The sequence below is a fragment of the Arthrobacter sp. Y3223065 genome (assembly GCF_059090885.1).
Map to the genome: position 1 here is coordinate 506,690 of NZ_JBNHGC010000003.1, position 112,244 is coordinate 618,933.

106 protein-coding genes and 2 tRNA genes (2 of these 108 running past the window's edge) are annotated in these 112,244 nt (G+C 67.2%); 45 read left to right on the forward strand and 63 right to left on the reverse strand.

Features of this window, described 5'->3' with window-relative positions:
• Positions 1-417: the 3' portion of a hypothetical protein gene (locus AC5RUK_RS10950; RefSeq protein ID WP_493988495.1), read on the forward strand. The gene continues 114 nt to the left of window position 1, outside the view; only the last 417 of its 531 coding nucleotides appear in the window; its start codon lies beyond the left edge, outside the window; the stop codon is at positions 415-417.
• 48 nt (positions 418-465) lie between these two features.
• On the opposite strand, the gene AC5RUK_RS10955 is transcribed toward AC5RUK_RS10950, so the two are convergent.
• Together AC5RUK_RS10955 and AC5RUK_RS10960 are read right to left on the reverse strand one after the other, a co-directional pair.
• Positions 466-768 (reverse strand): GNAT family N-acetyltransferase, encoded by a 303-nt coding sequence (locus AC5RUK_RS10955; protein ID WP_493988494.1) that lies wholly within the window; start codon positions 766-768, stop codon positions 466-468.
• 65 nt (positions 769-833) lie between these two features.
• The gene (locus tag AC5RUK_RS10960) at positions 834-4,262 is read right to left on the reverse strand and encodes a bifunctional proline dehydrogenase/L-glutamate gamma-semialdehyde dehydrogenase (protein ID WP_494152280.1); all 3,429 of its coding nucleotides are present in this window, start codon (positions 4,260-4,262) and stop codon (positions 834-836) included.
• A gap of 183 nt (positions 4,263-4,445) precedes the next feature.
• Between AC5RUK_RS10960 and AC5RUK_RS10965 the strand changes: the two genes are divergently transcribed.
• A complete protein-coding gene (locus tag AC5RUK_RS10965; protein ID WP_493988900.1) occupies positions 4,446-5,348 on the forward strand; it encodes a LysR family transcriptional regulator in 903 nt (300 codons plus the stop codon).
• A 35-nt stretch (positions 5,349-5,383) separates the two neighbouring features.
• Here AC5RUK_RS10965 and AC5RUK_RS10970 read toward each other — a convergent pair whose 3' ends face one another.
• From AC5RUK_RS10970 to AC5RUK_RS11005, 8 genes are all read right to left on the reverse strand, one after another.
• Positions 5,384-6,829: a glycosyltransferase family 2 protein gene (locus AC5RUK_RS10970; protein WP_494152199.1), complete on the reverse strand. Its 1,446-nt coding sequence runs from the start codon at positions 6,827-6,829 to the stop codon at positions 5,384-5,386.
• Between the two features lie 180 nt (positions 6,830-7,009).
• Positions 7,010-8,245 (reverse strand): saccharopine dehydrogenase family protein, encoded by a 1,236-nt coding sequence (locus tag AC5RUK_RS10975; RefSeq protein ID WP_494152281.1) that lies wholly within the window; start codon positions 8,243-8,245, stop codon positions 7,010-7,012.
• Positions 8,245-9,363 (reverse strand): C45 family autoproteolytic acyltransferase/hydrolase, encoded by a 1,119-nt coding sequence (locus tag AC5RUK_RS10980; RefSeq protein ID WP_494152200.1) that lies wholly within the window; start codon positions 9,361-9,363, stop codon positions 8,245-8,247. Before AC5RUK_RS10980 ends, AC5RUK_RS10975 begins: the two co-directional genes overlap by 1 nt.
• Positions 9,356-10,216, reverse strand: coding sequence for an ABC transporter ATP-binding protein (locus tag AC5RUK_RS10985; protein ID WP_494152201.1), 861 nt, complete (start codon positions 10,214-10,216; stop codon positions 9,356-9,358). Before AC5RUK_RS10985 ends, AC5RUK_RS10980 begins: the two co-directional genes overlap by 8 nt.
• Positions 10,213-11,103 (reverse strand): ABC transporter ATP-binding protein, encoded by an 891-nt coding sequence (locus tag AC5RUK_RS10990; protein WP_494152202.1) that lies wholly within the window; start codon positions 11,101-11,103, stop codon positions 10,213-10,215. Before AC5RUK_RS10990 ends, AC5RUK_RS10985 begins: the two co-directional genes overlap by 4 nt.
• Entirely contained in the window at positions 11,103-11,978 is an 876-nt protein-coding gene (locus tag AC5RUK_RS10995) for an ABC transporter permease (protein WP_494152203.1), read from the reverse strand. The genes AC5RUK_RS10990 and AC5RUK_RS10995 overlap by 1 nt, the downstream gene beginning before the upstream one ends.
• Positions 11,975-12,916 carry an ABC transporter permease gene (locus AC5RUK_RS11000; RefSeq protein ID WP_494152204.1) on the reverse strand — a complete coding sequence of 314 codons (942 nt, stop codon included), beginning with the start codon at positions 12,914-12,916 and terminating at the stop codon, positions 11,975-11,977. The genes AC5RUK_RS10995 and AC5RUK_RS11000 overlap by 4 nt, the downstream gene beginning before the upstream one ends.
• Positions 12,917-12,928: 12 nt before the next feature.
• Positions 12,929-14,575 carry an ABC transporter substrate-binding protein gene (locus AC5RUK_RS11005; RefSeq protein ID WP_494152205.1) on the reverse strand — a complete coding sequence of 549 codons (1,647 nt, stop codon included), beginning with the start codon at positions 14,573-14,575 and terminating at the stop codon, positions 12,929-12,931.
• A gap of 149 nt (positions 14,576-14,724) precedes the next feature.
• Here AC5RUK_RS11005 and AC5RUK_RS11010 point away from each other — a divergent pair, with 149 nt between their 5' ends.
• Together AC5RUK_RS11010 and AC5RUK_RS11015 are read left to right on the forward strand one after the other, a co-directional pair.
• A complete protein-coding gene (locus AC5RUK_RS11010; protein WP_494152206.1) occupies positions 14,725-15,756 on the forward strand; it encodes a LacI family DNA-binding transcriptional regulator in 1,032 nt (343 codons plus the stop codon).
• 200 nt (positions 15,757-15,956) lie between these two features.
• The gene (locus AC5RUK_RS11015) at positions 15,957-17,237 is read left to right on the forward strand and encodes an MFS transporter (protein WP_494152207.1); all 1,281 of its coding nucleotides are present in this window, start codon (positions 15,957-15,959) and stop codon (positions 17,235-17,237) included.
• Between the two features lie 182 nt (positions 17,238-17,419).
• Here the strand turns inward: AC5RUK_RS11015 and AC5RUK_RS11020 are convergent, their stop codons facing one another.
• From AC5RUK_RS11020 to AC5RUK_RS11035, 4 genes are all read right to left on the reverse strand, one after another.
• Entirely contained in the window at positions 17,420-17,818 is a 399-nt protein-coding gene (locus tag AC5RUK_RS11020) for an ectoine synthase (RefSeq protein ID WP_493988490.1), read from the reverse strand.
• A gap of 117 nt (positions 17,819-17,935) precedes the next feature.
• Complete coding sequence (gene ectB, locus AC5RUK_RS11025; RefSeq protein ID WP_494106953.1) at positions 17,936-19,207, reverse strand: diaminobutyrate--2-oxoglutarate transaminase; 1,272 nt, start codon at positions 19,205-19,207, stop codon at positions 17,936-17,938.
• Between the two features lie 132 nt (positions 19,208-19,339).
• Positions 19,340-19,849: a diaminobutyrate acetyltransferase gene (gene ectA / locus AC5RUK_RS11030; RefSeq protein WP_493988488.1), complete on the reverse strand. Its 510-nt coding sequence runs from the start codon at positions 19,847-19,849 to the stop codon at positions 19,340-19,342.
• Between the two features lie 664 nt (positions 19,850-20,513).
• Positions 20,514-20,586: transfer RNA gene (locus AC5RUK_RS11035), tRNA-Lys, on the reverse strand.
• A 192-nt stretch (positions 20,587-20,778) separates the two neighbouring features.
• Between AC5RUK_RS11035 and AC5RUK_RS11040 the strand changes: the two genes are divergently transcribed.
• The 3 genes from AC5RUK_RS11040 to AC5RUK_RS11050 all read left to right on the forward strand — a co-directional run bounded on the left by AC5RUK_RS11040 (position 20,779) and on the right by AC5RUK_RS11050 (position 23,581).
• Positions 20,779-21,426, forward strand: coding sequence for a hypothetical protein (locus AC5RUK_RS11040; RefSeq protein ID WP_493988487.1), 648 nt, complete (start codon positions 20,779-20,781; stop codon positions 21,424-21,426).
• A 526-nt stretch (positions 21,427-21,952) separates the two neighbouring features.
• Positions 21,953-22,570, forward strand: a complete 618-nt coding sequence (locus AC5RUK_RS11045) for a nuclease PIN (protein WP_493988486.1) — start codon at positions 21,953-21,955, stop codon at positions 22,568-22,570.
• Positions 22,571-23,581 carry an inorganic phosphate transporter gene (locus tag AC5RUK_RS11050; RefSeq protein WP_494152208.1) on the forward strand — a complete coding sequence of 337 codons (1,011 nt, stop codon included), beginning with the start codon at positions 22,571-22,573 and terminating at the stop codon, positions 23,579-23,581. It begins immediately after the preceding gene.
• A 91-nt stretch (positions 23,582-23,672) separates the two neighbouring features.
• Here AC5RUK_RS11050 and pstB read toward each other — a convergent pair whose 3' ends face one another.
• The 4 genes from pstB to pstS (AC5RUK_RS11070) form a co-directional block, all read right to left on the reverse strand.
• Positions 23,673-24,452, reverse strand: a complete 780-nt coding sequence (gene pstB, locus AC5RUK_RS11055) for a phosphate ABC transporter ATP-binding protein PstB (protein ID WP_493988484.1) — start codon at positions 24,450-24,452, stop codon at positions 23,673-23,675.
• Positions 24,453-24,479: 27 nt separating this feature from the next.
• Positions 24,480-25,595: a phosphate ABC transporter permease PstA gene (pstA, locus tag AC5RUK_RS11060; RefSeq protein ID WP_493988483.1), complete on the reverse strand. Its 1,116-nt coding sequence runs from the start codon at positions 25,593-25,595 to the stop codon at positions 24,480-24,482.
• Positions 25,595-26,521 (reverse strand): phosphate ABC transporter permease subunit PstC, encoded by a 927-nt coding sequence (gene pstC / locus AC5RUK_RS11065; RefSeq protein ID WP_493988482.1) that lies wholly within the window; start codon positions 26,519-26,521, stop codon positions 25,595-25,597. The genes pstA and pstC overlap by 1 nt, the downstream gene beginning before the upstream one ends.
• Positions 26,522-26,670: 149 nt before the next feature.
• On the reverse strand, positions 26,671-27,783 hold the full coding sequence (gene pstS / locus AC5RUK_RS11070; protein ID WP_493988481.1) for a phosphate ABC transporter substrate-binding protein PstS: 1,113 nt from the start codon (positions 27,781-27,783) through the stop codon (positions 26,671-26,673).
• 261 nt (positions 27,784-28,044) lie between these two features.
• On the opposite strand from pstS (AC5RUK_RS11070), the gene AC5RUK_RS11075 reads away from it, so the two are divergent.
• The 3 genes from AC5RUK_RS11075 (at position 28,045) to disA (ending at position 31,747) form a co-directional block, all read left to right on the forward strand.
• Positions 28,045-29,172: an FUSC family protein gene (locus tag AC5RUK_RS11075; protein WP_493988480.1), complete on the forward strand. Its 1,128-nt coding sequence runs from the start codon at positions 28,045-28,047 to the stop codon at positions 29,170-29,172.
• A gap of 29 nt (positions 29,173-29,201) precedes the next feature.
• A complete protein-coding gene (radA, locus tag AC5RUK_RS11080; protein ID WP_493988479.1) occupies positions 29,202-30,569 on the forward strand; it encodes a DNA repair protein RadA in 1,368 nt (455 codons plus the stop codon).
• Positions 30,570-30,673: 104 nt separating this feature from the next.
• Entirely contained in the window at positions 30,674-31,747 is a 1,074-nt protein-coding gene (disA, locus tag AC5RUK_RS11085; RefSeq protein WP_493988478.1) for a DNA integrity scanning diadenylate cyclase DisA, read from the forward strand.
• A 15-nt stretch (positions 31,748-31,762) separates the two neighbouring features.
• Here the strand turns inward: disA and AC5RUK_RS11090 are convergent, their stop codons facing one another.
• Positions 31,763-32,392, reverse strand: a complete 630-nt coding sequence (locus AC5RUK_RS11090) for a hypothetical protein (protein WP_494106954.1) — start codon at positions 32,390-32,392, stop codon at positions 31,763-31,765.
• Between the two features lie 86 nt (positions 32,393-32,478).
• Here AC5RUK_RS11090 and AC5RUK_RS11095 point away from each other — a divergent pair, with 86 nt between their 5' ends.
• Positions 32,479-33,444: an HhH-GPD family protein gene (locus tag AC5RUK_RS11095; RefSeq protein WP_494106955.1), complete on the forward strand. Its 966-nt coding sequence runs from the start codon at positions 32,479-32,481 to the stop codon at positions 33,442-33,444.
• Between the two features lie 62 nt (positions 33,445-33,506).
• Here the strand turns inward: AC5RUK_RS11095 and AC5RUK_RS11100 are convergent, their stop codons facing one another.
• The 21 genes from AC5RUK_RS11100 to dacB all read right to left on the reverse strand — a co-directional run bounded on the left by AC5RUK_RS11100 (position 33,507) and on the right by dacB (position 55,001).
• Positions 33,507-33,659 carry a hypothetical protein gene (locus AC5RUK_RS11100; protein ID WP_493988475.1) on the reverse strand — a complete coding sequence of 51 codons (153 nt, stop codon included), beginning with the start codon at positions 33,657-33,659 and terminating at the stop codon, positions 33,507-33,509.
• A gap of 99 nt (positions 33,660-33,758) precedes the next feature.
• A complete protein-coding gene (locus AC5RUK_RS11105) occupies positions 33,759-34,268 on the reverse strand; it encodes an amino-acid N-acetyltransferase (RefSeq protein ID WP_493988474.1) in 510 nt (169 codons plus the stop codon).
• Positions 34,269-34,277: 9 nt separating this feature from the next.
• On the reverse strand, positions 34,278-36,371 hold the full coding sequence (locus tag AC5RUK_RS11110; RefSeq protein WP_494107302.1) for a S9 family peptidase: 2,094 nt from the start codon (positions 36,369-36,371) through the stop codon (positions 34,278-34,280).
• A gap of 166 nt (positions 36,372-36,537) precedes the next feature.
• A complete protein-coding gene (locus AC5RUK_RS11115) occupies positions 36,538-39,036 on the reverse strand; it encodes an ATP-dependent Clp protease ATP-binding subunit (RefSeq protein WP_494106956.1) in 2,499 nt (832 codons plus the stop codon).
• A gap of 163 nt (positions 39,037-39,199) precedes the next feature.
• Positions 39,200-39,532: a histone-like nucleoid-structuring protein Lsr2 gene (locus AC5RUK_RS11120; RefSeq protein ID WP_493978319.1), complete on the reverse strand. Its 333-nt coding sequence runs from the start codon at positions 39,530-39,532 to the stop codon at positions 39,200-39,202.
• A gap of 221 nt (positions 39,533-39,753) precedes the next feature.
• Positions 39,754-39,912, reverse strand: a complete 159-nt coding sequence (locus tag AC5RUK_RS11125) for a hypothetical protein (protein ID WP_493978318.1) — start codon at positions 39,910-39,912, stop codon at positions 39,754-39,756.
• A 2-nt stretch (positions 39,913-39,914) separates the two neighbouring features.
• The gene (gene lysS / locus AC5RUK_RS11130) at positions 39,915-41,432 is read right to left on the reverse strand and encodes a lysine--tRNA ligase (RefSeq protein WP_494152209.1); all 1,518 of its coding nucleotides are present in this window, start codon (positions 41,430-41,432) and stop codon (positions 39,915-39,917) included.
• A 66-nt stretch (positions 41,433-41,498) separates the two neighbouring features.
• On the reverse strand, positions 41,499-42,404 hold the full coding sequence (panC, locus tag AC5RUK_RS11135; protein WP_494106958.1) for a pantoate--beta-alanine ligase: 906 nt from the start codon (positions 42,402-42,404) through the stop codon (positions 41,499-41,501).
• Positions 42,401-43,318 (reverse strand): Rossmann-like and DUF2520 domain-containing protein, encoded by a 918-nt coding sequence (locus AC5RUK_RS11140; protein ID WP_493988470.1) that lies wholly within the window; start codon positions 43,316-43,318, stop codon positions 42,401-42,403. The genes panC and AC5RUK_RS11140 overlap by 4 nt, the downstream gene beginning before the upstream one ends.
• Complete coding sequence (locus tag AC5RUK_RS11145; RefSeq protein WP_494106959.1) at positions 43,302-44,945, reverse strand: PH domain-containing protein; 1,644 nt, start codon at positions 44,943-44,945, stop codon at positions 43,302-43,304. The genes AC5RUK_RS11140 and AC5RUK_RS11145 overlap by 17 nt, the downstream gene beginning before the upstream one ends.
• Positions 44,942-45,454, reverse strand: a complete 513-nt coding sequence (locus tag AC5RUK_RS11150; protein WP_494106960.1) for a PH domain-containing protein — start codon at positions 45,452-45,454, stop codon at positions 44,942-44,944. Before AC5RUK_RS11150 ends, AC5RUK_RS11145 begins: the two co-directional genes overlap by 4 nt.
• Entirely contained in the window at positions 45,447-45,944 is a 498-nt protein-coding gene (locus AC5RUK_RS11155) for a DUF3180 domain-containing protein (protein ID WP_494106961.1), read from the reverse strand. Before AC5RUK_RS11155 ends, AC5RUK_RS11150 begins: the two co-directional genes overlap by 8 nt.
• Positions 45,945-45,966: 22 nt before the next feature.
• Positions 45,967-46,476 carry a 2-amino-4-hydroxy-6-hydroxymethyldihydropteridine diphosphokinase gene (gene folK, locus AC5RUK_RS11160; RefSeq protein WP_493988466.1) on the reverse strand — a complete coding sequence of 170 codons (510 nt, stop codon included), beginning with the start codon at positions 46,474-46,476 and terminating at the stop codon, positions 45,967-45,969.
• A complete protein-coding gene (gene folB, locus AC5RUK_RS11165) occupies positions 46,473-46,856 on the reverse strand; it encodes a dihydroneopterin aldolase (RefSeq protein ID WP_494106962.1) in 384 nt (127 codons plus the stop codon). The genes folK and folB overlap by 4 nt, the downstream gene beginning before the upstream one ends.
• Before the next feature lie 8 nt (positions 46,857-46,864).
• Positions 46,865-47,770 (reverse strand): dihydropteroate synthase, encoded by a 906-nt coding sequence (gene folP, locus AC5RUK_RS11170; RefSeq protein WP_493988464.1) that lies wholly within the window; start codon positions 47,768-47,770, stop codon positions 46,865-46,867.
• A 25-nt stretch (positions 47,771-47,795) separates the two neighbouring features.
• Positions 47,796-48,356: a GTP cyclohydrolase I FolE gene (gene folE, locus AC5RUK_RS11175; protein ID WP_493988898.1), complete on the reverse strand. Its 561-nt coding sequence runs from the start codon at positions 48,354-48,356 to the stop codon at positions 47,796-47,798.
• A 58-nt stretch (positions 48,357-48,414) separates the two neighbouring features.
• On the reverse strand, positions 48,415-50,454 hold the full coding sequence (gene ftsH / locus AC5RUK_RS11180; RefSeq protein ID WP_493988463.1) for an ATP-dependent zinc metalloprotease FtsH: 2,040 nt from the start codon (positions 50,452-50,454) through the stop codon (positions 48,415-48,417).
• Between the two features lie 156 nt (positions 50,455-50,610).
• Positions 50,611-51,162: a hypoxanthine phosphoribosyltransferase gene (gene hpt / locus AC5RUK_RS11185; RefSeq protein ID WP_353916673.1), complete on the reverse strand. Its 552-nt coding sequence runs from the start codon at positions 51,160-51,162 to the stop codon at positions 50,611-50,613.
• A gap of 15 nt (positions 51,163-51,177) precedes the next feature.
• Positions 51,178-52,290, reverse strand: a complete 1,113-nt coding sequence (tilS, locus tag AC5RUK_RS11190) for a tRNA lysidine(34) synthetase TilS (protein WP_493988462.1) — start codon at positions 52,288-52,290, stop codon at positions 51,178-51,180.
• Positions 52,287-53,450, reverse strand: a complete 1,164-nt coding sequence (locus AC5RUK_RS11195; RefSeq protein ID WP_494106963.1) for a zinc-dependent metalloprotease — start codon at positions 53,448-53,450, stop codon at positions 52,287-52,289. Before AC5RUK_RS11195 ends, tilS begins: the two co-directional genes overlap by 4 nt.
• A gap of 135 nt (positions 53,451-53,585) precedes the next feature.
• Entirely contained in the window at positions 53,586-55,001 is a 1,416-nt protein-coding gene (gene dacB, locus AC5RUK_RS11200) for a D-alanyl-D-alanine carboxypeptidase/D-alanyl-D-alanine endopeptidase (protein WP_494106964.1), read from the reverse strand.
• A gap of 167 nt (positions 55,002-55,168) precedes the next feature.
• Here dacB and AC5RUK_RS11205 point away from each other — a divergent pair, with 167 nt between their 5' ends.
• From AC5RUK_RS11205 to AC5RUK_RS11215, 3 genes are all read left to right on the forward strand, one after another.
• A complete protein-coding gene (locus AC5RUK_RS11205) occupies positions 55,169-55,654 on the forward strand; it encodes an inorganic diphosphatase (protein WP_493988459.1) in 486 nt (161 codons plus the stop codon).
• Between the two features lie 197 nt (positions 55,655-55,851).
• Positions 55,852-56,478, forward strand: coding sequence for a hypothetical protein (locus tag AC5RUK_RS11210; protein ID WP_494152210.1), 627 nt, complete (start codon positions 55,852-55,854; stop codon positions 56,476-56,478).
• 99 nt (positions 56,479-56,577) lie between these two features.
• Positions 56,578-57,003 carry a DUF1761 domain-containing protein gene (locus AC5RUK_RS11215; RefSeq protein ID WP_493988457.1) on the forward strand — a complete coding sequence of 142 codons (426 nt, stop codon included), beginning with the start codon at positions 56,578-56,580 and terminating at the stop codon, positions 57,001-57,003.
• Positions 57,004-57,079: 76 nt separating this feature from the next.
• Here AC5RUK_RS11215 and AC5RUK_RS11220 read toward each other — a convergent pair whose 3' ends face one another.
• Together AC5RUK_RS11220 and serS are read right to left on the reverse strand one after the other, a co-directional pair.
• On the reverse strand, positions 57,080-57,862 hold the full coding sequence (locus tag AC5RUK_RS11220) for an HAD family hydrolase (protein WP_494107303.1): 783 nt from the start codon (positions 57,860-57,862) through the stop codon (positions 57,080-57,082).
• A 250-nt stretch (positions 57,863-58,112) separates the two neighbouring features.
• On the reverse strand, positions 58,113-59,402 hold the full coding sequence (gene serS / locus AC5RUK_RS11225; RefSeq protein WP_494106966.1) for a serine--tRNA ligase: 1,290 nt from the start codon (positions 59,400-59,402) through the stop codon (positions 58,113-58,115).
• Positions 59,403-59,500: 98 nt separating this feature from the next.
• On the opposite strand from serS, the gene AC5RUK_RS11230 reads away from it, so the two are divergent.
• A complete protein-coding gene (locus tag AC5RUK_RS11230) occupies positions 59,501-60,595 on the forward strand; it encodes a diacylglycerol/lipid kinase family protein (protein ID WP_494106967.1) in 1,095 nt (364 codons plus the stop codon).
• Between the two features lie 47 nt (positions 60,596-60,642).
• Here the strand turns inward: AC5RUK_RS11230 and AC5RUK_RS11235 are convergent, their stop codons facing one another.
• From AC5RUK_RS11235 to AC5RUK_RS11245, 3 genes are all read right to left on the reverse strand, one after another.
• Positions 60,643-60,972, reverse strand: a complete 330-nt coding sequence (locus AC5RUK_RS11235) for a hypothetical protein (RefSeq protein ID WP_493988454.1) — start codon at positions 60,970-60,972, stop codon at positions 60,643-60,645.
• A gap of 80 nt (positions 60,973-61,052) precedes the next feature.
• A complete protein-coding gene (gene pheA / locus AC5RUK_RS11240; RefSeq protein ID WP_494152211.1) occupies positions 61,053-61,979 on the reverse strand; it encodes a prephenate dehydratase in 927 nt (308 codons plus the stop codon).
• On the reverse strand, positions 61,979-62,305 hold the full coding sequence (locus AC5RUK_RS11245) for a rhodanese-like domain-containing protein (RefSeq protein WP_494152212.1): 327 nt from the start codon (positions 62,303-62,305) through the stop codon (positions 61,979-61,981). Before AC5RUK_RS11245 ends, pheA begins: the two co-directional genes overlap by 1 nt.
• Before the next feature lie 129 nt (positions 62,306-62,434).
• Between AC5RUK_RS11245 and AC5RUK_RS11250 the strand changes: the two genes are divergently transcribed.
• From AC5RUK_RS11250 to AC5RUK_RS11260, 3 genes are all read left to right on the forward strand, one after another.
• A complete protein-coding gene (locus tag AC5RUK_RS11250; protein WP_494152213.1) occupies positions 62,435-63,178 on the forward strand; it encodes a Type 1 glutamine amidotransferase-like domain-containing protein in 744 nt (247 codons plus the stop codon).
• 106 nt (positions 63,179-63,284) lie between these two features.
• The gene (locus AC5RUK_RS11255; RefSeq protein ID WP_494152214.1) at positions 63,285-64,664 is read left to right on the forward strand and encodes an amidase; all 1,380 of its coding nucleotides are present in this window, start codon (positions 63,285-63,287) and stop codon (positions 64,662-64,664) included.
• Between the two features lie 103 nt (positions 64,665-64,767).
• The gene (locus tag AC5RUK_RS11260; protein WP_493988449.1) at positions 64,768-66,261 is read left to right on the forward strand and encodes a peptide MFS transporter; all 1,494 of its coding nucleotides are present in this window, start codon (positions 64,768-64,770) and stop codon (positions 66,259-66,261) included.
• 87 nt (positions 66,262-66,348) lie between these two features.
• Here the strand turns inward: AC5RUK_RS11260 and AC5RUK_RS11265 are convergent, their stop codons facing one another.
• Complete coding sequence (locus AC5RUK_RS11265) at positions 66,349-66,792, reverse strand: DUF4190 domain-containing protein (protein WP_494152215.1); 444 nt, start codon at positions 66,790-66,792, stop codon at positions 66,349-66,351.
• A gap of 144 nt (positions 66,793-66,936) precedes the next feature.
• Between AC5RUK_RS11265 and pgm the strand changes: the two genes are divergently transcribed.
• From pgm to AC5RUK_RS11285, 4 genes are all read left to right on the forward strand, one after another.
• Complete coding sequence (gene pgm, locus AC5RUK_RS11270) at positions 66,937-68,583, forward strand: phosphoglucomutase (alpha-D-glucose-1,6-bisphosphate-dependent) (protein WP_494152216.1); 1,647 nt, start codon at positions 66,937-66,939, stop codon at positions 68,581-68,583.
• 123 nt (positions 68,584-68,706) lie between these two features.
• On the forward strand, positions 68,707-70,032 hold the full coding sequence (locus AC5RUK_RS11275) for a uracil-xanthine permease family protein (protein WP_494152217.1): 1,326 nt from the start codon (positions 68,707-68,709) through the stop codon (positions 70,030-70,032).
• Between the two features lie 139 nt (positions 70,033-70,171).
• On the forward strand, positions 70,172-70,381 hold the full coding sequence (locus AC5RUK_RS11280; protein WP_493988445.1) for a dodecin: 210 nt from the start codon (positions 70,172-70,174) through the stop codon (positions 70,379-70,381).
• Between the two features lie 145 nt (positions 70,382-70,526).
• Positions 70,527-70,778, forward strand: coding sequence for a hypothetical protein (locus AC5RUK_RS11285; RefSeq protein ID WP_494106974.1), 252 nt, complete (start codon positions 70,527-70,529; stop codon positions 70,776-70,778).
• Positions 70,779-70,857: 79 nt separating this feature from the next.
• Here the strand turns inward: AC5RUK_RS11285 and AC5RUK_RS11290 are convergent, their stop codons facing one another.
• Genes AC5RUK_RS11290 through AC5RUK_RS11300 form a run of 3 tightly spaced genes read right to left on the reverse strand, consistent with a single transcriptional unit; the run spans position 70,858 to position 73,314 of the window.
• Complete coding sequence (locus AC5RUK_RS11290) at positions 70,858-71,364, reverse strand: hypothetical protein (protein WP_493988443.1); 507 nt, start codon at positions 71,362-71,364, stop codon at positions 70,858-70,860.
• A 28-nt stretch (positions 71,365-71,392) separates the two neighbouring features.
• Positions 71,393-72,514 (reverse strand): glycerate kinase, encoded by a 1,122-nt coding sequence (locus AC5RUK_RS11295; RefSeq protein ID WP_494152218.1) that lies wholly within the window; start codon positions 72,512-72,514, stop codon positions 71,393-71,395.
• The gene (locus AC5RUK_RS11300) at positions 72,511-73,314 is read right to left on the reverse strand and encodes a glycerophosphodiester phosphodiesterase family protein (protein ID WP_494152219.1); all 804 of its coding nucleotides are present in this window, start codon (positions 73,312-73,314) and stop codon (positions 72,511-72,513) included. The genes AC5RUK_RS11295 and AC5RUK_RS11300 overlap by 4 nt, the downstream gene beginning before the upstream one ends.
• A 48-nt stretch (positions 73,315-73,362) precedes the next feature.
• On the opposite strand from AC5RUK_RS11300, the gene AC5RUK_RS11305 reads away from it, so the two are divergent.
• The gene (locus AC5RUK_RS11305) at positions 73,363-74,043 is read left to right on the forward strand and encodes a hypothetical protein (protein WP_494152220.1); all 681 of its coding nucleotides are present in this window, start codon (positions 73,363-73,365) and stop codon (positions 74,041-74,043) included.
• Positions 74,044-74,062: 19 nt separating this feature from the next.
• Here AC5RUK_RS11305 and AC5RUK_RS11310 read toward each other — a convergent pair whose 3' ends face one another.
• The 5 genes from AC5RUK_RS11310 to AC5RUK_RS11330 all read right to left on the reverse strand — a co-directional run bounded on the left by AC5RUK_RS11310 (position 74,063) and on the right by AC5RUK_RS11330 (position 80,444).
• A complete protein-coding gene (locus AC5RUK_RS11310) occupies positions 74,063-74,887 on the reverse strand; it encodes an HAD family hydrolase (RefSeq protein ID WP_494152221.1) in 825 nt (274 codons plus the stop codon).
• A gap of 39 nt (positions 74,888-74,926) precedes the next feature.
• On the reverse strand, positions 74,927-75,841 hold the full coding sequence (locus AC5RUK_RS11315) for a carbohydrate kinase family protein (RefSeq protein WP_494152222.1): 915 nt from the start codon (positions 75,839-75,841) through the stop codon (positions 74,927-74,929).
• Positions 75,842-75,880: 39 nt separating this feature from the next.
• Positions 75,881-76,666 carry an alpha/beta hydrolase gene (locus AC5RUK_RS11320; protein WP_494152223.1) on the reverse strand — a complete coding sequence of 262 codons (786 nt, stop codon included), beginning with the start codon at positions 76,664-76,666 and terminating at the stop codon, positions 75,881-75,883.
• 20 nt (positions 76,667-76,686) lie between these two features.
• Positions 76,687-77,766: a LacI family DNA-binding transcriptional regulator gene (locus AC5RUK_RS11325; protein WP_493988436.1), complete on the reverse strand. Its 1,080-nt coding sequence runs from the start codon at positions 77,764-77,766 to the stop codon at positions 76,687-76,689.
• Positions 77,767-77,900: 134 nt separating this feature from the next.
• Complete coding sequence (locus tag AC5RUK_RS11330; protein ID WP_494152224.1) at positions 77,901-80,444, reverse strand: ATP-dependent DNA ligase; 2,544 nt, start codon at positions 80,442-80,444, stop codon at positions 77,901-77,903.
• An 82-nt stretch (positions 80,445-80,526) separates the two neighbouring features.
• On the opposite strand from AC5RUK_RS11330, the gene ku reads away from it, so the two are divergent.
• Positions 80,527-81,381, forward strand: coding sequence for a non-homologous end joining protein Ku (gene ku, locus AC5RUK_RS11335; RefSeq protein WP_494152225.1), 855 nt, complete (start codon positions 80,527-80,529; stop codon positions 81,379-81,381).
• Positions 81,382-81,439: 58 nt separating this feature from the next.
• On the opposite strand, the gene AC5RUK_RS11340 is transcribed toward ku, so the two are convergent.
• Entirely contained in the window at positions 81,440-81,682 is a 243-nt protein-coding gene (locus AC5RUK_RS11340) for a DUF2630 family protein (RefSeq protein WP_493988433.1), read from the reverse strand.
• A gap of 148 nt (positions 81,683-81,830) precedes the next feature.
• Between AC5RUK_RS11340 and AC5RUK_RS11345 the strand changes: the two genes are divergently transcribed.
• From AC5RUK_RS11345 to AC5RUK_RS11365, 5 genes are all read left to right on the forward strand, one after another.
• Positions 81,831-82,574, forward strand: a complete 744-nt coding sequence (locus AC5RUK_RS11345; RefSeq protein WP_494152226.1) for a GntR family transcriptional regulator — start codon at positions 81,831-81,833, stop codon at positions 82,572-82,574.
• 291 nt (positions 82,575-82,865) lie between these two features.
• Positions 82,866-83,855: a phosphotriesterase family protein gene (locus AC5RUK_RS11350; protein WP_494152227.1), complete on the forward strand. Its 990-nt coding sequence runs from the start codon at positions 82,866-82,868 to the stop codon at positions 83,853-83,855.
• 49 nt (positions 83,856-83,904) lie between these two features.
• Complete coding sequence (locus AC5RUK_RS11355; RefSeq protein WP_494106985.1) at positions 83,905-84,858, forward strand: phosphotriesterase family protein; 954 nt, start codon at positions 83,905-83,907, stop codon at positions 84,856-84,858.
• Positions 84,859-84,985: 127 nt separating this feature from the next.
• A complete protein-coding gene (locus tag AC5RUK_RS11360; protein WP_493988429.1) occupies positions 84,986-86,107 on the forward strand; it encodes an FAD-dependent oxidoreductase in 1,122 nt (373 codons plus the stop codon).
• Positions 86,104-87,030 carry an alpha/beta hydrolase gene (locus AC5RUK_RS11365; protein ID WP_494106986.1) on the forward strand — a complete coding sequence of 309 codons (927 nt, stop codon included), beginning with the start codon at positions 86,104-86,106 and terminating at the stop codon, positions 87,028-87,030. Before AC5RUK_RS11360 ends, AC5RUK_RS11365 begins: the two co-directional genes overlap by 4 nt.
• A 79-nt stretch (positions 87,031-87,109) precedes the next feature.
• Here AC5RUK_RS11365 and AC5RUK_RS11370 read toward each other — a convergent pair whose 3' ends face one another.
• Positions 87,110-88,051: an MBL fold metallo-hydrolase gene (locus tag AC5RUK_RS11370; RefSeq protein WP_494152228.1), complete on the reverse strand. Its 942-nt coding sequence runs from the start codon at positions 88,049-88,051 to the stop codon at positions 87,110-87,112.
• A 225-nt stretch (positions 88,052-88,276) separates the two neighbouring features.
• Between AC5RUK_RS11370 and AC5RUK_RS11375 the strand changes: the two genes are divergently transcribed.
• From AC5RUK_RS11375 to AC5RUK_RS11385, 3 genes are all read left to right on the forward strand, one after another.
• Complete coding sequence (locus AC5RUK_RS11375) at positions 88,277-90,016, forward strand: CocE/NonD family hydrolase (protein ID WP_494152229.1); 1,740 nt, start codon at positions 88,277-88,279, stop codon at positions 90,014-90,016.
• A 128-nt stretch (positions 90,017-90,144) separates the two neighbouring features.
• Positions 90,145-90,618 (forward strand): MarR family winged helix-turn-helix transcriptional regulator, encoded by a 474-nt coding sequence (locus AC5RUK_RS11380; protein ID WP_493988425.1) that lies wholly within the window; start codon positions 90,145-90,147, stop codon positions 90,616-90,618.
• Positions 90,619-90,722: 104 nt separating this feature from the next.
• Positions 90,723-92,198, forward strand: coding sequence for an MDR family MFS transporter (locus tag AC5RUK_RS11385; protein WP_493988424.1), 1,476 nt, complete (start codon positions 90,723-90,725; stop codon positions 92,196-92,198).
• A gap of 96 nt (positions 92,199-92,294) precedes the next feature.
• Here the strand turns inward: AC5RUK_RS11385 and AC5RUK_RS11390 are convergent, their stop codons facing one another.
• Positions 92,295-93,911, reverse strand: a complete 1,617-nt coding sequence (locus AC5RUK_RS11390; protein ID WP_494106990.1) for an MFS transporter — start codon at positions 93,909-93,911, stop codon at positions 92,295-92,297.
• 361 nt (positions 93,912-94,272) lie between these two features.
• Here AC5RUK_RS11390 and AC5RUK_RS11395 point away from each other — a divergent pair, with 361 nt between their 5' ends.
• Entirely contained in the window at positions 94,273-94,863 is a 591-nt protein-coding gene (locus AC5RUK_RS11395; RefSeq protein WP_494152230.1) for a TetR/AcrR family transcriptional regulator, read from the forward strand.
• Positions 94,864-94,876: 13 nt separating this feature from the next.
• Here AC5RUK_RS11395 and AC5RUK_RS11400 read toward each other — a convergent pair whose 3' ends face one another.
• Positions 94,877-95,443 carry a cysteine hydrolase family protein gene (locus tag AC5RUK_RS11400; RefSeq protein WP_494106992.1) on the reverse strand — a complete coding sequence of 189 codons (567 nt, stop codon included), beginning with the start codon at positions 95,441-95,443 and terminating at the stop codon, positions 94,877-94,879.
• 123 nt (positions 95,444-95,566) lie between these two features.
• Here AC5RUK_RS11400 and AC5RUK_RS11405 point away from each other — a divergent pair, with 123 nt between their 5' ends.
• Entirely contained in the window at positions 95,567-97,072 is a 1,506-nt protein-coding gene (locus AC5RUK_RS11405) for an FAD-dependent oxidoreductase (RefSeq protein WP_494152231.1), read from the forward strand.
• Between the two features lie 41 nt (positions 97,073-97,113).
• A complete protein-coding gene (pstS, locus tag AC5RUK_RS11410) occupies positions 97,114-98,229 on the forward strand; it encodes a phosphate ABC transporter substrate-binding protein PstS (RefSeq protein ID WP_493988419.1) in 1,116 nt (371 codons plus the stop codon).
• Positions 98,230-98,270: 41 nt separating this feature from the next.
• Here pstS (AC5RUK_RS11410) and AC5RUK_RS11415 read toward each other — a convergent pair whose 3' ends face one another.
• On the reverse strand, positions 98,271-98,855 hold the full coding sequence (locus AC5RUK_RS11415; protein ID WP_494152232.1) for an SRPBCC family protein: 585 nt from the start codon (positions 98,853-98,855) through the stop codon (positions 98,271-98,273).
• A gap of 226 nt (positions 98,856-99,081) precedes the next feature.
• Here AC5RUK_RS11415 and AC5RUK_RS11420 point away from each other — a divergent pair, with 226 nt between their 5' ends.
• Positions 99,082-100,770, forward strand: a complete 1,689-nt coding sequence (locus tag AC5RUK_RS11420) for a nuclease-related domain-containing DEAD/DEAH box helicase (protein WP_494152233.1) — start codon at positions 99,082-99,084, stop codon at positions 100,768-100,770.
• Positions 100,771-100,834: 64 nt separating this feature from the next.
• A complete protein-coding gene (locus AC5RUK_RS11425) occupies positions 100,835-101,062 on the forward strand; it encodes a hypothetical protein (RefSeq protein ID WP_494106996.1) in 228 nt (75 codons plus the stop codon).
• A gap of 23 nt (positions 101,063-101,085) precedes the next feature.
• On the opposite strand, the gene AC5RUK_RS11430 is transcribed toward AC5RUK_RS11425, so the two are convergent.
• Genes AC5RUK_RS11430 through AC5RUK_RS11440 form a run of 3 tightly spaced genes read right to left on the reverse strand, consistent with a single transcriptional unit; the run spans position 101,086 to position 103,567 of the window.
• Positions 101,086-101,883 (reverse strand): enoyl-CoA hydratase/isomerase family protein, encoded by a 798-nt coding sequence (locus tag AC5RUK_RS11430; protein ID WP_494106997.1) that lies wholly within the window; start codon positions 101,881-101,883, stop codon positions 101,086-101,088.
• A 44-nt stretch (positions 101,884-101,927) separates the two neighbouring features.
• Positions 101,928-102,707, reverse strand: coding sequence for an inositol monophosphatase family protein (locus tag AC5RUK_RS11435; protein WP_494106998.1), 780 nt, complete (start codon positions 102,705-102,707; stop codon positions 101,928-101,930).
• A 50-nt stretch (positions 102,708-102,757) separates the two neighbouring features.
• Positions 102,758-103,567, reverse strand: a complete 810-nt coding sequence (locus tag AC5RUK_RS11440) for a LysR family substrate-binding domain-containing protein (protein ID WP_493988413.1) — start codon at positions 103,565-103,567, stop codon at positions 102,758-102,760.
• Between the two features lie 60 nt (positions 103,568-103,627).
• Here AC5RUK_RS11440 and AC5RUK_RS11445 point away from each other — a divergent pair, with 60 nt between their 5' ends.
• Positions 103,628-103,978 (forward strand): DUF5997 family protein, encoded by a 351-nt coding sequence (locus tag AC5RUK_RS11445; RefSeq protein WP_493988896.1) that lies wholly within the window; start codon positions 103,628-103,630, stop codon positions 103,976-103,978.
• A gap of 165 nt (positions 103,979-104,143) precedes the next feature.
• Here AC5RUK_RS11445 and AC5RUK_RS11450 read toward each other — a convergent pair.
• Positions 104,144-104,226, reverse strand: a tRNA-Leu gene (locus AC5RUK_RS11450).
• A 361-nt stretch (positions 104,227-104,587) separates the two neighbouring features.
• On the opposite strand from AC5RUK_RS11450, the gene AC5RUK_RS11455 reads away from it, so the two are divergent.
• The 7 genes in view from AC5RUK_RS11455 to pknB are tightly spaced (at most 37 nt apart) and all read left to right on the forward strand, a layout consistent with a single transcriptional unit that may run on beyond the window.
• Positions 104,588-105,325: an FHA domain-containing protein gene (locus tag AC5RUK_RS11455; RefSeq protein WP_493988412.1), complete on the forward strand. Its 738-nt coding sequence runs from the start codon at positions 104,588-104,590 to the stop codon at positions 105,323-105,325.
• Positions 105,325-105,801, forward strand: a complete 477-nt coding sequence (locus AC5RUK_RS11460; protein WP_493988411.1) for an FHA domain-containing protein FhaB/FipA — start codon at positions 105,325-105,327, stop codon at positions 105,799-105,801. The genes AC5RUK_RS11455 and AC5RUK_RS11460 overlap by 1 nt, the downstream gene beginning before the upstream one ends.
• A gap of 2 nt (positions 105,802-105,803) precedes the next feature.
• Positions 105,804-107,339 carry a PP2C family protein-serine/threonine phosphatase gene (locus AC5RUK_RS11465; RefSeq protein ID WP_494152234.1) on the forward strand — a complete coding sequence of 512 codons (1,536 nt, stop codon included), beginning with the start codon at positions 105,804-105,806 and terminating at the stop codon, positions 107,337-107,339.
• 3 nt (positions 107,340-107,342) lie between these two features.
• On the forward strand, positions 107,343-108,764 hold the full coding sequence (locus AC5RUK_RS11470) for an FtsW/RodA/SpoVE family cell cycle protein (protein ID WP_493988409.1): 1,422 nt from the start codon (positions 107,343-107,345) through the stop codon (positions 108,762-108,764).
• A complete protein-coding gene (locus AC5RUK_RS11475; protein ID WP_493988408.1) occupies positions 108,761-110,209 on the forward strand; it encodes a peptidoglycan D,D-transpeptidase FtsI family protein in 1,449 nt (482 codons plus the stop codon). The genes AC5RUK_RS11470 and AC5RUK_RS11475 overlap by 4 nt, the downstream gene beginning before the upstream one ends.
• Entirely contained in the window at positions 110,206-111,975 is a 1,770-nt protein-coding gene (locus tag AC5RUK_RS11480; protein ID WP_494152235.1) for a protein kinase domain-containing protein, read from the forward strand. The genes AC5RUK_RS11475 and AC5RUK_RS11480 overlap by 4 nt, the downstream gene beginning before the upstream one ends.
• 37 nt (positions 111,976-112,012) lie before the next feature.
• On the forward strand, positions 112,013-112,244 hold the 5' portion of the coding sequence (gene pknB / locus AC5RUK_RS11485) for a Stk1 family PASTA domain-containing Ser/Thr kinase (RefSeq protein WP_494152236.1). The gene runs 1,706 nt beyond the window's last position; 232 of the gene's 1,938 nt are visible here — the first part of the coding sequence; its start codon is at positions 112,013-112,015; the stop codon falls past the right edge of the window.

Genomic DNA, 112,244 nt, shown 5'->3' on the forward strand with positions numbered 1-112,244 from the left:
GTCACCACTCCGGAGGTCCGGTTGAACCCCGCATCCTCCACGGCCGCAACGAATTCGACCGTTGCGACGGACCTGAGCGCCGACGGCGCAGCCCAGGCGACCGGGATTGCCGAAGTCATTCCGCCCGACGCCGTCGTGACGGCGGGGACGGCAGCGGCGCCGAACCGCTGGAAGGTCAATCCGTTCCTGGCGGCGATGTGGGTGCTGGGCCTGGGGCTGGCCGGGTTCGGAGTCTGGGGTTCGATCGCACCGCACTTCATCGAGATGGACGCCATGCTCGGCCCCACCGGCATCTACGGGCCGCCGTGGATTTTCGTCCTGACCTCCATCGCCCCCATGGTCCTGATCGCCGGGCTGCTCACGGTCGCCGGCACCTTGACCTTGCACGCCGTCAGCTGGATGCGCCGGCACCCCTGACCGCACCCGCCAGGCGGCGGGAACCCGGCATATTGCGTCTGCCGGATCCTATTCGGGGCTTTCGGGCCACTCGACGTGCGGCTCGTACTCCGGATGCTTGTGCAGCCAATCCGCAATGTACTCGCAGTACGGCACGATCTTCCTCCCGTCGGCGACCACGTCGTCCAGCGCATGGCGTGCCAGCTTGCCGGCGAGGCCCCGGCCGGCAAACTCATCGAACACCCGCGTATGGGTGAACGCCACGGTTCCGCCGTGTGCCTGAATCTCGGTGTACCCGGCCAGGGACCCGGCGGCCAGCACCTCGTAGCGCCTGAGATCCTCGTTCAGCTGGAAAGAGAGGTTGTCAGCCATAGCCCGAGCCTGACACACGCGGGCGGCGGTGCAAATACACCGCCGCCCGGGTGGGCTGCCACCGGCTAGATCAGACCGTCGGCCAGGTGGTTTGGCGTTCCGAAGCGGTGCGCGGTGATGCTGACGGCCTGCTCGTGCAGGAACGGCAACATCTCCACCCGGCCGGCTTCGGTGACGTCGTGGGCATAGACCGCCGCGTCCGGCCGCCCGCCGGTGGCGACGGCGAGCGCCTTGGGATCCCCGCCAATCAACCGGATCCGCCCGGCGCCTAGCCGCGGCACCCGGGCCAGCCAGGCGTCGTCGTCCTCCACCGCCACGGCAAGATCCAACTCCGTGGCCACTGCCTGCAACGCCGCGGGAAGCTCGACGGCGGTGGACACCGTTACCTCGGATCCCGCCCGCACGCCGGCGGCCAGCACGCGGACCAGCTTGGCCAGCGGCTCGCCGTCGGAGAGCCGGACCGTGACCGGCACGGGCAGGTAGCGGAACACGTTGCGCTCGGCGGTCAGGCCGGACACGTCCTTGGCCACGCCGAATTCGGCGGCCCAGGCCGCCGCATCGGAACGCAGCGAGCGCTCCAGCACGGCGAGCTCGTCCGCGGACAGCGCCTTGCCCGCACGCCGGCCCGCCTCCAATAGCTTCGCCGCCGCGCCTTCAATGTCGGCGGTGGCCGTTGACGGCGCGGTCTCCCAGTCGCCGAGTCCGATCAGGTAGTTCGGACCGCCGGCCTTGGTTCCGGCCCCCACCGAGGACTTCTTCCAGCCGCCGAAGGGCTGGCGCCGCACAATGGCGCCGGTGATGCCGCGGTTCACGTAGAGGTTGCCGGCCTGGATGTTCTGCAGCCAGTAGTCCAGCTCGTCCCGGTCCAGCGAATGCAGGCCCGAGGTCAGGCCGTATTCGATGTCGTTGGTAATGGCGACCGCCTCTTCCAGCGTTTCGGCGGTCATCACCCCGAGGATCGGGCCGAAGAACTCGGTCAGGTGGTAGCGCGAGCCGCGCTTCACCCCGGTGCGCACGCCCGGGCTCCAGAGCTTGCCGGTCCCGTCCAGCTGTTCCGGCCGGATCAGCCAGCTCTCGCCGGCTCCCAGCGTGGTCAGCCCGTCCAGCAGCTTGCCGTCGGCCGGGGCGATGACCGGGCCCATCTGGGTGGCCGGATCCTGGGGATAACCCACCTTCATGGAGGTGACAGCGTCTACCAACTGGTTGCGGAAGCGCGGCGAGGTGGCGGCGGATCCCACCAGGATCACCAGCGAGGCCGCGGAGCACTTCTGCCCGGCATGGCCGAACGCGGAGTAGGCAACGTCCCTGGCGGCCAGGTCGAAGTCGGCGCTGGGCGTGACGATGATGGCGTTCTTGCCGGAGGTCTCGGCCAGCAGCGGCAGGTCCGGGCGGAAGGAGCGGAACATCTCGGCGGTCTCGTAGGCGCCGGTGAGGATCACGCGGTCCACGTCCGGGTGCGAGATCAGCTGCCGGCCCAGTTCGCGCTCGCCCAACTGGACCAGTTGGAGGACATCGCGCGGCACCCCGGCTTCGTCCAACGCCTCCCACAGCGCTTCCACCATCACGGCCCCGGTGCGGGCCGCCTGCTTGGCAGGCTTGATCACGACGGCGGAGCCGGCGGCCAGCGCCGCCAGTGCGCCTCCGGCGGGGATCGCCGTCGGGAAGTTCCACGGCGGGGTGACCACGGTCAGCCTGGACGGAACGAATTCGGCGCCGTCTACCGTGTCCAGCATGCGCGCCAGCTCGGCGTAGAAGTGCGCGAAGTCGGCGGCCTCGGACACCTCCGGGTCTCCCTGGTCCAGGGTCTTGCCGGCCTCGGCGGCCATGACCTCCAACAGCCGGGCGCGGTTGGCATTCAGTTTGTCGCCGGCCTTGTGCAGCACCTCGGCACGTTCGGCGCCGCTCATCGCGCCCCAGCTCTTGGACTGCTCGACGGCCGTGGCGATCACCTGCTCCAGCTGCGCCTCGTCCTTGACCTCGGCGGCGGCGACGGTGTCGATGCCAAGCTTTGAGCCGGGTACGCGGGACAGGATCTCCCTGCCCCAGGCCAGGTTGGCGGGCAGGGACGGATCGGTGTCCGGGATGTTGTCGAAGGAATTGAAGGGGCGGGCGGGTTCGGGCTTGGTGCGGTCTTGCTGCCGGTTCGGTTCCGGGACGTCGTCGTCGAGGTTCTCGAGCGAGGCGAGGAAGCGCTGCTTCTCGCGCTCGAAGAGGTGCTCGTTCTTGCTGAGCTCGAAGACCGCGGACATGAAGTTCTCGTTGCTGGCGCCTTCTTCGAGCCGGCGGATCAGGTAGGCGATGGCCACGTCGAACTCGCCGGGGTGGACCACCGGGGTGTAGAGCAGCAGCGACCCGACGTCCTTCTTCACCGCTTCGGCCTGGCCCTGGGCCATGCCCAGCAGCATCTCGAAGTCGATGGCCCCCGCGAGGTGTCCGATGCCGCGCTGCTTGGCCAGCAGCCAGGCGAACGCGACGTCGAACAGGTTGTGCCCGGCGACGCCGATCCGCACGTTGCCGATCCGGTCCGGATGCAGGGCGTAGTTGATCACGCGCTTGTAGTTGGTGTCCGAGTCCTGCTTGGTTCCCCAGGTGGCCAGCGGCCAGCCGTGCAGCGACGCTTCCACGTGCTCCATGGGCAGGTTGGCGCCCTTGACCACGCGCACCTTGATCGCGGCGCCGCCGCGGGCACGGCGGGCGGCGGCCCATTCCTGCAAGCGGATCATGGCCTTCAGCGCGTCCGGCAGGTAGGCCTGCAGCACAATGCCGGCCTCCAGCTGCTCGAACTCCGGCTTGTCCAAAATCCTGGTGAAGACCGCCATGGTCATCTCCAGGTCCTTGTACTCCTCCATGTCCAGGTTGATGAACTTGGGCTTCGGGGACCCGGCGGCCTGCCGGTACAGCGGCGTCAGGCTTTCGACGACGTGCTCCACCGCCTCGTCGAAGGCCCAGTGCGAATGCGGTGCCACGGTGGAGGAAACCTTGATGGACACGTAGTCGACGTCGTCGCGGGCCAGCAGCCGATTGGTGCCTTCGAGCCGGCGCTCCGCCTCCCGGCTTCCCAGGACGGCCTCGCCCAGCAGGTTGATGTTCAACCGGACGTCTTCCCGGCGGATCTTCGCGATGGCCGGGCCGAGCTTGGCGTCGGTCGCGTCCACGATCAGGTGGCCCACCATTTCGCGCAGCACCCGGCGGGCCACCGGAATCACCACGTGCGGGAGGACCGGGGCCACGGTGCCTCCCACGCGCACGGCAGCCCGCATGTACCAGGGCAGGAAGGACGGAACCTTCGGTGCCAGCGCGGCCAAATTCCGGGCGGCAACACTCAGGTCCTCGGGCCGGATCACGCCGTCGACGAATCCCACGGTGAAATCCAACCCGTTCGGGTCATTCAGGACGCCGGCCAGCTGTCGGGCGGAGGCGTCGGCGGGGACCTTCTCGGCCTCGGTCAGCCAGTGGCGGACCAGTTTGATGGAGTCGGCGGCGAGGTCTGCCATCTGCTCTTCGGCCAGGTGAGTGGTCTGCACCGGAGCCTCCTTCAGGGAATCGGTCACGGCAGCATCTGTCCCTTCAACGTAATTGCAATGCTCAGTCAGGACCAGTATGGGACTAGACTTCGTGAAGTAAAAGCGATCTTTTCCGACTGATAATCATTGGTTTTCCTGATGGATGGAGTTGCCGTGCTGGATGTCCGGAGACTGCGGCTGCTGCGCGAGGTCAAAGTCCGCGGAACATTGGCCGAGGTGGCCGCCGCGCTGAACCTGAGCCCGTCATCCGTTTCCCAGCAGCTGGCCTTGCTGGAAAAGGAAGCCGGGGTGGCGCTGCTGCGAAAAGCCGGACGCCGCGTGCAGCTCACGCCGCAGGCCGAGATCCTCGTCGGACACACCGAGTCGCTGCTGTCCACCCTCGAGCGGGCCGAAACGGACTTGGCGGCGTCGCTGACCACGGTGACCGGAACCGTCCGGCTGGCGGTGTTTCAATCCGCGGCACTGGCCCTGTTGCCGGAGGCCCTCACCGCCATGCGGCAGCGGCACCCGGATGTGCGGATCGAGATGGTCCAGCGCGAACCGGAGACGGCGCTGTACGAAACGTGGGCGCGCGACTTCGACCTGGTCGTGGCCGAGCAATACCCCGGCCACGCGGCACCGCACCATCCGGAACTGGACCGCCAGAAACTGACCAGCGACGCCATCCGACTCGCGGTACCGCCCTCCGCCTTGGCCGGAACCACCGTCGCCTCCGTCGACGACGCCCGGAGGCTGCCGTGGGTGATGGAGCCGCACGGCGCAGCTTCCCGGCATTGGGCGGAGCAGGCGTGCCGCCAGGCCGGATTTGAGCCGGATGTGCGGTTTGAAACGGCCGACCTGCAGGCGCAGATCCGGCTGATAGAGTCCGGCAATGCGGTGGCGTTCATGCCGGACCTGGTGTGGACCGGCCGGGACACCACGTGCAAGCTGCTGGACCTGCCGGGCCTTCCGCGGCGCACGGTCTTCACGTCAGTCCGCCGCGGCTCTGCCAACCGGCCGGCCATCCTGGCGTTCCGGGAAGTCCTTGAGGCAACGGCCCGGGAGATTGCGGCCTGAGGTCCGGGCCCCGAGGCCTCCCCCTGCGCGGCGAGCTAGCGGCGCTGGTCCAAGCTGAGGTTTCCATGCACTGTGGCGTAGGCGCGCAGGCCGCCGGAAATGAGCGGCAGCCCCTGCTCCGGTGCCAGGATCCTGCGGGCCGGACCGTCTATGCCGTCCAACCGGAGCTGCACGAACAGATCCACCAGCACCGGGCCCAGGCCGGCCAGCTCATTCCGAGGCAGTACGGCACGGTAGCCGCCGCGGTCGCGCCTGACGTCAAAGCCGACCTCGGCATCGGTCCCGCGGGCGCGTGCCACCAGCCTGACCGATTCGTACTCTTCGGCCGCCTCAAATACCAGCCCCAATGACACCGACTCCCCGTCAAGCTGCGGCAGCAGGGCCCGCGGAATCGTTTTCAGTGCTTCCTCGGTGGCCGCCAGCTTCAACAGGCCTTCTGCATCCCGCGCCCGGATGAGCTGCGAGCGCTGCCGGTAGGGAAATGTCAGCTGTTCTTCCAGTCGTTCCGGAATGTGTTGGTCCGCGAAGGCAGCATGGGCCGCCACCCACCGCTGCCGCGTGCCCGGGGACATGGACCGGTACCTGGCGGGCACGTAGAAGCGGAGGAGTTTCCGCCGGTACAGGTCCAGCACCAGAAGCTCGGCATGCTCGGGGTCCGGATGGTTCTCCTTGATGATCCGCGCGATTTCCGCGACGGATCCGGTGTACCCCTCCGGGATGGCGCGCTCGGAGCTGATGTTGGTTCCATCGTCGCGGGTGCGGATGAAGTAATAGTCGTAGTCGGCCGCGATCGCGTTCCTCCGGGAGGCCAGATAGCAGCGGGTGAGCATCATGCCGTCTTCCAGCCGGATTTTGCCTTCCGGGAAGCGGATGCCGTGGGTATCCAGCAGCTCACGCCGGATCAGCTTTTGCGGTGAGAGCGTGCCGAGGATTCTGCGCACCGAAACGTCCGGCACGGTCTCGGTGAAGAGCGAGGACTGTACGCGCCGGCCACCGATTCCGACCATGCGCGGGGCCAGCACATCGACCTGGTGCTTGTCGGCAAACTCGACCATCCGGCGCAGCGCTTCGGGCCCCAGCTTGTCGTCCGCATCGCAGAAGAAAACGTAGTCGGAACTGCTGGCGGCGATCCCCACATTGCGGGGCTTTCCCGGCCAGCCGCTGTTCTGCTGGTGGATGACCCGCCAGTTCGGATGCCGCGCGGCGTACTCGTCCAGCAGATTGCCTCCGCCGTCGGTGGAGCCGTCGTCCACGGCGATGACCTCGAAGAGCGCCGGGTCCATGTCCTGTGAAGCCAGCGACTCCAGCAGTTCCCTCAGGTAGGGCAGCGCGTTAAACACCGGGATCACCACAGCCACCCGCGCGGTCTGCGCACTGGCCGTCGGCCCGGAGTCACTCTCGCGCACGCGAAACTGCCCGGCCCGCGCCGCGACCCTTTTCAGCTTGCGCCGTGCGCCTGCCAGCTTGTCCTTGATGGCCACTCGGTCCCCTTCGATCGGTAGCAGTTAATGCATTCTGCCACTGCCATCGAGCTGAATGCCGGTGAGTAGCGAAATCGCGAGGGGTTTCCGTAACAACGAGCTTCGTTCACCAGGGGTGGCAGGACAGCGGCCGGCATCCCACCGTCACAAACGGATATCCCTGCGGTACTTCCAGGGCTCCTAAACGGATTCCTCCCGCATCCCCCACGGGGAACCGTAGCCCTCGGGTGCGGGTGCCGACATCAGGTCCAGAAACGGTTTGGCGTCGAAGGCCTCCGGGCCCAGGACGCCGGCTCCGCTCCAGACGCCCGAGGCCAGGAGTTCAAGGGCAATGATCGGGTTCAGGGCTGTCTGCCACACCACGCACTGGCTGCCGTATTCGGCCATGGACACGGCGTTGTCGGCCACGTGATACAGGTAGGTCCGCCGCGGGGCGCCTTCCTTGTCCTTGCCTGTCACCAAGACTCCTGCGCACGTTTTGCCGGTGATCCGGGGTCCTAGCGTGGCCGGATCCGGCAAACAGGCGGCAACAACGTCGCGGGGACTGACCGACGTTCCCTTGACGTTGACCGGCGTGGTGGAATCGAGGCCCAGCTTGTGCAGGACCTTGAGCACCTCGATGAATTCATCGCCCAGCCCGTACTTGAAATTGATCTTCCCGGCATCCAGCCACCGGGGCATCATCAGGACTTCCTCGTGTTCAACGTTGACGCACTCTACGGGGCCGATGCCTTCGGGAAAATCGAAAATTTCAGGGTCGCTGAAGGGCTCTGTGGTGCTCCAACCGTTCTCGGCAGAATAAATCACCGGCGGGTTGAGGCATTCCTCGATGGTGGTCCAGATAGAGAAGGACGGGGCGAAATCGTATCCCTCGACCTTCAGGTTGGCACCGTCGCGGACACCGATTTCGTCGATAACGGAGAACAGGTGGTCCTGGGCGTACCGGGCCAAAACGTCAGAGAGTCCGGGTTCCACGCCGATCCCGACCAAGGCCAATCGCCCGGCGTCCTCCCACTCCGCGCCCCGGTCGAACTGCTCGTCGCCCAGCTTGATGCCGGTGAGCTCATAGGGTCGTTCCGGGTGCGGCGTGGACAGTGACATGGCCATGTCCAGATAGGTGGCTCCGGCATCCGCGGCACCTTCGAAAATCGGCATGACGAAACGGGGGTCAACGGCGTTGAGCACGTGGGTAATACCGTGTTCCCTGACGGCAGCGGCAACGGCGTCCTTGCTTGACGCATCCAGGGAAATAGCACTGAACCGTCCGCGCCCGCACGGCGGCAGCGCCTCAACGACGGTGTGGGCGCGTGCCGGGTCGTAGTCCGCCAGTACGAAGGCATCAAAGAATTCCCGCCGGGCGGCAATGCCTGCAGCGGCGCCACCCACTCCGCCTGCTCCAATACAGAGAATCCGCATCATGCTCCCTTTAGGTTGTCTAGGCTATTGCTGCCGCCGCCGTGGGGACTCAAGCGGAACCAACTATTCGCCGTCACGTCGGTGGGTGCGCCCGGTGACGCCAGCAGCGTGTTGGTCGCGGGGTCGATGCCCACCGTGGCCAGAGTCGCCCAGCGGGATCCCAGGCCTGCATTCGGGGCAGGCACGCAGCATAGTTCGGCCCCGTCACCGGGAACGGAGCACAGGTAGGGCACAAGATCCTGCGGCGTAGCGGGCTGGAAGGCGGCGCTTACCCGCCTCTCCAGCAAGTCGATCCGCTGCTGGGAGTCCGGCTGGTAGAGCTCCGTTTTTTCCCCTTTGGCCAGCCTTGGCGTCAGGAAATGGTTGGTGTGCAGCAGATGGCTGCCAGTCGGTTTGATAACTTCGGCCCCGTCGGGACTGAGCTCCACCATCCTTGCGCCGGCCCTGGTGACCACGGAGATGGCGCTGGAGGTCTGGACCGGTGCGTCAAGGAGTATGTCCACGGCCTCGTCCAGCGAAGCTGCCCGGTGCAGTACCTGGGTTGCTGCGATATGGACGGGCACGGCTCCCGGAGTGTCCCGCCTGTGACCCAACACGTTCAGGTGCACACCAACGCCGGCGTCGTTCAGCCCGATCTTGGCGAGAATTCCGTACTCCGTCAGGCCCACGAACCGTCCCTGGCTGGTTTCAACCGACTGCAGGTGCCAGGCTGCGGAAAGTTCTTCGTGCCAGTCCCACGTCTGCATGGAAAAGGGCCTGGCACCGGCGCTGACAACAGTAGAGCACTCCCCCGGCCGGGCCCCTTCTGAGAGCGAGAGGATTTCGGTCCGGGCATTGAGGGCGCTGACCTTCCAGACGGACAGGCCTGCCCCCTCTGCGGTGCCGCGGATTTCCGCCGCCAGGTGCGGCGCCCAAGCATCAATGGCGGCCAGACTGTTGATGGCCTCCCGTTCCATGACGGCTTCACTGATGCCATGGGCCTGGAACAACTGCCGGTAGACGTTCCAGCAGTCGACGATACCGCCGCGTCCTTCGGCGCCGCGCTGCAGGCCCAACTGGCGGGAGTCCTGACCCTGGAGTGTCAGCACCTGCGGGATCATGCCTGCGGGGTCAGTCAATTTCGTGCTCCTCATCCGATGTTTCACTGTCGCGGCGTCGCGGCTTCCAGCCGGGCCGCGGCGCGCTGTCGATCAACCGTCGGGTATACGGGTGTGCCGGGCGGTCGAGGATCTGGTCAGCGGTGCCGGCTTCGACGATGACACCGCGGCGCATTACTACGATGGAGTGGGCTATTTGGCGGGCGACGGCCAGATCATGCGTGATGAAGAGATAGGTCAGCTGTTTTTCCATCCGCAACTGTTCGAGCATCCGCAGGATTTGCGCTTGGACGGTGACATCCAGCGCGGACACGGCTTCATCGAGCACTATGACCCCCGGCGAAGCCGCCAGCGCCCGGGCAATCGCTACGCGCTGTTTCTGCCCGCCGGAGAGCTCGTCGGGCAGCGCGCCCATGTGGGTTTCGGTCAGTCCGACTTCCAAGAACAACTCGCGGCAGCGCCTGCGTCGGGCAGCCGAGTCCAAGGACGTATGGGCCTTCAACACTTCGGCAACGGCTTCGGAGACCGGTAGCCGGCGGTTCAACGACCCCTGCGGGTCTTGGAAGACCATCTGGACGTCCTTCGACCGTTCCCGCCGGGTTCGGCGGCTGGTCCGCGGGTTGACCGGTTTGCCGTTCAGCAAGACGGACCCGCTGTCCGGGGTCTCCAGTCCCACGAGCATCCTGGCTAAAGTGCTTTTCCCGGATCCCGATTCCCCCACCACGGCCAGGCAGTGTCCACGGTCAATGGCCAGTGATGCGTCCTTGACGGCGTGGATCTCGGTGCGGTTGCGGCCGGATCCCACAGTGAACTTCTTGTTCAGGCCGGTAATGACGACGGCGGGGGCTGTGGACTGCGTCTGCACGCCGGTCATCGCTTCACCTCTCGGGATGTCTCGCTGCTTTGTGGACCGGGAACGCGTGTATCGGAGCGGTGTCCGGCACTGGGCTGGGGGCCGGAGCCTGGCCCGGACTCGATTCGGTGATCCAAGCTGGGCTTGGCCGCGACCAGCATCTTGGTGTATTCGTGTTCAGGCCGGTTTAGCACCCGGTCCGCAGGGCCGGATTCGACGATCAGGCCACCCGACATAACGGCGATCCGGTCGCATGCCGCTGCGGCCAGGTCCAAGTCGTGGGTCACGAAGAGCATCGCCATGCCGGCCTGGGTCCGCGCCTCGTCCAAGATGGCCATGACGTCGGACTGCGTCGTGACATCCAGCGCCGTGGTCGGTTCGTCCGCCAGCAGCAGTTCGGTGCCCCTGGCCACCGAGCCGGCAATAACCACCCGCTGGAGCATGCCGCCGGAGAGCTGGTGGGGGTAGGAACGCAGGCAGCGGGCGACGTTGTGGATGCCCACCTGCTCGAGCACTTCCCCGGAAAGCCGCAGAGCCTCGTGGGCGGTCACCGCAGGCCTGGCGGCTTGGATGCCTTCAACGAGGAATTTGCTGACCGGTAGCACCGGATTCAGGGCAGCCTGCGGATTCTGGGAGATCATCGAGACAGCACCGGCGCGGAAGGCGCGGAGCCGCGCGCCCGAATACGCCAGTGTGTCCTCGCCTTTGTAGAGGACCCTGCCGGTAACGTTCGCCCTTGGCGGCAGGGTCTGGAGGATCGTCCGCATGGTCATGGATTTTCCGGATCCGGACTCCCCTACCAGGCCGACGGACTCGCCTTTCTCCACGATGATGTTGATATCCGACAGCAGCGTGGCCTGGCGGTGCTCCGGCCCGATCTTCACGGTCACCTTCGACAGTTCAAGCATTAGATCCTCCCTGCTGCCCGGCGCCCGCCGAGCTTCTCGCCCAGGAACCCGAGCGCGGCAACGGTCAGCACAATGAGCACGCCCGCATAGAGACTCTCTTGCGGGTAGCCGGCCAGCAGCGAGGACTGGCCCGAGGAAACCATGAGCCCCCAGTCCGCGTCGGGCGGTTGCACACCAAATCCGAGGTATGACAGCGCGGCGAGGTCGATCATGCCGTAGCCGAAGTTGATGCTCATTCCCGTCATGATCTGCTGTTTCACGTTCGGCAGCAGATGCCGCACGGTGATGGACAACCCGGAAATACCCTGCAACTCGGCCGATTTCACATACGGGAGATTCCGCTCGCGCAGGGCGACGCTGCGGATTACCCGGGCGGTATACGGGGTGAAGCCGATGGCGAGGGCTATCACGGCGGTCTCTATTCTCGTGCCGAACACCGCCACCGCCAGCACGGCCAACAGCAGGTTCGGAAACGCGAACAGGAAATCCAAGACTCTGCTGATCAGGTTGTCCACCCAACCGCCGAACCAGACGGCGACCAGGGCAAGGGTTCCGCCCATCATGGCGGTGAGCACGGCGACAGCGAGGGCGGCAAGAATGCTGGAGCGGGCACCCGTGGCCAGCCGGGAGAACAGATCCCGTCCGGCCTGGTCGGTTCCGAGCCAATGCTCGGCTCCGGGGGGAAGATAGCGCTCCACGACGTTGCCGGACGTCGGGTCGTAAGGTGTGATGGCTGGCCCGAACAAGGCGAAGAGTCCAATCAGCATTACCCAGCCCAAGCAGATGGCCGTCAGGACATCGGGCTTCGATCGGGTCTTCCGGGACGGGCTCCTTTGCAGGGTCCCGGAGCGTCCGGTTTCTTCAAGCGTGCTCATGACGCCGCCCCCAAACGCACCCTTGGATCGATCACGACATAGAGCAAGTCGACGGCCAGGTTGATGAGGCCGAAGGCAACGACCATGATCAGTGACACCGCCTGCACCACCGCGAAGTCCTTCTGCTGAACCGCGGCCACCAGCAGCGCACCGATGCCGTCGAGTGTAAACGCGTACTCGACCACGAAGGCTCCGGCCAGCAAAGCCGCGATGTGGACGCCGGAAACCGTGGTGACGGGAAGCATTGAATTACGCAGGACATGGCGGCGTATGACGATCCTTTCCAGTACTCCGCGGGATCGCGCTGTCTGGGCGTGCTCGGACTCGCGCTCTTCCTTAACCGCGGTACGGGTAATGCGCGCTACCACCGCCAACGAGGGCAGCGCCAACGCCAACGCAGGCAGGGTCAGGTGATAAAGCCTCCCTGCCCAACCCTCGCCTGAGCCGAAGACCGGAAACCAGCCGAGCATGACTCCGAAGACACTCATCAACAGCAGGGCCGCGAAGAATGTCGGTACGGCAAATCCGAGATTCGACCCGAAAAGCACCACGTTCTCCAGCCAGCCCGGCCGAAGCCCGGCAAGGCAGCCGAGGCCGATGCCGCCGATCACGATGATCAGCGCGGCGTAGAGGGTCACGGACAGCGTTGTGGGCAGCCGACCTGCAATGAGGTCGGCGACTTCCTGACGATTAGCCAGCGACTGGCCAAAGTCTCCCTGGAGGACGCCCCCGAGCCAGTTGAAGTAGCGAACCAGAAACGGATCGTCCAAGGAGTATTGCGCCCTGATGGAGGCAAGCACTTCCGGCGTCACGGTCCGGCCTTGCACCAGAAACTGCTCGGGGCTTCCTGGTGCAAGGTACAGCCCGCCAAAGACCGCGAAGCTGGAGGCCAACAGGATCATTCCCAGGGCCAAGAGCCTTTTGATGATATAGATCATGACGGCTTTCTGTTACTCGGCGGCGCCCAGGTCCGCACCCCATGGGTAGTAGAGGTAGACAAAGGACGCCGGTACGCCGGTCACCCGCTCGTTCAGGAAGAGCCGGCCTGCCGGGTCGACGATGGGCAGCCAAGGCAGGTCGGCCATGGCCAATGCCTCGATTTCGGCTACTTTCCCGGCTCGTTCAGCATCGTCGGTCAGCACCTCCGCCTCAGCGATGAGTTTTTCAATCTTCGGGTTGCTGTAGTCGGAGAAGTTCTGCGACCCGCCTTCCTTCACAATGGTCCGCAGGAACACCAGAGGATCAGGAACGTCCATGTAATTGGTGGTGACAAAGGCGCCATGCCCTGCCCGGGCCTCCGGATCGGAGAAGAAGGCGCCGAATTGTGCACTCGGCACGCCCTCAGGCTTGACCGTTAGCCCGATTTCCTGGCCGGCGCGCGCCAGTTCGGAAATAATGTCCGCGTAAAAGGACCGTTCGCTCGGGTAGACAATTGTGATCGGCTTGCTGAGATCAGCTTCCGCTTCGGCCAGGATTTTCTTGGCTTCCTCGACGTTCGCTTCAACCGGCGGCAGTTCCTCGCGCGCTGCACTGAAGACGTCGTCGCCGTAGGACCAGCCGCCGTCGGGGACCAGGGACCGGGCAGGCATCGCCGTGCCCTCGTACACCGTCTCCGCCAGCGCCGACTTGTTCGCGGCGGTCCACAGTGCCTTGCGCACGGCGGGATCGCCCAGCGGGCCGTCTCCGGTGGCGATGATGGCCGAGAGCTGCAGGGACTTGCCAAGAATCAGCTCGCCGTTGGTCGCTGACTGCAGCTGTGGCACCGCGCTGAGCGGTACGTCGTAGGACCCGTCCACTGCTCCGGATGCGAGCGCGTTGGTGATTGCCGCAGGGTCCACGATGAACTGGATGTCGAGGTTCTGCACCTTGGGCGTGCGGTTGCTGTTCCAGTAACCATCGTTCTTGGCCAGGGAGATGCTCTGGCCGCTGTCCCACTGGTCGACCGAGAAGGGCCCCGTACACATGACGCCCTCCTGCGGGGTGCCATACGCTTCGCCTGCCTCTTTGCGCTGTGCCTCCTGCACGACCACGCCCAGCGGAGTGGCCATGTAGGAGTTGAACGTAACGTCCGGAGAGCTCAGGCTCACGGTCACTTCGTGCTCGCCTGTGGCCTTGATCGATTCGATGTTGCCGCTGACCGCGTCACTGGCCCAGTAGCTGCCCTCATCAGGGTCCAAGTGCCGGTTCAAACTGAAGACAACGTCTTGGGCGGTCATCGGCGTGCCGTCCCAGAAGGTCACGTCATCACGCAGCTGGTAGATGTAGGTCTTGCCGTCGACGTTCTCGAACGATTCGGCAAGGTTGGGTGCAATCGTGTAGTCCGGTTCCATCACCATCAGGCCTTCGCACAGGTTGGCCACGACGGTGTTTTCCGGGTAGTTGAAGGCCTTGATCGGGTCCAGTGACGCCGGCTCGCCGAAGGGCAGGTTCCAGGTGACAGTATCCAATTCGCCGGCCGCCGGTTTGGTGGTGGTGAGCAGTTCCCCCAGGCCGCTGCCTGCTTCCGCATCCGGCGCGGCCGCATCGCCGCCGCCGTTGCTGCACGCGGTCAGCAGCATTGCCAGTGCCACCGAAGTGGCCAGCGTGACTTTCTTCATCCTGCAATCCCCTTTGCTTCACAGTCTGTGGTTCCGATGGGACGCTTGGTCTGCGTATTCCAGTAAGCTACGGGGGCAAAACCTTTTATATAACGTTTTAGGTGTTCTGTTATACAACCGTTATGACCTGAATCACGAAGGGGCCGATGATGCGGCGGCGAGTCACCATCCACGATGTGGCCCGGGAAGCCGGGGTGTCCATCACCGCTGTCTCGCACAGCCTTAACAACAAGGGCACGCTGTCGGCCGAAACCCGTGAGCGGGTGCGGCAGACGGCGGACAGGCTTGGGTACCAGCCCGATCCGATGGCCCGGGGGCTGCGCAACAGCCCCATCGGCGTGATTGGACTCATGCTCCGGCCCCTGGATTCCCTCGGAACCTATCGTCCGCACGGCGTGGACTACTTCACCAGGCTCTCGGGTGCCGTCGCCGTGGAGTGCCTTGAGCGCGGCCTGAGCGTCATGCTCGTCCGCGACTTGACGCGGCTGCCGCGCTCCCCGCTCGCCCTGTCGTTGGATGGTTACATCATTGACGATCCGCTCGAGGAAGATCCCGTCATCGACCTGCTAATCGGGCTGGGCGCTCCTTTCGTCACCATCGGCCGCGATCCCGCACGGCCCGACTTTCTCGATTGGGTCGGTTCCCACGACTCGAAAGAAACCGAGGCAGTGCTGTCCAGGTTCCACCGATCCGGAGCACGGTCCATTTGCCTCATCACCGGCATGGACCGCAATGCCTGGAACCTCGACTCTGCGGCGGCCTACCGCAGCTGGGCGGCCCGTCACCGAATGAAGCCACGCATAGCCAGCCGGCCCGAGTCCGACGGCGTCGACGGCGGCAGGGCCGCCATGCGGGAACTGCTGGACGCAGGCGAGGGAGTGCCGGACGCGGTCTACTGCCTGACCGGACGCCATGCGCGCGGCGCCTTGGAGGAACTGGCGGCCCGGGGCATTGCCGTGCCCGGGCAGGTCCAGCTGATCACCGGGTCCGATTCAGAACAGTCGCGCAACAGCAGCCCCGCGATCAGCGCAATTGATCTCGAGCCGGAGCTTATCGCCGCGGCCGCGGTCAGCCATCTGTCCCGGAAGATGCTCGGGGAGTCCGGCGCCGTTCCGGCGAAGCTTGCCGCCCGGCTGATCCTGCGCGAGAGCACGCTCGACCCCGGCAGCGATAAGTCGTGACGGTGGCCCGCCGTCCGCAGGATTGCTGCGGAAGGCGGGCCACCGCCGTCGTCGTCTGCCGTCGGTTCAGTGACGGCATTTCGTTACTACTGGCCGGCCGGGGTGAATTCCCGAGCGCCGATGAAGTTCGGCGCGGCTGCCGGAAGCTGAGATCGGCGGGTCCTTGCCGAGCCCGGCGGCGGCGCTGGCAGACTGTTCGGATGACCCCCGAAGGCCGCGGCAAGGACGTCTTCCGGCTCCCCGACTTCTTCGCGTGGTGGACCGCCGAGACCGTCTCCGAGTTCGGCGCGTATTTCACCACCGTGGCCCTGCAGGTACTGGTGGTTTTGACGCTCGGCGGGACGGCGGTGGAAGTGGGCCTGGTTAACGCCGCGCGCTGGCTGCCGTACGCCGTGCTGGGCCTGCTGGTCGGGGCGCTGATGGAACGGGGCCGACGTCGCCCGGTACTCATCGGCACGGATCTGGGCCGCGGGCTGCTGCTGGGCCTCATTCCGCTGCTCTGGTTGCTGGACCGTCTGGAGCTGCCGGTCCTGATCGCCTTCGTGGCCGGCTTCGGCGTACTGTCGCTGCTCAATGATTCTGCATCGCAATCGTTCCTGCCGCGGTTGGTTCCGCAACATGCACTGCTCCCGGCCAATGCGCGGCTGGACCAGAGCGCGTCCGTGGCCCAGGCATCGGGACCGGCCGTGGCCGGCGGACTGGTCGGTCTGCTGGGACCGCCGCTGGCGGTTTTGGTGAACTCGATGACTTATCTTTACTCGGCAGTTGTGGTTGGTCTGTTGAAGACTCCGGAACCGGCCCCACCCGCCACCACTGGCAGGCAGAGCCTGCGGGCCGACATCGCCGAAGGGCTGCGCTTTACCTACCGGCATCGGATGCTCGGGCCGCTGACTCTTTCAACACACGGCTGGTTCCTTGCCAACAGCGTGCTAGTGACCGTCTTCGTTCCCTATGCGCTGCTAGGCCTGGGCCTCGGCCCCTTCGAATTCGGTGCGGTGCTGGCCTGCGCCGGAGTAGGCGCCCTGATTGGTGCGTCATTCTCCAGCCGGTGGGGCCTGTCCTGGGGAGCCGGCCGCGTGGTGATCGTCTGCCGGGCTTCGATGGGTGTCTCCTGGGCGATCATCGCGATGGCCTCATTCATGGACGGACCGGGCCAGGCAATCTTCATCGTCGCCGTCGGGCAGTTGCTGTGCGGCCTCGCCATGGGTGCCGAGAACGCCAACGAGATGGGCTACCGGCAGGCCCTCACACCGGACCGGCTCCAAGCGCGCATGAACACCACCACACGGTCCATGAACCGCGCGATGATCGTTATTGGGGCGCCGCTAGGCGGTTTGGCCGCCGATGCGTGGGGCTACTCGCCGATCATCTGGGTGGCGGCTGCCTGCTTTGTGTTGGTGGCGGCAGGACTGGCGGCGTCCGACTTCCGCCACGCCCGCCACGGCGACCTCCCTGACGATCTCCCGCAACTGGCGGGCTAGCACCAGGCTTTCCCGGCAACACCTCGGGCATGCAAAAGCGGTGGCCCGCCGTCCGCAGGGTTGGTGCGGAAGGCGGGCCACCGCCGTCGTTGTCTGCCGTCAGTTCAGTGACGGCATTCGTTACTACTGGCCGGCCGGAGTAAATTCCCGGACGCCGATGATGTCCGGGCGCGGGACCGGAGTCAGTTGGCCGGCTCGGCCTCGATGAGCGGGTAGACGCCGTTCTCGTCGTGGACTTCGCGGCCGGTGACGGGCGGGTTGAACACGCAGGCCATGCGCAGCTCGGTGGTGGCGCGGACCGTGTGCTTCTCGTGCCCGTCCAGCAGGTACATGGTTCCGTCCCGCAGGTCGTGGACTTCGCCGGTGTCCTCGTTGGTCAGCGTGCCCTCGCCCTGGACGCAGTAGACGGCCTCGATGTGGTTGGCGTAGTGGAACGTGGAGGTGGTGCCGGCGTAGATCACCGTGTCGTGGAACGAAAAGCCCACGCCCTCCCCGGCCAGCACCATGCGGCGGCTGCGCCAGGTCTCGGACTTTACGTCGCGGTCGGTGTCATTCAGGTCGTTCAGGTTGGTAACAAGCATCGGTACTCCTCAGGTGGGGTCAGGAAGTTTCGTTAAGTTGTGCAGGGGCGGCTTGGCCACACGGCGCGGCGGGCGCCAGGGTGCGGCCGGCGCGCGCCAGCGTGCGGCCGGCGGGCCCTAGAGGGCTCCGACCAGCTCCGGCACAGCGGTCACCGCGCGGGTCGCGTCGACCAGGAGATCCAGGCCGCGGTCCAGTTCGGCTGCGCTGATGGTCAGGGCCGGCATCAGCTTCACCACTTCGCCCTCCGGGCCGGATGTTTCCACCAGCAGGCCGTTTTCGTAGGCCACCGCGGCGATCTTCCCGGCGGTCTCGTCATCCGGGAATTTGACCCCGGCCAGCAGGCCGCGGCCGCGCACGCTGGCGCCCTCCACCAGGCCCGCGATCCGCTCCAGGCCCTCGTGCAGCTGCACGGCCCGGGCCTGGATTTGTTTCTGGAACTCGCCGGTCCGCCAGTAGGTCTCCAGCGCCGCCGTGGCCGTCACGAATGCCGGGTTGTGCCCGCGGAAGGTGCCGTTGTGCTCGCCGGCGCCCCAGACGTCCAGCTCGGGACGGAACAGCGTCAGCGCCATCGGCAGGCCGTAGCCGGAGATGGACTTGGACAGGCAGACGATGTCCGGGGTGATGCCGGCTTCCTCGAAGCTGAAGAACGTCCCGGTGCGGCCGCAGCCGGCCTGCACATCGTCGACGATCAGCAGGATCCCGTGCTTCTTGCACAGGTCGGCCAGGCCGCGCAACCAGCCGGCCCGGGCGGCATTGAGGCCACCTTCGCCCTGGACCGTCTCCACGATGATGGCCGCGGGCTTGTCCACGCCCGAGCCGCTGTCTTCCAGCACCCGCTCCAGCCACAGGAAATCGGTGGTTTCGCCGGAGAAGTAGTCGTCGTAGGGGATCTTGGAGCTATTGGTCAGCGGGATGCCCGCGCCCCGGCGCTTCATCGAGTTTCCGGTCACCGACAGCGAACCCAGCGTCATGCCGTGGAACGCGTTGGTGAAGGAGAGGATGTGCTGGCGGCCCGTCACCTTGCGGGCCAGCTTCAGGGCGGCCTCCACGGTGTTGGTGCCGGTGGGGCCGGGAAACATCACCTTGTAGTCGAGGTTTCGCGGCTCAAGGATGACCTCTTGGAAGGTTTCCAGGAACGTGCGCTTGGCGGGGGTCTTCATGTCCAGCGAGTGCACGACCGCGCCGCTGGCCAGGTACTCCAGCAGCGGCTGCAGCAGCTTCGGGTTGTTGTGGCCGTAGTTGAGCGCACCGGCGCCGGAGAAGAAATCCAGGTAGGTGGTTCCGTCCTCGGCGGTCAGGGTGCTGCCCTCGCCGCGGGTGAACACGGCGGGCCAACTGCGGCAGTAACCGCGGACCTCGGACTCAAGGGTCTCGAAAATGTCAGTCATGGAATACGCTTCCTTCCTCAGTGCGGCAGCGGGCGGCCCGGGTAGGGGGCAGCGCCGCAGCGGCCGCAGGTCGTTTCATGCGGATGTGCGTTGGTGGAGGTGGTGCTTGGCCGGCGTCGGATGCCGGCGGGATTAATTGAGCGGCCCGATCCGGAACAGGTACTCGGTGTCGTGCCCGTCCGGGTAGAGCTCTTCGGTGAAGAGCGGTTCGCGTTCCATTGGCGCCTCGCGGCGCGACGCGAAGCCGGCGAACAGCCGGACGGAGGCCTCATTGTCCGCTGTGATGGTGGTTTCCACCCGCTCGGCCAGGACTTGTCCGGCCAGGCGGTCCAGCATGTCCGCCGCGAGCCTGCGGCCGCGGAATCGCCGGTCCACGGCCACCTGCCACACCATCAACGTGCCTGGTTCGCCGGGGCGCATGTAGCCGGTGATGAAACCGGCCGGCTCGCCGTCCACTGTGGCGATAATCGACGTCTCGGCGAAGTCGCGGGTCCACAGCAGGTAGGAGTAGGACGAGTTCAGGTCCAAGACCTGGGAATCCCTGGCCATGCGCCACAGGGACTGCCCGTCGTTCAGGGTTGGTTTACGGAAGCTTGCTTCGATCCTCGGTCTGGTCTGGGTTTCTGCTAGTTCTTCAACCATCCCTTCAAACGTAACGAGATCAGAGAGGTTATCAACCTGACATTCCCCGACTTGACAAGGATTGGGACGCTTTCGCGGGCTGTGCCGTCCCGGCCCGATTCCGCCGGATCCCTTGCGCCAGTTGCGCTTCGGCGGAACAACGACGGCGGTGCCCGGGCGCGTTCTCATCGTTACCGTTTCGTGACATTTGCTATGTGACGGCCAGCCAAAACTGTGGCACCAGGCGTGCAAGGAGCGCCCGAATGGCCGTTATCCACGCCTCGGCACGAGCCCGCGGCCGGGCTTCTCCACGCCGTACGGGAAGCCCCGGAGGCCGTTAAGCCGGCGCACCGGCACGAGCCTGCGGCCGGGCTTCTCCACGCCGTACGGGAAGCCCGGAGGCCGTTACCCTGCGCGCCGACTGGAGGCCCCCCCGATCCGGTCAGTCGAGCAGGCAGCCATTTGGGGCGCCGGGGAAGAAGCGCCGTCGTGCCGTTGTCCATGTTTTGGAGCGCCTGTAGATATAAGCGCAGGTCACGCGCCTGTGGATAGCCAAGACGTGGACAGTTTGGCCTGAACGTGGACAATTTTGCGTGACGTGGGAGGCTGACTCAGCCTGTAAGCCGGGACGCCATGAAAAAAGCGGCTCCGACCGGCAACCAACCAGTCGAAGCCGCTTTCGCGGTGGGCCCTGCGGGGATCGAACCCGCGACCCGCGGATTAAAAGTCCGATGCTCTACCAACTGAGCTAAAGGCCCGCCAGCCAGCCCGCTCTGCCCCAGGTTAAAACCCTGGCGAGGTCGGATTTGGCCAGTTCCCAGTTTATCGCACCCACCACCGCGCACCCGAATCCGCTCAGGTGCCCGCCTTGCTGGCTGCCCCGGAACGTCCCAGGGCCGGGCAGCAACCCCTCTCTGTACCGGCGTCTGGGGCGGGAGTAAGGTCTAGACATGAGCCCGAACAACGGAAACGATGTCCCCCGGCCGCATAAGCCAAAGCCTTTTGCCCCGTTGGATTTTGAGGACTTCGCCGGGGGCGCCGACCCGGCACGTGTCTCCGAGGCCGCCCACCTCGCGGCCCAGGCCTTGGTGCACCGCGGGCGCGGCTCCGATGATCCCGAGGTGACCGAGAGGCTGGTCAAGCTGGCAGACCAACAGGGGCTCGAGGCCATTGCTGAAATGTGGTCCGAAAGCCCTGCCCGCTCCCTGCCCGGCGCACTCTGGCGGCTCTACGCCCTGCGCGCCGCGGCCCAGGCCCACCCGGACAAGCTGGCAGCTTACTTCAAGGCCGGGACGGCATCGGCAGAAGTGTCAAAGGTCATCGCCGGCGTGGCTGAACCGCCCGGCGCCGACGAGGTCCGCGTCATGGCCGACACGATTCTCTCCGGCGCCTTCGACGGTGATTTCGACGTGGCCCTTGACCGGTCGGCGGCCTTTTGCCGGATCGTCGCGCTGGGCCAGACCCACCACGCCGACTCTGCCGAGTCTGCCAACGAGAACCATGCCACCAAACTGACGCTTAATTCGCACCGGCTCGTGAAGACCGCCGAGGATCTGGAAGCGGCCGCGGTCGCCTGGCGGCGCGGCGAGCTCGACTAGCTGCCTGCCACGCCTCACGGCCCCACGCCTTCACCTGGGGCGCGAGCGAACTGGACTAGCTGCCCCAGGTACCTCTCGGCTAGCTGCCCCAGGCACCTCTCGGCTGACCGCCGTCGCCTTGGCTGCGCGGCGGGCTCGGCTGGTTGCCGGTGCGGCATCTCGGGGCTTACCGCCAACGAGCCTTCCGCAGTCGCCCTGGCGCCCGCAGCGGTGCCCCGGATACGGCAGGCCCGTCCGGAGAAGACCCGCCCGGAACGACGCGCGCGTGTACCACAGATATCTTGTGCTGACACGTTTTTCCACGGTTTTTCGGGGCTGTTGACATCCGCTGTGAGGCGTAGAAAACTGAAGGTGGTGTCGAACTGTGGCAGCCCCGGGCTCCAACTCTTAGCCGCCTCGAGCGGCCTTCCGCCGAGAGGCGCTCCCAGTTCGGCACCATTAATTTTTGTTCGCGAAGAGGCGCTAATCTAGGCACGGCGGATGCTTCCCTTCCGCCGTACGGACCAGTGAGAAAACCGCCGGTGACATGAAGCTAAGCCTCTTCCCCCAGGACACCAAGAGCCTCGAATTGCTCGCCCAGACAGCATCCGAGCTGATGGCGGGAGTCAAGACCCTCTCGGAGATCCTCGGGGCGCCTGCAGACGACTACGACAAGCTCTCCGAAGAGCTGCACGACCGCGACGCCAACGTCTCCCGGCTGCGCTTTGCACTGCTGACCACGCTGCGTACCAGCTTCGTCAATCCGCTCCCCCGCGAGGACATGTTCCAGCTCTCGCTGCATCTGGTGCACACCTTTGAACACCTTGACGGCGCCGCGGAACTGATCGCACTCAACCGGGTCAAGCGCCTGTCTACCCGGGCCTCGGAGCAACTGGAGGTCATCGCGCGGATGTCGGAGATGACCCGCGACGCCATGCCGCGGCTGAACTCCCTGGAGGACCTCGACGAGTACTGCATCGAGATGGTCCGGCTCGCCAAACGGGCCGAACGCACCCACCGGGTGTGGGTCTCGGAGCTTTTGTCCGAGCACAAGGGCGCCACGTTGGCCCGGCACCGCGACGTGGCCGACCAGCTGATAGCCGCCACCAAGACACTGCGCCAGGCTTCCCACCACGTAGGCCAGATCCTGGTCAAGGAATCGTAGGTGGAGCTGTTCCTCCTGGTGCTGGTGGTTGCTTTCGCCGGCTGCTTTGCCTTCATCAACGGCTTCCATGATGTCTCCAACGCCGTGGCCACCTCGGTGCGCACCCGCGCGCTCACCCCGAGTGTCGCCGTCGTGCTCGCGTCCGTCTGCAACCTTGCCGGTGCCCTGATCTCCAGCACCCTGGCCCTGGTGATCAGTACCGGATGGATCGGCCTGCCCGAAGGCCGGTCCGGGCTGGGCATCCTGTTGGCCGGGCTGCTGAGCGCCTGCGCCTGGGGAGTATTCACGTGGTGGCAGCGGATGCCGTCGTCGTCCACGCATGCGCTGCTCGGCGGCCTGATTGGGGCGGGGGCGGCGTCCACCCTGTTGGGCGGCGAAAACATCAGTGCCACGGAAAACCCGATCTGGGGCCAGCTGATCCTGCCGCTGCTGTTGTCGCCGTTGGTGGCGTTCGTGCTCTCCTACCTGGCGATCGTCCCGCTGACGTGGCTGGCCCGGTACCGGACGCCGCGCGAGGTCGGCCGGACCACCAGGCTGGCCCAGGCGGTCTTTGCCGGCACCTTCTCGCTGGGCCACGGCCTGCAGGACGGGCAGCGCACCATGGCCGTGGTGCTGCTGGGACTGGCCGCGGCCGGCTATGCCTCCGACGACCAGATGCCCCTGTGGGTGCAGTTGTTCGCGGCGGTACTGCTGGCCGTGGGCGCGCTCTTCGGGGGCTGGCGGATCTCGCACACGCTCGGGTCGCGGCTGGTGCGGATTGATCCCCTGCACGGCGCCACCGCGCAGGGAGTGAGCTCCGCAATGTTGTTCGTCGGTGCCATCGGGCTGCACATGCCGCTCTCCAGCACGCACACCATGACGGCGGCCATTCTGGGCGCAGGGTCCACGCAGCGGATGCACGCGGTGCGCTGGCGGGTGGCCAGCCGCGTGCTGGCCACCTGGGTGCTGACCCTGCTGGCAACCTCGCTCGTCGGAGCCATCTTGCTGCTGGCCTTGGATCCGATTCTCTAGCCCTCCGGCGGGGACGTTCTTAAACACCGACGGCGGCGCCTCCCGCCCGCAAGGGGGGTGGCACCGCCGTCGTCCTGGTTGTGGGACGGGTTTACCCGAAGCGGCCGGAGACGTAGTCTTCCGTGGCCTTCTGCGTGGGGTTGCTGAAGATCGACGGGGTATCGCCGTATTCGATCAGCTTGCCGGGCTTGCCGGTGCCGGCGATGTTGAAGAACGCCGTCTTGTCCGACACGCGCGCCGCCTGCTGCATGTTGTGGGTGACGATGACCACGGTGTATTCCGTCTTGAGTTCCTCGATCAGGTCCTCGATGGCCAGCGTGGAGATGGGGTCCAGCGCCGAGCAGGGCTCGTCCATCAGGATCACCTGCGGGGACACCGCGATGGCGCGGGCGATGCACAGACGCTGCTGCTGGCCGCCGGAGAGGCCGGAGCCGGGCTTGTTCAGCCGGTCCTTGACCTCGTTCCACAGGTTGGCGCCGGTCAGCGACTTCTCCACCAGCGCGTCCGCGTCCGACTTGGAAATCCGCTTGTCGTTCAGCTTGACCCCGGCCAGCACGTTGTCGCGGATGGACATGGTGGGGAACGGGTTGGGGCGCTGGAAGACCATGCCGATCTGGCTGCGCACGGTCACCGGGTCCACGCCCTGGCCGTAGAGGTTGTCCCCGTCGAGCAGGACTTCGCCCTCCACCCGGGCGCCGGGAAGCACTTCGTGCATCCGGTTGAGCGTGCGCAGGAAGGTGGACTTGCCGCAGCCGGAGGGGCCGATGAAAGCTGTCACGGACTTGGCGTCGATGTTGATGTTGACGCCTTCCACCGCCCGGAAGTTGCCGTAGTAGACGTTCAGGTCCTTGACGTCGATGCGTTTGGACATGGGGGTTTCCTTCTCTTTGGTTCTGGCTCAGCGGCCGGTCTTGGGGGCGAAGATGCGGGCGATCAGCCGGGCAATCAGGTTCAGCAGCATCACGAAGACGATCAGGATCAGCGCAGCGGCCCAGGCACGCTGCACGCTGGGGTCCACGTTGGTGGGCGAGGTCGGGTTCATCAGCTGCCGGTAGATAAACGTGGGCAGGGTGGTCATCCAGCCGCCGAACACGTTCCAGTTGATGCTGTTCACGAAGCCCGCGGTGACCAAGAGCGGGGCTGTCTCGCCGATGATGCGGGCGATGGCCAGGGTGACGCCGGAGGCGATGCCGGAAATCGCCGTCGGCACCACAACCTTCAGGATGGTGCGCCACTTGCGCACGCCCAGCGCGTAGGACGCTTCGCGGAGCTCGTTCGGGACGATCTTGAGCATTTCCTCGGTGGAGCGGACCACCACCGGGATCATCAGCACGGAGAGGGCGACGGCGGCCACGAAGCCGGTGCGGGTGCTCGGGCCGAAAATCAGCCCGAACAGCGCGGCAGCGAACAGGCCCGCCACGATCGACGGGATGCCGGTCATGACGTCCACGAAGAAGGTGATGCCGCGCGAGAGCGGGCCGCCCTTGCTGTATTCGACCAGATAGACCGCCGTGAGCAGGCCGATCGGCACCGAAATGATGGTGGCCCAGAGGGTGATCAGCAGGGTGCCGACGATGCCGTGGTAGGCGCCGCCGAGCACGTCGGTGCCGTTGGCGGTCGTCTCGTTGTCGATCATGCCGGTCATGCCGTTCATCGACGTGAAGACCAGGTTGTAGTTCAGCCCGGCGACGCCGTTCTGCAGCACGGTCCAGATCACGGAGATCAGCGGCACGACCGCGATGATGAACGCCGCGAAGACCAGGTTGGTGGCGAAGCGGTCCTTGGCTTTGCGCGACCCCTCCACCGAGAGCGTCACCACGTAGCCGGCAATCACGAAGATCACCGCTGAGAACAACGCCCAGGAGACCAGGCCGAAACCGATCAGCGACGAGAGTGCGGCGCCCAGGATGAGCGAGCCGGCAGCAACGGCCCAGATGGCCCAGCCGGGCATCTGGTTCTTGGTGAGCGTATTGCGCTTGGTCGGGGCGGGGGTGTCAGTGAGCAGTTTGGACATCAGTTGGCTCCCGAGAATTCCTTGTGCCGGCTGATGATCCAGCGGGCGACCATGTTCACGGCCAGGGTAATGACGAACAGCACCAGGCCGGCGGCGATCAGTTCGGACAACCGCAGCCCGTACGCTTCAGGGAAGTTCAGCGCAATCTCGGCGGCGATCGTCTGGTTGCCAGACTTGATCAGGCTGGCGATGAGCCCGCCGCCGGAGAGCACCATGGCCACCGCCATCGTCTCACCGAGCGCGCGTCCCAGGCCCAGCATCACCGCGCTGACAATGCCTGGCCGGGCGAACGGGAAGACGGCCATCTTGATCATTTCCCACCGGGTGGCCCCCATGGCCAGGGCCGCTTCCTCATGGAGTTTGGGCGCCTGCAGGAAGATCTCGCGGCTGAGCGAGGTGATGATCGGCAGGATCATCACGGACAGCACGATTCCGGCCGTCAGCATGGTCTTGCCGGTCTGGCTGGCGGGTCCTTCGAAGATCGGGATCCAGCCGGCGTTTTCCGCCAGCCAGGTGTAGGGACCGACGAGCGCGGGGGCCAGCACGGTCATGCCCCAGGCTCCGTAGACCACCGAGGGGATGGCGGCCAGGAGGTCCACCACATAGCCGAGGCCCTGGGAGAGCCGCCGCGGTGCGTAATGGGAGATGAAAAGCGCGACCCCCACGCCCACCGGGGTCGCCAGCAGCAGGGCGATCGCCGCGGCGATCAACGTACCGATGACGATGGGCCAGATGTAGCCCCAGAAGCCGTTTCCGCCGGAAATATCGGCGGGGTCTGCCCCGAACGTCGGCAGGGCCTGCCACAGCAGGAATGCCGCCACGCAGAACAGCACGAAGAGGATCAGGCACCCCGCGGCAAGCGCGAGGCCGGAAAAGACCTTGTCGCCGGCGCGGCCCTGGCCGGTCTCGGTCAATGTTTGGGACACTTCACAACCCTTCGGGTTCTGTACTTCGTCTAGCTGTTCTGCCAGTCTTGCGGCTTCGTTCCGTCCGGGCAATTTCGCCCCGGCCGGAACACGGCTGCGCCCCGCGCGTCAAACTGCGACGGCGCGGGGCCAACCGGACTTCGTGAGGGCTACGACTTCACCGAGATGGAGTCGATAGCCGTCTTGGCCTGCTCGCGCAGGGTCTCGGAGATCGGCGCATTGCCGGCCGAGTCCTGCGCGGCCTGCTGTCCTTCTTCGCTGATCACGTAGTTGCCGAAGGCCTTCACCAGGTCCACGGTGTTCTGATCAGCATATGTCGAGCAGTAGATGTGGTAGGAAACCAGCACGATGGGGTAGGCGCCGGACTCGGTGGTGTCGCGATCGAGGTCCAGGGACATGTCCACGTCGCCGCGGCCCTCAACCGGGGTGGCTGCCTCCACGGCCTTGGAAGCGGCCTCGGGGCTCAATTCGACGTATTCCTCGCCGACCTTGACCTTCACGGTGCCCAGGTCGCCGACGGCCGAAGCGTCGGCGTAGGTGATGGCCCCGTTGGTCGCGGTGGTGGCGGAAACCACACCGGAGGTGCCCTGTGCGTTCTCGGCCTGGAGCTTGGCGGGCCACTCGCCGGAGACTTCATCGGTCCAGACGTCGCCGGCTGCGGCAGCCAGGTACTCCACGAAGTTCTCGGTGGTGCCGGACTCGTCGGAGCGGTGGACCACCGTGATGGGGGTGTCGGGCAGCTCCACGCCCTCGTTCTGCGAAGCGATGGCTTCGTCGTTCCACTTGGCGATTTCGCCGCGGAAGACCTTGGCGATGGTCTCGGCGTCCATGTTGATGGAGTCCACGCCTTCGAGGTTGAACGCCACGGCGATCGGGGAGACGTAGCCGGGGATGTGCATGGCGCCGTCGGGGCCGCAGACCTCCTTGGCCTGCTCCCATTCTTCCTCGTCCATGTAGGCGTCCGAGCCGGCGAACTGAACGCCGCCGGCCAGGAAGGCGTCGCGGCCGGCACCCGAGCCGTCCGGCGAGTACTGCACGCTGGCCTCCGGGTTCTGCGCGCCGAAGCCGGCAATCCAGGCCTGCATGGCGGAATCCTGCGAGGAAGCGCCTGCGCCGGAGAGCGTGCCCGAAACGGTTGCTGCCGTCTCGGTGCTGCCGGCAGCGGCCTGGCTGCCGGTGGCGTTGTCGGAGCCGCAGGCGGTCAGCGCCAGCGCTGCAACGGAGAGGACGGCGGCCGCGCGGCCGATGCGAAATGCCTTCACGTGTATGGTCCCTTTCAGGGTGAGAACGGATCAGGACGACCGGACGTAAATCCGCCCTGACGTCGTGCTCCTTCGAGGCTATGGGCGCCACGTAAAGAATGTGCACGGTGAAAGTGAACGCAAGGTGAACAAGACCGGACAGTTTGCTAACCGACCGCGTGCGGGTCTTGCCTTTGTGAGCGCACTCATACTAAGGGCCGCTGCCGCGCAGGGGTCCGCGGCCGTGCAGGGGGCCCGTCAGGCCCCGCCTAGACTGGGAGCATGAGCGCAGGCACCCGGTTGGCACAGGCCCGGTCGTTCCTGCGCAAACGCGGGCGGGCCGGCTTCAGCCGCAGCAAGTCCTCGGTCATGCCGGCGGTGCGGATCACCTTCTGCGCCGTAGCCGCTTATGTAGTGGCCGAGCAGGTCCTGGGCCACGAAGGCCCGCTGTTCGCCGCCACCTCGTCCATCATTGCGCTCGGTTTCTCCAAGGGACCCCGGGTGCGCAAAGTGCTCGAAGTCGCCATCGGCTGCACGCTGGGCATCGCGGTGGGCGATCTGCTGCTGCACTTCCTCGGGCCGGGCATTTGGCAGGCGGCCCTGGTGCTGCTGGTATCCATCCTTTTGGCCCGGTTCCTGGACAGCGGCACCATCTTCACCACCCAGATGGCGCTGCAGTCCGTGCTGGTGGTGCTGCTGCCCGCCCCGGACGGGGGGCCGTTCACCCGCAGCCTCGACGCCGTCATCGGCGGCGCCTTCGCGATGATCGTGACCATGTTGATCCCGGGCGATCCGCGCTCCGAACCGCGTTCCAAGCTGCAGACGCTGCTGGATGAGCTCGCCTCGGTACTGCGCGAGTGTTCCGTTGCCCTCGCCCACAGCGACTCCACCAAGGCCTGGCACGCCCTGGTCCGGGCGCGGGCCAGCCAAAACCTGATCGACGACGTCCGCGGCAGCTTCGGCTCGGCTCGGGAAGTCGCCCGCATTTCACCGGCCTACCGCCGCCACCGGGACGAAGTGGGGGACCTGCAGGATGCTGCTGAGATGGCGGATTTGGCCATGCGCAACAGCCGGGTCTTCTCCCGGCGCCTGACGTCCGTGATCAACCATGCAGCCATGTCCGACGAGGCGATCGCGTGCTTGTCCGAAGTGCTTCAGGAGACCGCCGACGCCGTCGAGATCCTCGCTTCCGGGCTCTCCGACCGGGACCCGGGCGCCCGCGAACGCCGGCTCTCCGGAGCCCGGAACGATTTGGCCGAGATTGCCACCCGCCTGCACCCCAAGACCCTCGGCGTTGCCACCATGGAGGGCGAGGGCCTGATCCTGGTCTTCCGGCCGCTCATGGTTGACCTGCTCAAGGCCGCCGGGCTCAACGGGGACGACGCCACGTCCTACCTGCCCAGACTCTGATTGTCCGCCGCCCCGGTTACTGTGGGTGCATGAGCACCAAGACCCGGTCCAAGGCCCCTGCCTACCGCTGCGCCGAGTGCGGCTGGAGCACGGCCAAGTGGGTGGGCCGGTGCGGCGAGTGCCAGGCGTGGGGAACGGTTGAAGAGGCCACCCAGGTGGTGGCCCGCACCACGGCCGCAGCCGCCGTCTCCCGGCCCGCGGAACGAATCGCCGACGTCGATGCCACCACCGCGGCCTTCCGGGCCACCGGTGTGGGCGAACTCGACCGGGTGCTCGGCGGCGGGCTGGTCCCGGGTGCGGTCATCCTGCTGGCCGGCGAACCGGGCATCGGCAAGTCCACCTTGCTGCTGGATGTTGCCGCGCGGGTGGCCCGGCTGGACCGGGACGTGCTGTACGTCACCGGCGAAGAGTCGGCGGCCCAGGTGAAGTTGCGGGCCGAACGTATTTCCGCGGTGGCTGACAACCTTTACCTGACCGCCGAGACAGACCTCGGCATCGCGCTGGGGCATGTGGAGCAGCTGGAGCCGGCGCTGCTGATCGTCGACTCGGTACAGACGCTCAGCAGCAGCGCGGTGGAGGGCGCCGCCGGCGGGGTGACGCAGGTGCGTGAGGTCGCGGCCTCGCTGATCAACGCCGCCAAGCGCAAGGGCATGACCACCATCCTGGTGGGGCATGTGACCAAGGACGGCTCGATCGCCGGGCCGCGCCTGCTGGAGCATCTCGTGGACGTGGTCTGCCAGTTCGACGGCGACCGGCATTCGCGCCTGCGGCTGGTGCGTGCGGTCAAGAATCGTTACGGTCCGACCGACGAGGTGGGATGCTTCGACCTGACCGAGGGCGGCATCGAAGGACTGACCGACCCGAGCGGCCTGTTCGTGTCCCGGACCAAGGACCCGGTCTCCGGCACCTGCATCACCGTGACGCTGGAGGGCCGGCGGCCGCTGGTGGCCGAGGTGCAGGCGTTGCTGGCCGAGACCTCCAACGCGCAGCCGCGACGTGCCACGAGCGGGCTGGATTCTTCGCGTGTGGCCATGATGATGGCCGTGCTGCAGCGCCGCGCCTCGATGTCGCTGCACAAGGACGACAGCTACGTGGCGACGGTGGGCGGGGTCCGGCTTAGCGAACCCGCCACGGACCTGGCCACCGTGCTGGCCATCGCCTCGGCGAAGACCAATCAGCCGCTCCCCGCGCAGTTGATCGCCTTCGGTGAAGTGGGCCTGGCCGGCGAAGTGCGGCCGGTGCCGGGAATCGGGCGGCGGATCCAGGAGGCCGAACGGCTCGGGTTCACGCACGCGATCGTGCCGGCTTCTCCCGACGGCGCAGGCCAGGTGCCGGCTGGCTTCACCGTCAAGGAAGTACATACCGTCTCCGAAGCGCTGTCCACGCTGTTCCGCTAAGCGCCGGGAGGGGAATAGCCGGGGTCCGGCCTTATCATGGAGCCTGAGGCCGTCCGGACGACGGCCTCGTCCCCCATGCCCGCCGGCCCTAAGGAAACTCCCCCATGGTCAAGAGCCCCGAGGACGCCCTTAAGGCGACCCTGGCCCGTGTAGCTCCGGGAACCCAGCTGCGCGACGGGTTGGAACGGATTCTCCGCGGGCGCACCGGTGCCCTCATCGTGCTCGGACACGACCAGCAGGTGGAAAAGATCAGCAGCGGCGGCTTCGATATCGGGATCGACTTCTCCCCCACCCGGCTGCGCGAACTGGCGAAGATGGACGGTGCCATCGTCTGCGACAAGGACGCCGCGAACATCGTCAAGGCTGCCGTGCAGCTGGTCCCGGACCCGTCGATTCCCACACAGGAGTCCGGCACCCGCCACCGCACCGCCGAACGGGTCGCCATCCAGACCGGACTGCCGGTCATTTCGGTCAGCCAGTCGATGCAGATCATCGCCTTGTATGTGGAAGGCATCCGGCACGTGCTCGAGGGCTCCGAACCGGTGCTCGCCCGCGCCAACCAGGCGCTGGCCACGTTGGAGCGATACCGCGCCCGGCTGGACCAGGTCACCAGCTCCTTGTCCGCGCTGGAAATCGAAGCCATGGTCACCGTGCGGGACGTGGCGGTGACCCTGCAGCGGCAGGAAATGGTCCGCCGCATCTCCGACGAGATCTCCCAGTACGTACTGGAACTCGGCGTCGACGGGCGCCTGCTCTCGCTCCAGCTGGATGAACTGACCTCGGGGCTCGGTCCGGACAGCGAGATGATCCTGCGCGACTACGCCGACATCAAGGGCGGCATCGACGTCGACGCCGCCCTTCAGACGCTGCGCGGTTTCACCGCGAACGATCTGATCGACTTGGGCCGCGTCGCCAGCGTGATCGGTATCCAGGTAGGGCAGGATTCCCTCGACGCCGTGGTCCAGCCGCGCGGTTACCGGCTGCTGGCCGCAGTCAAGTCGGTGCCGCGGGCGGTGGCGGACCGGTTGGTCGACCACTTCGGCGGCCTGCAGTCGCTGATGGCGGCCAATATCGACGACCTGATGGCCGTGGACGGCATCGGCGAACAGCGGGCACGCGTGATCCGTGAAGGCCTCTCCCGCATCGCCGAAACCAGCCTCCTGGACCGGTTCCTCTGATTCCCCCGGCGTCCGCTAGCGCAGCTCGAACACGGTCTTGTCGCTGGATTTTTTGTCCAGCTTCGTGACCAGGACGTAGGTGCCCGGCTGCGGGTTGGCTTCCATCGGGGTGCATCCCGGGGCTGTGCGGTTCCGTTCCCAGACGAAACGTGCCTGCTCGGCCTTGCCCGGCTCAAGGGTCATCATCAGCGGCTCGGGGTCCACCTGGCAGTCTTTCGAGGAAAAGATCCGGTCCTCCCCGCTGGTGACCAGGAATTCCATGGCGTCAGTGCCGACGTTGACTTCGCACGGCACCTTGCCCTCGTTGGCCACCTCCATGATCAGGGTGGGGTTCTCCCCGCTCCCGTAGGCCGGGGCGTCCGTTTCGGCCCGGACGACGACGTCCGCGTCCTCGCAGCCTGCCGTGCCCGGGGAGGCGGGGCTGGCGGGTGCGGGGCTGGCGGCTGCCGGTCCCGGTGCCTCTGCCGCTGCTTCCGGCTCTCCCCGGCCCAGCAGGCCGCCCACCCACAATCCGGCCGCCACCAGGGCCGCCAGCACGATCACGGCCAGGGCCAGCACCACCAAACGGCGGCGGCGGTAAACGGCAGGGCTGGGCCGCCGGACGGGAGCCCGCCCGCGGGTGCCGGATGTGCCGTTTCCTGCCATGCCTTAAGGCTAAGGACAGCACCGGCCCGCGCCGTCACCACCACGCCGGGCAGTACAGTATTGGTTGGTCACATCGTAGGAGTTCCATGCCCCGCCCCGCCGCCGCACCGGCACCGTCCACCGAACCGGCTGACGCCGAACTGCTGCATTCGCGTATCCGGACCTGGTTCGCGGCCAGCGCGCGGGACCTGCCCTGGCGCCGCCCGGACTGCAGCCCCTGGGGCATCCTCGTCAGCGAATTCATGCTGCAGCAGACCCCCGTGGTCCGGGTGCTGCCTGTCTGGGAGCAGTGGATGCGCCGCTGGCCGCGCCCGGCCGACCTCGCCGCCGATCCGGCCGGAGAAGCGGTCCGGGCCTGGGGCAGGCTGGGATATCCGCGCCGTGCGCTGCGCCTGCATGCCGCAGCTGCTGCCATCGTTGACCGGCACGGCGGCCACGTGCCGGATGACCATGCCAGCCTGCTGCAGCTCCCCGGCGTCGGAACCTACACCGCAGCCGCCGTGGCTTCCTTCGCGTTCGGGCTGCCGGAGACGGTGGTGGACACCAATATCCGCCGCGTGCATGCCCGGCTGGTCACCGGAGCCGCCCTGCCCGCACCGTCGCTGAATGCCGCCGAAATGCGAACGGCGCAGCAGCTGATGCCGGTCCACGGCGTCAAGGAGTGGAATGCCGGCGTCATGGAACTCGGCGCGCTCATCTGTACGGCCAGATCGCCGCAGTGCGATGCCTGCCCGGTGCTGGACCGCTGCGCCTGGGTCAAGGCCGGCCGGCCCGAAGCCCACTACGTGCCCAAGGGCCAGGCGTGGGCGGGCACCGACCGGCAGGTGCGCGGCGCCATGATGGCCGTGTTGCGCGAGGCCGAGGCCCCGGTCCCGCGCGAGGTCCTGCTCGGCGGCGTCGAGCTGGCCGAACTGCCTGCGGCCTATCGGACGCCGCTCGCGGCACTGCGCGCGCTGCCTGCCGGCGACGAACAGTTGGGCCGTGCCTTGGACGGGCTGATCGCGGACGGTTTGGCCGTCACCTCGGGCAGCGGCATCGCCCTCCCCGGATAGAAAACGATTCCGGCCCGCCCCTCGGGCGCCAGTGCAGCCGCGCGGCGGCTGCTAGTCCCCGCCTACTGGTCGTCGCCGTCGCTGTGCTGCTCCTGATGGTCGTCGACGACGTCGCCGGCCTTGTCCTTGAGGCCGTCCAGCTTGTCTCCCTGCAGTTTGGCGGAGCCGTCCTGCTGCTCTGCGTTGTCGCCGCCGAGGATATCTCCCACACCCATGGTCATCCTTACCGTCGCGCCGGCGCGGGGGGCCGGCTGTTCCCTCCCCAACGCCTCCACCCTAGGCGGCCGGAGCGGAACGTGTCGACGGACTGCCGATCAAAGCCTGCGGATCATCCGGGTGTTGCCCAAGGTATTGGGCTTGACCCGGGCCAGGTCGAGGAACTCTGCCACGCCTTCGTCCGTGGAACGCAGCAATTCGGAATACACCTCCGGGTCCACCACCGACTGGTCGGCCATCACCTCGAAACCGTGCCGGGTGAAGAAGTCGACCTCGAAGGTGAGGCAGAACACGCGGCTGACGCCCAGGTCTTTGGCAGCGGCGATCAGCTCGTCGAGCAGGGCCCGGCCCACTCCCCTGCCGCGCCAGTGCGCTGCAGTGGCCAGCGTGCGCACCTCGGCGATGTCCTCCCACATGACGTGCACGGCGCCGCAGCCCACGATTTCACCCGCCGGCGTCTCCGCGACCCGGAACTCCTGGATGCCTTCGAAGTACGCCACCGCCTCCTTCTCCAGCAGCACCCGTTTGTCGGCCAACGGCTTGACCAGCCGGCGGATCTGGACGACATCGGAGGTGCGGGCGGGGCGGATACTGAAGGCGTCGGTCACCCAGTCAGTCTAAAGCCCCAGTTCGGCCGGCAGTTCGCTCTCCTGGTCCAGCACGTGCCGGGCGAGGAAGTTGCAGACCACCGAATACCAGATCCGAGCATGCTGCGGCGAGAGCACCCAGTGGTTCTCGTCCGGGAAGTACAGGAACCGGTGCGGGGTCTTCCCGTCCGCTCCGGCGGCCCGCTGCGAGCGCGACAACAGTTCGTACCAGAGCCGCAGCCCCTCTCCGATCGGCACCCGGTAGTCCTTGTCGCCGTGCACCACCAGCATGGGGGTGTTGATGTTCTGCACGTGCAGGTGCGGGGAGTTTTCAAGGGCCATCTCCGGCGTCATCTCCCGCTGCCAGTACGGGGAAACATCCGTCGTCGGCCCGAACTGGTCCAGCGCCCAGAGGCTGGCGTGCGTCACGATGGCCCGGAAACGGTCGGTGTGCCCGGCGATCCAGTTGGCCATGTAGCCGCCGAAGGAACCGCCCATCGCGGCCGTCCGCGTCCCGTCGATGTCCTCCCGCTGCACGGCGGCGTCGGTGATGGCCATCAGGTCCTCAAAGGGTGCCTGCCCCCACTGCCCCCAGCCCCGCCGGATGAAGTCGTCGCCGTAGCCGGTGGACAGGGCCGGGTCCGGCAGCAGGACCGCGTAACCCTGCGCCACCAGCAGCCAGGGGCACCAGCGCCAGCTCCACGCGTTCCACGAGCCGAGCGGGCCGCCGTGCACCCACAGCACCAGCGGCGCCGGCTTCTGCGCGGATGCATCGGCGGGCAGGGCCAGCCAGGCACGCACCGCGATGTCTGCGCCCCCGGCGCCCACCGTCGTCGTAATCTCTTCCAGCCTCCCGCCCAGCTCCGGGCGGGGCGCGGGCGACGGCAGGACCGTGGCCTCGCCGGAGGACAGGTCGATGCGCACCGGCTCGGGCGGAAACAGGTAGGAGCTGCGCAGCGCGTAGGCGAACTGCCCGTCCGGGCTGACCACGACGTCGGTGTAGGCCGCGTCGTCGTGCGTCACCTTGCGCACGGCGCCCGTCGCGACGTCGATGCGGAACACCGGCGTGCGGCCGCCGTCATCGGCGGTGACCAGCAGGGCCGAACCGTCGGGCAGCCAGGCCGCGGGGCTGGGCCAGCGGTCCCAGTCGGCGGCCAGCGGACGCAACTCACCGCCGGCCAGCGGGAGCAGTCCCAGGGTGACGGAAGGAATGGTCTCGGGCCCGGAGACGGACTCGCAGGCCACCACCACGGTGCGGTTGTCGGGGCTGACCGGGCCCGGCGCGTAGTCGGTGTCCGGGCTCTCCAGCAGGATCCGCTGGACGCCGGTGGCTGTGTCGACGGCGGCGAGCACGCTCCGGGCGTCGCCCCGCGCCTGCGGCCGGCGGACATTGACCACCAGGGTGGCGCCGTCCGGGCTCAGCTCGGCGGCGGTTTCCAGCAAGGCGGTTCCCGCCCAGCCGGTGATGTTGCGCAGCCGGCCTTTAAGCTCGTCGTCCACCGTGAAGGTTCGGGCTGCCTCCTCCGCGTTGCCCTCGAGCACGAAGTGCCGCTTTTGCCCCGGACCCAGGTCGTGGTCCCAGAAGCGCACCGGGTACCCGGAATGCAGGATCGCCGAGACTTTCTTGTCTTTCCGCGCGGCGCGGCGGTTCGCGTCGTCCTCTTCGTCGGCGGCCCCGCCCAGGACCTGGGCGTCGACCACCACGGTGTCAGCGTCCCGCGCGCAGCGCACCGCGGCGACTCCGCCGGGGCGGGACAGAACCATGCGGCCTTCGCCTCCGGCGGCCGGCAGGCGCCACAGGGCCGGGACCGGTTCCTCAGCCGACTCCTCGGGATCGGGCCGGGCGGACGTGAAGTAGAGGTCGCCGTTGCGGGCAAAAGCCGCCCCGGACTCGCCCTTGGAGCTGCGGGTGATCCGGCGTGCCGGGCGCTCACCGCCCGGATCGACCTCCCAGAGGGCGGAAACGTATTCGGTGGAGGCAGGGTTCAGCACGCTGACGCAGGTGACCAGCCGGTTGCCGTCCGGGCTGAGGGCCAGGGACCCCAGCCGCGGCATCGCGATGAAGCGGTCGAGGTCGTGGAACGGGGTGGCGGCGGCCTGCTGGGTGGGCAGCTCGGGCCGCATTTCGGAAGTAACTGCTTCAGAACGCATGGATTCAGTAAACACTACTTGTGTTCCCGATCACAGAAGGCGGGGGCAATTCGCGGCTTTGCTACGCGATGCGGCCCGTCCGGTTAAACGGGAGAACCCCGGCCGAAGCCGGGGTTCTCCCTGCGCAGTGCAGTGCAGGCTACTGGGACAGTGCCGGGGTGTCCGGGACTCCCTCGATTGCCTTGGGTGCTCCGGTGCTGCTGAAGACGAACGTCGCCGCGTCGTCTTCGCCCTCGACGTCCACGTGGATGGTCTCGCCCGGGTGGAACTCGCCGAAGAGGATCTTCTCGGAGAGCTGGTCCTCGATCTCCCGCTGGATGGTCCGGCGCAGCGGCCGGGCACCCATCGTGGGATCGTAGCCGCGGGTGGCCAGCAGCACCTTGGCCGCGTCGGTCAGGTCGATCTTGAGGTTCTTCTCCGCGAGCCGCTTCCGCAGGCGCTCGACGAACAGATCCACGATCTGGACGATCTCTTCCTCGCTCAGCTGCGGGAAGACCACCGTGTCGTCAACGCGGTTGAGGAACTCGGGCCGGAAGTGCTGCTTGAGCTCATCCTGGACCCGGGCCCGCATCCGCTCGTACCCGGTCTTGGTGTCCGTGCCGGACTGGAAACCGGTCATGACGCCCTTGGAGATGTCGCGGGTGCCAAGGTTGGTGGTCATGATGATCACGGTGTTCTTGAAGTCCACCACGCGTCCCTGGCTGTCCGTCAGGCGGCCGTCCTCGAGGATCTGCAGCAACGAGTTGAACAGGTCCGCGTGTGCCTTCTCCACCTCGTCGAAGAGCACCACGGAGAACGGGCGGCGGCGGACCTTCTCGGTCAGCTGACCGCCTTCCTCGTAGCCCACGTAGCCCGGAGGGGCACCGAACAGCCGCGAGACCGTGTGCTTCTCCGAGTACTCGGACATGTCCAAGGTGATCAGCGCGTCTTCCTCGCCGAAGAGGAATTCCGCCAGGGCCTTGGCGAGCTCGGTCTTGCCGACGCCGGTGGGGCCGGCGAAGATGAACGAGCCGGAGGGACGGTTGGGGTCCTTCAGGCCGGCACGGGTACGGCGGATCGCCTGCGAGATGGCCTTGATCGCCTCGTCCTGGCCGATCACGCGCTTGTGCAGCTCGGCCTCCATGTGCATCAGGCGGCTGGACTCTTCCTCGGTCAGCTTGAACACGGGAATGCCGGTGGAGTTGGCCAGCACTTCTGCGACCAGGTCTTCGTCCACTTCGGCGATCTCGTCCAGGTCGCCGGACTTCCAGGCGCGTTCCTTCTCGGCCCGCTCGTCCTGCAGCCTGCCTTCCTTGTCCCGCAGCGTGGCAGCGCCTTCGAAGTCCTGGGCATCGATGGCCGATTCCTTCTGCTTCTTCAGCTCGGCAATGCGCTCGTCGATGTCCTTGAGCTCCGGCGGTGCGGTCATCCGGCGGATGCGCAGCCGTGCCCCGGCCTCGTCGATCAGGTCGATTGCCTTGTCCGGCAGGAAGCGGTCGGAGATGTACCGGTGGGCCAGGTGCGCGGCGGCATCGAGGGCACCGTCGGTGATGGACACACGGTGGTGCGCCTCGTAGCGGTCCCGCAGTCCCTTGAGGATCAGCACGGCGTGCTCCACGGACGGCTCTTCCACCTGGATCGGCTGGAACCGGCGCTCCAGCGCGGCGTCCTTCTCGATGTGCTTGCGGTACTCGTCCAGGGTGGTGGCACCGATGGTCTGGAGTTCGCCACGTGCCAGCATCGGCTTCAGGATGGAGGCTGCGTCGATCGCGCCCTCGGCGGCACCCGCACCCACCAGGGTGTGGATCTCATCGATGAACAGGATGATGTCGCCACGGGTCCGGATTTCCTTCAGGACCTTCTTCAGCCGCTCCTCGAAGTCGCCGCGGTAGCGGGAACCGGCCACCAGGGATCCCAGGTCCAGCGTGTAGAGCTGCTTGTCCTTGATGGTCTCCGGCACGTCGCCACGGACAATTGCCTGGGCCAGGCCCTCCACGACGGCGGTTTTGCCGACGCCGGGCTCGCCGATCAACACGGGGTTGTTCTTGGTGCGGCGGGAGAGCACCTGCATGACGCGTTCCATCTCGTGCTCGCGCCCGATCACCGGGTCGAGCTTGGATTCACGCGCAGCCTGTGTGAGGTTCCGGCCGAACTGGTCCAGTACCACCGATCCGGCAGGAGTGCCCTCCTGCTGCTGGCCGGCGGTGACCGGCTCCTTGCCCTGGTAACCGGAGAGCAGCTGGATGACCTGCTGGCGCACGCGGTTGAGGTCGGCGCCCAGCTTGACCAGCACCTGGGTGGCCACGCCTTCGCCTTCGCGGATCAGGCCCAGCAGGATGTGCTCGGTACCGATGTAGTTGTGGCCAAGCTGAAGTGCCTCGCGCAGCGACAGCTCCAACACCTTCTTGGCGCGCGGCGTGAACGGAATGTGGCCGCTCGGAGCCTGCTGGCCCTGGCCGATGATCTCCTGGACCTGCTCACGAACGCCATTCAGCGAGACGCCGAGGAACTCCAGTGCTTTGGCGGCAACGCCCTCACCCTCGTGGATCAATCCGAGGAGGATGTGTTCGGTGCCGATGTAGTTGTGGTTGAGCATGCGGGCTTCTTCTTGAGCCAGCACGACAACGCGACGGGCACGGTCGGTAAATCTCTCAAACATCTCGCACACTCCTAGCTACTGCGTACTTTGATGCTACGTGGCCGGATGGCCGTTGTGCGGCCTGTTCGCCCTAGGGGTAATGCCCCCCACAGGACGGCAAACGGGGCGGACAGTTGCCTGTCCGCCCCGCCGATCGATCTGCCCGTGTGGAACGGGCCGCCCGTTATCCCCCGTGGGCGGCCTTGTAGGCCTCGATGATTTCGGATTGCACACGTCCGCGATCGCTAACGTTGTAACCGTTCTCCCGTGCCCACGCGCGGATCGCCGAGGCGTCCTGGTTGCGTGTGCCGCCGGCCGGCTTGGCGGCCTTGGAGCCCCGAGCAGGAATCTTCCGGCCGGAAGAAATGTACGGCTTGAGCGCGTCGCGAAGCGCCTCGGCATGCGATGAAGAAAGATCAATTTCGTAGCTGCTGGAATCCAGGCTGAACCGGACCGTTTCATCGGCCGAGCCACCATCCAGATCATCAACCAGAATGATTTTTACTTCTTGCGCCACAGAAGGCTCCTTTGGGTGGGTGTTTCAATATGTCCGGAATAATCCGAACCATACTTATTATGTCCCACACTCCATTTCAAGGCAATACAGCCGGATTCGGTCAGCCTGCAATCCGGCATGAAGCATATCGGGTTTGACTATGAGGGAAATGCCGGTATGCCGCGGGCGAATGTGATTAAAGGAAAAACCCCGGACAATTGATGCTTGCCCGGGGCCTGCCCCTATTCCTCGCGGCCTTCGGCCGCGCGCCTTTCGGCTTCGCGCTCGGCCTCGGCCAGCGCTTCGCGTTCTTTCCGGTCCGCGTTGAATATGGCTTTCATCACGAAATAGAACAAAAGCCCGACACCCAGCGACGGCGCAAGTACCCACAGATATTCCATGCTCAGCCCAGCTCCGGCTTCAGCAGCGGGAACAGAATCGTTTCGCGGATTCCCACCTGGGTGAAAAGCATCACCAATCGGTCGATGCCCAGTCCGATTCCGCCCATCGGCGGCGCCCCGTATTCGAGGGCACGCAGGAAGTCTTCGTCCAGCTGCATTGCTTCCTCGTCTCCTGCCGCCGCCATTCGCGACTGCTCGGTCAGGCGTTCGCGCTGAATCACCGGATCAATCAGCTCCGAGAACGCGGTCCCGCGTTCCATTCCGCCGATGATCAGGTCCCAGGCCTCAATCAGCTCCGGATTGTCCCGGTGGTTGCGCGCGAGCGGCTGCGCTGCCGGCGGGTAATCGTAAACGAAGGTCGGCTGCAGCAGCGTCGGCTCGACGATTTCGCCGAACAGTTCCACGACTACCTTCTGGGTGTCCCACTTCGGGTCGATCTTCACGCCGTGCTGTTCGGCAATTTCGCGCAGCACCTCGCCGCCGGTCTGCGGGGTGATTTCCCGGCCCACCGCTTCGGACAAACCGGGATAGACGCCCAGCCAGCGCCATTCCCCATTCAGGTCGATGGTGCCCTGCGGGGTTTCAATCACCCGCGTGCCTATGGTGTCGGCCACATTCAGGATCATTTCCTTCATGCGCTCCCCCATGACGAACTGGTCGGCATACGCCTCGTAGCTTTCCAGCGTGGTGAATTCGGGACTGTGGGTGGAGTCAACGCCTTCATTGCGGAAAATCCGGCCGATCTCGAAGACCCGGTCAATGCCGCCGACCACCGCGCGCTTGAGGTAAAGCTCCGTGGCAATACGCAGGGTCATGTCCTGGTCGAAGGCATTCAGGTGTGTCTCGAAGGGACGGGCCGTCGCGCCTCCGTGGACCAGTTGCAGCATGGGGGTCTCCACTTCCACGTAGCCGTGGGAGTGCAGGGTCTCCCGGATGGAGCGGATGACGGCAGCACGGGTGTAAACCATCCGGCGTGCTTCCTCGCGCACCATGAGGTCCACGTAGCGCTGGCGCACTCGGGTCTCCTCATTGAGGCCGGCATGCAGCACGGGCAGCGGTCGCAACGCCTTGGAGGCCATCTGCCAGGTATCGGCCATCACGGACAGTTCGCCGCGCTTGGAGCTGATGACTTCGCCGCGGATGAACACGTGGTCGCCCAGGTCCACCAGCGCCTTCCAGTCCGCGAGCGCTTCCTCGCCGATGTTCGCCAGGCTCAACATCGCCTGCAGGCGCACCCCGTTGCCTTCCTGCAGGGTCGCGAAGCAGAGCTTGCCGGTGTTGCGGATGAAGACCACGCGCCCGGACACTCCGACGATGTCGCCGGTGGTCTCGTCTGCCTCGATGTGGCCGTACTTTTCACGCACGTCGGCCAGCGTATGCGTCCGGTCCACGCCCACCGGGTAGGCCTCGACGCCGCGCTCCAGGAGTTTGGCGCGCTTGGCCATGCGCACATGCATCTGCTCGGAGGCGTCGGCAGCCTCGGCTGCGGGATGTGGGGTGGGGGAATTATCGCGGGTCACGGTAGTTAAGGGTACCGGTACCGGGGCCGGGCCAGCCAAACGTCCCGGGGCTTCGTCCCGGGGCTTTCAGTAGCCGAGCTGCGCGTTGTCGATCAGCCGCACCGGACCGACCTTCGCGGCCACCAGCACCAGGGCCTCGCCGGTGAAGGGGGTTTCCCTGCAGTTAAAGGCCAGCGGCTCGAGCGTCCGGGGATCCACCACTTCCAGATAGTCCAGCTGGATGAGCGGGACCGACCCGATCATGGCCAACGCGCCGTCCACGTCCAGCGGCTCGTGCCGGTCGGCCTGTCCGCGCAGGTAGGCCAGGCTGCGGGAAAGCACCAGCGCCGCTTCCCGCTCGGCCTCGTTCAGGAAACGGTTGCGGCTGGAGAGTGCCAGCCCGTCGTCGTCGCGCACCGTGGGCACACCCACAATGTCCACCGGGAAGTTCAGGTCGGCCACCATGCGCTTGACCAACACGAGCTGCTGCGCGTCCTTCTGGCCGAAGTAGGCGCGGTAGTCGGCTGCACCGGCCGCCGCGGGCAGCCCGTAGTGGAGCAGCTTGGCCACCACGGTGAGGGCGCCGTCGAAGTGGCCCGGGCGGGAGGCGCCCTCGAACTTCGCACCGAGCGCGCCGGCGGAGATCCTGACCAGCGGCTCGCCGTCCGGGTAGACCTCTTCCAGGGCGGGCGCAAACACCACGTCTGCCCCGCACGCCGCCAGCAGGTCCAGGTCGGCCTCCAGCGTGCGCGGGTAGCGGTCCAGGTCCTCCTGCTCGCCGAATTGCAGCGGATTCACGAACACGGAAACCACGACGACGTCGCACGCCTGCCGCGCGGCGCGCACCAGCGCGGCGTGGCCGGCGTGCAGCGCTCCCATGGTCGGTACCAGTCCCAGCGAGGGCCGCCCGGCGGCCCCGGCTCCCGCCAGCAGGCCGGCCGTGGCGTCCTCCAGTTCGGCGTGGGTCTTCACGAGGCGGGGGCGGGTGGTCACGGGTTCTCCTCCGAACGGGACTGGGCCAGGATGTCCAAAATCTCGGTTGCGCGGGCCTCTTTCAGCAGGCCCCGCCGGAGGGCGCGCTGGGCCGTTGCGCGGGCCAGTTCCTCGTAGGCCAGCCGGATGTCGGTGCCGCCCGAATCCACTTCGCGGCGCAGCAAGGCTTCGTGGTGGCTGCGGACGGTGCCGGCGTCGCCGCGGGCCACCGGTCCGGTCAGGGCCGCTTCCCCGGAGGCCAGCGCGTTCTCCAGGGAAGCCCGCATCAGCGCACTGAGCACGCGGTCGGGTTGCTCCACGCCGGCTTCCGCCAGCAGTTGCGCCGACTGGGCTGCGATGGTCACCAGGTGGTTCGAGGCGTGCGCCAGGGCGGCGTGGTAGAGCGTACGGTCCTTCTCGGCGATGACCACCGGTTCGCCGCCCATCTCCACGACCAGCGCCTGGGCGATCGGCAGCACCGTGGCCTCGGCAGTCACCCCGAAGCTGCAGTCATTGAGCCGGGCGAGGTCCAGGCTCATGCCCGTGAACGTCATGGCCGGGTGGATGGCCAGCGGGATGGCGCCCTTCGCCCGTGCCGGCGCAAGCACGGCGGTGCCGTAGCGTCCGGAGGTGTGCACCACAAGCTGGCCCGGCTGCCAAACCCCGGCCGCGGCCAAGCCGTCCACCAGCTCCGGCAGCGCATCGTCCGGTACCGCCAGCAGCACCAGTTCGGCCCGTTCCACGATTTCCGGAATCTGCAGCACCGGAACGCCGGGCAGCAGGTTCTCGGCCCGTTCCCGGCTGTCCTCGGACACCGCGGACACCCCGACCACGGCGTGCCCCACTCCGCGCAGCGCGGCACCGAGGACGGCACCGACCTTGCCGGCGCCGATCACGCCGATGCCCAACCGCCCGGGCCTACTCCTGCCCGCCATCTCGGCCCTCCCTCTCCCGCTGTGGTTCGTCCTGCCGCGCCGGCCCGCGGTCGCCGTCCTGGCGCCCTTCGGCCGCCTCCGGTACCTGACCTGGCCCGGCTCCCCGGGCTTCCAGCCAGCGCTCCGGCACACTGCGGCGCCTGGCCGCGGCGGCCCGGACCGACTGCTCGTCGAAGAGCCGGCGGGCGGTGTCGGCGTCGACCTGGTAAATCACCGGCGTGACCGGCCCGGCGGTCGTGTGCAGGCGCAGGTCCGCCACGCGCAGGCGGCGGGCCAGCGGGCCCTGGTGCAGCGCGATGGACTGGGTCCGCTCGTGCGGCACCACCGAGAGGCTGCGCCAGAGCCGGCCGCTGCGGGCCAGCAAGGCGGTCCCGGTGACGGCGAAGCCGTTGCGCCGCCAGGTCAGCCAGGACAGCCAACGCACCCGCCGCGGCGAGGTGACGAATCCACCGTCGGAGGCACCGGCGTCGTCCGGGTCCCTGGCCGCGATCCCGTCCAGGCCCGCCCCGAAGACGGTGAACGGGTCCTCGGTGCCCGGGTCGGGGAGCACCAGGGCCAGCATTTGCATGACTTCCTGCTGCGTGCCCACCGGCAGCAAAGTGGTGCGGGCGCCCGCGTTCTCAGCGCTGAGGCCGTAGCCGGCCACGTTCACGCGCATCCGGTACCAGCCCTTGAAGCGCCACAGCGGGGACTGCATGATTTCCACTGCCTGCACGCGGCCGGGCGGGACGGTCTGCGCCCGGGTCTCCAGCAGGCCGTAGCGGAGCCGGATGCCGTCCGGGGAGATGGCTGCGCGGAAGTTGTAGCCGGTGCTGAAGGTGGACCAGTAGCCGGCCACCACGCCGAACGCCGCGGGGACCAGGAAGGCCGGGCCGAACGCGGCGTCGAATACAAAGGTCGAGAGCCCGGCCGCGATGAGCATGATGAGCAGGAACACCGTGGTTCCGGAAAGCAGCGCGGCGCCGAGGATGCGGCCGCCCGGGATGGCCAGGATCTGCTGTTCGGGGGCTTCGGCCACGGCTTCCTGCGGGTGGCCGGGATCGCTGCGCAAGCCGGCGGCCCGGGCCAGGATGGTGGCGCGCAGCTGCTGCGCCGACGCCAGCGGCAGGTAGGCCAGGCGCACGGCCGATTCGCCGGCGTCGGCCACTTCGAACTTCAATTCGGCCAAGCCGAAAATCCGTGCCAGCAGCGGTTGGATGACGTCGATCGCCTGCACCCGGTCCAGCCGCGCCTGACGGTGCTGGCGGAACAGGACGCCGGAGTTTACGCGGACATGGTCATCGGTGACCTGGTACCGGGTGAACCACCAAGACAGGAAGAACCCACCCACCAGCAGCACGGCGATCACAACCATGATCAGCACGGTCCAGACGGCGCGGCCCCCGCTCAGTCCCCAGAACTCGTCCCCGCGGAACATGGCCTCGAACCAGTCCCGGCCGAAGAAGTAGGCGATCGCCGCCAGCGCTATCCAGCCGCGGACCAGCGGCGAGATGGGGTGCACCCGGTGCCAGGTGCCGGCGGCGTCCGGTGTCAGGGGCACCCCTTGGGAGGCCGGCACCACTTCGCCGGGCGCATCCGGCCCCTGCCCGGGCAGCGGGGCCTGCCCGTTGCTGCCGGGGACGGTCATAGCCCGGCCAGCCTTGCCTGCCCGCGGTCGGAAAGTTGTTCGCGCAGCCGGGCTCCTTCAGCCGCCGGTACTCCCGGAATGCCGGCGTTGGTCTGCGGGCTGGCAGTGTGCAGCTTCACCGAGCACAGGCCGAAGGCCCGCTCGAGCGGTCCCACGCCAACATCCACGTACTGCATCCGGCCGTAGGGAACCACCATGACGCGCTGGAAAAACAGTCCGCGCCTGATCAGCAGGTCCTCATCGCGTTCGGCATATCCGATGGCCCTGACCTGGCGGGGAATCAAGAGCCCGGCCCAGACGCAGAGCGCGAGCGTGCCCAGGCTCAGCAGCCAGCCGAGCCACGCCGGGAATCCGGGCCAGAAGCCGGTCAGCACCAGGACGAGCGGGGTGGAAAGAAGGGCAACGACAACTAGCGTGAAAACGGCCCAGCTGACCAGCCTCACGGTGACGTACTTGGGCGAGACCCGGATCCAGCTGATGCCGGCCGGATCGATCGCTTCGCTAGGCATACTCCCCCTCGCCTTGGGCCTCGGTACCGTTGTCCTTGGCCGCTTCGGTGTCCTCGGGCGGAAGCTTGCAGAAACGCTCCACCGCCAGCCCGATCACCACCATGGCCAAGCCACCGCCCATCATAGCCAGCACGGCCGGGAGCGCCCCGAGGCCCGGCCGGTACAGCAGCAGCATGAGCTGGTCCACCATGATGCCGGTGTGCCATCCGAAGATCAGCGACCCGGCATAGGCGCAGGCCTGCGCCAACACGAGCGTGCGGGCCGCGAGTACCGGATTCAGCTCCTTGTCCCGTTTGCCGTTGCGCCAGCGGCGCACCTTAAGGCCGAGCACCAGGGTGAAAACGGCGATGGCGGCCATCGTCACCAGCGAGGAGAGATGCAGGACGGGCACCGGCAGCCCGCCGCGCGCGGCGACCAGGTTCCCCAGCCATCCCAGCACGGCGGTGACGACGGCGATGGTCGCCAGCCAGCGGTATCTGATGGTCCTCACGAAGCCCCCACCCCGCCGGACACTATTGACCGGCTTCGAACGGCTCGGATTCGTAGGGTTCCACGCCGTCCAGGTCACCGGCCGCCTTCGCCAGTTCGCCGACCGGGACGCCGTTGAGCGTGGCGCTCGAGTCCATCCAGGCCCAGGGGGCCAGCACGAAGGCGCGTTCATGCGCCCGCGGGTGCGGGATGATCAGGTCCTCGTCGTTGAGCGTCAGGTCGCCGTAGGTGATGATGTCCACGTCCAGCGTCCGCGGCCCCCACCGCACTTCGCGGGTGCGGTGGTGCTTGTTTTCCACGGCCTGGCAGTGGGCCAGCAGCTGGTGCGGATCCAGGTCGGTCTCCACCTCAAGCACCATGTTCAGGTAATCCGGCTGGTCCTCGGGACCGCCCACCGCCTTGGTCTGCACCACTGCCGAAACTTCGCGCAGCCGCACGTGGGGGGTGTCCACCAGGTCCGCCACCGCGTGCGAGAGGGTGTCACTGCGTGCGCCGAGGTTGCTGCCCAGCGCCAGTACGGCGCGGACACTCATGGCTGCTCCCGGTAGATGCTGACCGTGACATCGGAAAATTCCACCTGGATGGGTGCCTGTGGCTTGTGCAGCGTGACCTCGACCGCCGCCACGGCGAACGTGCGCAGCACGTGGTCCGCTATCCGTTCGGCCAGTGTTTCGATCAGCTGCAGCGCCTCACCGGTGATGATGGCTTCCACCTGGTCGGCGAGCTCGGCGTAGTTTGCGGTCTTCGCCAGGTCGTCGTCGGCCGCAGCGGGCCGAATATCGGTGTGCAGGACTACGTCGGCGATGAACGGCTGGCCGTCGCGGCGCTCGTGCTCCAGCACGCCGTGGTAGCCCACGGCCTTGATGCCGGAAACCTTGATGAGGTCCGGCCGTGCCGGAGGTGCTGGCGTCACGTCGCGCCCTACTTGGTCCAGGCGGCGGCGACTTTGACCGCGTCCAGCGAGGCGCCGGCGTCGTGCACGCGCACGCCCCACGCGCCGTTGGCAGCGGCCAGCGCGGAGACCGCCAGCGTGGCCTCATCGCGTTCCTTGGGTGCGGCGGCCTTGCCGGCGGTGGTCAGCAGGGAACCGAGGAACCGCTTGCGGGATGCGCCGACCAGCACCTTGTGCCCCAGTTGCGCGATCCGGTCCGTGGCGCGCAGCAGCTCCCAGTTGTGTTCGGCGTTCTTTGAGAAGCCCAGTCCCGGGTCCAGGATGATCTGCTCCGGCGCTACGCCGGCGGCGACGAATTTGTCGCGCAGTTCGGTCAGCTCCGCGAGGACCTCTGACACCACGTCCTGGTAGTCCGCCTTGGGATCGACGTCCCGGGCATCCCCGCGCCGGTGCATCAGGATGTAGGGGACCTTCCGCTCGGCCACCAGGGAGGGCATGTCCGGGTCATGGGTCATGCCGGAGACGTCGTTGACAATGGCCGCCCCGGCGTCCAGCGCCTTGGCCGCCGTGTCCACGTGCATGGTGTCCACGCTGATCAGTGCGCCGGCCTTGACCAGTGCCTCGATGACCGGCAGGATGCGCTTCTGCTCTTCTTCGGGGGTGATCGAATCGGCGTTGGGGCGGGTGGACTCACCGCCGACGTCGATGATGTCGGCGCCGCCGTACAGCAGCTTCAGCCCGTAGGCAATCGCCGCTTCCTTGTTGGCGTGGTCGCCGCCGTCGCTGAACGAATCCGGGGTGACGTTCAGGATGGCCATGACGACGGCGCGGTCGGTGGGCAGGTCCGCAAACTTCTTCGGCTCACGCGCCTTGCGCAGCACGGGCAGTGGCGACGTGGCGGGGCCGGTTCCGGGGACTGCGGCGAGTGAATCCATCTAGGTGTACCGTCTCTTCTTTTCGCTAACGTCCGAGGATCAGGCTCATGGCCTCGGCTCGGGTGGCCTGCTCGCGCAACTGGCCGCGCACGGCCGAGGTCACTGTCTTCGCCCCCGGCTTGCGGACACCGCGCATCGACATGCACATGTGTTCGCATTCGACGACGACGATCGCGCCCTTGGGCTCCAGGTACTTGACCATGGCCTCGACGATCTGCGTGGTGAGGCGTTCCTGCACCTGCGGGCGCCGGGCGTAGATCTCCACCAGGCGGGCGAGCTTGCTCAACCCAGTCACCTTACCGTCATGGGACGGGATGTAGCCAATGTGGGCGGTGCCGTGGAACGGGACCAGATGGTGCTCGCAGGTCGAATAGAACGGGATGTCCTTGACCAGCACCATTTCCTCATGGTTGATGTCGAAGGTGGTGCCGAGGATGTCCGCCGGGTCCTGATGCAGTCCGGCAAACACCTCCGCGTACGAACGGGCGACCCGCTGCGGGGTGTCCCGCAGGCCTTCGCGGTCAGGATCTTCCCCGACGGCGATCAGGATCTCGCGCACCGCCTTCTCGATCCTGGGCAGGTCGATCAGCGGGTCAAAATCCAGCTCGGCGACAACGTCATCGTATTCGGTCACGTATGTGATCCTAGCTGCTGGCGCCGGGTACGCCGCTTCGGCCGTCATCCCCGGGCAGGTCCCCGCCGGCCGGGTTCGGGTCCACGATCACGGCCGCATGGCTTCCTTCCTGCTGCTGGCCGTTGGCGGCAGCTTCCCGCTCGCGCCGCGACACCACCGGCGGGATGTTGTGGACCGGACGGGTCTCCTTGGACAACCACACGTCGCGCAGCTCGCGGCGGCGCAGGTCATGGAAGATCTCGGCGATCTCACGCTGGTTCAGCGTCTCGCGTTCCAACAGGGCCAGGGCCAGCCGGTCCAGCACGTCACGGTTCTCGGTCAGGATGGCGTAGGCCTCGTCATGGGCGTCGTCGATCAGCCGGCGCACTTCCTCGTCCACCACGAAGGCGACGTGGTCGGAGTAGTTGCGTTCATGCGACATGTCGCGGCCCAGGAACGGCTCGCCGCCGCCCTGGCCCAGCTTCACGGCACCCACGCGTTCGCTCATGCCGTACTGGGTGACCATCTGCCGGGCGGTTCCGGTGGCCTTCTCGATGTCATTGGACGCGCCGGTGGACGGATCGTGGAAGACGATCTCCTCGGCCACCCGGCCGCCCATGGCGTACGCGAGCTGGTCCAGCAGTTCGTTGCGGGTCACCGAGTACTTGTCGTCCTCCGGCACCACCATGGTGTAGCCCAGCGCGCGGCCGCGGGGCAGGATGGTGACCTTGGTGACCGGCGCGGAGTAGCGCAGCGCGGCCGCGACCAAGGCGTGTCCGCCTTCGTGGTAGGCGGTGATCTTGCGCTCGTGCTCCTTCATCACGCGGGAGCGCTTTTGCGGCCCGGCCATCACGCGGTCGATGGCTTCGTCCAGCGCCCGGTCGTCGATCAGCTGGGCGTTGGACCGCGCGGTCAGCAGTGCGGCTTCGTTGAGCACGTTGGCCAGGTCGGCACCGGTGAATCCGGGCGCACGCTTGGCCAGGGAACGCAGGTCCACGCCCGGCGCCATGGGCTTGCCGGCGGCGTGCACCTGCAGGATCTGGTGGCGGCCCTCCAGGTCGGGGGCCTCGACGGCAATCTGCCGGTCGAAGCGGCCCGGGCGCAGCAACGCCGGGTCCAGCACGTCGGGGCGGTTGGTGGCGGCGATCAGAATGACGTTGGTCTTGACGTCGAATCCGTCCATCTCGACCAGCAGCTGGTTCAGCGTCTGTTCGCGCTCGTCGTTGCCGCCGCCCACGCCGGCGCCGCGGTGACGGCCGACCGCGTCGATTTCGTCCACGAAGATGATGGCCGGCGCATTGGTCTTGGCCTGTTCGAACAGGTCCCGGACGCGGGAGGCGCCGACGCCGACGAACATTTCCACGAAGTCGGAGCCGGAGATCGAGAAGAACGGCACGCCGGCTTCGCCGGCCACGGCGCGGGCCAGCAGGGTCTTGCCGGTGCCGGGCGGACCGTAGAGCAGCACGCCCTTGGGAATTTTGGCCCCGACGGCCTGGAATTTGGCCGGCTCGGAGAGGAATTCCTTGATCTCGTGCAGTTCCTCCACGGCCTCGTCCACGCCCGCGACGTCGGCGAAGGTCACCTGGGGCATGTCCTTGGTGATCATCTTCGCCTTGGACTTGCCGAACTGCATGACCTTGGAGCCGCCGCCCTGCATTCGCGTGAGCAGGAACCAGAAGATCAGGCCGATGATCAGGATGGGCAGGATCAGGCTGATGAAGCTCATGAACCAGTTGTTCTCCACCGGCTGGTCGGTGAAGGTGTCCACGTCGGAGGCGTTGATCGCGTCCACGATGTCCGGGCCACGGTCGCGGCTGTAGAAGAAGGTGATCGACTTGCCCTTGTTGGCGTCGTCGATGACGAGATCTTCGCGCAAGGTGAGGTCGACGCTTTGGGCGCCGTCGTTCATCCGGGCTTGTTCCGCCTTGTTGTCCTGCAGCAGTTCAAGTCCCACACTGGTGTCGACCCGTGAAGACTGCGGACCGGCCAAATTGGGCACGGCGATCAGGAGGATGACCAGGACCAGGACAATCCAGATGATCGGTCCCTTGAAAAGGTTCTTCAATTTCATGCGACTTGGGGGCTTGCGCCCGTCCCTCCTGCTTGTCCGCGCGTGATGGCAGCCCGTGGGCTACTACAGCTATACACCGTCCGTCTTCCTTCACGCTCAACGGAGGGCATAAGTTCCCTCTCGGCGTAGCCTAACCCGCGGCGGGCGGTGCGGCGGTTATTCGTAGATGTGCGGTGCCAGGGTGCCGATGAAGTCCAGGTTGCGGTAGCGCTCGGCGTAGTCCAGCCCGTAGCCCACCACGAATTCGTTCGGGATCTCGTAGCCGACGTACTTGACGTCGATTTCCACCTTGGCGGCATCGGGCTTGCGCAGCAGGGTGCAGATTTCCACGCTGGCGGGACCGCGTGAAATCAAGTTGGTCTTCAGCCAGGACAGGGTGAGGCCCGAGTCGATGATGTCCTCCACGATGAGCACGTGCTTGCCCATCAAATCCGTCTCGAGGTCCTTCAGGATCCGCACGACGCCGGAGGACTGGGTGCCGGAGCCGTAGGAGGAGACGGCCATCCAGTCCATCTTGACGTGGCTGTGCAGTGCCCGGGCCAGGTCGGCCATGACCATCACCGCGCCCTTGAGGACGCCGACGATCAACAGGTCGCGCCCTTCATAGTCCTTGTCGATTTGGGCAGCCAGCTCGGCGACGCGCTGCTGGATCTGCTCCTTGGTGTAGAGGACGTGCTTGAGGTCTGCCTGGACGTCGTTGGAATCCACCACATGCTCCCGGGTCTAGCGGTCTGTCTGGCCGGGGCTGCGGCCAGTTGTTCTCAACACAAGATTGCCATAGCCGGTGCCATCTTGGTGAACCGCATTGGCAGCAGTCCGGCGGTAGACACTGACGAATCCGGCCAACTGCACCGGGCCGGCCGAACCTTGGCGCCGCAGCAGCGATTCGGCCGCCAGCAGCCGTTCGTAGCTGGGGTTTTCACCGCCCAGTTCCGCGGCGGCCAGGGCGATCACGCGGTGCTTCATGGCGGCCGGGAGTTGTTCCATGCCTTCCCGCGGCAGCTCCAGCCCGTCCGGCGTCGCCACGCGCAGCCGGCGGTATTCCTCGGCTGCCTGCGCCTGCAGGTAGTCGGCGTCGGCGGCCAGGATCTGTGCCGACCGCCACAGCGCCTCGGCGACGCCGGGGCCCATTTCGTCCTCCAGGAACGGCATCACCCGGGTCCGGATGCGCGAACGCATGTAGTGTGGATCGCTGTTGGCGGGGTCGTGCCAGGGCTGCAGGCCGGCGACCGCACAGACCTCCTCGGTGTCTTCCCGGCGCAGCGACAGGAACGGGCGCAGATACCGGCCCCGCTTCACCGGCATGCCGGCCAACGACCGGGTGCCCGAACCGCGGCCCAGGCCCAGCAGCACCTGCTCGGCCTGGTCGTCCAGTGTGTGCCCCAGCAGCACTGCAGCTGCCCCGAGTTCCGCCGCGGCGGCATCCAGCGCCGCGTAGCGTGCCGTCCGGGCGGCTGCCTCCGGCCCGATGCCGGCCGATTCCACGGCTACCCGGCGGACCTGGACCGGGGCAAGTCCCAGCGATTCGAGCTGCAGCCGGGCTCCGTCGGCCACTTCCGCGCTGCCCTGTTGCAGGCCATGGTCGACGACGACGGCCCCCACCCGGTAAGGACGGACGCCGTTGCGCGCCGGCCGGTTGAAGAATTCCGCCGCGACGGCCAGGGCCAGCGAGTCCGGTCCCCCGCTGCAGGCCACCAACAACAGCTGCGGTTCGGCGGTCTCCGCCGTCGCTGCCGGCGGCCCGAATTGTTCCAGCGCCTGCCGCAACTGGTGCCGGGCGTCCGCCACACGCGGGTGCAACCGGGGCTTGCGCCGGTCCGCGGCGACACCGCTCATGGGCGGCTGAGGTCCATCCGGCTGATCCACAGATCGGGGTGGTGGATCTCCTCTTCGGTGGGCAGGTTTTCGGGACGCTCCCACACGGTGTTGAAACCCTCCATGCCGATCTGCCGGGTCACTGCGCGGACGAACTTGGCGCCGTCGGAGTACTGGCGGGCCTTGGCATCGAGCCCCATGAGTTTGCGGACCCAGTTCTCCAGCGCCCCGCGGCTCTTGCCGCGCGCGTTGAAACGCTGGCGGATGGTCTTCACCGTCGGGACAAGCGAGGAGTCCACCGCGTCCATCACCACGTTGGCGTGGCCCTCCAGCAGGCTCATCACGGCGGTCAGGTGGGAGAAAACGGCCTTCTCTTCCGGCCCCTGGACCAGGTCGAGGAGGGAGCCCTTCAGCGATGAACCCGGCCCTCCGCCGTCGTCCTTTCCGCTGTCCTTGGCCGCGGCGACGGCGGCCTTGACGGTCTGCTGCAGCCGCTCGCCCAGCGTGTCCGCTTTTTCCACCAGTGAGGACGAGAGCCCGCCGATCTGCTCCATCATGTGGTCGCGCAGCCAGGGAGCCGCGGCGAACTGAACCCGGTGGGTCTGCTCGTGCAGGCACACCCACAGGCGGAAGTCGGAGGGCACCACATTCAGTTCCCGCTCCACGGTGACGATGTTGGGCGCCACCAGCATCAGCCGCCCGGCTGCCGGGCCGCCGGGCAGCAGGGAGCAGAACGGGTCGTACTGGCCCAACACCTTGCTGGAGAGGAAGGAGAGGATGGCGCCCATCTGGGTGCCGGTGAGCACGCTGCCCACGGCCGTGGTGGCGTTCTTGAGCTGATCCGGGCGCTTCTCGGCGAGCGCGGTGATGGCCGGGGCCAGCATGACTTCGAAACTGCGGGCGTTTGCCTTGGACCAGGCGGCGCGGTCGATGATCAGCACGTCGGAGTCGTGCAGGTCGCGGGCCGCCTCCAACCCGGTGATGCGGTGCACGTGGTCCACCGATTCTTCGGCCAGCCGGCGCATTTCCGCGACCGCGGCGCGCATTTCAGCGGCCTTCATCCGGGGGCCGGCCGGCGTCAGCGTGGCTGCCGTGGACGCGGCCAGTTCCCAGTTGACCAGCCGAGGGACGGGCCCTGGGGTGGCGCCGGATTCACTGGGGGTCGGTGCGCTACTGTCCATGCGTCCCATCAGATCACATCAGCGGCGAGCCGGTCACTACCGGCGGGCATCGATTGGAGGCATCCCCGCGGCTGCGGCCCTGCGGCCGGGGCTGCGCGGCAGCAGCTCAGCAGCGCCCGGTTTGCCCGCTGCGGCTTAGCGACAGCCGCAGCCGGCCAGCACGGTCGCCGCCCGGTCGGCGGCCACGCGGGCGGCGTCGGTCGAACCTTTCAGGCCGTTGGCCACGAAAGCGAAAACCAGCAGGCGTCCGTCGGCGCTGGCCACATAGCCGCTGAGCGACGTCACGGTGTTCAACGTGCCGGTCTTGGCCCGGACCAGTCCGGCGCCCGCGGGGTTGTTTTCCAGGTAGCGCCCGGACAAGGTGCCGGTCAGGCCGGCGACCGGCAGGGAACCGATGCCGGCCCGCAGGTCCGCATCCTCGGAGGAGGCCATCAGCCTGACCGCCGCGGCCAACTGCGCAGGACTGACCCGGTTCTCCATCGACAGTCCGCTGGCATCGGCGAGCACCATGCCCTCCACCGGAATGCCCAGCCGCTGCACCGCCTCGCGGACGGCCTCGGTTCCGCCGCCGAAGGAGCCGGGCTTCCCGGCCGCCACGGCGGTATTGCGCGCCAGCACCTCGGCCACATAGTTGTCCGAGTGCCGCACCATGTAGGCCACCTGGTCGGCCACCGGGGCGGATTTCGCCTCGGCCAGCACGGCCCCGTCCGCCGGCGCCGCTTCGCGTGCCACCGCGCCGCTCACGGTGAGTTCCTGCCCGGCCACGGCTTCGGCCAGCGCGTCGCGGAACGCTGCCCCCGCCAGCGCGGCGGCATCGGGCACCAGGTCGCCGCCGCCGTCGGCCTGTTCCCGCCCGGCGTACAGGGCGAGCGGGTACACGGCGGAGATTTCGCCGTTCTTCACGTCGCCCGGGTCCCAGGCGGCGCTGATGGCGGCCCCGGAGTAGAGGGAGTCGTCCACCGCCACCGAGAGTTCACCGGTGTACCCGTCGGCGGCGAGTTGTTCGGCGGTTTCGGCTGCCAGCGTTGCCAGCCCGGCTTCCCCCCAGACCGCGCCTGGGTTGGATTCCCCGGCGCCCAGCAAGGCATCGCCGCCGCCGACCAGGTACACCACGCCCGGTTCGCCGCCGCGCTTGACCGAAGTGGTGAACCGGCGGTCGGCACCGATGGTATCGAGTGCGGCGACGGCGGTGAGCAGCTTCAGGTTGGACGCCGGAACCAGCGGCTCGGCGGCGGCCTGGTCGTACAGCACGTCGCCGGTGGCCGCATCGGTGACGATCCCGGTGAAGCCGCCGGCGCCGTCGAACGCCAATGCCCTGTCCAGGGCGGGACCCAGCACGGCCGGATCCGGCACCGGTGCCTCGCCGGCCGGTTCGGCCGCCGGCGGGTCCGCCAGTTCGGTGGGCGGCAGCTGCGCGGCCGGGGTGCGGATGACCGGCTCCGGCTCCGGCCATTCGATGGCCTGGGCGAGGTTGAATGCGGCGGGGACAGCCAGCACGGCGAATACCACTGCCAGCAGCCCGGAGGTGAGCACGCGGAAGCCACGCCCCATGCTGCCCCTCCCGCGGATCTTGAAGTGTTGCGAACGCCCAGCTCCCACCCCGATGCCAGCGCGGAAGGGCATGACCTATATCGTTAAGCGTAGTCTGGCGCCGGGCCACGGTTGTGCATCGGCGGCGCCGCAGCAAAAAATTCTGAACGCCTCCAAGGAGCGAAGCCATGCAGCATGACGTCACCATCGAGATCCCCAAGGGTTCGCGGGTCAAGTACGAGATCGATCATGAAACCCACCGCCTCCGCCTGGACCGGGTGCTGTTCACTTCCATGCAGTACCCCACCCACTACGGCTTTTTCGAGGAAACGCTGGGCGAAGACGGCGATCCGCTGGACGCGATGGTCATGCTGCAGGACTATGACCTGCTGCCGGGTGTCGTGGTCGAATCCCGCCCGATTGCCGTCTTCAACATGACCGACGACGGCGGCGGCGACGCCAAGGTGCTGTGCGTTCCGGCCGACAAGCGCTTCGACCACATCCAGGAGCTTTCCGACGTGCCGGAGTTCCTGGTCAAGGAAATCGAGCACTTCTTCACCCGCTACAAGGACCTGGAGCCGGGCAAGTGGGTCAAGGCCGAGGGCTGGGCCGACCGCGCCGCCGCCGAGGCGGAACTGGAAGCCTCCATCCGGCGCTTCGCAGACCAGGGCTAAGGTTCCGGCGCGGCGTACCGCAGGGCGGGCACGCCGGGCCTGAACTGAACCTCGCCGGAAACCGGCGGGATCAACGGCTGCGGCCCGGACCCTCCCAGGTCCGGGCCGCTGTTGCATGCGCCGGAGCTGCTGGCGGCAGGACACACCAGCCAACCGGAATCGGTTGTTCCTGCCCGGACGGGCGCAATACTGGTGCCATGTACGTGCTCACCATCAACCAGCGGGATTCCCGCGAGGTGGGCGACCTGGTGCCCGAATTGATCAGGTCGCTGCGCCACCTGCCCGCGGCGATCCCCTTCCAGCGGTCCGTCGGCGACGAAGCGATCGGCGCCGTCGAGCAGCCGTCCACGGCCATCGACGCGGCCCTGATCGCGCTGCGCAGCCGGCGCTGGCATGTGGGAATCGGCGTGGGGGAACTGCGGCCGCCGCTTCCGCGGGACGTCAAGGACGCCGATGGGCTCGGCCTGGTCTACGCACGCCGCGCGGTGAACCGTGCACAGAAAACCGGCGAGCGCGTTCCGCTGGCCGTGTCCGGCCCCGATGCGGAGGCCGCGGCGGAAGCAGAAGCCGTGCTGCGGCTCATCGGCCGGATTGTCGCCACCCGCACCGACGCGGAGTGGAAGGTGCTGGACCTGATGACGCCGGGAGCGCGCGGCCAGCAGAAGTACATCGCCGAAGAACTGGGCATCACCAGCCAGGCCGTGAGCAAGGCGGTGGTCCGCTCGCACTGGGTGGAGGAGTGGGCCTGCCGCCCGGCAGCCGCCCGGCTGCTGGACCTTGTCCACGGACCCGCCGCCCTGCCCGCCGTCGCGCCGCCCGGCTGACTCGCCCCGTTCGTTACGGTAACAACGGCCGCGGCGTCTAGACTCCGAGGGAGACGGCGCCCGCCTCCGTCAGTGGTACAACGACAAAGGAGTATTCATATGGTTCCGGAGATCAACATCTGGGCGGTCATCGTGGCCACCCTTTCGACCCTGATCGTCGGATCTGTCTGGTACATGCCGAAGGTCTTCGGCAACTACTGGATGAGGGTCGCCAACGTCAGCCCCGGGGAGGGCAAAGACGCCGTACGCCCGATCATCATCACGGTGGTCGTCAGCCTGATCAGCGCGTGGGTGCTGGCGGGTTCGGCGGCCATTGCGCAGGATTTCTACGGCGGCAACTTCCTGTGGAACACGGTGCTGACCGCCATCATCCTCTGGGCCGGCTTCACCGCCGCCCGCTTCGCAACGCACGATGCCTTCGAAGGCCGGCCGGTTGGGCTGACCGTACTGAACATCGTGCACGAACTCGTGACCTTCCTGGTCATGGCACTGGTCATCGGCCTCTTCGGCATCAGCGGAGCCTGAGGAGCGGCACCGGACCGCCAGGCGGCCGGCGGGAACCGGTGTGCCCGGGTGGTTCCACCCGGGCATCTCCATCTCCTCAGTCCAGCAGGCTGCGCAGCACGGCTGCCGCCCCGTCTTCCTCCACGGTTCCCGTGACCTCGCGGGCGGCGGCCACGACCTCCTCGGGTGCCTGTCCCATGGCGACGCCGCGGGCGGCCCAGTCCAGCATTTCGATGTCGTTGCGGCCGTCGCCCATGGCGACAGTATGCGTCGGCTCGACGTCCAGCTTCCGGCGCAGGGATTCCAGCGCGCTGGCCTTGGTCACGCCGTTGGCCGCGATGTCCAGCCACGCGGTCCAGCCCACCGAGTAGGTCACTCCCTTGAGCCCTGCGGTGTCGATGGCCTCCTTGAACTCCTCGGGAGTGTTTTCGGCGCTGGAAACCACCACGCGCACGGCCGTGGAGTCCAGCAGCGTCTCGAAGTCGACGCCCATGGCCTCGATCCCAAAGCTGGCGTCCTGGAAGCGCTCCGTGGCCAGGAAATTGCCCTCTTCGTCCTCGAGCGCAAACTTGGCAGTCGGCAGCTTGGACCGCATCACCCGCAAGGCCGGTCCGGGGTTGAACGTCACCCGGTCGATCACCTCGTAGCCGTCCTCCAGCGAGGTGTCGATCCGGAGGGTGACACCGCCGTTGGAGCAGACGGCATACCCCTTGGTGACGCCGATCAGCTCGATGATCGGCAGCGTTGCATTCAGGGACCGCCCGGTGGAGACGACCACCTCGTGGCCGGCGTCGACGACGGCGCGCGCCGCTTCGCGCACGGCATCGCTCATGTGGCCGTCGTGGTTGACCAAGGTGCCGTCCACGTCCAGCGCCACCAGCTTGCGGGACCCGTTTTCCACGAAGTTGTGGCGCCGGGCCGCGTTCTTCTTCTCGTTTGTCATATCTTCTGTAGCAATCCGCTGGTCGTCGGTGCCAGCGTTAGCCTTATCAGCTGTAGTTGTCATGTCCCTAGTCAAACATGGGCGGCATACGCACGGGTAGGAAATTTTCTACGGGCGAATGAAGTGCCGGTGAACGCCATCCGGCCGCAACGGCACCCACCTGCCGGCCGCGGCGCGGAACGGCGCGCTAGGAGAGCACCGGCAGGACCTCCATGCCGCCCAGGTAGGGCCGCAGTGCGGCAGGCACGTTCACGGAGCCGTCGGCGTTCTGGTGGTGCTCGAGGATGGCAACGATCCAGCGCGTGGTGGCCAGGGTTCCGTTCAGGGTGGCCACTGCCCTGGTGCCCTTCTTTTCGCCGTCCGCGGACGCCTGGCGTTCGCGGATGTTCAACCGGCGGGCCTGGAAGGTCGTGCAGTTGGAAGTGGACGTCAACTCCCGGTAGGCCTGCTGGGTGGGCACCCAGGCCTCGCAGTCAAACTTGCGGGCCGCGCTCATGCCCAGGTCTCCCGCGGCGGTGTCGATCACCCGGTAGGGCAGTTCCACCTTGGCCAGCATTTCTTCTTCCCAGGCGAGCAGGCGGGCGTGCTCGTCGGCAGCCTCCTCAATCTGGCAGTAGATGAACATTTCCAGCTTGTTGAACTGGTGCACGCGGATGATGCCCCGGGTGTCCTTGCCGGCGGCACCGGCCTCGCGCCGGTAGCAGGAGCTCCAGCCGGCGTACCGCGTCGGTCCGCTGGACAGGTCCAGGATTTCGTCGGCGTGGTACCCCGCGAGTGCCACCTCCGAGGTGCCCGTCAGGTACAGGTTGTCCCGCTCCAAACGGTAGATCTCGTCGTCGTGCTCCACATCGAAGCCGGTCCCCTGCATGGTTTCGGGGCGGACCAGGGTGGGGGTGATCATGGGGATGAAGCCGTTGGATATGGCCTGGTCCAGCGCCATGTTCATCAGGGCAATCTCCAGCCGGGCACCCACGCCCCTGAGGAAGTAGAAGCGGGAGCCCGAGACCTTTGCCCCGCGTTCCATGTCGATGGCGCCGATCAGCTCTCCGATGGCCAGGTGGTCCTTCGGCTCGAACCCGTCCCGGGCGAAGTCCCGGGGCTCGCCGACTGTCTTGACCACGGTGAAGTCGTCCTCGCCGCCGGCCGGAACACCGTCTTCGATCCGGTTGGGTATGCTGCGGAGCAGCGCTTCCTGCTGGTTCCGGGCGGCATCGGATGCGGCCTGGGCTTCCTTGACCGATGCTGCCAGCTCCTTGACCTGCGCCAGGAGCGCTGCCTTCTCCTCGCCCTTGGCCTGGGCCACCTTCTTGCCGAAGAGATTCTGTTCGGCGCGCAGTCCCTCGTAGTGGTTGATTGCTTCCCGGCGGGCGGTGTCGGCGGCGATCACGGCATCGACCACCGACTCGTCGGTGCCCCGGGCACGCTGGGAGGCACGGAAAATCTCAGGATTGGCGCGGAGTTCGTTTACATCGATCACCTGCTAAGGGTACCGAAAAAGGCTTTCCGGCCTCGATCCGCGGCCCCCGCCGCCGATCGGGGCCTCCAATGTGCCAAAGCGGCGGGGCTGGATAGTCTATGACCAACATGACTGCCGAATGGACGCCCGCCCTCATCATCGTTTCGGCGGTGGCCGCCTTGGTGGTGGGATGGCCGGGCCTCCGCCGCATGTTCGGGCGCCGCCGGAAAGCGGTGCCGGCCGCTCCTGTGCCGTCCCCGGGCCTGCCAGACCAGCGCGTGGTATTCATCCTGAACCCGGTCAAGAACGGGGCCGCCGAGGCCCGCCGGGAGGTGGAAGCAGCCTGCGCAGCGGCCGGTTGGAGCCCGCCCCTGGTGTTGGAAACCACGCCCGGGGACCCGGGGCACGGACAAGCCAAGCGGGCCATCGCAGAGCGTGCCGACGTGGTGATCGCCGGCGGCGGAGACGGCACGATCCGGGTGGTTGCTTCGGAGTTGTCCGGCACCCAGGTGCCGATGGGCGTGCTGCCGCTGGGCACCGGAAACCTGCTGGCCCGCAACCTGGGTCTCGAGCCGAGCGCCCTGCGGGCCAACATCCACGTGGCCCTGCACGGGGTCATCCGCAAGATCGACACCGCTGACATCACCTTGGAGAACGAGGCGACCGGCGAACGGTCGCAGGAAAGTTTCCTGGTGATCGCCGGCATCGGCGTGGATGCCGACGTCCTGGCCGACACCCGTGACGACCTGAAACGCCGGTTCGGCTGGATGGCCTATTCGGAAGCCGGCGTCCGCCACCTTGCCGGCCAGCGGAAGCGCGTCATGGTCAGCATCGACGACGGGCCGGCCCAACCCCGTCGGGTCCGCAGCATCCTGCTGGCCAACTGCGGGAAGTTGCCGGCGGGCATCGATTTCATCCCCACCGCGGAAATCGACGACGGCGAACTGGACATCGTGGTACTCACTCCGCGCAGCGCGATCGGCTGGTTGTGGATCGCCGCCAAGACGCTGGTGCGGCACAGCGCCCCGATTCCGGTGATCGAGTACCACCGCGGGCGGAAGGTCCGCATCACCGCGCACCAGCCGATGGGAAGCCAGCTCGACGGCGATCCGTCCGGGCCGGTCACGTCGCTGACCGTTCAAGTTCGGCCGCGGTCGCTGGCGGTGCGCACCGAGTCGGTCCCCTCCGCCGGCAGCGGCCGGGCGGCGGCCTAGGGCCGGCGTCCGCCCGGGGCGCTGCGGCGTTCAGGCATCGTCGGCGTTTACGTGTCGTCGCCCCCGGTGTTGAGCGGGTCGTCGCTGGCATCGGCCCGGTCCGTGTTGTGCAGTTCCTCGCCCGGAACGTCGATGGGCTGTTCGTCTGCTTCGAGCGCCGGAACATCTGCATCCGGCTGCTGCAGGTCTTCGTCCCGGGGGATCGGGAACTCGCCGGCCGCCTGCTGGTCGATCAGCTGCTGCTCCTCGGCGAAGCGCAGGTCATTGCCCTGGTCCCCGAGGTCGCCCGCGCGGTTTTCGCTCGGGGTCTGGTTGAGCGCCTCCACCGGCGTCGGCTCCCCGTCCTGGTACTGGTCCCTGTCGTTCTGCTGCGTCATGGTGCTCCGATCTTTGGTCGCAGGTGCGATTTTCCTCAGCATACTGACCATAACCGCGGGCCGACAGCCCGGCGGAACCGTCAACCGGCCAACAGCAGGTCCTGCACCCATAGGTCGGCCTGCCGGAACGCCTCGTCCTGGTTGCGGCGCGGAACCGTCAGTCCGCGTCGGTCGGCGCGCGGGTAGGAGCCCAAAAACCGGATGCCCGGGCTGAGCCGGTGCAGCCCGCGGACGGCGTCGGCGACCCGCTCCTCGGCCAGGTGGCCTTCGGCATCGAGGCTGAAGAAATAATCTCCCAAAAACTGGCCGGTGGGGCGGGACTCAATCCGGCTCAGGTTCACGCCCCGGCTGGAGAACTGTTCCAGGATGGCCCCCAGTGCCCCCGGATGATCCTGCGGCAGCGGGACCACCAGCGTGGTCTTGTCGGCGCCGGTCGGCGCGGGCAGGGCACCGGGCCGGCTCACCAGAACGAACCGGGTGACGGCGTCCGGAATGTCGCCGATGTCCTCGGCAAGCACCTGCAGGCCGCGCTGCCGGGCCACGAGCGGCGAGCAGATCGCCGCATCGTAGCCGGCCGCAGGCTCCAGCAGTCCCATCGCTGCCGCGGCCGTCGAGGAGGCGGGAACGTATTCCGCCTGGGGAATGTTCGCTGCGGACCAGGCGCGGCATTGCGCCCAGGCATGCGGATGGGTGGACACCACCGCGACGTCTCCCCGCTCGATGCCGGCCCGGACGGCCAGCACAAACCGGATGGGCACCAGTTCCTCCCCGATGATCCGCAGCGGCTCGCCTCCCGCGATGGCATCCAGCGTGGCGCTGACGCCGCCCTCGACCGAGTTCTCGATCGGAACCATGGCCGCGCCGGCTTCGCCCGCACGAACGGCGTCCACGGCGGCCTCGACACTCGCGGCCGGAATCCGGCGCGCGTCAGCCGCCCCTGGAACCTGGAGGAGGGCAGCTTCGGTGAACGTTCCCTCCGGCCCCAGGAAGGTATAGATGCCTGCCATTACTGGACCCGGGGCTCCTGCCCGTTCTCCGAGACGATCGGCTTGCCGGCGTCCAGCCAGGCACCCATCCCGCCGTCGACGTTCACTGCGGAGTATCCGTTGCCGATCAGCCATTCGGCGGTCCGGAAGGACCGCCCGCCGCTGCGGCACACCACGTGCAGGTCCACGTCGGGGTCCAGCTCCTCCAGGCGCAGGGGCAGCTCGTTAAGCGGGATGTGCACGGCGCCTGCTATATGTCCGGCTTCCCATTCGTAGTCTTCGCGCACGTCCAAAATGGCGGCGTCGCCGCCGACGCTGTTGACATCCACGTTCTCGACATCGCTCATGGCAACCTCCGTTATCCGCGGCAGGCCTGCCGCCGCTGGTTAATTCCTGCTCCGGGCGTACCCGCGATTTGCCCCCTTTCCAAGCCTATAGTGGGATCGTCCGCCGCACCTTATGAGACAGGGGCACCCATGGCCGCAGACCAGCCGACCATCCTCGCTACGTCCGGCGGAATCAAGGCCGGCGTTCGCAGCCGGATCGCGTTCCACCACCTGGTGCACTACGCCGTCGAACTGACGGGTCCCGCCGGGCGGGCACCGAAGCTGGTCCACCTGGGCACCGCCGGGGGCGACCAGCGCTGGTTCCAAGCCGAGCTGGACGAGGCGGCCAGGGGTGCCGGCTACGGCCTGAGCCATCTGAACTTGTTCACCATGCCCAATGTCCCGGACATCGAGGAGCACCTGCTGGGCCAGGACGTGGTGTGGGTGGGCGGCGGTTCGGTGGCAAACCTGCTGGCCGTGTGGCGGGTCCACGGGCTGGAGGATATTTTCAGACGGGTCTGGCAGGCCGGCGTGGTTCTGGCCGGGGTCTCCGCCGGCTCCATCTGCTGGTTCCGCGGCGGCACCACCGACTCCTTCGGCCCCGAGCTGCGGCCGGTCACGAACGGGCTGGCACTGCTGCCCTACGACAACGGCGTCCATTACGACTCGGAACCGCAGCGCCGGCCGCTGGTGCACCGGCTCGTGGCGGATGGGATCCTGGGCGAAACGCATTGCACCGACGACGGCGTCGGGCTGGTCTACCGCGGCACAGAACTGGCTGAGGCGGTCAGCGAGACCAACGGGAAACTGGCCTACCGGGTGACAGCCCAGGCCGGCGACGGGCCCGAAGCCGTCGCGGTGGAGGAACCGATCGAGGCCAGGTTCCTCGGCTGAACGGCGGGCGGCAGGCACCGCGGACACGGGCCGGGGCGCCGCGCCGGCGCGCCGGTGGCTTGCGGGGATTAGCCCGCACCGCCGGGCAGGGCTACGCTTACGGGCGATGACTGCTTTGCATGACTTGTCGGCCGTCGCCCAGCGCGACGCCGTGGCCCGCGGCGAACTGTCCGCCCGCGAACTGACGGAGCATTACCTCCAACGCATCGACGCCCTGAATCCAAGGCTCGGCGCCTTCATCACCGTCACGGCCGACCAGGCGCTCAAACAGGCACGCACCGCGGACGACCATCAGGCGCGCGGCGGGACCCTGGGCCGGCTGCACGGCCTGCCGGTGGCTTACAAGGACCTCACGGATGTGGCCGGTGTTCCGACCACGCACGGCAGCGCGGCTCTGGAGCACCGGCCGGCATTGGCCAACCACCCCTTGGTGGACGTACTCGAATCCGCCGGGAGCATCAGCCTGGGCAAGACCCAGGTCCCCGAATTCGGCCTGACCTCCTACAGCGAGAACCGTGTGGCGCCGCCGGCCCGCAACCCGCTGGATCCCGCGCTGAGTCCGGGCGGCTCCTCCGGCGGAAGCGCCGCTGCCGTGGCCGCCGGCATGCTGCCCTTCGCCCCCGGCTCCGACGGCGGCGGCTCGGTCCGGATCCCGGCGGCCGCGACCGGGCTGGTGGGGCTGAAACCCGGCCGCGGCCGGCTCCCGGCCGGCACCACCGGAGACGACGCCGGCCGGCTGGTGGTCGCCGGGCCCCTGGCCCGCACGGCGGCGGATGCCGGACTGCTGATGGACGCCATGGCGGACGAACCGCAGGCCCGCGCGGCCTTCCCGGGGGAACCCGGCTTCCTGGCTGCCGCGCTACGCGCCGAAGGACGTTTCCGGATCGGCGTCAGCATCGACTCTCCGTTCGAGTCCGCCTATCCGCTGTCGCTGGAGCCGGAGGCACGCGAGGCGTTGGACACGGCGGTGGAGCTGCTGCTGGGGCTGGGCCACGCGCTCGAGGAAGCGGAGATCCGCTATGACAACCGCTACCCGGAGGCGTTTGCCACGGTGTGGACCTCCGGACTGAACCGGCTGGAGCTGCCGGCCGGCCGCGAACCGCAGCTCATGCCGCTCACGCGTTCCTTCCGGCGCCGGGCCCTGAAGCGCACCGACGCGTTGCCGGAAGCCTTGGCCGCGCTGGCGCGTTTCCAGGACGACACCCGGGCACAGTTCGGCCGGTACGACCTGGTTCTGACGCCGGCGCTGGCCCAGACCCCCCGGCCGGTGGGCTGGTACACCTCCAACAGCGCGGACGTCGACTACATGCGCCAGTGCCAATATTCGCCGTACACCTCGCTGGTCAACGTGTGCGGGCTGCCCGCCGTCGCGGTTCCCGTCAGCACCACCGAGGAGGGCCTGTCCATGGGCGTCCAGCTGATCGGCAAGCCCGGCTCGGAGGCGGTGCTGCTGGCCGCCGCTGCGCAACTGGAGAGCGCCCGATGAATCCTTGAACCCCGGCCTGACCTGCGGATATGCATTAACACGCGGCGCCGTCCCGGGCGCAGAATATGACAATACATGTAGCGGACTGTCACAATAGAACACCGTGAGCAATACCGTGCAGTCCGGGAACCCGCAGCCGGAAACAACAAAACAGTCCACTCAAACCGGCAAAACCTTCTTCGGGCATCCACGGATGCTGGCGAATCTTTTCTCCGTAGAACTCTGGGAGCGTTTCTCCTTCTACGGCATGCAGGGCATCCTGCTCTACTACATGTACTACTCGGTCGCCGAGGGCGGCCTCGGGATCGACGAAGGAATTGCCACCGGCCTGGTGGGCGCCTACGGCGGCGGCGTGTACCTCTCCTCGATCCTTGGCGCATGGGTGGCCGACCGCATCCTGGGGTCCGAGAAGGTCCTCTTCTACACCGGCATCATGGTCATGCTGGGCCACATCGCGCTGGCCCTGATCCCGGGCGGCGTGGGGCTGGCCATCGGCCTGATCCTGGTGGCCATCGGCTCCGGCGGCCTCAAGGCCACCGCCAGCTCGCTGGTCGGCTCGCTCTACAGCCTGAAGGACGACCGCCGCGACGCCGGCTTCTCCATCTTCTACATGGGCGTGAACATCGGCGGCCTCTTCGGCCCGCTGCTCACCGGCCTGGCCCAGGTGGAGCTCGGTTTCCACTACGGCTTCGGCCTGGCCGCGCTGGGAATGGCCATCGGCCTCACCCAGTACGCCCTGACCCGCAAGAACCTGCCCGAGGCCGCGCACCATGTGGCCAACCCGCTGCCGCGGGGCAACTACGGCAAGGTCGCCGCCGCGGCCGTGGCCGCCGTCGTCGTCATGGTGCTGCTGGTGGCCTTCGGCTTGGTGACCGCCTCAAACCTGGCCCCGATCATGGCCTGGCTGGCGATCATCGCCGCCGTGGTGTACTTCGTGGTGATCCTCTCCAGCAAGCAGGTCGACGCCGTGGAGCGCAAGCGCGTCTACGCCTTCATCCCGCTGTTCATCGCCTCCGCCGCGTTCTGGGCGCTGTTCCAGCAGCAGTTCACCGTGGTGGCCCTGTACGCGGACAAGCAGCTGGACCGCACGCTGGGCGGCTGGGAAATGCCGGCCAGCTGGGTGCAGTCCATCAACCCGGTATTCATCATCATCTTCGCCGGCATCTTCGCTGCCCTGTGGACCAAGCTCGGCCCCAAGCAGCCCAGCTCGCCGCTGAAGTTCGCCCTGGGCCTGGTCGTGATGGGCTTGGCGTTCCTGGCGTTCATCCCGCTCACCGGCGGGGGCGCCAACTCCACCCCGCTGCTGGCCATGGTCGGCATCCTGTTCCTGTTCACCATGGCGGAACTGTTCCTCTCCCCGACCGGTTCCTCGGTCTCCACCAAGCTGGCGCCGAAGGCCTTCCAGACCCAGATGGTGGCGCTGTTCCTGCTCTCCATCTCGCTGGGCACCACCCTGGCGGGCATCCTGGCCGGCTACTACGACCCGGCCAATGAAGCCCCGTACTTCGGCTTCATCGGTGTGACGGCGATCATCCTCGGCGTCGGCCTGGCCGCGGCCGTGCCGTCGCTGAAGAAGATGATGGGCGGCATCCGCTAGGTCCGGCCTCAACAACGACGGCGATGCCCGGGCGGGGATTTAATCCGGCCCGGGCATCGTCGTCGTTATGGGTGGTTGCGGACGGATCTACAGTCCGCTGAGAACGCCGATGAAGATCAGCAGGCACCAGATGCCGGTGACCGCGTAGCCCATGATCAGGCCGGCCAGCGCGAGGGTACGGCCGGCACGCTCCTTGCCCAGCGCGATGTGGCCGAACACGATGGCCAGGACCTGCGGGACCAGCATGAAGCCGAACGTCACCACGGAGACGATGCCCAGCACCAGCGCCGCGATGCTCAGGCCCTTCGGCTCGGCCTGCGGCGTGTAGTACATCGGCTGGTTGTAGTCCGGTCCGCCGTACGCCTGCTGGCCGGTGTACGGCTGCGCGCCGGGGCCGGGCTGGTACGAGTACGGGTTCGCCGCTTCGGGCAGCGACGGCGGCTGGGGCAAGGCCTGGCCTGCGTTGGGATCCGTGTACCAACCCGGGTGCTTCGGGTCGTTGAAGGGCGGCCTGTTCTCCGTGCCGGACATAATGTTGATTCCCCCTGCGATTGATTCGCTGCTGCGCAGCTGCGGTGCTGCTTCCAGTCTAGGCGCGCGGGAAGATCGGGGCCCATCGGGCCGGATCCGTCACGCAACCGCCACGGATCCGTGGTTTTTTGGCATGCTGGAGGCATGGCAAACCGTGCGGGCACAGTGGCCCTTCCCAGCGACCTTGTTGACCTGACCGCCTTGCGCGACGCGTACTTCGACGTCAAGCCCGATCCGGCCGACCCGTCCCAGCGCGTGGTTTTCGGTACCTCCGGGCACCGCGGCTCCAGCCTGAAGGCGTCCTTCAACGAGGACCACATTGCCGCCATCACGCAGGCGATCGTGGAGTATCGCGCGGGGCAGGGCATCGCCGGACCGCTGTTCGTCGGCAAGGACACGCATTCCCTCTCGGACCCGGCCCAGGACACCGCCCTCGAGGTACTGGCCGGAAACGGCGTCTCGGCGCTGGTCGATTCCCGCACCGGGTGGACCCCGACGCCGGCGATCAGCCACGCGATCCTGACCCACAACGCAGCCCATCCGGATGCCCAGGCCGACGGGATCGTGATCACCCCCTCGCACAACCCGCCCGGCGACGGCGGCTTCAAGTACAACCCGCCGCACGGCGGCCCCGCGGATTCGGATGCCACCGGTTGGATTGCCGCCCGCGCCAACGAACTGTTGGAGGCCGGCCTGCGCGGGGTCAAGCGGATGACACTGGGGCAAGCCCGGTTCTCAGGGGCCATCGGGACGTACGACTTCCTGGGCACGTATGTGGACGACCTGCCGCGGGTACTGGACCTGGACGCCATCCGTTCCGCCGGCGTTCGGATTGGCGCCGACCCGATGGGCGGGGCCTCGGTGGACTACTGGGCCGCCATCGCCGAGCGGCACCGCCTGGACCTGACCGTGGTCAACCCGGCGGTGGACCCGCAATGGGGGTTCATGACCCTGGACTGGGACGAGAAAATCCGGATGGATTGCTCGTCGCCGTCGGCGATGGCCTCGCTGATCAACGCCGTGCGCGGCGGCGGCGCCGACTTCGACATTGCCACCGGCAACGACGCCGATGCAGACCGCCATGGAATTGTCACCCCTGATGCCGGGCTGATGAACCCCAACCACTACCTTGCCGTGGCCATCGACTACCTCTACAGGCACCGGCCGGACTGGCCGGCCGGTGCGTCCGTGGGCAAGACGCTGGTGTCCTCCTCGATGATCGACCGGGTGGCGGCCGGCCTGGGCCGGCAGCTGGTGGAAGTTCCCGTGGGCTTCAAGTGGTTCGTGCCCGGACTGCTCTCCGGCGAAGGCGTTTTCGGCGGCGAGGAGTCGGCCGGTGCCTCCTTCGTGCGGTTCGACGGCAAGCCGTGGTCCACGGACAAGGACGGCATCCTGCTGGCGCTGCTGGCCTCCGAAATCATGGCCGTGACCGGAAACTCGCCTTCCGAACTCTATGCAGGGCTGACCGAGAAGTTCGGGGCGCCGTCGTACGCCCGGATCGACGCAGCGGCGACCCGGGAGCAGAAAGCAGCGCTGGCGAAACTCTCCGCCGCCGACGTGACCGCCACGCAACTGGCCGGCGAGGCGATTACCGCCAAGCTGACCGAAGCGCCGGGCAACGGCGCACCGATCGGCGGGCTCAAGGTCACCACCGACAACGCGTGGTTCGCGGCCCGGCCATCGGGCACGGAAGACGTCTACAAGATCTACGCCGAATCCTTCCGCGGCCAAGACCATCTGGTGCAGGTGCAGGCGGAGGCCAAGGCGATCGTGGACGCCGTCATCGCCTGACATCGTGCCAGGGGCGGCCCCCGGCCGCGCGTGCGAACGGTCGGCACGACCCGGCACCGGTGTTCCGGCGGTAGGATGTCCCCCGGACATTTTTCCGCTGACTCCCCCACGAAGAGGCCCACCATGAGCACGCCTGCAAAGTCTTCCCCGTTCCGTTGGACCGTGCATGGCGACGGCAAGAACATTTCACCGGGCACGGTTGTAGGACCTCAGGAGCGGCTCACCTGGCCGCGCACCATGGGCATCGGGGCCCAGCACGTGGTCGCCATGTTCGGCGCCACTTTCCTGGTCCCGCTGCTGACCGGATTCCCGCCGTCCACTACGCTGCTGTTCTCCGGCGTGGGCACCATCCTGTTCCTGATCATCACGGCGGGCAGGGTGCCCAGTTACCTGGGCTCCAGCTTCGCGTTCATCGCACCGATCGGGGCCGCCATGAACCAGCACGGAATGGGCGGAGCGCTCGGCGGCCTCATCATGGCCGGTGCCCTGCTCTTCCTGATCGGCGTTGTGGTGCACAAAGCCGGCACGCGCTGGATCAACGTGGTGATGCCGCCGGTGGTCACCGGAGCCATCGTGGCGCTGATCGGGCTCAACCTGGCACCGGCCGCCAAGCAGAACTTCGAGAAAGGGCCCGTGACGGCGCTGGTCACCGTCGCCGCGATCCTGCTCGTCACGGTGTTGTTCCGCGGGCTGCTGGGCCGGTTGTCCATCCTGATTGGCGTGCTGGTCGGCTACGTGGTGGCCATCCTCCGGGGCGAGGTGGATTTTTCCGCGATCAATGACGCGGCCTGGATCGGTCTGCCCGAATTCCACGCGCCCGAATTCCACCTCTCCTTGATCGGGCTGTTCCTCCCCGTGGTGTTGGTCCTGGTCGCAGAGAACATCGGCCACGTGAAGTCCGTGTCCGCGATGACCGGGCAGGATCTTGACCCCGTGACCGGCCGCGCACTGATGGCAGACGGCCTGGCCACCGTGCTGGCCGGCAGCGGCGGCGGCTCCGGCACCACCACCTACGCCGAGAACATCGGCGTGATGGCCGCCTCCAAGGTCTACTCCACCGCCGCATACTGGGTGGCTGGCATTGTCGCCGTCCTGTTGAGCTTGTTCCCGAAGTTTGGAGCCGCCATCGCCACCGTTCCGGTGGGCGTCCTGGGCGGTGCCGGCGTCGTCCTCTACGGCATGATCGGCATCCTCGGGGTGCGGATCTGGGTCCAGAACCGCGTGAACTTCGCCAACCCCATCAACCTCTCCGTGGCCGGGGTTGCCCTGGTGATCGGCATCGCCAACTTCACATGGACGGTAGGCGAGCTGCAGTTCGAAGGCATCGCGCTGGGGTCGGCAGCGGCACTGCTCATTTTCCACGGCATGAGTGCGGTGGCCCGCTGGCGCCACACCGAGCCCGTGGATTCCGTGGAAGACCAGGGCGTCAGGCCGTCCAAGCTCGGCTGATCAACCCGCACGGCAGCCACCTGTGTGCGCGCCCGGGGCCTAGGACCGCCGCGCCCTAGACCGTGAGGGACCGTGGGGCTAGCGTTGCAGGCATCGCTCCCGCGGCGTCCGGTCCGGGGGATGTCACGAGGAGGAAAGCATGGCCAACCACGTCTACAACGTCACGGAAATTGTGGGTACGTCGCCCGACGGGATCGATGCCGCGGTGACCAACGCCATCGCCGAAGCCTCCAAGACGCTGCGCAACCTCGACTGGTTCGAAGTGAAGTCCGTGCGTGGCCACCTCAACGAAGGCAAGGTCGCCGACTGGCAGGTGACCATCAAGCTCGGTTTCCGCCACGAAAGCTGACCACCGAGTGCGGGCTGCCGCCAGGCGTCCGGCGGACAAGCGGGCGAGACATGAATCCGGCGGGGCACGGTGGACGGGCCCGCCCGTCGCCGCGGGGCTGCCCTCCCCCATTGTGCCGGGGTGGATGCGGTGGTGTGCTTGACCCATGAGCCAGCAACGTGATGAAGACAAATTGCCCGACGACGAGCATCTGCGCGACGACATCGGCGTCCCGGAGACGGAGAACGACTCTGCCGCGAAGTTCGACGGTGAGCACTACACCTCCAGCCTGCTCAATGCAGGGCAGCAGGTACCCGGCCTGAGCCCGGACGGCGAATACCGCCAAAGCGAGGACCCGGAGTACGAGAACGAACCCGGACAGGACGGATTCGTTCCCCCCTCCGCCCCGACCGAATAGCATGGCCGCGGCAGCGCCACCGCCGCATCCATAGTCGCGGGACCAACCGGGCCAGCCGTGCGCCGGCTTGGGCTGGCCGTCAGGCGCCGTCGCCACTGCTGCCGCGCCGGGCATTGCCCGCGGCGCGGTAGGCAAGGACCGTGGCGGCTATGGCCAGCCCGACGGCGATGATCCCGCACGGGTTGCACAGCGCGGTGGACATTCCCAGGGCGGACGGGCCGGCCAGCAGCGACATGATGGACGCGCCCTCTCCGGCGCCGCCGCCGAAGTCCGGGACGGTGAAACCGAAGGCGAGCGCCAGCAGCCAGGCCAGCGCCGGCACCACGGCGGCCCGCACCGGGAGCAGCACGCCCCGGCGCGCGGTCTCGATCAGCTTCACGCCGGTCAGCAACAGCAGGACCAGCAGCACTGGGCCCAGGCTGATGCCCAGCCAGAGCACCATGTGGCCGCCGATGCCAAACAGCACCCGTCCGGCCACCACCCAAAGCGGCACCAGCACCGCCATCGGAAGAGCGAGCCACAGGACGAGGGTGCGGAGAAGGCCTTGGCGGACGGCCGAGGGCGGCGGGACGACGGTACTGCTCATGCCCTCATGATAGGCGGGGTCCTCGGGCTCAAGCCCCTTCGAGCGCCTGCTGCGTGGCCAACGTGACATAGCGCGCGGCCTGGGCCATCGCCTGTTCCTGGCTGCCTGCCGCCTCGACCACGCTGGCGGCCGCGTGCACGCCGTGTTCGGCCAACTGGTCCGGCGTCAGATCGATCTGCCCGGCAACGACGACGGCGGGGATGCCCCGCGCCTGGGCACGCCCGGCGACGCCGAGCGGCGCTTTTCCGAATTCAGACTGCCGATCCAGCGTCCCCTCGCCGGTCAGCACCAGGTCTGCATCCGCCAAGGCAGCCTCAAGCCCCACCAGATCGGCGACGACGTCGAAACCCCGCTCCAGCCGCACACCGGCCAGCGCCATGAAACCGGACGGGAAGCCGCCTGCCGCGCCGGCGCCCGCCACGTTGACGTCGCGGCCGGTTGCCTGCAGCAGCAGCTGGGCCCACCGCTGCAGCGCTTCGTCGAGCAACCGCCGCGAGACCGCGTCGGCGCCCTTCTGTTCACCGAAAGCGTGCGCCGCCCCGTCGGGGCCGTACAGCGGATTCGATACGTCGGCTGCTACCCGGATCACGGTCTCCGCCAAACGCGGGTCCAGGCCGGAGGTGTCCAGGTGGTCAGCGGTCGCCAAGGCGGCGCCGCCGAGCAGGACTTCGGCGCCGCCGCCGGTGAGGATCTTCAGGCCGAGTGCGCGGAGGGCGCCGGACCCACCGTCGGTCATGGCGGAGCCGCCAACCCCCAACACAATCTCGGTGGCGCCGGCATTCAGCGCCGCTTCTATCAGCTGGCCGCACCCGTAGGAATGGGCCGTGAGCGCCGACTGCACGCTGGGCTCGGTGAGCAACAACCCGGACGCCCGCGCGGTTTCGATGACGGCAGTCTTGCCGTCCGGCCGCTCCAGCAGGGCCCAGGATGCGGTGACCTCACGCTCCAGCGGACCAACTACCCGCTCGGTGTGCTCGGTGGCACCGGCGGCGAGGGCCGCCTCCAAGGTGCCCTCTCCGCCGTCGGCCACCGGGAGCAGCTGCACGTGGGCGTCCGGGTAGACCCGCAGCACGCCTTCGGCCATTGCCGCAGCCGCCTCGGCAGCCGACAAGGTTCCCTTGAACTTGTCCGGTGCAATCAAGACCTTCATGCAGACTCCCTCTGCGGCCAACTGCCGCGTTCGGCCATCACCTCGGCCAGAATATCCGCGCGGTCGGAGACTATTCCATCAACTCCCAGTGCGAGCAACCGTTCCATCTCCGCGCGATCATTGATGGTCCACACGTGCACCTGCAGTCCGGCGCGATGGCAGCGCCGCACGAACCCGGGCGTGACCACTGCAAACGGACCGTACTTCGCGGGCACCTGCACCGCGTGCACACGGACCAGCCGGGCCAGCCAGCCGGCCAGCCCCAGATACCCCAGCAGGTATATTGCCAACGTTGCATATACGCCGCCGGAGCCGGCGACGGGGCGGCTTAGCCCACGCAGCACGCGGAAGCGGCGCCGGTCGGAAAAGGATGCCACCAGCACCCGGTCGTGCGCGTCGTAGGTTTCGATCAACCGGGCCAATTCGTCGGCGGCCGCCATGTCTTTCACATCCACGTTGAGGTTCACGTCGGGCCAGGCGGCCAGCAAGTCCTCGAACGTGGGGATCGGCTCGCCGGAAATCCGCACCTGCGCCAGCTGGCCGGCCGTGTGCGCCGCCAGCTCCCCGCGGCCGTCGGTCGTACGCTCCAGCGTCGGGTCGTGGAAGGCCACCAGCACGCCATCGCGGGTGGACCGGACGTCGGTCTCCAGGTAGGCGTAGCCGAGACCGACTGCCGCGCGGAACGCCGCCATCGAGTTCTCCCGCCCGTCCAAGGAAAATCCCCGGTGGGACATGGCCAGGGGCCGGTCCTGCCCGGAACCGGGAAACGTAGGATTGAGGTACGGGCTGGCACTGCTCACAGTCGGTACTCTACCGGCCCCGCCACGACCGCCGATGAGGAGGAACCGATGCGTCTTGCCTTGGTGCAGGCTGCCGGGCTGCACGGCGTTGGGGCGCGGGTGCGATGCCGGCGGTGGCTGGAACAGGCCGCCGGGCTGGGCGCGCAGCTGCTGGTGCTGCCCGCGGGGTTCCGCCCGGATTTCCGCCGCGAGCTGGGCAGGCTCGCGGCGCGGCATCGGGTCGCAGTGGCGGCCGGCGCCCTTGGCGAGGGCAACAGCGCCGAACTCTGGCTGTTCGACGCGACCGGCGGCCTCCAAGCCTGCACCAACGCTGCCGCGGTCGTGCCGCTGGACGGGCTGCTCATCGGCCTGGCCAGGGAGGACGACGCCGCCGCCATCGCCCCGCGCGCCGGCGGCAGGTCCCGCCGAGCGGTCTCCGACGACGGCGCACAACTGCTCTTGGTGCCCGGCGGCAGTAGCGGGCGGGACTGCTGGTTCCGTGCACTGGCCCGCCGGGGGGCATCCGCACCGGCGGTGGCCTGGAGCGGCCCCGGCGGCAGCTTCATCGCAGCGCCGGACACGGGAGTTGCGGCCGAGGCCGGCCAGTATGAAGAACTGATCGTTGCGGACGTGGATCCGCCCCGGCGGGACCGGAGCGTGGGGCCCAGCTGGTTTGCCCGCCGGTATCTGGCCGAGCGTCCGCAAACCCGGCGCCGAGCGGCGCCTGCCGGAGCGGAGCGAGGCTCCTGAGCCGCGACCCAGACAGCGGTCAGGCCCCTTGCGGTGCCTGCCGCCGGCCCGCCAGCCGCTCCTCGATCACCTGGGCGACGCCGTCCTCGGCGAACGCCGGGGCGCGGAACGGAGCTGCTTCCAGGGCGGTGCGGTGGCCCGATGCCATGGCGTAGCCGGCCCCTGCCCACCGCAGCATCTCGATGTCGTTCGGCATGTCGCCGAAGGCCACCACGTCCTGCGGACCAATGCCCAGGGAACCGGCGTACTCGGCCAGGGTCACCGCCTTGTTGAGTCCCGGCCGCGCCATTTCCAGCAGCGGGTTGCCGGGGGCGGAATGCGTCACCGCAGCCAGATGCCCCACCGCCGGGGCCACCTCGGCCAAGAAGTCGTCGGGGTCGATGTCCGTGCCGCGGGCCAGCAGCTTCACGACCGCGTCGGTGCCGCGCAAGCTTTCCGGCAGCAGTTCCGGCGAACTGCCCTCCAGAAGTTCCACCGAGCCGGGCTGCAGGAAGTTCGGTTCCAGCAGGAAACCCTCGGTGGTTTCCGCCGCGAACGTCACCGCCGGATGCAGGCCGAGGATGATCCGGCGCACCTCGAGGATATTCGCGTAGGGCAGCGTCTGCGCCGAGAGCACGCGCTCGGACACCAGGTCGTAGACCACGGCGCCATTGGAGCAGATCACCCGGCCACGGTGGCCGATCTGTTCGGCCAGCGGAGTCAGCCAGCGCGGAGGCCTACCGGTCACGAACACGATCTCAACTCCCGCGGCCGCGGCGCTGCGGAACGCCCGGACGGTGCGGGGGCTGATTTTGCCGTCCCGGCCGATGATGGTCCCGTCGAGGTCGCTGGCGATAAGGCGCATTGCACCAGTCTAGGAGTCTGGCCGGCGGCGGAGGCGGCGCTAGCCCAGTTCGTCGCGGCGGGGCGGATTCGCCCCTGCCCGGGATACCGTGACGGCTGCCGCCCGGGCAGCGTGCGCCATCACGTCTTCGAGGGTGGAGGGTGCCATGTCCCGCAGCTTCTCGCGCCGGGCGGAGCCGGAGAACCCTGCGTTCAGCAGCGCATCGAGCAGCCCCGACATGTACGCGTCGCCGGCGCCCACGCTGTCAACGACCACGGCCGCGCGTGCCGCGACCTCGGCCGTCCCGGCGCGGACCACTCCCCAGCTGCCCTTCGCCCCGTGCGTGACCACCACTGCGGCCGGCCCCTGCTTCAACCACGCGCGGGCCGTGTCCTCGACGGCGCGGTCCGGGTACAGCCACCGAAGGTCTTCATCGGAGGCTTTGACCACGTCGGCCAGCACCACGAACTTCTCGGCCTGCCGCCGGGCGAAGTCCCGGTCGGTGATCAGCGTGGGCCGGCAGTTCGGGTCGTAGCTGACCAGCGCCCGGGGATGGGCCCGCTGGACGGTCCTGAACACCGTGTGGGCGCCCGGCTCCAGCATGGTGGCGACGGAGCCGGTGTGCAGCCAGACCGTCTCGTCGAGCAGCCGGGGCCGGGTCTTGTCGAGATCCGGCAGTTCCCAGAGCAGGTCGAAAGAGTAATGGGCCGCACCGGTGGGGTCCAGGGTGGCGGTGGCGGTGCTGGTCGGCGACGCATCCGGATCCAGCGGCACCAGCACGGAGTTGCGGCGCAGGTGGCCGTGTACCAGGTCCCCGAACTGGTCCTTGCCGTACCGGCCGACGAACTGGACCGGGTGGCCCAGCCGGGCCAGGCCCACCGCCACGTTCATCGGGCTGCCGCCGACGTGCATGCGCGGCGGCCTGGTGTCGGAGCGGACTACGTCCACCAGCGCTTCGCCTATGACCGTGAGCACAGTGCCAACGTAGCAGAGCGCCGTCGGTTGCGGCACGGCTCAGCCCAGCCGGGCCAGCACCCCGCGGATGCGTGCAAACGCAGCAGAAGCAGGATCGATGAGCGCATAGTGGTCCCCGGGAACGGGCACCAGTTCGGCCGTCCCGCCGGCAGAGCGGGCGGCGGCGACATAGTTCTCGGACAGCTCCCTCGGCACGTCGGCGTCCTGGTCAGCGTGGAAGGCGTAGACGGGGACCGGCAGCGGCACGTTCCGCATGGGATCGGCGAGCCGGTAGGGATCCGCCCCATCTGCGTCCGCGCCCTCCGGCCGCCCGAGCAGGTTTTCGACCGCGCCGTCGCTCACGCGCAGCTCGTGGGCGCGCGCCACATCCAGGACCCCGGACTGGCTGAGCACCGCGTCGAACTCCACCCGCGGAGCCGCGCCGGGCACCCGCAGGCCGGAGGCCTCCGACGGCAACCGGCCCCGTCCGGCGGCCCACACCGCCAGTTGGCCGCCGGCCGAATGGCCCAGCCCCACCACGCGCTCGAGCGCGAATCCCGACTCTTGCGCCGCATCGGCGAGCCGGTCGATGCCGGAGGCGACGTCGTCGAACGTCTCCGGCCAGCCGCCGCCGTTGCCTACGCGCCGGTATTCGACATTCCAACAGACCCAGCCGCGGCCGGCGAGGTCCCGGGCCAGCGGGCGTCCGAGCTCGGCACCATAGGCGGCGCGCCAGTACCCGCCGTGGATGATGACGACAACGGCGGCGTGCCGGCGCCGGGCGGGCAGGTACAGTTCCGCATACTGGCTGGGATCCGGGCCGTAGCTGTGCCGGGTACACTCCATCCCTGCACTTTAGCCCGCTGCTAAGGCGCCCCGTTGGAGACGCTGTCTTCCACCTCGTCCGAGCCTTCCGCGTTGCCTTCACCGGGCATCCCCGCCACGGTGGTCCCGCGGTGGTTCAGCTTCCACGGCGCCGGCACCAGGCGCCCGCCGGCGGAGGCGCGCCCCTCCAGCCGGTCGATCAGCAGGTCCACCACGGTGCCCACCAGCGGCTCGGGACCCACCGAGCTCAGCGGCGGGTCGGAGTGGTGTCCCAGATCCGAAGTGTCGACGCCGATGATCTCCATCTCCTCCGGGATCCGGAGTCCGGCCGCGGTAGCGGAACCGGAGACGCACAGGGCCTCCAGGTCCGCCGTCGTGAAGAACGCGGTGGGCGGATCGGCCAACTTCAGCAGCGCGCCGGTCTCCTCGTAGGATTCACGCCAGGACCCATGCGTTGCCCGTATCAGGTTCTCGTCCAGCTCCGCACCGAGGTCGGCCATCGCCTGCCGGAACAATCCCAGCCGGGTACCCCGGGGGCCCGGAGCGGGCCCGCCCCGGTGCAACACAGCGATGCGGCGGTGCCTGGCGGCAAGATACGCTGCCGCCTCGGCGATGCCGACCTCTGCGTCCACTGACAGCACGTCGAAGCCGTCAGGCTGCAGGAACTGCGACACGACCACCTGCGCCACGCCCCGGTCGGCGAGATCGCGCAGGGTGTGGTCTTCCTCGGGCGTTTCCGTGCTGAAACCCAAGATGGCCCCGTCCGCGCCGCCGGAAAGCATGAAGTTCCGCCACGCCTCCTGGCCCAGCAGGACCACCACCCGGTACCCGTGCTCCGGCAGCACGCGGTTTGCAACCTCCGCCAGCTGCCGGTCCCAGGCCGAATCCAGGTTTTCCACCACGACGGCCACGGTGTCCGTCCGCCCGCGGCGCATGCCCCGGGCGGCGTGGTTGGGCACATACCCCAGCGACTTGGCCGCCTCGATCACCCGGGCTTTGGTCGGTTCGCTGATCCTCGTTGAACCCCCGTGCCGGCCGGACAAGACGTATGAGACGGTTGCCAGCGAGACTCCGGCCCGCTCGGCAACGTCGCGAATAGTCGGCTTAAATGAACTCCCCATGATGCGGTTCTGCCTTCTTCCCCAAGAAACATCCCCCGAAACTTCCCCCCAGAAGTTCCCCTTGGTAAAGACTAACGATTCATCGGCAGAATGATAGGGGTAGGGTAAAAATTTTTGAGCGGCAGCTCCGCGCGTCAGGCCTCAAGTTGCGGGATTTCGACCACGACATCCGACGGCTTCTTGTCCGGCCGGAAGCCCCGCCAGACCGGGTGGCGAAGCTTCCCGGATCCGGTGCGTTCGCTGAACTGGACCTCGCCGACGAGCGCGGGCCGCACCCAGTGCGCGTCGGAGGCGTCGGCCGACGGCACGCCCTCCAGCGGCGGGGTCTTGCGTGACATCTTCTTCAGCCGCGAACCGATCTCGGCCAGTTCGCGCTCCGTCAGGCCGGAACCGACGCGGCCGAGGTAGCTCAGCTCCACGCCGTCGGGCACGGCCACCAGCAGCGAGCCGACCTTGCGGGCGCGCGAGCCTTTGCCCGGCCGCCAGCCCACAATGACCACTTCCTGCGTCAGCTGGTTCTTGATCTTGATCCAACTCCTCGTCCGTAGGCCCGGCGCGTAGTTGCTGTCCGTGCGTTTGGCGATGATGCCTTCCAGGCCGACCTCCCGGCTGGCTGCGACCGCTTCCGCCACGCTGGCGTCCAGCTCCGGCGGCACCTGGATGTGTCCGTCGTCCGGCGTTTCCACCGCTTCCTTGAGGATTTCCCGCCGTTGGGTGTATTCCAGCCCAAGTGTCGATGTTCCGTCCAGTTCCAGCAAATCGAAGAGGAAGTACTCCACCGGGTATTTCGCGGCCGCGCGCTCGATGTCTGCTTTCCTGGTGAGGTTCATGCGGTTCTGCAGGCGGCCGAAATCCGGCCGCCCTTTGGCATCGAGGGCGACGATCTCGCCGTCCAGCACCGCGGTTTGGGCCAGGACATGGTCGGGCAGGTCCGCCAGTTCCGGGTAGGTCTTGGTCAGGTCGTTGCCGTTGCGGCTGACAAGTTGCACGTCCCCGTCGGCAACGACGGCGACGGCCCGGATTCCGTCCCACTTCATTTCGTAGGCCCAGCCCTCGTCCTCGTCGATGGAGGCTTCGGTGCCCTGGACGGCCAGCATCGGTTTCACCGGTTGCGGCGGCCCGGCCTCCCGGCCCGCGGTGCCGGCGTCCTCCGGCTGCACCGTGGTGCCGGCGGCCCGCTTGGCCTGGCGCCCGGACCCGCCGTCCTGTGCTGTCCCGGCGGCAGGACGCGGCTGGTCCTTCATCAGGTGCATCAGCCAATTGTCCTTGCCGTCCCCGCCGCCGGTGCGGATCAAGGCGTACCGACGCGGACCGGAGGGTCCGCCGTCGTTCGCCAGGCCGCCGTCGGCGCGCCCGTGCAGCACGATGATGACTTCCTTGCCCTCGCGCCACTTCTCCACTTGGTAGGTGCCGCTGTCCCAGATGGTCATCTCCCCGGCGCCGTATTCGCCCTTGGGGATGGTGCCCTCGAAGGTGGCGTATTCCATGGGGTGGTCCTCGGTGTGCACGGCCAGGTGGTTCTTGCCGGTCGAGACCGGCGGTCCCTTGGGCACGGCCCAGGAGACCATCACCCCGTCGTGCTCCAGCCGGACGTCGTAGTGCAGTCGGCGTGCGTGGTGTTCCTGGATGACGAAAACCGGTTCATCGTCCGACTCCCGCGGCTCGATCCCCGCGGGCACCGGCTCGGGCGTCCGGTCCGGGTCGCGCATGGAACGGTACACGCTGAGCCGGTCCGACTCCGGCTCCGCGGCTTCCTGCAACGACTGCTCGTCCGCGGTGCCTCCCGCCATGCCGGCCAGCGGGTCGCCCATCTCCTTGACGCGCTCCAGCACCTCGCGGAAATCAAGGTGCGCCAGGTTGGGGTCTTTCAGCTCGGCCCAGGTTCGAGGTACCGCCACGGTCGGGTGCGGCCGGCCGCGCAGCGAGTACGGGGCAATCGTGGTCTTGGCCCAGTTGTTCTGGCTCCAGTCGACAAGCACCTTGCCCGTGCGCAGCGCCTTCTTCATGTCGCTGACCACGAGGTCCGGGTGGTCGGCCTCCAGCAGGCGGGCCAGCTCGTGCGCCACCTGGCTAACGTCCTCCGAGGTCTGCTTGCCGTCCAGCCCGGCGTAAAGGTGGATGCCCTTGGAACCGGAGGTTACCGGCCGCGGGTCGAGCCCCATCCCCTCCAGGATGTCTTTGATCAAAAAGGCCACTTCGACACACTCCGCCAGCCCGGCCCCTTCCCCCGGGTCCAGATCCAGCACCATCCGGTCCGGATTGTTGATCTTGCCGCGCGGGCCGAACTTCCACTGCGGAACGTGGATTTCCAAGGCCGCAATCTGCGCCAGCCAGGTCAGGGTGGCCCGGTCATTCGCCAGCGGGTACACATTGGTGTTGCTCTTGTGCTCGATGGTGTGCCGCATGACCCAATCCGGCGCGGACTTGTCCAGGTTCTTCTGGAAAAACACCTCGCCCGGTTCCTGCGCCGTGCCGACGCCGTGGACCCAGCGTTTGCGCGTGACCGGCCGGTCCGCCGCATGCGGAACGAGGTATTCGGCGATCTCGGAATAGTAGGCGATAACGTCCGCCTTGGTGGTCCCGGTTTCCGGGTACAGCACCTTGTCCAAATTCGTCAGCCTGAGCCGGTGTCCGTCAACGGCTACGGTCTCCTTCTGGCTGGATTTCTGGCTGGCCATACCGCCAGTCTGTCCGCCGGGTGGCCGCTTGGCTAGGGCCCCGCCTCTGGCTTTGTACCGCCCGCGGGTGTTCACTAGTGGGATGAGAGCCATCTGGAAAGGCGCGGTGGCGTTCGGGCTGGTCAACGTTCCCGTCAAGCTCTACAGCGCCACCGAAGACCACGACGTGAGCCTGCACCAGGTCCATGACAAGGATGGCGGGCGCATCCGCTACCAGCGCCGGTGCGAGGTGTGCGGCAAGACCATCGACTACCAGAACATCGACAAAGCCTACGACGACGGTGAGCACACCGTGGTGCTCACCGACGAGGATTTCAAGTCCCTGCCGGTCGAAAAGAGCCGCGAGATCGAAGTGGTCGAGTTCGTCCCGAGCGACCAGATCGATCCGATCATGTTCGACCGCAGCTACTATCTGGAGCCGGATTCGAAGTCCACCAAGGCCTACGTCCTGCTCCGGCGGACCCTGGAAGAAACGGACCGGACGGCCATCGTGCAGTTCGCGCTGCGGCAGAAGACCCGGCTGGCGGCACTGCGTGTCCGCGGCAAGGTGCTGATGCTGCAGACCCTGCTGTGGGAGGACGAGGTGCGGGAGGCCAGTTTCCCGTCGCTGGAAGAAACGGTGCGGATCTCTGCGAAAGAGAAGGAGATGTCCGCCGCCCTGGTGGAGTCGTTCTCCTCCGACTTCACGCCCGGCGACTACACCGACGAATACCAGGAACAGCTGCGGACCCTGATCGAGGCGAAGTTGGAGCAGGGCGAGGCGCTGGACACGGAAAAGACCTTCGGCACGGACGAAGAGGAAGAAGGCGGCAAGGTCCTGGACCTGATGGAGGCACTGCGCCGCAGCGTCGAGAAGAACCGGGAGGCCAAGTCTTCGGCCGGCTCCTCGTCCAAGAAGAAGTCCGGCTCCAAGTCCGAGGCGTCGAAGGGCGCCTGACGCGCCATCAGTGCGGCACGACGTCGGGGCGCGGCCGCTCCCCCGGCGTTCCGTGCGGCTACTGACGGTAGTTTTCCACTTCCCCGACCGGCCGGGTCTCTGCTTCGCCCGGGTCCTCGCCCGCCTTGCGCTTGGCCCGGCGCTGGCGCAGCAAATCCCAGCACTGGTCCAATTGCTCCTCCAGGCGGCGCAGCTCGGCGGCGCGGGCGGCGGCCTTGTCCGGCTCCTCCGGCGCGGAGTCGCGCAGTTGTTGTTCCTTCTCGACCAACGCGCTGATGTACTGCTGGATGTCCTGGTCCATGGCACGTCCCTCCTGGCGGTAGTCACCTCAGGCTACTTCGCACGCTACCCGCGGGCTAGGGCTGCCGTCTCCTCAATGAATTGTGTTCTGTGGTTGACTTCCTGCAGGGCAAACCCGGTGACCAGTTACGTGGAGGAACAGAAGACTCATGGCATATGGCGAGCTCGACACCTCGTCCGGGATACCCCTGTATCGGCAGATTCGGGAAATCCTGCGCCGGGAAATAGCCGAGGGGATCGCGGATCCCCGGAAGCCCATGACCGAGGCGCAGCTGCTCAGCCGATTTGAGGTCAGCCGGGCGCCCATCCGGCAGGCACTCCAGGAGCTTGCCAGCGAGGGGTACATCTACAGGAAACAAGGCAAGGGGACGTTCCCGGTCGTCGGCACCAGGGTCCAGCGGCCGGCCGACGTGCGGTCGGGGGCCCTGTACCAATACCTCTCCGAGAGCGGGCTGCATCCGACGGGGAAAGTCGCCGGCATCGAGCGGGTGGAACCGCCGGGCCGGATTCGGGACCTCCTGGGGCTCGAAGCGCACGAACGGCTCCTGCATTTCACGCGCCTGATCTCGGTCGAGGGTGAGCCTCTCGTCGAAGCCGACGTCTATATTCGGGCGCCCGAGGACTTCAGCCCCACGGCCGCGGAACTGGAAGACGAAGGCTCCGCCTTCGAACTTCTCAAGAAAGGGTTCGGCATCGCGCACGTGCGCGCCGAGCACGAAGCCTGGGCAACTGCGGCCACTGCCGAACAGGCGGCGACCTTCGGGGTGGGCCTGGGGAGCCCGTTGCTCGTCATCGAGACCATCTTCTTCACCACGGGTGACCTGCCCGCCGGATGGCGCTCCGCAGTGCATCAGGCAGAAAAATTTAAGTACCGGTTCAGCACCAGCCAGTAGCGGCGGCCGTGCGGGAAATCCACCCGCTTCCCGCCCCCAACCAGGGATGTTTTCAAGGTTGTTTGCCTTGACTTTGGCATGACATCGTGTAAACCTAGTTGACAGGTAATCAAGGTCACAAAAGCGTGAGGCCGCGGCCCTTAGCGGACGTCAGGCCTCTCGATGGACTGCCTCCTTCGTTTACTACCGCCTGCACCGGTTTCGGCGAGGAATGAATCCAGAGGTCGCGGTGCATGATCCTTCCCCGCGTGACGTCGGCCATGGCGTGGCGTCAGACGAAAGGTTGTGCCAATGACGGATACAACGACAACCCCCCACCAGACGGCCAATACTGTTCTTGGCCCCTTTCCCGCCCATGAATTGGGTGTGGTCGCGGTCCACGAGGCCCTGCTCTCGGTGGTCCCGGGAGCCCAGTACGCCCCGGACATCAGCATGGACCGGGCGGAGATCTTCGAGGTCCTGGCCGCCAAGCTCACCGACTTCCGCGAGCACGGCGGCACGACCATCGTGGACAGCACCGGCATGTTCCACGGCCGCGACGTGAAGCTGTTCGAGGCGCTCTCGCGCTCGACCGGCGTGCACATCATCGCGTCCACGGGCATGGGTCCGGAGGAAATGCTCGGCGGCTACTTCCTCACCCCGCAGACCAACCCGCCCACCCCGTGGCCGGCCGAAAAGTTTGCCGACCTCTTCTCCAAGGAAGTCAGCGAGGGCATGGTGGTCCCGCGGGTCGAGCGCCGCGGAGCCGCCGGGCTGGTCACCACCACCGCCACCCGCGAGGGCATGACCCCCACCGACGAGAGCCTGTTCCGCGGGGCGGCCCGGACCGCCCTGGCCACCGGCGTCCCGGTCTCCATCCGCTACGGCGCCGACGCCCTGCACGACCTCGACGTCGTCCTGGACGAGAAACTGCCCGCCGGGCGGGTACTCCTCGGCGGCCTGGACCGCCGGGACGCCGCGGCCGCCGGTGCCGCCCTTGAGGTGGCCCGCCGCGGCGCGTTCGTGGGCCTGGACCACGTGGGCCTGGACGACGACGGCGACTACCTCACCGACCGCGAGCGGGCCGAACTGGTGCTCGAGCTGGTCAAGGCCGGCCACACGGACAAGGTCATCCTCTCGTCCAACGCGATCGGCGTGGCGAAGGGACAGCCGGACTACGACCTGCCCTTCAGCCACGTCCTGGCCACCTTCGTCCCCTTCCTGAAAACACTGGGCCTGGGCGACGACGACGCCCGCCGCATCCTGGTGGACAATCCGCGCAACCTGCTGACTGTGCGCTGAGCACCGCGGCCCGCCATCAACAAGCTTTCGAAACTCCTGAGGTGAAGGAATGACCAAGGTCAACACCGTGCTGGGAACCATCCCGGCTGAAGAACTGGAAATCGTGGCAGTCCACGAACACATCGGCTACGGCATGCCCGGCTCCGAACTCGACACGAGATGGTGGAAGTCGCCGGAGCAGGCCTACGAGGAAACCGTGCCGAAGCTGCGCCAGTTCCGCGAGAACGGCGGCGGCACCTTCGTGGACGCCACCGGCATCTGCAACGGCCGCGACGTCGACTACTACAAGTCCCTCTCCGCCAAGACCGGCGTGCACATCGTGGCCTGCACCGGCTTCGTCGGCGGGGACACCGCCCTGCCGCACTTCGCGCGGGCGTCGGTGGACTACTTGGCGAAGGTGTTCATCCACGAGATCACCGTGGGGATCGGCAACACGGGCGCAAAGGCCGGCGTCATCAAGGTCGGTGTGAGCCGCGGCGGCAAGATGACCGAACTCGACAAGCGGATCTACCGCGCCGCAGCCCGCGCCGCCGTCATCACCGGCGTGCCGATCCTGACGCATCTGGCCATCGATCCCGAGCCCGCCGTGAACATCTTCAACGAAGAGGGCCTTCCGTTGGATCGCGTCCTCTTCGGCCACGCCGACGACGGCTTGAACGCCCCGATCACCCCACACGACTGGATTTACGAGCAGGGCGGCCGCATTGGCTTCGACACCTTCGGCTACGACCTCGAATTGCCCGACCCGCCGTTCTGGGGCCGCAAACGCGCCGAGCGCATGGAGCACTTCGTCAAGCTCGTGAACAAGGGCTACGCGGACAAGCTGCTCGTCTCTGCCGACGCCAACTGCAGCCCGCTGGGCTGGCCGGGCGTGAAGGGCCACACCATCAACTACATCTTCGACGACATGATCCCGGACATGCGCGCCGCCGGCATCGACGACGCCACCATCAAGCTCCTCCTCGAGGACAACCCGGCCGATTTCCTCTCCATCAAGGCCTGACCCGCATCCCTCCATCCGGCGCCACGCGCCGGCTCCGCTGCCGCCTACGACGACGGCGGCGGATCCCAACCCAACCCATTCACCCCGAGGACGCCTGCACCGGCGTCCAGTGAAGGAACACAGAACAATGCAGACTTCCGACATCCAGAACCTGAAGGTTGCCGTTGTGGGCGGCGGCTACGCCGGCGCTTCCGCTGCCCTGGCACTGCTGCAGCTCGGCGCCGACGTGCACGTCTACGAGCAGGCCCCCGAGCTTGGTGAAGTAGGAGCCGGCATCGGCCTGCGCCCGCCGACCGTCGAGGTACTGCGCAAGTGGGGCGTGTTCGAAGAGTTCGAGAAGGTCTCCGCCCCCTCCGAGGCCATCGAGGTCTACCAGGCCAACGGCGAGCTCATCGCCCGCGACCCGTGGCCGGGCATCAACGAGTACGCCCAGGTCAACCACTGCCGCATGGTCCACCGCGGGGACGTCATCGAGACCCTCCTGCGCCTCCTGCCGTCCGAGCGCGTGCACATCGGCCACAAGATGATCAGCATCGCCGATCACGGCAACTCCGCCACCGTGAAGTTCGAGAACGGCGTCGAGGTCACCGCCGATCTGGTGGTGGGCGCCGACGGCATCCGGTCCAGCGTCCGCAACCAGATCTTCGGTGAAGTCCAGCCGGTGTTCTCCCACACCATTGCCATGCGCGCCGTCATCTCCGCCGACGCTGCCTACGGCCTGGTGGAGAACGACAACTTCCGCGTCTACGTCGGCCAGAACGGCACTACCGTGTACTTCCTGCCGCTGCGCCACCGCAACCAGGTGTCCTTCGACATCACCGCACCGAGCGACGACACCGCCTGGGCACCGGAGGTCACGCACGAGTACATCGGAGCGCTGCTGGAGGGCTTCGACGAACGCCTGCAGAAGATCGGCCAGGAACTGGACATCGCCTCGATGACCAACCGCGGCGTCTACGACATCGACAAGCAGCCCAACTGGCACACCGACAGCGTCGCCCTGGTTGGCGATGCCGCGCACGCCATGCTGCACCACCAGGGCCAGGGTGCGAACTCCGCCATGCAGGATGCCGCCTGGCTGGCCGACGCCATCAAGGACGGCTCCGACCTGCAGGAGGCCCTGCGCACCTACCAGGCCAAGCGCAAGCCCATCACCGACGTGCTGCAGGACATCTCCCGCAAGCCGTTCGACATCGGTGACTCCTTCCCGGAGACCACGTCCTTCGAGAAGGGGGCGGGTGTCGAGTGACCATCCACCCCGAGATCGGCAAACTCCTCGCCACGCTGCCGCCGTTCGACCACGGCACGCGGCCGGACCCCGAGGCCAAGCGCGCGGGCGACCTGCAGTTCGTCGCGCCGCTGGAGGAGCGGCTGCCGCTGACCGCCGTCGAGGACACCGTTGCAGCCACTGCGGCGGGCGAGGTCCCGGTGCGGATCTATACCCCGGCCGAGGCCGCGTCCTACGGGCTGCTGGTGTACTTCCACGGCGGCGCGTTCTTCTCCGGCAGCCTCGAGACGCACGACCACGTCGCGCGGGCGCTGGCGAAGGAGAGCGGCCACAAAGTCATCTCCGTCGGTTATCAGCTGGCACCGGAGGCCGCCTTCCCGACCAGCCTGCAGGAATGCTACGGGGTGGTCCGATGGGCCGCCGAGCAGGGCGGGAGCCTGGCCTGGGACGGAAAGAACCTGGCGTTGGCCGGCGACAGCTCCGGGGCCAACTTCGTGGCCGCGGTGACGGCGATGGCCCACGACGAAAGCTTCGATCGGATCACGCACCAGATCCTGTTCTACCCCTCGCTGGACCTGGACTTCGACGAGGACCGCTACGGCTCGCTGCGGGAGAACGCCACCGGTTATGGCCTGGAGACCCCGGCCCTGAAGCCGTGGAACTCCTTCTACCTTGAGAGCGGCGCGGACCCGGCAGATCCGCTGGTCTCCCCCATCAAGCGCGAAAACCTCGCCGGCCTGCCGAAGGCACTGATCATCACCGCGGAGTACGATCCGCTGCGTGACGAGGGCGAGCTCTACGGCCAGCGCCTGAAGGACGCCGGCGTGGAGACCACCGTCAGCCGCTACGCGGGCGCCAACCACGGGTTCGTCCAGAACTTTTTCTGGATCCCGGAAATGTACCGGGCCTACCAGGAGGCGGGCGAGTTCCTGAACCGGGGCTGACCCCACCCGCCCCACACGCATCGGCGGCGCGCACCCCAAGGTGCGCGCCGCCGTCGTTGTTTTGGTGTGGTGGAGCCCGTCAGGCGTTCCTGCCGTACAGCTTGCGGTAGCCGTGCAGCGTCGTGAAGAACGGCGAGGGCTCCAGGGTCGGGTCCCCGGTATAGCCGAGTTCCTCGGCCACCGAGGCGAACGGGGAATAGGGCGAGCCGGTCTCCTGCAGGCCGCCCTCCAACGACCGGCGGGCGGCATCGCGGACCCGGGCCTCGATGTCCAGGCTCTCCTGCAGGGCCTGCCGGGCCGTGGTGCCGTCCATCCCTATGTCGAAGGGCACACCCTGGGTGTTGCGGTAGGGGTGGCCAAGGTACAGGCGCTCGGGACGGACCTCGTCGCGCAGGTACCGGAGGCTGGCCCGGTAGGCGTCCGGATCCTCATAACCCGGGAAGTGGTTGGCGGCACCGTGCACCTGGACGGAGTCGCCGACGAACACCGCGTTCTGCCCGTCCACCACGTAGGCCACGGAGCCGGCGGTGTGACCGGGGATGTGATGCACGGAGACCGTGACATCTCCGCCCAGGCTGAGGGTTTCGCCGCCCTCCAGGAGCATGTCCGGCTCCATCTCGCCCGAGATGGCATGACCGGCTGCCCTCGCCTGCTCCTCGATGGCGTTCGGGTTGTCCAGGTACTGCTGGCGGACGTCGACGTAGTTCTGCACGTGCGCCTGCCGGGAGCGCAGCAACGGGGCGTCCGCTTGGTGGATGACAACCTTCGCCTTCCGGCCGGTGAGCTCCCAGAGGGCGTGGGCACCCCCGAGGTGGTCGATGTGGCCGTGGGTCAGCAGGATCCACTTGACGTCCTCGATGCGCCGGCCCAGCTTCTCCAGCTCCGGCACCATGCCCTCGACCGGTGACGTGGTGATGCCCGTGTCGACGATGGCCGGCTCGGGCGCGTCGATGAAGAAGCTGTAGAGACCAAAGCGGCCCCAGGGCGACACCAGCGGATGGATTGTCACTTCTTGCGTCATTGTTCTCTCCTCAGCTCCGGGACCGGTTCACGGTCCTGATGGTACGGCGCCGGCGGCGCGGGACCTCTGCCCCGCCGGCCTTTCAGTGCCGAAGGCCGGGACCGGTTTCGACATCATCGTCTTGCTCCGAACTTTATTATAATAATATAATCGAGCCACGCTCTGATGAGCGAGTCTGCCAGCGGGATGCCTGGCACTCGAACGTTGACAAGGAAGTGCACACTCATGACTGATTTCACGACGTGGAATGCCGGTGGGGAGACGATCAAGATCCGCAAGGACCTGCGGATCCCGATGCGCGACGGCGTCGAGCTCGCCGCGGATACCTACCAGGGTCTTGAGGACAAGCCCCGGCCGGCACTGGTGGCCCTGAGCCCGTACGGCAAGGAGCTGCAGGCGCTGGCGCTGACCACTCCCCCGCAGCGGCGTCCGAGTCCGATGTGGGACGGCTGCATCGAGGCCGGCGACATCGCCGGCATCGTCAAGGAGGACTACGTCCACGTCATCGGCGACCTGCGCGGCTCCGGTGACTCCGGCGGCGAACACATCGGCAACTACAACGCAGGTGGCGTATCGCTGGGCCAGGACGCGTACGACTTCATCGAATGGGTCGCCGAACAGCCGTGGTGCGACGGCAACGTCGGCATGGTCGGCATCTCCTACTTCGGCTCCATGCAGGTGTTGGCTGCGGCCGAGCGCCCGCCCCACCTGAAGGCGATTTTCGTCAGCGGCGGCCACTACGACTTCTACGAAACCACCTACCACGGCGGCATCATGTGGTTCATGCCCCGTGCCGCCCGCGAAGGCCGCGGCGGAGACTCGGGCTGGGCCTTCACGGACAACGTCAAGTCCCGCATGATCGAAAAATACCCCCCCGAGGAGCTCAAGAAGCTGGTCGCCAAGCGCCTCGAGGACCCGGACGTCGCCGCCTGGCCGAACCTGGTCCACGTGCTGCATTACCCCAAGAACCACGAAGCCTGGTTCGACATTGTCATGAATGAGCTGGACGGCGAATGGTACGAGGAGCGCAACCCGATCACGCTCGCTCCGAACATCGACATTCCGGTCTGGCTGCAGATCGACCAGGGCCGCGGCTGGACCATGGACGGCACCATCGAGCTGTACAACTCGCTCAAGGGCCCCAAGAAGCTGACCATCGGCCCCTACCCGCCCATGCAGTCGCGCCCCTTCATCGAGGAGCACGACAAGATGTTCCGCTGGTACGACTACTGGATCAAGGGCATCGACAACGGCGTGATGGACGAGCCGGCCGTGAGCGTCTTCGTGGAAGGTTCCCGCGAGACCGTCGAGGCGGACCAGTGGCCGCCGAAGGAGATCGAGTACAAGTCCCTGTACCTGCGCCCGCGCCACAAGCTGTCGGCCGAGCCGGAGCTGATGGGCGTGGAGTACGCGGCCCCGGACGGCTTCTACCAGGCGCCGCTGACGGTGACCGACAAGGTGGAGATCCTCAGCTGGAGCACGGGGCCGTTCGAGGAGGACACGGAGATGATCGGCACCGGTGCGGCGCACATCTTCGCCGAGATCGACCAGCCGGACTCGAACTTCATCCTGCGCCTGTGGGACTACGCCCCGAACGGCAAGCGCCAGCTGATCACCACCGGCTACCTCAAGGCCTCGCACCGCGAGCTCGATGAGGAGCGCACCAGCGAGGGCAGCCCGATCCACCCGCACACCCGTGCCGTGCCGGTGGAGCCGGGGAAGATCGAGGAGTATGTCCTGCGCCTCTACCCGTTCGCCAACACCTTCAAGCCGGGACACCGGCTGGTCGCCGAACTTTCCAACGGCGAGCCGCTGGCCGACGAGCACAACGCACTGCTGCCGCCGGACGCCTTCCACCTCCCGGTGGGACGCCCGGTAACGCACAAGATTTACCGCGACGCCGCCCACCGGTCGCGACTGGTCCTGCCGTTCACCGCCTGCACGGCGGGAGACCAGGCGAACTGACGCCCCAGCGGCGCCCGCTGCTGGCTGGCCCCTCCCTCACCCGGAGCGTAAGACATCCTCCGGCCGTGATGAACAGGCCCCTGAACATCACGGCCGGAGGTGCTTACCGCGCCTCTTATGCTTGTGGAATGGAAACAACGGAGCACGGCAAGGCGCGGAAAGCCGTCGAGGACAACCGCGATCTGGCGGTGGCCTTGATCGACATCTCCTCCGATGTCCGCCGAAAGTCCCACGAAAATTCCGGCGTCCCGCTGCTGCCCAACGGCATGGTGGACATCATGCGGGTCATCGAAGCGCACCCCGGAATAACAGTGGCCGAGGTTGCTGCCAGGCTTGACCGCCAGTTCAGCAACGTCAGTACGCAACTGCGCGAACTGGTAGCGCGCGGGCTGGTGACGCGGATACGCGACGAGGCGGACAAGCGCTATGTGACCCTGCACCCCACTGACGAGTCCCAGCGGATCAGGATCCTGCTGGAAACCGCGTGGGCGGAAACACTCGGGGCGGCGGCAGCCAGGCTGCACCCCCACGAACAGGAGCAGGTTGCTGCCAGCCTGCCCGCCCTCCAGCGCCTTGCGGCACTGATCAACGAGCCGGACTAGCCCAGCACCGTCGCTCACGCTTTCTTTTGCCGCTATACTTATAGTTTTGTAAGTATTAGCTGGCCCATGTCTGCCTGCAACTCAAACGACCAGAAAAGGTGTCCATGAAAGACGTCCTAGAGGAGAAAATTCCGCCCGGAGAGGTGGAGGCGGCAGAGGCCGTGGAGCCCGAGAGGATCTCGCCCAAGCGCGTTGCCGCCGTGATCACCGCACTCGTGCTGTCAGCGCTGATCATGATCCTCAACGAGACTGTGCTGACCGTCGCCCTGCCCAACCTGATGGCGGACCTGGGCGTCCAGGCCACCACCGCGCAGTGGCTGACCACCGGCTTCATGCTCACGATGGCCGTCGTCATTCCGACCACCGGTTTCATGCTTCAGCGTTTTACCACGAAGAGCCTCTTCGTCAGTGCGATGCTGCTCTTCATCGTCGGCACGGCGCTGGCAACCGTCGCCCCAACGTTCGCGGTCCTGCTCATTGCGCGCATCGTCCAAGCGGCCGGCACGGCCATCATCCTGCCGCTGCTGATGACCACCACGCTCACCTCCGTGCCGGTCCGGCACCGCGGCACCGTCATGGGCCTTAACTCCGTGGTCATCTCCGTGGCTCCGGCCATCGGCCCCACCCTCTCGGGCGCCGTCATTAACTCCTTGACGTGGCGCTGGGTCTTCGGCCTGATGGTCCCGGTGGCCATCATCGTCTTCCTCTTCGGCGTCATTGCCATCAAGACTGGCAAGGAGACGCGCAAGGCTCCGCTGGATGTCCTTTCGGTCATCCTCTCCGCCTTCGCCTTCGGCGGCATCGTCTATGCGCTTTCCTCCATCGCCGACCTGATGGAAGGCGCCTGGGCCCCGGTCGTCGCGCTGGTTGTCGGTGCCGTCGCCCTGGTGCTTTTCATTCGGCGCCAGCGTGCCCTGCGCAAGACCGAGTCGGACCTTCTGGACCTCCGTCCGTTCAAGGTGCACAACTTCCGCATCTCGGTCATCATCGTCATGATCGCCATGGCCACGATGCTGGGCACAGTGATGGTCATGCCGATTTTCATGCAGAACGGCATGGGCCTGAGCACGCTGACCATCGGCCTGGCCCTCCTGCCCGGCGGCCTGATCCAAGGCATCGTTTCCCCGATCGTCGGCCGTATTTACGACAAGGTAGGCCCCCGGCCGATCGTCATTCCCGGCGCCTTCCTGCTGGCCGGCGGCCAGTGGTTGTTGGGCAGCGTCCATGTTGATACCCCGGTGACGACGATCGTCGTTTTTCACACGGTGTTCTGCATCGGCATGGCCATGCTGATGACCCCGCTGATGACCGTCGCCCTGGGCGCCCTGCCTCGTGAGCAGTACGGCCATGGCAGCGCCATCATGAATACCCTGCAGCAGTTGGCCGGCGCAGCGGGTACCGCGGTTCTCGTTGCCGCCATGACCATCGGTACGGCGGCGGCGGCAGCCAGCGGCATCGCCGAGAACGTAGCCTTGGTCGACGGCGTCCGGGTCGCCTTCACGGTCGGCGGCATCCTCGGCCTCGTGGCCGTCGTGTGCGCTCCGTTCGTTCGGCGGCTGCCGGAGAACGCCGACCACTAAGGTCCGGTTGCTCCCGCCTGCACCATAGAGGAAGCCGGTCATCCCGCACGGGATGGCCGGCTTCCTGCGTTTCGGTCGTACTCCGCGTCGGCGGTGCTAGGAGGCCGTTTCCGGGGCCCCTGCGTCCGGTTCGGTTTCCTTGACGCCGTGCAACCCGAAAAAGCTGAGCAACGCCGCTGCCAGGGCCGCGATGGCAACCACGAGGAAGGCCTGCGTGAATCCACTGCCCAAGGCCTCGAGGGCGAACTGGCTACCGCCCGATCCGGGAACGCCCTCGGGGATGCTGTTGAGCGCGATCGGACCGCCCGCTTCCGCAATGCCCATCGCCGGACCCAGCTGGTCGGGAGCCAAACCGGACGTTTGCAGGGAGGTCATGAGCTTTCCGCCGGCGGTGGAGAGGGCAATGGCACCCACCAGAACCGGTCCGAGCGCGAAGCCGAGGTCGCGCAGCAGGTTGGTGGTGGCGCTGGCCATGCCGGTCATCTCACGCGGCACCGAGTTCACGGCAATGGCGGTCATCGGGCTCAGCGTGAAGGCGAAACCAAGTCCGACCAGCAGGGACGGCAGGATGAAAGTGGTCACGTCGCGACTGGTGACATCGGCGTTGGAGTTGATCATTGCGCCGGCAGCCATGGCCAGGAATCCGAAGGTCATCAGCCAGCGGGACGAGACGCGGTTCTGCAGCCGTGACAGCACGGGGATCAACACGAATGCCGGCCCCTGCAGCAGCAGGAACAGCAGGCCGAGGTACAGCGGGTTCTGGTGCTGGACCGGACCCAGCCACATGCTCGTGGAGAAGCAGGCGCCGAGGAAAGCGAACATGCCGACCACGGCTACGATCGACGCGATGGCGAACTGGCGGTTCAGGAACAGCCTCAGCTCAAGCAGCGGGGAATCGACGCGCAGTTCGATGACCACAAAGATCGCCAGCAGCACTGCCCCGGAGGCGAGGGCGGCCATCACATGGGTGCTGGTCCAGCCGTCCTCGGGACCCTGCACCAGCCCAAAGAGAACCAGGATCAGGCCAAGTGCGAAGGTGATCTGGCCCCAGATATCCAGCCTGCGCTCCCGGGCCACCTTGGCCTCGGCGGAGCGCAGAGCGGTCAGCAGCAGCGCGGCGAGGGCCGCCAACACCACCACCGCGTAGGCGCCGCGCCACCAGCCGAAGCCGGCAAACACGCCGCCCAGTAGTGGCGACAGGGCGGAACCTGCGGAGAGGAAGCCCGCCCAGATGGCGATGCCCCGCACCCGCTCCTGCATGGAGCGCGCCACCGACGCGACCAACGCCAGCGATGCGGGGAAAATCGCACCCGCACCCAACCCGTTAATGGCCGAGCCTATCCACATGGCCTGGACCGTTGGGGAAATGGCACAGATCAACGAACCGATCATGACCAGCACTGCGCCGCCCACGACGAGCTTGCGGTGGCCGTACTTGTCGCCGAGCACGCCGAAGGTCAGCTCGAAAACCACCACCGGAATCATGAACGCGGCGGTGATCCAGGTGAGCTGGGAACCGAACGTGTTAAAGGTGAGCTGGAATTCGCCGTTAAGCGCGCCGGGCAGCGCATTGGCGATCTGCGCCACCATGACAGCCAACGAGGCAGCGACCATAGTGCCCTTGGTACGCGCGGGCGCGACTTCCACTGGCGGTGCCTGGGGCGGTGGATAGGCCTGCGGCGATGGCGTGTGGGTCCCCTGGTTCTGGCTCATATGAAACTTCCTTGTCATGGTGTGAGCGATGTGGTGAACGGGTGGTGCTTGGCGGTCCAGGGCCTCGTCGTGGCAGTCGCATCCGTCCGCACTGGTAGCAGAAGGTTGTTCGACGAAGCCCTGCCGCAGAGTCCCCGCCTATTCGCGTCCCGCTGTGACGCACGCGACAGGATTACCGTGATGGGGCTAACAGTATTGATTCGGAATACACAGTGTCAAGTGACAACCTGTTGTGTCGTCTCAGCGGCCTGTGTGCAAAATCCGCAAAACGGCTCCGGATGAGGGCAGCGGTGCGGCGGAAATCCGCAGGGCAGCTCGGCGTGGTCCGAAGGGGGCACGGCCACCGGCTATTCTGTGTGGCATGGCAACACTCCGCGAGGCTCAGAAACAGCAGACCAGGCAACTTCTCTTGGACACCGGCCTGGAGCTCTTTGAAGCCAAGGGCTACGCGGCCACCACTATCGACGACATTGCCGCCCGGGCCGGCACCACGAGGACCACCTTCTACCTGCACTTCGCGTCGAAGGCACAGCTGATGGGCGACGTGGTGAAGACCGTCGACTCCATCCTCACCAGCGTGGACGACCCGGCCCTATCGACCGTGGTGGAACTGGGTACCCGGGACTTGGTCCGCACCTGGATCAGTCGGAAATTCGACCAGTGGGAAGCAACGCGCCCCTACCTGCATGCCGTCTATCAGGCGGCCCCGGTCGAGCCTGAGGTCGCGAAGGTGATGGAGGACTGGTTCCGTGATGTGGCCGCGGACATGACGTCCGGGCTGGATCGGTCGGGGCGGTTCGACCCGGCCAGCCGGCAGGTCCGCTGCGTCCTCGCCTTCGGCCAGCTGGAATACCTCTCGCAGCGGTGGATCCGCACGGGCTGGATCATGGATCGCGACGTGTGCCTGGAAACATTGACGGATTCCTGGTGCCACCTGCTTTCGGAAGGGTGAGCCTGCAGCAGGTTCAGCCTTGGCGCGCGCCCGCCAGCAATTCGGCCAGCGCCCCGCGGCCCAGCACGGGCTGGCGGTACTCATCGCTGAGGATCTGCAGCATGGAGCCGGCATAGTCCTCATTGGTCGAGGCGATCATGTCCTTGGCGAAGACCACGCGGAAGTTGTGGGCGAAAGCATCTGCTGCCGTCTGCGCCACGCAGTTGTGGGTCGCCACGCCGGCGAGGACCAGGCGTTCCACCCCGGCGTCCCGCAGCCGCTGGGCCAGGTCCGTACCAAAAAACGCGCTGTCGCGTGTCTTGAGAATGCGCTCCAGGCCCTCGGTCTGCAGCCCGGGCAGGAATTCGGCCTGCTCGGTCCCTTCGAACAGAAATCCCTGGTCATCGTCGAGCATGCTGAGGGTCCAGGTTGAGCGGTCCCTGCGGTGTTGGGTGTAAACAAGCAGCACCGGCACCTGCGCCGCCGTCGCGGTCCTGATCAACAGATTGGCTGACTCCACCACGGCTTCCTGCCGCTTGGCCAAGGCAGGGTCCTCGAAGTACGCGTTCTGCAAGTCGATCATCAGCACCGCAGTTTTCATGCCCTCCGCCTTCCGCCGGTCGTCGTTGCTTCCATCCTGTCAGGTGCACCCGCACTTTGGGTCTTGACGCGCCAGCAGGGGCAGGGTGTGGTGTGTACTACCACCGGCCGAAAGGACAGCATCATGCATTCACTCTGGCTCGATACCGCTCAAAAAGTTCCCGTTGACGCGTACTCCGGCCAAACCGGGTTCGACTCGGTGGTGGCCGGAGCCGGGCTCACCGGTCTAACCACTGCAGTGCTGCTCGCGAGGGCCGGACACCGGGTTGCCGTGCTGGAGGCCCGGTCCGTCGGGGCCGCCACCACCGGCAATACGACCGCCAAGGTATCCCTGCTGCAGGGCAGCCAACTGTCGCGCATCGCGAACCATCACGATTCCGGCACAGCCGCCGCCTATGTTGCCGCCCAGCAGGAATCCCAGGCGTGGATCCTGCGGTACTGCGACGAACACCGGGTGGAATACGACCGGCGTGATGCGTTCACCTACGCCACCACCGCCCAGGGCGCCGAGGATCTCGCGGCGGAGCAGCGCGCCAGCGAATCCGCCGGCCTGCCGGTCGAAACCGTCTCCGGCGCCGGCGAGCTGCCGTTCGAGGTCACCGGGATGCTGCGGCTGGCCGATCAGGCCCAGATCCATCCGATGCACCTGCTGGCCGCGCTGGTCGCAGAACTGCGCAGCCGCGGAGGCCTGGTCTTTGAGGGCATGCGGGTCACGGGCGTCGGCCGCGCGGAAGACGGCGGTGCCGGGGCGGGGCCGCGAAACATCACCGTGCGCACGGGGCTGGGCGACGTTCAGACCGGAATTCTCGTGCTGGCCACCGGCACGCCCATGCTTAACCGGGGTGGACATTTCAGCGTGCTCAAGCCCATGCGCTCCTACGCCGCCGCCTTCACCGTCCCCGGGCGGATCCCGTCCGGGATGTACCTGTCCATTGACGCGCCGACCCGCTCGCTGCGGACCGCCCGCCACGGCGACCGGGAGGTCTTGCTGGCCGGCGGCAATGGCCACGTCGTCGGCCGCCACAGCCATACCCGGGGCCTGGTCGATGACCTGCTCCGCTGGGCCCAACAGCACTTTCCGGGTGCCCAGCCTACGCATACCTGGTCGGCGCAGGACTATGAACCGGCCGGTGCGGTGCCCTATGTGGGTCCGATCCTGCCCGGGGAAAAGCGCATCATGGTGGCCACCGGATTCAACAAGTGGGGTATGACCAACGGCGTGGCGGCGGCACTGGCGCTGTCGGCCTCCATCCTGGGCGGCGACAATCATTGGGCCAAGGATCTCTATAAGTCACGCATCTCCGGCCGGGACGCCGCCAGCACCGCCGGCACCAATTTGTCCGTCGGTTTGGAATTGCTGTCCGGATGGCTGGGCGGGCTGACCCGCACCACCCACGCCGCACCGCCGGAGGGCCAGGGCACGGTGGTGCGGGAAAATTCGCGACCGGTGGGCATTTGTACCATGAACTCCGCCACGCACCGGGTCAGCGCGGTATGCACGCATCTGGACGGCGTGCTGTCCTGGAACGACGCCGAAGGCAGCTGGGACTGCCCGTTGCACGGGTCCCGCTTCAGCGCGGACGGAAAGGTACTGGAAGGCCCCGCCGTCAAGGACCTCGACGGGAGGTAGCCCCTTGGGACTGACGCCGCCGCACGGGTAGGCTAGTGCGGATGCCTGAGTTGAAACGCCGCGCGGCCGCCCTTGGTACCGCCGCCCTGATGTCCCTGTCCCTGGCCGCCTGCGGATCCGACTACCCGCTGGGTCCGGCCCAGGAAGCCGCCGCCCGGCAGGGCTCCTCCCTGTCCGGCACCCTGACAGGTGCCGGAGCATCGTCCCAGAACGCGGCGATGGACGCCTGGGTGGCTGGCTTCGGCTTGCTCCACTCCGACGCGCAGGTCCAGTACTCGCCGGACGGCTCCGGCGCGGGCCGCACCGCTTTCCTGGCCGGTGCCGTTGAGTTCGCCGGCTCGGACGCGTACTTGGACGACGAAGAAGTGGAACGGTCGCGCAAGGTCTGCGGCCCGGACGGCGGCTTCAACGTCCCGGCCTACATCTCGCCCATCACCGTGGCGTTCAATCTTCCGGGCATCACCGAACTGAATCTGGACGCCGAAACCATTGCCAAAATTTTCCAAGGCGAGATCCAGTCGTGGGATGACCCCGCCATCGCGGAGCACAATCCTGACATCGAGCTGCCCGATCTTGCGATCACTCCCGTCAACCGCTCGGAGGACTCCGGCACCACGGAGACCTTCACCGAGTACCTGCACGCCGTGGTCCCCGATGTCTGGACGCCCGAGCCCAGCGACACCTGGCCCGGAGAATACGCCGGCGAGAACGCGCAGGGCACTACGGGCGTTGTGAGCATGGTGGCCGGCACGGAAGGCGCCGTGACCTATGCAGACGATTCCGCCGTCGGGGCTCCCCTGGGCAAGGTCAACCTCAAGGTCGGCGAGGACTATGTTCCGGTGAGCGCAGAAGCGGCAGCCAAGGCGCTGGACGAAGCAAAACCCGTCGAGGGGCGGCCGGAGTACGATCTGGCCCTGGAATTGGACCGGACGACTACTGCCCCCGGCGCCTATCCGCTGATGTTGGTCTCCTACCACATCTACTGCACCACGTACGAGGACCAGGAGAAGGTTGACCTGGTCAAGGCGTTTGCGCAGTATGTCCTGAGCCCCGAAGGCCAGAACGACGCGGCGGACTCCGCCAAGAGCGCGCCGCTGTCCGAGGAGCTGTCAGGGCGCGCCGTTGATTCCGTGGAGCGGATCAGCGCCCGTTCCTGACGGCGGCCGCAAGCCGGAGCGGCGCCACGCCACGCGGCCGACTAGCTGCCCGAACCCGCCCGGTCCTCCGGCTCCTGGACGTCCGGTTCCCGGTTGTAGGCGTTGGCATCCTCGTTGCGCGGTATGTCCGGCTGGGCCGAGGCTTCCGGAGGAAATCCGCCGGCAAAGGTTCCGCCGTAAAACTGCTGGTTGCCCGGCTCGTGCACTTCCGATCCTCCGGACTCGACGAAGGTCTTGAAGCGCCACAACTCGTTGCGCACCTCCCGGTGGTCCGATCCCAGCCCGGAACCGGCCTTCTCCAGCAGGGAACTTGGCTCCCAATCGATGTGAACGTGCATTGACGTTGTGTCGGCGTCGATTCTTCCAAACGTCACGGTGCCGCTGTGCCTGACACCGCCTTCGCTCCTCCACACGATCCGCTGTCCGGGCTCATCCTCGGTCACGGCCGTATCGAATTCGCGCTGCACGCCGCCGACTTTCGTGACCCAATGGTGCGTCGTGTCGGACGTCCGGATTACGGACTTCACGCCGTGCATGAAGGAGGGAAAGTATTCGAAGCGCAGCCACTCGTCATAAACCTTTTGAGCGGGCAGGGCGATCTCGACCGTTTCTTCTATGGTTGCCATGATCATCCTCATTCCACCCGGGGAACGGCGGCGCAGGCCCCCGCGTTCAGGGTTGCCACTTGGCATTAACGCTACAGAACGGCCCGTGGCGCGGCAATGAATGGCCACACCGACACGGCACGCGAGGGAGTGCTGCAACGGCCCCGGCGTTCCGGGGCGAAAGGGCCGATGACCCGCATTGGGTAGTCTGTGTGGTAAACCACTGCGTTGATGTTGAGGGGGCGGTATGCCGCGCTGTTTTCCGGAACAGCCTGAGTTCGGCCGGGACCAGCCTGCCGAACGGCAGGTTTGGGAGGCGCTGAAGCGTACGCTGCCGCCGTCCGCCGCCCTGCTGCATTCGGTCAACATCGTCGAAAACGGCACCGCCCGTCGGATCGACCTGCTGGTTGTCTGGCCCGGCGTCGGCATCGCGGCCATCGAGGTCAAAGGGGGGCAGATCAGCTACGACGCGGGCCAGTGGTTCCAGTCCGGGAACGGCCGGCAGCGCCGCATCAAAGACCCCTTGGTCCACGTCCAGGACGCCCGGCACATGCTCCAGCGCTACCTCGGCTCACACTTAGGGCTTAGCCGGAAGGTCCGCTTCGCCCATCTGCTGGCCTTTCCGGATACCTGGCTGCCGCGGCACTGGGACATCCCCGGCCTCAGGCGTTCCATGGTGATCGGCAGCCAGGACCTGAAGTATCCGGACGACACCGTCCGGGAAGCCATCAACTTTTGCGGCGACGGGGACGGCGACACCGCGCCGGACATCGCCGACCGCATCCTGGCATGGCTGACGCGCCCCCGGCCGGACGATGGTGCCCTCTCCGCGGCGGCCGAGCACGAAAGCCGCGCCGAGCAGATGACCCGGGACCAATCGGCGATCCTTGATGTCCTGAAGGACCAGCCGCGGGCACGCGTGATCGGCGGCGCAGGCACCGGCAAGACCTGGCTTGCGTTGGAACAAGCCCGGCGGTTGGCCCGCGACGGAAAGCGGGTGGCGCTGCTGTGCTCCAGCCGCGGCCTGGCCCGGTACTTCGAAAACGAGACCGCCGGGTGGAAGCCGGCCGAACGCCCGGCACACGTGGGCATGTTCTATGACCTGCCGGTCCGCTGGGCCGCGCACCATCCGCTGGACCCCCGGTTGCTCACCAACCAGTACTACGAGCACTACCTCCCCCGGACGCTCAAACGGCTGGCCAAGAACCAGCCGGTCCACGAACTCTTCGACGCGATCGTCGTGGACGAGGGCCAAGATTTTGGTGCGTTGTGGTGGGAGGCCGTCCGGGAGTGCCTGAAGGAACCTGCCGCCGGGGGCCTGTATGTGTTCATGGACGAAGACCAGCGCCTTTTCGGCCGCGACGGCCGGCCGCCGATTGAAGCGCCTCCCCTCGTACTGAATGAAAACCTTCGGAATACCAAACAGATCGCGGCACTCTGCGGCGCGCTGTCCACCGAACTGGCGATTCCGCGGGGCCTCTCCGGCCCACGCATCCGGCTGGTGGAGGCGACGGCCGGAACCGTCATCCCGCGGGCCGACGATGCGGTTGCCCAGCTGCTCGAGCGTGAAGGCTGGGCCCCGCAGCAGGTTGCGCTGCTGACCACAAAGCGCAAGCATCCGGCCCATCAGCAGGCGGTGGATGCACTGGGCTGGCACGGATACTGGGACGCCTTTTTTGACGACGACGACGTGTTCTACGGCAACGTGCTTGGCTTCAAGGGACTCGAACGCTCGGTGGTGGTACTGGCAGTCAACGGCTTCGGCGATCCGGAGCGGGCGCGCGAGATGCTCTATTCCGGGTTCTCCCGCGCGCGCAGCCTGCTGGTCATCGTCGGCGAACGGTCGGTCATCGCCGGCGTTGGCGGCCCTGCCCTGGCCAAGAGATTGACCCAGACAGAACCTTGGGATCCGGAGCAGCAACAGCAAGGCCATTGACTTTCAAGCAGCACCGGGAGCGCCCTGGATCGTTAACCTGCTGCCCTTCAGCGCCCACACCGCCATGCTGATCGTTGGCGTGGTGGAAATAGCCGCCGGCATGATCGTCTGGCTCAAGCCCCGCTACGGCGCCTACATTGTTTCCCTCTGGCTGGCGGGCATCATCGTCAACCTGCTGACGCTGTCAGGGTTCTACCACGTGGCGCGCCGTGACGTCGGCCTGCTGCTGGCGGGACTGACCTTGGCGCGGCTGGCCACCCAGTACGATCCGGCATGGCGCCGCCGTCGCTGATCAACCCCTGCCCGCGCCCGCCTTCAGTGCCCGGTGAAGGCGGGCGCCTCCTTGGCCAGGAAGGCATCCCGGCCGATCCGCGAGTCAACAGTCGTGAAGGCTTGCCCGAAAGCCCTGCGCTCCACCTGCAACCCGTCAGCGGTGGGACGGCCCAGGGCCGCATCGACCGTACGCTTCGCATTCGCGACGGCGGCGGGAGACTTCGCGGCGATCTCCCGGCAGGTGGCGGCGGCGGCGTCGAGCATGTCGTCCTTGCTGGGGAAGACGGCGTTGACCAGTCCGAGCCGCAGGGCTTCCTCGGCGCCGATGCTGCGGCCCGTGAAAATCAGTTCCCTGGCCATTCCGGGGCCAACCCGCTGCGGCAGCCGGACTGTCCCGCCGAAGCCAGGAATGAGGCCCAGTCCGACTTCCGGCAGGCCGAACTTCGCGTTGGCCGTGGCATAGATGAAGTCGCAGGCCAGCGCCAGTTCCAGGCCTCCGCCCAGCGCAAACCCGTTGACGCAGGCGATGACGGGAAGGTCCAGGGTCTCCAGCAGCCGCGTCAGGTCCTGCATGGCTGCACTGTGTGCTTCTGCTTCCGCCGGTCCCATGGAGGCCAGTTCGCGGATGTCTGCGCCGGCGGCGAAGGCCTTACCGCCGGCACCGGTGATCAGGACGCTGCGAACTTCCCCGCCCTCCGGCGAGCGGATGTCCGCGACGAACTGTGCCAGGTCCGCCACTACCTGCGTGTTCAATGAGTTGAGCGACTCGGGGCGGTTGATGACGACGGTGGCCAATTCGCCGAGGCATTCGAGCTGGATCGTTTCATAGGTCTTTTCCACAGCCCCACTATGCCACGGAAGGGCACGCGCAGAACGGGACGTGGTCATCCCCTCAGCAGGGCGACCACGTCCGCCACCTGCTGGTGTCCCCCGGCCACCGACCAGCGGTAGCCACCGACCTCCAGGACAGCGGTGGAACCGCCTGCCGCTTCGACCAGGGTCTTGCCCGGAAGCCAGTCCCAGTCCGGCAGCCCTTGCTGGTACCAGACGCCGAAAATTCCGGCGGAGGTTGCCGCCAGCTCACACGACGCCGATCCCCAGGTACGGTACGTGGCCGAACCCAGCAGAGTGCGCAAGTACGGCTCGCCCGCGGCTTCATCGCGCAAGTACGTGTGGTGCAGGTACGCCGCGGCGCAGCTGGCCGCCAAGGGAGCGCTGGCGATTTCGCCCACGCGCAGGCCGTTCCGGGTCGTGGGCAGGTCCCGTCCGCCGATCCACAGGACGTCCTCGGCGGGGTGGTAGACCGCCCCCAGCCGGGCTCCGGCGTCATCCGTCAGCGCCAGCGCGGAGCACCAGTAGTGCCCGCCGGTGAAGAAGTTGTAAGTGCCGTCCACCGGATCGATGACCCAGGTCCGGCCGGAGGTTCCCTCGTGGCTGGAGCCTTCCTCGCCCAGGATCGCGTCCTCCGGCCGCAGCTGCCGCAGCGTGTCCACGACCAGTTTCTCCGCGGCGTGGTCTGCAGCGGTGACGACGTCGGAGATGCTGGTCTTCTCCTCGAACGTGGTCACCCCCGACCGCATTCCGTTGGCCAGCGTTCCTGCGGCGCGCACCAGCCAGGCCGCGAGTTCGGTATCGTCCAGGTGGTCAGGGCTGCTCACGGTCATATCTGAAGCCTAGCCAACGCCGCAGGGAACACGGCATGCAGGTGCAGTTGCTACCGGCGGCCGCGCCGCGGCCCGCGGCCCTTGGGTGTGCGGCCGCCGCCTGGCCTGCCTTTACCCTGGCCGGACGGTTTGCCCGCGCCCTTGCCGGTTCCCGGAGCCCGCCCCGATCCGGAGCCCTTTCCCGCAGCGGTGCCCTTCCCCGCGCCGGAGGCTCCGCCGTCGTTCTTGGCCGGGTTCTTGCGGCCCTTGCCCTTGCCCTGTTGTTCCTGCACCGAGGGCTGGCGCGAACTGCGCGCCGTGCGGCCACGGACAATCCCAATGAATTCCTCGATGGCGGCCTCGGTCCGGTCGGTGAGCCATGCGAGGCCGATCTGCGTTTCGGGGTGGTCGGTGACCGTTCGGTACACCACATCCTTGCGGTTGTAGAGCCGGGCCACGGACATCGGCAGGATCATCAGCCCCGCCCCGGACGCCACGACCTCGATACCGGTCTTGGCGCCGCCCGTCTGTCCGGGGTCCAGGAAGTTCTCGTGCGCGATCTCTTGGTAAGGGACTTCGTCGTCGTAGAGGGCAACATCGTGTTCCTTCGGCGCGACCACCACGGGCAGTTCCGTGTAGAGCGGGATCACGCTCAGCCCCTCCCGGTCCACCGGCAGCCGCACGAAGCTCAGGTCGGCCCGGCCGTCGCGCAGGATGGCTGTCTGCTCCTCCTCGCCGCACTGGAAGGCGGTCAGCGGGACGTCGGGCAGCCGCTCCGCCCACCGGCGGGTCCACTTCCCCGGTGTCACGCCCGGGACGTAGCCGACCTTCAGTCCGGCCAATTGGGCCGTGGTCGTCGGCTCCTGGTCTGCATCCTGCACTTCATCACCGTAGCGCAGGGCGGCTAGGCTGGGCTTATGAGCGCGAAATCGGCACAATCCATGAAACCGGCCACGGCCGCCAAGAAACTGGGCATCTACCTGCCCGCGGCCCCGCAGGAGTTCCAGGACAGCCTGATCTCGCGCGAGGAGTTTAACCAGCTGCAGTCGGATCCGCCGGAATGGCTTGCCGACCTGCGCCGCAACGGTCCGCATCCGCGGCCGGAGGTAGCCCGTAAACTCAACGTCTCCATCTCCGGCCTGGCCCGCGGCGGCATCACCGAACCGCTGACGACGGCGGAGATCACCGCCCTGCTGCAGGATCCGCCGGAATGGCTGGTGGCAGAACGCGCCTCGTTTGCCGCCGTGCGCGCCGAAGAGCAGCGCGTGAAGGCAGCCGGCAAACAAGGCTGATCCGCCGGCGCTGGCCACTGCCGGTCCGGGCAGCGCCTACCGGCCGGCGGGACGTCAACCGGCCGTCGTCCCGCCTTTGAAGTAGCGCCCGCCTTCGATGAAGGGCCGGGGCTTACGCGTTAACGGCAAGAGCCCCGATCCGAAGACCGGGGCTCTTGCTCTGCGTGCGCGAGGGGGGATTTGAACCCCCACGCCCTTTCGGACACTGGCACCTGAAGCCAGCGCGTCTGCCGTTCCGCCACTCGCGCGCAGTTCGCCTGCCCTCGTGGTCAGCCAACCGATTTCCCGGTTCGCTTTCCTCAAGAACAGCGAGATCAATAGTAGCGTGAAACAGTCCCAAATTCCCAATCGGGGCGTCGGCACCCGAGTTACCGCACGTTGACGGGGATCGGAGGGCCTGCGCAGCGGGCGCCACGCGCCGCCGTCGTGCTTTCATGGCGGTGAGGTTCACCACACGGTGGCGCCGCCGCGCCCGCGGCCATCGTTGCTGAATAGGGCCTTTTGGGACACGCCCAAGTAGTATCGAAGGGAAGAATCGCCAGACAGGTGTGCCCTGTCCGCTGTCGCAGCGGGGCACACCTGACCACAACTCTGGGAGGAGGCGGCCCGATGGGCATTCTGGACAGTATGGAGCGCGGCATCGAGAAGATGGTCCGCGGCGCCTTCTCCGTCGGCGGCAAAGGCCAGGTGCAGCCGGTGGAGATTGCAAGCCGACTGCGCCGCGAACTGGACAACGGTTCCATCACCTTGGCCCAGGGCCGCACGCTGGCTCCCAACGTCTTCGACGTCAGGCTGGGCGATTCCGACTACGCCATGGCAGAACAATGGGGCGCCACCCTGGCCGAAGAACTGTGCGACGTGGTCATCCGCCACGTCAACAGCCAGAAGTACACGCTGCAGGGTCCGGTCCGCGTTTCCTTCACCAAGGACGGCGAACTAAAGGGCGGCGATTTCGAAGTCCACGCCACCGTGGTGAAATCCGACAGCCACCACCAGCAGCCCGCGCAACGCAGCGCCCCCGCGGCGCCGTCGCGCCAGCCCACCCTGCTGACGCCCGTGCTGGAAATCAACGGGCAGCGCTACTCGCTCAACGCGCCTTCCATCGTGCTCGGACGCTCCTCTGAAGCCGACATCATGGTGGACGACACCGGAGTCTCGCGGCGCCATCTGGAGATCCGCACCGAAGGCGGCTCGGCTGTGGCCGTGGATCTCGGCTCCACCAACGGCAGCTATGTCAACGGCCAAAAGATCAACGGCCAGATTGACCTCACCGACGGCTCCGTCATCACGATGGGCCGCACCCGCATTACCTTCCGCCTGCTGCCGACACGGGGCGGCGGGGCCTAATGGGCGAGCTTGTCGTCACCGCGCTGCGGTTCGGTTTCCTGATCCTGCTCTGGATCATGATCATCAGCATCGTCTCCGCCCTGCGGCGGGACCTGCAGATCGGCAAGCGCAGCCGCACCGGCTCCCCCACCGCGCGCGAAGTCCGCAAGAATCCCGAACTGGCGGACGCTCCGGCTCCCAGGGTGGCTCCGCGCCGCCTGGTGGTCACCGAAGGGCCGCTGGCAGGGCAGTCATTGGAACTGGCCGCGAGTCCCATCCTGTTGGGCCGGGCCCAGGAAGCCACGCTGGTGCTGGAGGACGATTATGCCTCCGGCCGGCACGCCCGGCTCTTTCCGCAGGGCAGCCGCTGGTTCATCGAAGACCTCGGCTCCACCAACGGCACCTACCTGGCCGAGAACCAGCTGACGCGGGCGCTGCCCGTTGACCCCGGCGTTCCCATTCGGATCGGCAAGACGGTCATTGAGTTGAGGCCCTGACGGTGGCTCTGGTTCTGCGCTATGCAGCGCGGTCTGACGTGGGTAAGGCGCGGTCCAAAAACGACGATTCCGCCTACGCCGGGCGCTATCTCGCCGTCGTGGCCGACGGCATGGGCGGCCATGCCGGCGGTGACGTGGCGTCGGCGTCCACGGTGCTGGACCTGGTCCATCTGGACCGCCCGGGCCATCAGGATCCGGCCAATGTGCTGGCGGACGAAATCCAGACCGCCAATTCCATTCTTTCGGAACTGGTGCAGACCAGTCCCAAGTTGGCGGGCATGGGCACGACCGTCACGGCCCTGCTGCTGCATGACGACAAGCTCGAATTCGCCCATATCGGCGATTCCCGTGCCTACCGGCTGAAAAACGGCACCTTCGAGCAGGTCAGCGTCGACCACACTTTCGTCCAGCGGCTCATCGACGAAGGCCGGCTCCTTCCCGCGGAGGCCGAGATCCACCCGCACCGCAACGTGCTGATGCGCGTGTTGGGCGACGTCGATGCCAGTCCCGAACTCGACCTGGCCAGCCATCAGGCCGAGCCGGGGGAGAAGTGGCTGCTCTGCTCCGATGGACTCAACGCCGTAGTGCCGGACAGTGTGGTGGAGTCGGTGGTGCGTAACGCGCCCACCCTGCAGGACGCCGTCAATGAACTGGTGGACCTCACGCTTGACGGCGGTTCCCCGGACAACGTGACCATCGTGATGGTCGAAGTCGCCGAAGCGGCCCCCGAGGAAACCGATACCGCCTCCTTTGGCCTCGCCGCGGAACGGCCGAAGGCATCAGCCCTGAAGCACGACGGCGTCGCCTCCCCTGTCCCGGTGCCGACACCCGCCGCCGGAGCCTCTCCCGAGGGGGCCGCAGCGGGGACGGCCGCCGCCGACGAACAGCTGCAACCGCACGAGGCAATCCGCGCCGACGCCATCCGCCGGGAGCTGGAGACCCGTCCGCATGTGTTGGTGGGTGCCGCGGCACTGGCCACCGAAACCGGACAGATTCCAATCGTCACGGCCCACTCCAACAAGCGCCGTGCGGCCGCAATGCTGACCCACAAGGCTCCGGAGGAACCGGAAACGCCCGACGCAGAGACCCCCGTGCCGGCCCGCAAGCCCTGGCTGATCCCGGCATTCCTGACCGTCATGTCGTTGCTGCTGGTAGCGGTCATGTGGTTCGGCTACCTGTGGACGCAGACGCAGTATTTCGTTGCCTCGGCCGACGGACGGGTGGCCATCTTCAACGGCGTCTCACAGAACTTCGGGCCGATAGCGCTTTCACATGTGGACACGGTTTACAACATCCCGCTGGACAGCCTGCCCGCCTACCAACAGCAGCGGCTGGATTCGAGCATCTCAGCACGGGACCTGGGGCACGCCGAGGAGATCGTGGAACAGTTGCGGATCAGCAGCCAGCGGAACTGCCCGACACCCGAACCCAGCCACAGTGCGGTGCCGACCGACCGGCCCAGCGGTTCGCCGGGGGCGACTCCGGGACCGCTGGCCAGTCCCCAACCGACCGTGCCACCGGAATGTGTAGATGGATAAGCCATGAGTAACATCCAGACAGTGCCCCGTTCCCGGCGCAACACCGAACTGCTCCTGCTCGTGCTGGCTTTGATTGTCGGCATCGGAGCCAACATGCTGGTAGGGCTCGACCAGGACCGGGCCTTCGACAGCGACTTCTTCACCCAGGGCGGCACCTTGGTGGTGCTGGTCCTCGTGGTGCACGTGGTCCTGCGCTTGCGCGCCAAATATGCCGATCCGGTAATACTTCCAATCGTGACCGCCCTGAATGGCTTAGGGCTGGCGATGATCCACCGCCTGGACATCGCCAACAACGACACCGCCGCGGGACGCCAGCTCCTGTGGACCGGCGTCGCCATCGCCGTCGTGGTCGCCGTTATCTGGCTGCTGCGCGACCACCGCGTCCTGCGTCGCTTCACCTATATATCGCTGATCACCAGCGCCATCCTGCTCGTCCTGCCGCTGCTGCCGTTCGTCGGGATGGAAATCAACGGTGCCCGGATCTGGGTGAACCTGGGGTTCGCCACCTTCCAGCCGGGCGAAATCGCGAAAATCACCCTCGCTATATTCTTCGCTGGGTATTTATCCACGAACCGCGACCTCATCCTCCTCGCGGGCAAGAAGATCGGCCCGCTGCAGCTGCCCCGCTGGCAGGACATGGGCCCCATGCTGGTGGCCTGGCTGGTCAGCATTGGCGTCCTGGTCTTCCAGCGGGATTTGGGCTCCTCGATCCTGTTCTTTGGCCTGTTCATGGCCATGATCTATGTGGCCACCAGCCGCGTCAGCTGGGTCCTGATCGGCCTGCTCATGATTGCGGTGGGCGGTGTCGTGGCCTTCCAGCTGTTCCCGCACGTCACCGCACGTATTGACGGCTGGATCAACGCGTTCGACCCCGAGGTCTACAACCGGATCGGCGGCAGCCACCAGATCGTCCAGGGGCTGTTCGGGCTGGCCAGCGGCGCGCTCACCGGCACGGGACTCGGGCAAGGCCGGCCTGACCTGGTGACCTATGCGAACAGCGACATGATCATTGCCGCACTCGGCGAGGAGTTGGGGCTCATCGGGCTCAGCGCCATCGTGATGCTCTACATCCTCTTGGTCAGCCGTGGCATCCGTGCGGCGCTGGGAAGCCGGGATGCCTTCGGCAAGCTCCTGGCGACGGGGCTCTCGTTCACCTTGGCGCTGCAGTGCTTCGTGGTGATCGGGGGCGTCACCCGCCTGATCCCGCTGACCGGCCTGACCACACCGTTCCTGGCCGCCGGCGGCTCTTCGCTGCTGGCCAACTGGCTGATCGTCGCCCTGCTGCTGCTGATTTCCGACGCGGCACGCCGCCCTGCCCTGACTGGACCGGCCGCCGGCCGACGTCCTCCGGGTGGGGTCCGGCCGGCGCGCCGCAACCAGACCGAAGGACGGAACACCGGATCCACGGAGGTGATCCAGCCATGAACCAAGCCATCCGCAATACTTGGATCGTCGCGATCGCGATGTTCGCGCTGCTGTTTGGCTCGCTCACGGTCGTGCAGTTCTTCGAGGCCGAAAACCTTAATGCCAACCCCTGGAACAGCCGGACCATTTACAAGGACTTCGACAAAAACCGGGGCGCCATCCTCGTGGGCGGCGATCCGATCGCCGAGTCGGTTCCCTCGGACGATGAGTTCGCCTACCAGCGCGTCTACAACGAACCCGCGCTCTATGCGCCGATCACCGGTTTCTACTCGCTGGTGTACGGCTCCACGCAGATGGAGTCGGCGATGAACGATCAGCTCTCCGGTTCCGGCGACGAGTTCTTCTATGAACAGATCGTGCAGATGTTCTCCGGCGGCCAGGTCGAGGGCGCCTCCGTGGAGCTGACCTTGGACCCCGAGCTGCAGCAGCTGGCCTGGGACCTGATTCCCGACGGCGTGAAGGGCTCGATCGTGGTGATGGAGCCGGACACCGGCAACATCCTTGCGATGGTCTCCAAGCCCAGCTTCGATCCGAACGCGCTGGCGGGGCACAACACCGAAGAGGTCACGCAGAACATGGCTGAGTTGGAGAAGGTGCCGGGCCTGTCTCCGTTCACCAACCCGGCGACCGAGAGCCTGCTGGCGCCGGGCTCCGTGTTCAAGCTGGTCGTAGCCGCTGCCGCCTTGGAGTCGGGCCAGTACGACGCCGACAGCAAGCTCGACAACCCCCCGTCCCTGCCGCTTCCCGGCACTAACGTTGAGCTGCCCAACTACCTCAATGGCGGCTGTGCAGCCCGGACCACCGCCGACTTTTCCTTCGCCCTGGAGCAATCCTGCAATACGCCCTTCGCGCAGATCGCCATGGATTTGGGCGAAGACGCCATCGCAGAGCAGGCCGCCAAGTTCGGATACGGCGAGTCCTACCAGATCCCGACCCATGTCACCGCGAGCCAGTTCCCGACCGGCATGAGCGATGACCTGCTCGCCCAGTCGGCCATCGGCCAGTACGACGTCCGCGTGACCCCCCTGCAGGTGGCCATGACGACCAGTGCCATCGCCAACGACGGCGTGCTGATGAAGCCGAACCTCGTGCGCACGGTGCGCGCGCCGGACCTGCGCGTCATGGACAGCCCCGAGCCCCAAGAACTGCAGCGTTCGCTTTCCGCAGACAACGCGCAGCTGATCCAGGACTGGATGGTCAATGTGGTCAGCCGGGGCATCGGCGGCGGGGCCGCAATTCCGGGCGTCGAGGTGGCCGGCAAGACCGGGACGGCAGAACTGCTGGCCGGCGAAGAAGGAAACAACTCGTGGTTCACCGGATTTGCGCCGGCGGATGACCCCCAGGCCGTCGTATCAGTCGTCTTCGAGGACGTCGATGTGACTACCGGTTCTTCACTATCAAGTCCAAGTGCTCGGCAACTCCTAGAGGCGGTGTTAAATAAGTGAGACCTACCTCGGGTATCACCTTAGGCGGCAGGTACCAGCTCACTGAACGTATCGCTATCGGCGGCATGGGTGAGGTCTGGAAGGCGCAGGACCAGGTCCTGGGCCGCATCGTCGCCATCAAGGTCCTCAAGGAGGAGTACACGGGCGACCCGGGCTTCCTCAACCGCTTCCGAGCCGAGGCCCGGCACACCGCGCTGCTGAACCACACCGGTATTGCCAATGTCTTTGATTATGGCGAAGAGGCCGGATCCGCCTATCTGGTGATGGAGCTCGTGCCCGGCCATCCGCTCTCGGCCATCATCGAGCGCGAGCGCGTGCTCTCACCCGACCGGACGCTGTCCATCATCACCCAGACGGCCAAGGCGCTTGCCGTCGCCCACGCCCAGGGCCTGGTACACCGCGACGTCAAGCCCGGAAACCTGCTGATCACGCCTGAGGGCCGGGTCAAGATCACCGACTTCGGCATTGCGCGGCTGGCCGACCAGGTTCCGCTGACCGCAACCGGCCAGGTCATGGGCACCGCCCAGTATCTGGCGCCGGAGCAGGCGACGGGACAGACTGCCACCGGACAGAGCGACATCTATTCGCTCGGCGTGATCGGCTACGAATGCCTCTCCGGTTCCCGGCCGTTCTCCGGTGAGTCGCAGATCGCCATTGCCTTGGCCCAGGTCAACGACACTCCCCCGCCGTTGCCCGAGTCCCTGCCGCGGCCGGTCCGCGCACTGCTGATGTCCATGCTGGCCAAGGACCCGGCCGACCGGCCGGCCAACGCGGAAAAGCTTGCGGAGGCGGCCGACGCCATCCGTGCCGGCAACATCCGGGCCGCCGAAGCAGCTGTCCCGGGCATGCTGCTGTTCGGAGGCGACGACAGCACCGGTTTGATGACTGCTCCGGTCCCCGCCGCCGGAACGGCTCCGACCCGCGCCGTCAGCGCCGGGACATCCCAGCTGCCTGCCGTCGACGACGCAGAAGCAGCGAGCCTTGGCGCCGAACGGAACTGGACCGACCAGGATCTGGACAGCGACGAGCCCGACGAAACACCGCGCCGCCAGCAGAAGAAACGGAGTCCCTGGACCTGGCCGTTGGTCGGCTTGATCCTGCTGATTCTGTTCGCCGTGGCCGGCGCGATCCTGCTGCCCATGCTGACCCCCACCGGCGGCACGGAGTCGTCGCCGGCAGCCTCCAGCTCGACAACACGGTCGGCGCCGAAGACCACCTCCGCCGCGCCAACCGAAGACGAGACCGAGGAACCACCGACCCAAACGCCGACGGTGGAAAGCCACCAGCTGTCAGCCAATGCATTCCTGGGCCGGCCGTTTAGCGAGGTCCGGTCCGAGCTCGAAAACATGGGCTACCAAGTGGTTCCGCAACCAGTCGAGAACGAAGCAGCGGAAAACACGGTCATCGATATCGCCCCGACCGGCACCGTTCCCGAGGGCGAAAGGATCACCGTCGTATATTCCACAGGCCCTGGAACGGTCACCATTCCCAACGGATTGGTGGGCCAATCCGAGCAGCAGGTACAAAAAGCCTTGAGCGACGTGGGCTTGGTTCCGCAGAAGTCCGGCGAACAGCCGAGCGATGAAGAGGCCGGCACCGTGCTCAGCCTCTCGCCCTCCGGCGGCGACGTCCCGCCCGGGTCCGCGGTCAGCTACGTGGTCTCCAGCGGTCCGGAAGAAGAAACCCCGGCGCCGACGGAGACGGGCTCCCCCGATGCCAAGGGCCTGCCGACCTCCGCTCCCGACACGCGCGGCGGTAAACCGTGACCGGATCATGGCCGGTTTGATGGAAGGACGACAACCAGTGGACTCGCCGCACATTCTGGCTGGCCGCTACGAGGTGGGTGAACTCATCGGACGCGGCGGGATGGCCGATGTGCTGCTGGGCCGCGACATCCGCCTGGGCCGCTCGGTGGCGGTCAAGCAGCTGCGCGCCGACCTCGCCCGCGACCCGATGCTGCAGTCCCGGTTCCGGCGCGAAGCCCAAGCGGTGGCCGGGCTGAACCACCCGGCAATCGTTGCCGTCTACGACACCG

What these genes read in the sequence shown, in the direction of transcription:
- AC5RUK_RS10955 (WP_493988494.1), bottom strand. Translation starts at nt 768, where the DNA reads ATGGCTGACAACCTCTCTTTCCAGCTGAACGAGGATCTCAGGCGCTAC.
- AC5RUK_RS10960 (WP_494152280.1), bottom strand. Translation starts at nt 4,262, where the DNA reads ATGGCAGACCTCGCCGCCGACTCCATCAAACTGGTCCGCCACTGGCTG.
- AC5RUK_RS10975 (WP_494152281.1), bottom strand. Translation starts at nt 8,245, where the DNA reads ATGCGGATTCTCTGTATTGGAGCAGGCGGAGTGGGTGGCGCCGCTGCA.
- AC5RUK_RS10985 (WP_494152201.1), bottom strand. Translation starts at nt 10,216, where the DNA reads ATGACCGGCGTGCAGACGCAGTCCACAGCCCCCGCCGTCGTCATTACC.
- AC5RUK_RS10990 (WP_494152202.1), bottom strand. Translation starts at nt 11,103, where the DNA reads ATGCTTGAACTGTCGAAGGTGACCGTGAAGATCGGGCCGGAGCACCGC.
- AC5RUK_RS10995 (WP_494152203.1), bottom strand. Translation starts at nt 11,978, where the DNA reads ATGAGCACGCTTGAAGAAACCGGACGCTCCGGGACCCTGCAAAGGAGC.
- AC5RUK_RS11000 (WP_494152204.1), bottom strand. Translation starts at nt 12,916, where the DNA reads ATGATCTATATCATCAAAAGGCTCTTGGCCCTGGGAATGATCCTGTTG.
- AC5RUK_RS11005 (WP_494152205.1), bottom strand. Translation starts at nt 14,575, where the DNA reads ATGAAGAAAGTCACGCTGGCCACTTCGGTGGCACTGGCAATGCTGCTG.
- AC5RUK_RS11010 (WP_494152206.1), top strand. Translation starts at nt 14,725, where the DNA reads ATGCGGCGGCGAGTCACCATCCACGATGTGGCCCGGGAAGCCGGGGTG.
- AC5RUK_RS11015 (WP_494152207.1), top strand. Translation starts at nt 15,957, where the DNA reads ATGACCCCCGAAGGCCGCGGCAAGGACGTCTTCCGGCTCCCCGACTTC.
- AC5RUK_RS11020 (WP_493988490.1), bottom strand. Translation starts at nt 17,818, where the DNA reads ATGCTTGTTACCAACCTGAACGACCTGAATGACACCGACCGCGACGTA.
- ectB (WP_494106953.1), bottom strand. Translation starts at nt 19,207, where the DNA reads ATGACTGACATTTTCGAGACCCTTGAGTCCGAGGTCCGCGGTTACTGC.
- ectA (WP_493988488.1), bottom strand. Translation starts at nt 19,849, where the DNA reads ATGGTTGAAGAACTAGCAGAAACCCAGACCAGACCGAGGATCGAAGCA.
- AC5RUK_RS11040 (WP_493988487.1), top strand. Translation starts at nt 20,779, where the DNA reads ATGAGCCCGAACAACGGAAACGATGTCCCCCGGCCGCATAAGCCAAAG.
- AC5RUK_RS11045 (WP_493988486.1), top strand. Translation starts at nt 21,953, where the DNA reads ATGAAGCTAAGCCTCTTCCCCCAGGACACCAAGAGCCTCGAATTGCTC.
- pstB (WP_493988484.1), bottom strand. Translation starts at nt 24,452, where the DNA reads ATGTCCAAACGCATCGACGTCAAGGACCTGAACGTCTACTACGGCAAC.
- pstA (WP_493988483.1), bottom strand. Translation starts at nt 25,595, where the DNA reads ATGTCCAAACTGCTCACTGACACCCCCGCCCCGACCAAGCGCAATACG.
- AC5RUK_RS11075 (WP_493988480.1), top strand. Translation starts at nt 28,045, where the DNA reads ATGAGCGCAGGCACCCGGTTGGCACAGGCCCGGTCGTTCCTGCGCAAA.
- radA (WP_493988479.1), top strand. Translation starts at nt 29,202, where the DNA reads ATGAGCACCAAGACCCGGTCCAAGGCCCCTGCCTACCGCTGCGCCGAG.
- disA (WP_493988478.1), top strand. Translation starts at nt 30,674, where the DNA reads ATGGTCAAGAGCCCCGAGGACGCCCTTAAGGCGACCCTGGCCCGTGTA.
- AC5RUK_RS11090 (WP_494106954.1), bottom strand. Translation starts at nt 32,392, where the DNA reads ATGGCAGGAAACGGCACATCCGGCACCCGCGGGCGGGCTCCCGTCCGG.
- AC5RUK_RS11095 (WP_494106955.1), top strand. Translation starts at nt 32,479, where the DNA reads ATGCCCCGCCCCGCCGCCGCACCGGCACCGTCCACCGAACCGGCTGAC.
- AC5RUK_RS11100 (WP_493988475.1), bottom strand. Translation starts at nt 33,659, where the DNA reads ATGGGTGTGGGAGATATCCTCGGCGGCGACAACGCAGAGCAGCAGGAC.
- AC5RUK_RS11110 (WP_494107302.1), bottom strand. Translation starts at nt 36,371, where the DNA reads ATGCGGCCCGAGCTGCCCACCCAGCAGGCCGCCGCCACCCCGTTCCAC.
- AC5RUK_RS11115 (WP_494106956.1), bottom strand. Translation starts at nt 39,036, where the DNA reads ATGTTTGAGAGATTTACCGACCGTGCCCGTCGCGTTGTCGTGCTGGCT.
- AC5RUK_RS11125 (WP_493978318.1), bottom strand. Translation starts at nt 39,912, where the DNA reads ATGGAATATCTGTGGGTACTTGCGCCGTCGCTGGGTGTCGGGCTTTTG.
- AC5RUK_RS11140 (WP_493988470.1), bottom strand. Translation starts at nt 43,318, where the DNA reads ATGGCGGGCAGGAGTAGGCCCGGGCGGTTGGGCATCGGCGTGATCGGC.
- AC5RUK_RS11145 (WP_494106959.1), bottom strand. Translation starts at nt 44,945, where the DNA reads ATGACCGTCCCCGGCAGCAACGGGCAGGCCCCGCTGCCCGGGCAGGGG.
- AC5RUK_RS11150 (WP_494106960.1), bottom strand. Translation starts at nt 45,454, where the DNA reads ATGCCTAGCGAAGCGATCGATCCGGCCGGCATCAGCTGGATCCGGGTC.
- folK (WP_493988466.1), bottom strand. Translation starts at nt 46,476, where the DNA reads ATGAGTGTCCGCGCCGTACTGGCGCTGGGCAGCAACCTCGGCGCACGC.
- folP (WP_493988464.1), bottom strand. Translation starts at nt 47,770, where the DNA reads ATGGATTCACTCGCCGCAGTCCCCGGAACCGGCCCCGCCACGTCGCCA.
- ftsH (WP_493988463.1), bottom strand. Translation starts at nt 50,454, where the DNA reads ATGAAATTGAAGAACCTTTTCAAGGGACCGATCATCTGGATTGTCCTG.
- tilS (WP_493988462.1), bottom strand. Translation starts at nt 52,290, where the DNA reads ATGAGCGGTGTCGCCGCGGACCGGCGCAAGCCCCGGTTGCACCCGCGT.
- AC5RUK_RS11195 (WP_494106963.1), bottom strand. Translation starts at nt 53,450, where the DNA reads ATGGACAGTAGCGCACCGACCCCCAGTGAATCCGGCGCCACCCCAGGG.
- dacB (WP_494106964.1), bottom strand. Translation starts at nt 55,001, where the DNA reads ATGGGGCGTGGCTTCCGCGTGCTCACCTCCGGGCTGCTGGCAGTGGTA.
- AC5RUK_RS11205 (WP_493988459.1), top strand. Translation starts at nt 55,169, where the DNA reads ATGCAGCATGACGTCACCATCGAGATCCCCAAGGGTTCGCGGGTCAAG.
- AC5RUK_RS11210 (WP_494152210.1), top strand. Translation starts at nt 55,852, where the DNA reads ATGTACGTGCTCACCATCAACCAGCGGGATTCCCGCGAGGTGGGCGAC.
- AC5RUK_RS11215 (WP_493988457.1), top strand. Translation starts at nt 56,578, where the DNA reads ATGGTTCCGGAGATCAACATCTGGGCGGTCATCGTGGCCACCCTTTCG.
- AC5RUK_RS11230 (WP_494106967.1), top strand. Translation starts at nt 59,501, where the DNA reads ATGACCAACATGACTGCCGAATGGACGCCCGCCCTCATCATCGTTTCG.
- AC5RUK_RS11235 (WP_493988454.1), bottom strand. Translation starts at nt 60,972, where the DNA reads ATGACGCAGCAGAACGACAGGGACCAGTACCAGGACGGGGAGCCGACG.
- pheA (WP_494152211.1), bottom strand. Translation starts at nt 61,979, where the DNA reads ATGGCAGGCATCTATACCTTCCTGGGGCCGGAGGGAACGTTCACCGAA.
- AC5RUK_RS11245 (WP_494152212.1), bottom strand. Translation starts at nt 62,305, where the DNA reads ATGAGCGATGTCGAGAACGTGGATGTCAACAGCGTCGGCGGCGACGCC.
- AC5RUK_RS11250 (WP_494152213.1), top strand. Translation starts at nt 62,435, where the DNA reads ATGGCCGCAGACCAGCCGACCATCCTCGCTACGTCCGGCGGAATCAAG.
- AC5RUK_RS11255 (WP_494152214.1), top strand. Translation starts at nt 63,285, where the DNA reads ATGACTGCTTTGCATGACTTGTCGGCCGTCGCCCAGCGCGACGCCGTG.
- AC5RUK_RS11265 (WP_494152215.1), bottom strand. Translation starts at nt 66,792, where the DNA reads ATGTCCGGCACGGAGAACAGGCCGCCCTTCAACGACCCGAAGCACCCG.
- pgm (WP_494152216.1), top strand. Translation starts at nt 66,937, where the DNA reads ATGGCAAACCGTGCGGGCACAGTGGCCCTTCCCAGCGACCTTGTTGAC.
- AC5RUK_RS11275 (WP_494152217.1), top strand. Translation starts at nt 68,707, where the DNA reads ATGAGCACGCCTGCAAAGTCTTCCCCGTTCCGTTGGACCGTGCATGGC.
- AC5RUK_RS11280 (WP_493988445.1), top strand. Translation starts at nt 70,172, where the DNA reads ATGGCCAACCACGTCTACAACGTCACGGAAATTGTGGGTACGTCGCCC.
- AC5RUK_RS11285 (WP_494106974.1), top strand. Translation starts at nt 70,527, where the DNA reads ATGAGCCAGCAACGTGATGAAGACAAATTGCCCGACGACGAGCATCTG.
- AC5RUK_RS11290 (WP_493988443.1), bottom strand. Translation starts at nt 71,364, where the DNA reads ATGAGCAGTACCGTCGTCCCGCCGCCCTCGGCCGTCCGCCAAGGCCTT.
- AC5RUK_RS11295 (WP_494152218.1), bottom strand. Translation starts at nt 72,514, where the DNA reads ATGAAGGTCTTGATTGCACCGGACAAGTTCAAGGGAACCTTGTCGGCT.
- AC5RUK_RS11305 (WP_494152220.1), top strand. Translation starts at nt 73,363, where the DNA reads ATGCGTCTTGCCTTGGTGCAGGCTGCCGGGCTGCACGGCGTTGGGGCG.
- AC5RUK_RS11310 (WP_494152221.1), bottom strand. Translation starts at nt 74,887, where the DNA reads ATGCGCCTTATCGCCAGCGACCTCGACGGGACCATCATCGGCCGGGAC.
- AC5RUK_RS11320 (WP_494152223.1), bottom strand. Translation starts at nt 76,666, where the DNA reads ATGGAGTGTACCCGGCACAGCTACGGCCCGGATCCCAGCCAGTATGCG.
- AC5RUK_RS11325 (WP_493988436.1), bottom strand. Translation starts at nt 77,766, where the DNA reads ATGGGGAGTTCATTTAAGCCGACTATTCGCGACGTTGCCGAGCGGGCC.
- AC5RUK_RS11330 (WP_494152224.1), bottom strand. Translation starts at nt 80,444, where the DNA reads ATGGCCAGCCAGAAATCCAGCCAGAAGGAGACCGTAGCCGTTGACGGA.
- ku (WP_494152225.1), top strand. Translation starts at nt 80,527, where the DNA reads ATGAGAGCCATCTGGAAAGGCGCGGTGGCGTTCGGGCTGGTCAACGTT.
- AC5RUK_RS11340 (WP_493988433.1), bottom strand. Translation starts at nt 81,682, where the DNA reads ATGGACCAGGACATCCAGCAGTACATCAGCGCGTTGGTCGAGAAGGAA.
- AC5RUK_RS11345 (WP_494152226.1), top strand. Translation starts at nt 81,831, where the DNA reads ATGGCATATGGCGAGCTCGACACCTCGTCCGGGATACCCCTGTATCGG.
- AC5RUK_RS11350 (WP_494152227.1), top strand. Translation starts at nt 82,866, where the DNA reads ATGACGGATACAACGACAACCCCCCACCAGACGGCCAATACTGTTCTT.
- AC5RUK_RS11355 (WP_494106985.1), top strand. Translation starts at nt 83,905, where the DNA reads ATGACCAAGGTCAACACCGTGCTGGGAACCATCCCGGCTGAAGAACTG.
- AC5RUK_RS11360 (WP_493988429.1), top strand. Translation starts at nt 84,986, where the DNA reads ATGCAGACTTCCGACATCCAGAACCTGAAGGTTGCCGTTGTGGGCGGC.
- AC5RUK_RS11370 (WP_494152228.1), bottom strand. Translation starts at nt 88,051, where the DNA reads ATGACGCAAGAAGTGACAATCCATCCGCTGGTGTCGCCCTGGGGCCGC.
- AC5RUK_RS11375 (WP_494152229.1), top strand. Translation starts at nt 88,277, where the DNA reads ATGACTGATTTCACGACGTGGAATGCCGGTGGGGAGACGATCAAGATC.
- AC5RUK_RS11380 (WP_493988425.1), top strand. Translation starts at nt 90,145, where the DNA reads ATGGAAACAACGGAGCACGGCAAGGCGCGGAAAGCCGTCGAGGACAAC.
- AC5RUK_RS11385 (WP_493988424.1), top strand. Translation starts at nt 90,723, where the DNA reads ATGAAAGACGTCCTAGAGGAGAAAATTCCGCCCGGAGAGGTGGAGGCG.
- AC5RUK_RS11390 (WP_494106990.1), bottom strand. Translation starts at nt 93,911, where the DNA reads ATGAGCCAGAACCAGGGGACCCACACGCCATCGCCGCAGGCCTATCCA.
- AC5RUK_RS11395 (WP_494152230.1), top strand. Translation starts at nt 94,273, where the DNA reads ATGGCAACACTCCGCGAGGCTCAGAAACAGCAGACCAGGCAACTTCTC.
- AC5RUK_RS11400 (WP_494106992.1), bottom strand. Translation starts at nt 95,443, where the DNA reads ATGAAAACTGCGGTGCTGATGATCGACTTGCAGAACGCGTACTTCGAG.
- AC5RUK_RS11405 (WP_494152231.1), top strand. Translation starts at nt 95,567, where the DNA reads ATGCATTCACTCTGGCTCGATACCGCTCAAAAAGTTCCCGTTGACGCG.
- pstS (WP_493988419.1), top strand. Translation starts at nt 97,114, where the DNA reads ATGCCTGAGTTGAAACGCCGCGCGGCCGCCCTTGGTACCGCCGCCCTG.
- AC5RUK_RS11415 (WP_494152232.1), bottom strand. Translation starts at nt 98,855, where the DNA reads ATGGCAACCATAGAAGAAACGGTCGAGATCGCCCTGCCCGCTCAAAAG.
- AC5RUK_RS11420 (WP_494152233.1), top strand. Translation starts at nt 99,082, where the DNA reads ATGCCGCGCTGTTTTCCGGAACAGCCTGAGTTCGGCCGGGACCAGCCT.
- AC5RUK_RS11425 (WP_494106996.1), top strand. Translation starts at nt 100,835, where the DNA reads ATGCTGATCGTTGGCGTGGTGGAAATAGCCGCCGGCATGATCGTCTGG.
- AC5RUK_RS11435 (WP_494106998.1), bottom strand. Translation starts at nt 102,707, where the DNA reads ATGACCGTGAGCAGCCCTGACCACCTGGACGATACCGAACTCGCGGCC.
- AC5RUK_RS11445 (WP_493988896.1), top strand. Translation starts at nt 103,628, where the DNA reads ATGAAACCGGCCACGGCCGCCAAGAAACTGGGCATCTACCTGCCCGCG.
- AC5RUK_RS11455 (WP_493988412.1), top strand. Translation starts at nt 104,588, where the DNA reads ATGGGCATTCTGGACAGTATGGAGCGCGGCATCGAGAAGATGGTCCGC.
- AC5RUK_RS11460 (WP_493988411.1), top strand. Translation starts at nt 105,325, where the DNA reads ATGGGCGAGCTTGTCGTCACCGCGCTGCGGTTCGGTTTCCTGATCCTG.
- AC5RUK_RS11470 (WP_493988409.1), top strand. Translation starts at nt 107,343, where the DNA reads ATGAGTAACATCCAGACAGTGCCCCGTTCCCGGCGCAACACCGAACTG.
- AC5RUK_RS11475 (WP_493988408.1), top strand. Translation starts at nt 108,761, where the DNA reads ATGAACCAAGCCATCCGCAATACTTGGATCGTCGCGATCGCGATGTTC.